This is a genomic window from Nocardiopsis sp. CA-288880, assembly GCF_050955985.1.
GTDB classification, from domain to species: Bacteria; Actinomycetota; Actinomycetes; order Streptosporangiales; family Streptosporangiaceae; genus Nocardiopsis; species Nocardiopsis tropica.
The window spans coordinates 2,280,740-2,396,082 of the sequence record NZ_CP192105.1 but is presented as its reverse complement, the minus strand read 5'-3'; the positions used below and the strand labels follow the sequence as shown (position 1 = coordinate 2,396,082).

At 73.7% G+C, this 115,343-nt stretch carries 96 protein-coding genes (1 of these 96 cut by a window edge); 36 read left to right on the top strand and 60 right to left on the bottom strand.

Annotated elements, in window-relative coordinates; genetic code table 11:
• A protein-coding gene (locus ACQPYD_RS10385; protein WP_433700770.1) for a hypothetical protein crosses the window boundary here: on the top strand, positions 1–823 show its 3' portion. 527 nt of this gene lie to the left of the window's left edge; the window shows 823 of its 1,350 coding nt (coding positions 528–1,350); the start codon falls outside the window, past its left edge; the stop codon is at positions 821–823.
• Between the two features lie 317 nt (positions 824–1,140).
• Here ACQPYD_RS10385 and ACQPYD_RS10380 read toward each other — a convergent pair whose 3' ends face one another.
• From ACQPYD_RS10380 to ACQPYD_RS10350, 7 genes are all read right to left on the bottom strand, one after another.
• Entirely contained in the window at positions 1,141–2,067 is a 927-nt protein-coding gene (locus ACQPYD_RS10380; protein ID WP_433700769.1) for a hypothetical protein, read from the bottom strand.
• A 169-nt stretch (positions 2,068–2,236) separates the two neighbouring features.
• Positions 2,237–3,490 carry a cytochrome P450 family protein gene (locus ACQPYD_RS10375; protein WP_433700768.1) on the bottom strand — a complete coding sequence of 418 codons (1,254 nt, stop codon included), beginning with the start codon at positions 3,488–3,490 and terminating at the stop codon, positions 2,237–2,239.
• Complete coding sequence (locus ACQPYD_RS10370; protein WP_433700767.1) at positions 3,490–4,707, bottom strand: cytochrome P450; 1,218 nt, start codon at positions 4,705–4,707, stop codon at positions 3,490–3,492. The genes ACQPYD_RS10375 and ACQPYD_RS10370 overlap by 1 nt, the downstream gene beginning before the upstream one ends.
• Before the next feature lie 158 nt (positions 4,708–4,865).
• Positions 4,866–5,489 carry a GTP-binding protein gene (locus ACQPYD_RS10365; RefSeq protein WP_433700766.1) on the bottom strand — a complete coding sequence of 208 codons (624 nt, stop codon included), beginning with the start codon at positions 5,487–5,489 and terminating at the stop codon, positions 4,866–4,868.
• Positions 5,470–5,829, bottom strand: coding sequence for a DUF742 domain-containing protein (locus ACQPYD_RS10360; protein ID WP_433700765.1), 360 nt, complete (start codon positions 5,827–5,829; stop codon positions 5,470–5,472). Before ACQPYD_RS10360 ends, ACQPYD_RS10365 begins: the two co-directional genes overlap by 20 nt.
• Complete coding sequence (locus ACQPYD_RS10355) at positions 5,826–6,230, bottom strand: roadblock/LC7 domain-containing protein (RefSeq protein ID WP_330159974.1); 405 nt, start codon at positions 6,228–6,230, stop codon at positions 5,826–5,828. Before ACQPYD_RS10355 ends, ACQPYD_RS10360 begins: the two co-directional genes overlap by 4 nt.
• The gene (locus ACQPYD_RS10350; protein WP_433700764.1) at positions 6,230–7,600 is read right to left on the bottom strand and encodes an ATP-binding protein; all 1,371 of its coding nucleotides are present in this window, start codon (positions 7,598–7,600) and stop codon (positions 6,230–6,232) included. The genes ACQPYD_RS10355 and ACQPYD_RS10350 overlap by 1 nt, the downstream gene beginning before the upstream one ends.
• A 900-nt stretch (positions 7,601–8,500) precedes the next feature.
• On the opposite strand from ACQPYD_RS10350, the gene ACQPYD_RS10345 reads away from it, so the two are divergent.
• Positions 8,501–8,884 (top strand): RNA polymerase-binding protein RbpA, encoded by a 384-nt coding sequence (locus ACQPYD_RS10345; protein WP_267949243.1) that lies wholly within the window; start codon positions 8,501–8,503, stop codon positions 8,882–8,884.
• 238 nt (positions 8,885–9,122) lie between these two features.
• On the opposite strand, the gene ACQPYD_RS10340 is transcribed toward ACQPYD_RS10345, so the two are convergent.
• The 5 genes from ACQPYD_RS10340 to ACQPYD_RS10320 form a co-directional block, all read right to left on the bottom strand.
• Positions 9,123–9,923: an HAD-IIA family hydrolase gene (locus ACQPYD_RS10340; protein ID WP_433700763.1), complete on the bottom strand. Its 801-nt coding sequence runs from the start codon at positions 9,921–9,923 to the stop codon at positions 9,123–9,125.
• A gap of 216 nt (positions 9,924–10,139) precedes the next feature.
• Positions 10,140–10,892, bottom strand: coding sequence for an SCO1664 family protein (locus tag ACQPYD_RS10335; RefSeq protein WP_433700762.1), 753 nt, complete (start codon positions 10,890–10,892; stop codon positions 10,140–10,142).
• 64 nt (positions 10,893–10,956) lie between these two features.
• Positions 10,957–11,538, bottom strand: a complete 582-nt coding sequence (locus ACQPYD_RS10330; protein WP_344184017.1) for a DUF3090 domain-containing protein — start codon at positions 11,536–11,538, stop codon at positions 10,957–10,959.
• A 133-nt stretch (positions 11,539–11,671) separates the two neighbouring features.
• Positions 11,672–12,463: an MSMEG_4193 family putative phosphomutase gene (locus ACQPYD_RS10325; RefSeq protein ID WP_433700761.1), complete on the bottom strand. Its 792-nt coding sequence runs from the start codon at positions 12,461–12,463 to the stop codon at positions 11,672–11,674.
• Between the two features lie 99 nt (positions 12,464–12,562).
• Positions 12,563–13,402: an undecaprenyl-diphosphate phosphatase gene (locus ACQPYD_RS10320; RefSeq protein ID WP_433700760.1), complete on the bottom strand. Its 840-nt coding sequence runs from the start codon at positions 13,400–13,402 to the stop codon at positions 12,563–12,565.
• Positions 13,403–13,645: 243 nt separating this feature from the next.
• Between ACQPYD_RS10320 and ACQPYD_RS10315 the strand changes: the two genes are divergently transcribed.
• The gene (locus ACQPYD_RS10315) at positions 13,646–14,599 is read left to right on the top strand and encodes an aldo/keto reductase (protein WP_344184014.1); all 954 of its coding nucleotides are present in this window, start codon (positions 13,646–13,648) and stop codon (positions 14,597–14,599) included.
• Between the two features lie 73 nt (positions 14,600–14,672).
• Here ACQPYD_RS10315 and ACQPYD_RS10310 read toward each other — a convergent pair whose 3' ends face one another.
• Positions 14,673–16,949, bottom strand: coding sequence for an LLM class flavin-dependent oxidoreductase (locus tag ACQPYD_RS10310; protein ID WP_433700759.1), 2,277 nt, complete (start codon positions 16,947–16,949; stop codon positions 14,673–14,675).
• A gap of 96 nt (positions 16,950–17,045) precedes the next feature.
• Between ACQPYD_RS10310 and ACQPYD_RS10305 the strand changes: the two genes are divergently transcribed.
• Positions 17,046–17,585, top strand: a complete 540-nt coding sequence (locus ACQPYD_RS10305) for a MarR family winged helix-turn-helix transcriptional regulator (RefSeq protein WP_433700758.1) — start codon at positions 17,046–17,048, stop codon at positions 17,583–17,585.
• Between the two features lie 123 nt (positions 17,586–17,708).
• The gene (locus ACQPYD_RS10300; RefSeq protein WP_433700757.1) at positions 17,709–19,664 is read left to right on the top strand and encodes a helix-hairpin-helix domain-containing protein; all 1,956 of its coding nucleotides are present in this window, start codon (positions 17,709–17,711) and stop codon (positions 19,662–19,664) included.
• 57 nt (positions 19,665–19,721) lie between these two features.
• Here the strand turns inward: ACQPYD_RS10300 and ACQPYD_RS10295 are convergent, their stop codons facing one another.
• From ACQPYD_RS10295 to ACQPYD_RS10265, 7 genes are all read right to left on the bottom strand, one after another.
• The gene (locus ACQPYD_RS10295) at positions 19,722–20,348 is read right to left on the bottom strand and encodes a TetR family transcriptional regulator C-terminal domain-containing protein (protein WP_433700756.1); all 627 of its coding nucleotides are present in this window, start codon (positions 20,346–20,348) and stop codon (positions 19,722–19,724) included.
• 166 nt (positions 20,349–20,514) lie between these two features.
• Complete coding sequence (locus ACQPYD_RS10290) at positions 20,515–21,273, bottom strand: SDR family NAD(P)-dependent oxidoreductase (RefSeq protein WP_433700755.1); 759 nt, start codon at positions 21,271–21,273, stop codon at positions 20,515–20,517.
• Between the two features lie 188 nt (positions 21,274–21,461).
• Entirely contained in the window at positions 21,462–22,226 is a 765-nt protein-coding gene (gene fabI, locus ACQPYD_RS10285; RefSeq protein WP_433700754.1) for an enoyl-ACP reductase FabI, read from the bottom strand.
• A gap of 99 nt (positions 22,227–22,325) precedes the next feature.
• A complete protein-coding gene (locus ACQPYD_RS10280) occupies positions 22,326–23,030 on the bottom strand; it encodes a beta-ketoacyl-ACP reductase (RefSeq protein WP_330159964.1) in 705 nt (234 codons plus the stop codon).
• A 249-nt stretch (positions 23,031–23,279) separates the two neighbouring features.
• Positions 23,280–23,492, bottom strand: coding sequence for a VOC family protein (locus ACQPYD_RS10275; RefSeq protein WP_433700753.1), 213 nt, complete (start codon positions 23,490–23,492; stop codon positions 23,280–23,282).
• Positions 23,483–24,142 (bottom strand): response regulator, encoded by a 660-nt coding sequence (locus ACQPYD_RS10270; RefSeq protein WP_267949228.1) that lies wholly within the window; start codon positions 24,140–24,142, stop codon positions 23,483–23,485. The genes ACQPYD_RS10275 and ACQPYD_RS10270 overlap by 10 nt, the downstream gene beginning before the upstream one ends.
• A gap of 113 nt (positions 24,143–24,255) precedes the next feature.
• On the bottom strand, positions 24,256–25,515 hold the full coding sequence (locus ACQPYD_RS10265) for a sensor histidine kinase (protein ID WP_433700752.1): 1,260 nt from the start codon (positions 25,513–25,515) through the stop codon (positions 24,256–24,258).
• 364 nt (positions 25,516–25,879) lie between these two features.
• Between ACQPYD_RS10265 and ACQPYD_RS10260 the strand changes: the two genes are divergently transcribed.
• The 3 genes from ACQPYD_RS10260 (at position 25,880) to ACQPYD_RS10250 (ending at position 31,126) form a co-directional block, all read left to right on the top strand.
• A complete protein-coding gene (locus ACQPYD_RS10260; protein ID WP_330159967.1) occupies positions 25,880–26,647 on the top strand; it encodes an ABC transporter ATP-binding protein in 768 nt (255 codons plus the stop codon).
• A gap of 3 nt (positions 26,648–26,650) precedes the next feature.
• Positions 26,651–29,404 carry an FtsX-like permease family protein gene (locus tag ACQPYD_RS10255; RefSeq protein ID WP_433700751.1) on the top strand — a complete coding sequence of 918 codons (2,754 nt, stop codon included), beginning with the start codon at positions 26,651–26,653 and terminating at the stop codon, positions 29,402–29,404.
• Between the two features lie 96 nt (positions 29,405–29,500).
• Complete coding sequence (locus tag ACQPYD_RS10250) at positions 29,501–31,126, top strand: MFS transporter (protein ID WP_433700750.1); 1,626 nt, start codon at positions 29,501–29,503, stop codon at positions 31,124–31,126.
• Between the two features lie 267 nt (positions 31,127–31,393).
• Here the strand turns inward: ACQPYD_RS10250 and ACQPYD_RS10245 are convergent, their stop codons facing one another.
• From ACQPYD_RS10245 to ACQPYD_RS10230, 4 genes are all read right to left on the bottom strand, one after another.
• On the bottom strand, positions 31,394–31,819 hold the full coding sequence (locus ACQPYD_RS10245) for a hypothetical protein (protein WP_267949223.1): 426 nt from the start codon (positions 31,817–31,819) through the stop codon (positions 31,394–31,396).
• A 75-nt stretch (positions 31,820–31,894) separates the two neighbouring features.
• Positions 31,895–32,713: a polyprenol monophosphomannose synthase gene (locus ACQPYD_RS10240; RefSeq protein ID WP_433700749.1), complete on the bottom strand. Its 819-nt coding sequence runs from the start codon at positions 32,711–32,713 to the stop codon at positions 31,895–31,897.
• A 143-nt stretch (positions 32,714–32,856) separates the two neighbouring features.
• Positions 32,857–33,663, bottom strand: a complete 807-nt coding sequence (locus ACQPYD_RS10235; RefSeq protein WP_267949221.1) for a DeoR/GlpR family DNA-binding transcription regulator — start codon at positions 33,661–33,663, stop codon at positions 32,857–32,859.
• A 50-nt stretch (positions 33,664–33,713) separates the two neighbouring features.
• Positions 33,714–33,848: a hypothetical protein gene (locus ACQPYD_RS10230; protein ID WP_433700748.1), complete on the bottom strand. Its 135-nt coding sequence runs from the start codon at positions 33,846–33,848 to the stop codon at positions 33,714–33,716.
• 95 nt (positions 33,849–33,943) lie between these two features.
• Between ACQPYD_RS10230 and ACQPYD_RS10225 the strand changes: the two genes are divergently transcribed.
• Positions 33,944–34,723 carry a 4'-phosphopantetheinyl transferase family protein gene (locus ACQPYD_RS10225; protein WP_433702015.1) on the top strand — a complete coding sequence of 260 codons (780 nt, stop codon included), beginning with the start codon at positions 33,944–33,946 and terminating at the stop codon, positions 34,721–34,723.
• Between the two features lie 296 nt (positions 34,724–35,019).
• On the opposite strand, the gene ACQPYD_RS10220 is transcribed toward ACQPYD_RS10225, so the two are convergent.
• Positions 35,020–36,177 (bottom strand): acyl-CoA dehydrogenase family protein, encoded by a 1,158-nt coding sequence (locus ACQPYD_RS10220; RefSeq protein ID WP_433700747.1) that lies wholly within the window; start codon positions 36,175–36,177, stop codon positions 35,020–35,022.
• A gap of 235 nt (positions 36,178–36,412) precedes the next feature.
• On the opposite strand from ACQPYD_RS10220, the gene ACQPYD_RS10215 reads away from it, so the two are divergent.
• Together ACQPYD_RS10215 and ACQPYD_RS10210 are read left to right on the top strand one after the other, a co-directional pair.
• A complete protein-coding gene (locus tag ACQPYD_RS10215; protein WP_433700746.1) occupies positions 36,413–37,438 on the top strand; it encodes a LysR family transcriptional regulator in 1,026 nt (341 codons plus the stop codon).
• A 472-nt stretch (positions 37,439–37,910) separates the two neighbouring features.
• Positions 37,911–39,239, top strand: coding sequence for an ABC transporter substrate-binding protein (locus ACQPYD_RS10210; RefSeq protein WP_433700745.1), 1,329 nt, complete (start codon positions 37,911–37,913; stop codon positions 39,237–39,239).
• Positions 39,240–39,278: 39 nt separating this feature from the next.
• Here ACQPYD_RS10210 and ACQPYD_RS10205 read toward each other — a convergent pair whose 3' ends face one another.
• The 12 genes from ACQPYD_RS10205 to ACQPYD_RS10150 form a co-directional block, all read right to left on the bottom strand.
• Positions 39,279–39,944: a TVP38/TMEM64 family protein gene (locus tag ACQPYD_RS10205; protein WP_433700744.1), complete on the bottom strand. Its 666-nt coding sequence runs from the start codon at positions 39,942–39,944 to the stop codon at positions 39,279–39,281.
• Positions 39,945–39,968: 24 nt separating this feature from the next.
• Positions 39,969–41,045: an AI-2E family transporter gene (locus ACQPYD_RS10200; RefSeq protein ID WP_433700743.1), complete on the bottom strand. Its 1,077-nt coding sequence runs from the start codon at positions 41,043–41,045 to the stop codon at positions 39,969–39,971.
• A 13-nt stretch (positions 41,046–41,058) separates the two neighbouring features.
• Entirely contained in the window at positions 41,059–42,465 is a 1,407-nt protein-coding gene (locus tag ACQPYD_RS10195; protein WP_433700742.1) for a sensor histidine kinase, read from the bottom strand.
• A gap of 116 nt (positions 42,466–42,581) precedes the next feature.
• The gene (locus ACQPYD_RS10190; RefSeq protein ID WP_433700741.1) at positions 42,582–43,430 is read right to left on the bottom strand and encodes a TIGR03943 family putative permease subunit; all 849 of its coding nucleotides are present in this window, start codon (positions 43,428–43,430) and stop codon (positions 42,582–42,584) included.
• The gene (locus ACQPYD_RS10185) at positions 43,427–44,509 is read right to left on the bottom strand and encodes a permease (RefSeq protein WP_433700740.1); all 1,083 of its coding nucleotides are present in this window, start codon (positions 44,507–44,509) and stop codon (positions 43,427–43,429) included. The genes ACQPYD_RS10190 and ACQPYD_RS10185 overlap by 4 nt, the downstream gene beginning before the upstream one ends.
• Positions 44,510–44,802: 293 nt before the next feature.
• Positions 44,803–46,407 carry an alanine/glycine:cation symporter family protein gene (locus ACQPYD_RS10180; RefSeq protein WP_433700739.1) on the bottom strand — a complete coding sequence of 535 codons (1,605 nt, stop codon included), beginning with the start codon at positions 46,405–46,407 and terminating at the stop codon, positions 44,803–44,805.
• A 319-nt stretch (positions 46,408–46,726) separates the two neighbouring features.
• Entirely contained in the window at positions 46,727–48,370 is a 1,644-nt protein-coding gene (locus ACQPYD_RS10175) for a DEAD/DEAH box helicase (RefSeq protein ID WP_433700738.1), read from the bottom strand.
• Positions 48,371–48,789: 419 nt separating this feature from the next.
• Positions 48,790–49,629 (bottom strand): enoyl-CoA hydratase/isomerase family protein, encoded by an 840-nt coding sequence (locus ACQPYD_RS10170; protein ID WP_433700737.1) that lies wholly within the window; start codon positions 49,627–49,629, stop codon positions 48,790–48,792.
• Positions 49,630–49,701: 72 nt separating this feature from the next.
• Positions 49,702–49,908, bottom strand: a complete 207-nt coding sequence (locus ACQPYD_RS10165) for a helix-turn-helix domain-containing protein (protein WP_267949208.1) — start codon at positions 49,906–49,908, stop codon at positions 49,702–49,704.
• Between the two features lie 218 nt (positions 49,909–50,126).
• Positions 50,127–51,725, bottom strand: coding sequence for an ABC-F family ATP-binding cassette domain-containing protein (locus ACQPYD_RS10160; protein WP_433700736.1), 1,599 nt, complete (start codon positions 51,723–51,725; stop codon positions 50,127–50,129).
• A 284-nt stretch (positions 51,726–52,009) separates the two neighbouring features.
• The gene (locus ACQPYD_RS10155; protein WP_433700735.1) at positions 52,010–53,338 is read right to left on the bottom strand and encodes an AI-2E family transporter; all 1,329 of its coding nucleotides are present in this window, start codon (positions 53,336–53,338) and stop codon (positions 52,010–52,012) included.
• A gap of 126 nt (positions 53,339–53,464) precedes the next feature.
• The gene (locus ACQPYD_RS10150; protein WP_433700734.1) at positions 53,465–53,872 is read right to left on the bottom strand and encodes a YccF domain-containing protein; all 408 of its coding nucleotides are present in this window, start codon (positions 53,870–53,872) and stop codon (positions 53,465–53,467) included.
• An 874-nt stretch (positions 53,873–54,746) separates the two neighbouring features.
• Here ACQPYD_RS10150 and ACQPYD_RS10145 point away from each other — a divergent pair.
• The gene (locus ACQPYD_RS10145; RefSeq protein WP_014913398.1) at positions 54,747–54,959 is read left to right on the top strand and encodes a WhiB family transcriptional regulator; all 213 of its coding nucleotides are present in this window, start codon (positions 54,747–54,749) and stop codon (positions 54,957–54,959) included.
• A 150-nt stretch (positions 54,960–55,109) separates the two neighbouring features.
• On the opposite strand, the gene ACQPYD_RS10140 is transcribed toward ACQPYD_RS10145, so the two are convergent.
• Positions 55,110–56,417 carry a phosphoribosyltransferase family protein gene (locus ACQPYD_RS10140; protein ID WP_433700733.1) on the bottom strand — a complete coding sequence of 436 codons (1,308 nt, stop codon included), beginning with the start codon at positions 56,415–56,417 and terminating at the stop codon, positions 55,110–55,112.
• Positions 56,418–56,550: 133 nt separating this feature from the next.
• Complete coding sequence (locus ACQPYD_RS10135; protein WP_433700732.1) at positions 56,551–57,111, bottom strand: GNAT family N-acetyltransferase; 561 nt, start codon at positions 57,109–57,111, stop codon at positions 56,551–56,553.
• Positions 57,112–57,360: 249 nt separating this feature from the next.
• Between ACQPYD_RS10135 and ACQPYD_RS10130 the strand changes: the two genes are divergently transcribed.
• Entirely contained in the window at positions 57,361–58,614 is a 1,254-nt protein-coding gene (locus tag ACQPYD_RS10130) for an MFS transporter (protein ID WP_433700731.1), read from the top strand.
• A gap of 121 nt (positions 58,615–58,735) precedes the next feature.
• Here ACQPYD_RS10130 and ACQPYD_RS10125 read toward each other — a convergent pair whose 3' ends face one another.
• The 4 genes from ACQPYD_RS10125 to ACQPYD_RS10110 form a co-directional block, all read right to left on the bottom strand.
• Complete coding sequence (locus tag ACQPYD_RS10125) at positions 58,736–59,458, bottom strand: DNA primase (protein WP_433700730.1); 723 nt, start codon at positions 59,456–59,458, stop codon at positions 58,736–58,738.
• Between the two features lie 47 nt (positions 59,459–59,505).
• A complete protein-coding gene (locus ACQPYD_RS10120) occupies positions 59,506–60,972 on the bottom strand; it encodes a hypothetical protein (protein ID WP_433700729.1) in 1,467 nt (488 codons plus the stop codon).
• Positions 60,973–61,391: 419 nt separating this feature from the next.
• The gene (locus tag ACQPYD_RS10115) at positions 61,392–61,787 is read right to left on the bottom strand and encodes a hypothetical protein (protein WP_433700728.1); all 396 of its coding nucleotides are present in this window, start codon (positions 61,785–61,787) and stop codon (positions 61,392–61,394) included.
• Positions 61,788–62,024: 237 nt separating this feature from the next.
• Positions 62,025–63,035 carry a YihY/virulence factor BrkB family protein gene (locus tag ACQPYD_RS10110; protein ID WP_355013774.1) on the bottom strand — a complete coding sequence of 337 codons (1,011 nt, stop codon included), beginning with the start codon at positions 63,033–63,035 and terminating at the stop codon, positions 62,025–62,027.
• A 387-nt stretch (positions 63,036–63,422) separates the two neighbouring features.
• Here ACQPYD_RS10110 and ACQPYD_RS10105 point away from each other — a divergent pair, with 387 nt between their 5' ends.
• The 9 genes from ACQPYD_RS10105 (at position 63,423) to ACQPYD_RS10065 (ending at position 73,963) form a co-directional block, all read left to right on the top strand.
• On the top strand, positions 63,423–65,120 hold the full coding sequence (locus ACQPYD_RS10105) for a nitrite/sulfite reductase (RefSeq protein WP_433700727.1): 1,698 nt from the start codon (positions 63,423–63,425) through the stop codon (positions 65,118–65,120).
• Between the two features lie 99 nt (positions 65,121–65,219).
• The gene (locus ACQPYD_RS10100) at positions 65,220–65,426 is read left to right on the top strand and encodes a hypothetical protein (protein ID WP_267949197.1); all 207 of its coding nucleotides are present in this window, start codon (positions 65,220–65,222) and stop codon (positions 65,424–65,426) included.
• Positions 65,423–66,124: a phosphoadenylyl-sulfate reductase gene (locus tag ACQPYD_RS10095; protein ID WP_433700726.1), complete on the top strand. Its 702-nt coding sequence runs from the start codon at positions 65,423–65,425 to the stop codon at positions 66,122–66,124. The genes ACQPYD_RS10100 and ACQPYD_RS10095 overlap by 4 nt, the downstream gene beginning before the upstream one ends.
• Complete coding sequence (locus ACQPYD_RS10090) at positions 66,121–66,894, top strand: sirohydrochlorin chelatase (protein WP_433700725.1); 774 nt, start codon at positions 66,121–66,123, stop codon at positions 66,892–66,894. Before ACQPYD_RS10095 ends, ACQPYD_RS10090 begins: the two co-directional genes overlap by 4 nt.
• 235 nt (positions 66,895–67,129) lie before the next feature.
• Entirely contained in the window at positions 67,130–67,834 is a 705-nt protein-coding gene (locus ACQPYD_RS10085) for a pyridoxine/pyridoxamine 5'-phosphate oxidase (RefSeq protein WP_433700724.1), read from the top strand.
• 169 nt (positions 67,835–68,003) lie between these two features.
• Positions 68,004–69,635: an acyl-CoA dehydrogenase family protein gene (locus tag ACQPYD_RS10080; RefSeq protein WP_433700723.1), complete on the top strand. Its 1,632-nt coding sequence runs from the start codon at positions 68,004–68,006 to the stop codon at positions 69,633–69,635.
• A gap of 342 nt (positions 69,636–69,977) precedes the next feature.
• On the top strand, positions 69,978–72,125 hold the full coding sequence (glgX, locus tag ACQPYD_RS10075; RefSeq protein WP_433700722.1) for a glycogen debranching protein GlgX: 2,148 nt from the start codon (positions 69,978–69,980) through the stop codon (positions 72,123–72,125).
• 85 nt (positions 72,126–72,210) lie between these two features.
• On the top strand, positions 72,211–73,017 hold the full coding sequence (locus ACQPYD_RS10070; RefSeq protein ID WP_433700721.1) for a pyrimidine reductase family protein: 807 nt from the start codon (positions 72,211–72,213) through the stop codon (positions 73,015–73,017).
• Positions 73,018–73,183: 166 nt separating this feature from the next.
• Complete coding sequence (locus ACQPYD_RS10065) at positions 73,184–73,963, top strand: GntR family transcriptional regulator (RefSeq protein ID WP_267949190.1); 780 nt, start codon at positions 73,184–73,186, stop codon at positions 73,961–73,963.
• Positions 73,964–74,039: 76 nt separating this feature from the next.
• On the opposite strand, the gene ACQPYD_RS10060 is transcribed toward ACQPYD_RS10065, so the two are convergent.
• Positions 74,040–74,420 carry a hypothetical protein gene (locus tag ACQPYD_RS10060; RefSeq protein ID WP_433702014.1) on the bottom strand — a complete coding sequence of 127 codons (381 nt, stop codon included), beginning with the start codon at positions 74,418–74,420 and terminating at the stop codon, positions 74,040–74,042.
• Positions 74,421–74,676: 256 nt separating this feature from the next.
• Here ACQPYD_RS10060 and msrB point away from each other — a divergent pair, with 256 nt between their 5' ends.
• The 3 genes from msrB (at position 74,677) to ACQPYD_RS10045 (ending at position 76,851) form a co-directional block, all read left to right on the top strand.
• Positions 74,677–75,120: a peptide-methionine (R)-S-oxide reductase MsrB gene (msrB, locus tag ACQPYD_RS10055; protein ID WP_344181691.1), complete on the top strand. Its 444-nt coding sequence runs from the start codon at positions 74,677–74,679 to the stop codon at positions 75,118–75,120.
• A 266-nt stretch (positions 75,121–75,386) separates the two neighbouring features.
• Positions 75,387–76,055, top strand: coding sequence for a phosphatidylserine decarboxylase (locus tag ACQPYD_RS10050; protein ID WP_267949187.1), 669 nt, complete (start codon positions 75,387–75,389; stop codon positions 76,053–76,055).
• Entirely contained in the window at positions 76,042–76,851 is an 810-nt protein-coding gene (locus ACQPYD_RS10045) for a CDP-alcohol phosphatidyltransferase family protein (RefSeq protein ID WP_344181693.1), read from the top strand. The genes ACQPYD_RS10050 and ACQPYD_RS10045 overlap by 14 nt, the downstream gene beginning before the upstream one ends.
• 356 nt (positions 76,852–77,207) lie before the next feature.
• On the opposite strand, the gene hemQ is transcribed toward ACQPYD_RS10045, so the two are convergent.
• Complete coding sequence (gene hemQ, locus ACQPYD_RS10040; protein ID WP_433700720.1) at positions 77,208–77,918, bottom strand: hydrogen peroxide-dependent heme synthase; 711 nt, start codon at positions 77,916–77,918, stop codon at positions 77,208–77,210.
• The gene (hemG, locus tag ACQPYD_RS10035; protein ID WP_433700719.1) at positions 77,915–79,381 is read right to left on the bottom strand and encodes a protoporphyrinogen oxidase; all 1,467 of its coding nucleotides are present in this window, start codon (positions 79,379–79,381) and stop codon (positions 77,915–77,917) included. Before hemG ends, hemQ begins: the two co-directional genes overlap by 4 nt.
• Before the next feature lie 371 nt (positions 79,382–79,752).
• On the opposite strand from hemG, the gene ACQPYD_RS10030 reads away from it, so the two are divergent.
• Positions 79,753–80,886: a DUF4349 domain-containing protein gene (locus ACQPYD_RS10030; protein ID WP_433700718.1), complete on the top strand. Its 1,134-nt coding sequence runs from the start codon at positions 79,753–79,755 to the stop codon at positions 80,884–80,886.
• A gap of 108 nt (positions 80,887–80,994) precedes the next feature.
• Here ACQPYD_RS10030 and hemE read toward each other — a convergent pair whose 3' ends face one another.
• Positions 80,995–82,020, bottom strand: a complete 1,026-nt coding sequence (gene hemE / locus ACQPYD_RS10025) for a uroporphyrinogen decarboxylase (protein WP_433702013.1) — start codon at positions 82,018–82,020, stop codon at positions 80,995–80,997.
• 299 nt (positions 82,021–82,319) lie between these two features.
• Here hemE and ACQPYD_RS10020 point away from each other — a divergent pair, with 299 nt between their 5' ends.
• From ACQPYD_RS10020 to ACQPYD_RS09995, 6 genes are all read left to right on the top strand, one after another.
• Positions 82,320–82,895 (top strand): DUF3000 domain-containing protein, encoded by a 576-nt coding sequence (locus ACQPYD_RS10020; protein WP_433700717.1) that lies wholly within the window; start codon positions 82,320–82,322, stop codon positions 82,893–82,895.
• A gap of 192 nt (positions 82,896–83,087) precedes the next feature.
• Positions 83,088–84,338 carry an HRDC domain-containing protein gene (locus ACQPYD_RS10015; protein ID WP_433702012.1) on the top strand — a complete coding sequence of 417 codons (1,251 nt, stop codon included), beginning with the start codon at positions 83,088–83,090 and terminating at the stop codon, positions 84,336–84,338.
• Between the two features lie 202 nt (positions 84,339–84,540).
• A complete protein-coding gene (locus tag ACQPYD_RS10010; protein WP_433702011.1) occupies positions 84,541–85,545 on the top strand; it encodes a tetratricopeptide repeat protein in 1,005 nt (334 codons plus the stop codon).
• A 353-nt stretch (positions 85,546–85,898) separates the two neighbouring features.
• The gene (locus tag ACQPYD_RS10005) at positions 85,899–87,098 is read left to right on the top strand and encodes a thiolase family protein (protein ID WP_433700716.1); all 1,200 of its coding nucleotides are present in this window, start codon (positions 85,899–85,901) and stop codon (positions 87,096–87,098) included.
• Complete coding sequence (locus ACQPYD_RS10000; RefSeq protein ID WP_433700715.1) at positions 87,095–89,188, top strand: 3-hydroxyacyl-CoA dehydrogenase NAD-binding domain-containing protein; 2,094 nt, start codon at positions 87,095–87,097, stop codon at positions 89,186–89,188. The genes ACQPYD_RS10005 and ACQPYD_RS10000 overlap by 4 nt, the downstream gene beginning before the upstream one ends.
• Positions 89,189–89,347: 159 nt before the next feature.
• A complete protein-coding gene (locus ACQPYD_RS09995; RefSeq protein WP_433700714.1) occupies positions 89,348–90,220 on the top strand; it encodes a hypothetical protein in 873 nt (290 codons plus the stop codon).
• A gap of 52 nt (positions 90,221–90,272) precedes the next feature.
• Here the strand turns inward: ACQPYD_RS09995 and ACQPYD_RS09990 are convergent, their stop codons facing one another.
• Positions 90,273–91,364 carry an NAD-dependent epimerase/dehydratase family protein gene (locus ACQPYD_RS09990; RefSeq protein ID WP_433700713.1) on the bottom strand — a complete coding sequence of 364 codons (1,092 nt, stop codon included), beginning with the start codon at positions 91,362–91,364 and terminating at the stop codon, positions 90,273–90,275.
• Between the two features lie 78 nt (positions 91,365–91,442).
• On the opposite strand from ACQPYD_RS09990, the gene ACQPYD_RS09985 reads away from it, so the two are divergent.
• Positions 91,443–91,904: a MarR family winged helix-turn-helix transcriptional regulator gene (locus ACQPYD_RS09985; RefSeq protein ID WP_330160876.1), complete on the top strand. Its 462-nt coding sequence runs from the start codon at positions 91,443–91,445 to the stop codon at positions 91,902–91,904.
• Positions 91,905–91,957: 53 nt separating this feature from the next.
• Here the strand turns inward: ACQPYD_RS09985 and ACQPYD_RS09980 are convergent, their stop codons facing one another.
• From ACQPYD_RS09980 to ACQPYD_RS09950, 7 genes are all read right to left on the bottom strand, one after another.
• Positions 91,958–94,177: an MMPL family transporter gene (locus tag ACQPYD_RS09980; RefSeq protein WP_433700712.1), complete on the bottom strand. Its 2,220-nt coding sequence runs from the start codon at positions 94,175–94,177 to the stop codon at positions 91,958–91,960.
• A 22-nt stretch (positions 94,178–94,199) separates the two neighbouring features.
• Positions 94,200–95,357, bottom strand: a complete 1,158-nt coding sequence (locus tag ACQPYD_RS09975; protein ID WP_433700711.1) for an alpha/beta hydrolase — start codon at positions 95,355–95,357, stop codon at positions 94,200–94,202.
• Between the two features lie 53 nt (positions 95,358–95,410).
• Positions 95,411–96,580 (bottom strand): hypothetical protein, encoded by a 1,170-nt coding sequence (locus tag ACQPYD_RS09970; protein ID WP_433700710.1) that lies wholly within the window; start codon positions 96,578–96,580, stop codon positions 95,411–95,413.
• A complete protein-coding gene (locus ACQPYD_RS09965; RefSeq protein WP_433700709.1) occupies positions 96,567–98,951 on the bottom strand; it encodes an MMPL family transporter in 2,385 nt (794 codons plus the stop codon). Before ACQPYD_RS09965 ends, ACQPYD_RS09970 begins: the two co-directional genes overlap by 14 nt.
• Before the next feature lie 144 nt (positions 98,952–99,095).
• On the bottom strand, positions 99,096–100,733 hold the full coding sequence (locus ACQPYD_RS09960; protein ID WP_433700708.1) for an FAD-dependent monooxygenase: 1,638 nt from the start codon (positions 100,731–100,733) through the stop codon (positions 99,096–99,098).
• The gene (locus ACQPYD_RS09955) at positions 100,730–101,407 is read right to left on the bottom strand and encodes an HAD family hydrolase (protein WP_433700707.1); all 678 of its coding nucleotides are present in this window, start codon (positions 101,405–101,407) and stop codon (positions 100,730–100,732) included. The genes ACQPYD_RS09960 and ACQPYD_RS09955 overlap by 4 nt, the downstream gene beginning before the upstream one ends.
• Positions 101,398–102,435, bottom strand: a complete 1,038-nt coding sequence (locus tag ACQPYD_RS09950) for a ScbA/BarX family gamma-butyrolactone biosynthesis protein (protein WP_433700706.1) — start codon at positions 102,433–102,435, stop codon at positions 101,398–101,400. The genes ACQPYD_RS09955 and ACQPYD_RS09950 overlap by 10 nt, the downstream gene beginning before the upstream one ends.
• A gap of 558 nt (positions 102,436–102,993) precedes the next feature.
• Between ACQPYD_RS09950 and ACQPYD_RS09945 the strand changes: the two genes are divergently transcribed.
• Positions 102,994–103,782 carry an AfsR/SARP family transcriptional regulator gene (locus ACQPYD_RS09945; protein WP_433700705.1) on the top strand — a complete coding sequence of 263 codons (789 nt, stop codon included), beginning with the start codon at positions 102,994–102,996 and terminating at the stop codon, positions 103,780–103,782.
• A 178-nt stretch (positions 103,783–103,960) separates the two neighbouring features.
• Here ACQPYD_RS09945 and ACQPYD_RS09940 read toward each other — a convergent pair whose 3' ends face one another.
• A complete protein-coding gene (locus tag ACQPYD_RS09940; protein ID WP_433700704.1) occupies positions 103,961–106,183 on the bottom strand; it encodes an MMPL family transporter in 2,223 nt (740 codons plus the stop codon).
• A gap of 149 nt (positions 106,184–106,332) precedes the next feature.
• On the opposite strand from ACQPYD_RS09940, the gene ACQPYD_RS09935 reads away from it, so the two are divergent.
• Positions 106,333–107,115 carry a TetR/AcrR family transcriptional regulator gene (locus tag ACQPYD_RS09935; RefSeq protein WP_433700703.1) on the top strand — a complete coding sequence of 261 codons (783 nt, stop codon included), beginning with the start codon at positions 106,333–106,335 and terminating at the stop codon, positions 107,113–107,115.
• 97 nt (positions 107,116–107,212) lie between these two features.
• Positions 107,213–108,691, top strand: a complete 1,479-nt coding sequence (locus tag ACQPYD_RS09930) for a neutral zinc metallopeptidase (RefSeq protein WP_433700702.1) — start codon at positions 107,213–107,215, stop codon at positions 108,689–108,691.
• Here the strand turns inward: ACQPYD_RS09930 and ACQPYD_RS09925 are convergent, their stop codons facing one another.
• The 4 genes from ACQPYD_RS09925 to ACQPYD_RS09910 form a co-directional block, all read right to left on the bottom strand.
• The gene (locus ACQPYD_RS09925; RefSeq protein ID WP_433700701.1) at positions 108,692–110,089 is read right to left on the bottom strand and encodes an FAD-dependent oxidoreductase; all 1,398 of its coding nucleotides are present in this window, start codon (positions 110,087–110,089) and stop codon (positions 108,692–108,694) included.
• Positions 110,090–110,206: 117 nt separating this feature from the next.
• Positions 110,207–112,132: a 1-deoxy-D-xylulose-5-phosphate synthase gene (gene dxs, locus ACQPYD_RS09920; protein WP_433700700.1), complete on the bottom strand. Its 1,926-nt coding sequence runs from the start codon at positions 112,130–112,132 to the stop codon at positions 110,207–110,209.
• A gap of 361 nt (positions 112,133–112,493) precedes the next feature.
• A complete protein-coding gene (locus ACQPYD_RS09915) occupies positions 112,494–113,210 on the bottom strand; it encodes a sulfite exporter TauE/SafE family protein (protein WP_433702010.1) in 717 nt (238 codons plus the stop codon).
• A gap of 157 nt (positions 113,211–113,367) precedes the next feature.
• Positions 113,368–114,762 carry a styrene monooxygenase/indole monooxygenase family protein gene (locus ACQPYD_RS09910; protein WP_433700699.1) on the bottom strand — a complete coding sequence of 465 codons (1,395 nt, stop codon included), beginning with the start codon at positions 114,760–114,762 and terminating at the stop codon, positions 113,368–113,370.
• Between the last annotated feature and the right edge of the window lie 581 nt (positions 114,763–115,343).

Below are 115,343 nucleotides of genomic sequence, written 5' to 3'. Positions count from 1 at the left end.
CCGGTTGGAGGACGCCCCGACGGGCCCCCCGGCGTCGACCGGGATCACCCCGGACCCGGACGCGGAGATGTTCTGGGCCCCGATGGAGTTCACGACCCGGCCGGGGGCCCAGGACCAGGACGCGGCGCCCGACGGGGGCCGGTCCTCCCTCCTCCGCGGTTTCCTGGTGCCCTGGTTCCTCCCGTACGGGGTGGCGGCCGGCGTGGTGACGGCCGCCGCCTTCCTGGGCCTGCGCGGTGCCGTGCGGTCCGGCCGCCGGGACGCGGCGCGCACGGGCGGGGAGGTTCCCGTCTCCGCCAGGACCCGCGTGCACAGGGCGCCGGCGCGGCCCCGGCGCTGGTTCGTCCGTCCCCTCCTGGCCCTCGAACTCGGACGCCTGCGCCGACGTGTCGGGCGGCTGCCCTCAGGCCGCGCCGGGGCCGTCGGCGCCCGGCAGGCCTACGACGCGGCCGGCCTGATCGCCCGGTCGCCCGGGATGCCGGTCACCGCGCTGGTCTGCGCCGTCGTCCTGGTCCGCTACGGGGAGCAGTTCCTGGACGATCCGGAGAGCCCGCTGAGCGCCCCGTGCGAGGCCAACGCGCTGCACGGGGCGGCGACCGGGCGGCGTCGCGCGGGGTGGGGGCCCGACCGGCGGTCGTGGAGCCTGTGCTCCCGGTGCTCGGCCGCGGTGGACCGGCGGAGGGGGAGCCGGAGGAGGTACCTCGCCGGTCTGGTCGCGCCCGGGCCGCGCGGCGGTCCCGCCCGCGCCGAGGACTTCTGGACGAGGACCGCCTACACGCCGGACACGGCCTTCGAGCTGGTCCGCCACAGGGTCGGTGTCTGAGGTCCGGGCTTCCGGTCCGTCCGGTCGTGCCGTGTCGGCGGCGTCCGCCGGTCCGTCCCCCGGGCGCTCCCGGCGGGAGGCCGGGCCGCTCCCCCGGGGGGTAGGGGGAGCGACCCGGCCCGTCTGCGCGGCGGCCTGGCGCCGGGCCGCGTGGTCACCCGCGGTGTCCGGACCGGGGGCGCGAGCCCGGGGTCCTCATAGCTTTCGTACGAATTGCGCCATGTGGCGCCACAATCTATCACCGGGGCCTCCGGGGGGCCACAGCCCCGGCGACGCCGGAGGGCGGCCCCCGCCCGGTTCCGGCACGGCCCCGGCGCTCACCCGACGGGCAGCGCCAGCTCGACGAGCGAGGAGCACTCCTCCAGGCAGCCGCCCACCCGGAGGACGCCTCCGGAGGAGGCCCCGGGCAGGTGGAAGGCGGCACGGGCGAGGGTCCCCGCGTCGAGTTCGTGGCGTCCCGCGACGGCGTCCACCCGGCTCTCGTGCCCGCTCCCGCTCCGGTAGACGGCCTGGTGCAGGTCGAGGTCGGCGTTCTCGCGCGTCTCGAAGCCGACCGTCACCACCAGGGCCTTGGCCGTGGTCGACCGGTAGGCGGTCAGCAGGGTGGCGCTCACCCCCGCGGACTCCGCCCGGGGACGCGTGCCCGGGGCCGGGACCAGCAGGCCCGGGCCGGGGTCGCCGCCGTTCACGCGCAGGCCGCCGACCAGCCCGTCCTGCGCGGTGAAGCCCCGGTACCCGGAGCAGCCCGGCGCGCCTCCGGGATCGGACTCGCGGCACAGCTTCCAGCCGTGGGCGGTGCGCTCGACCTCGAAGACCGCGGCGGGGCTGCCCCCGTCGGCCCCGGCGCGGGCGACGGAGACCTGGTGGGCGAGGTAGTCGTGGGCCGTGGAGCCCTCGGCCGCGTACGCCAGCCCGGCGGCCATCCGTGCGGGGTCGCCGGAGGCCAGCGCCTCCACGTACGCCGCGACGGCCTCCTCGGGGGCCTCCTCCGGCTCCCGCGCCTCCCCCGTCGCGGGGTCGGAGGGCCGCTCCCCGTGGTCCGCCCCCGGACCGGTGCGGGGCCCCTCCTCCCCGCCGGGGGTGCGGGCGGGCCCGGGGGCCGGGCGCGCGCCGTCGGGGTCGGACGGCGCGGCCGGGGCGTGCCCGCCGCCGGGCGGGAGGCCCACCCCGGCGGCGTCGCAGCCGACCGCGGCGGCCCCGAGGAGGATGACGGCCGCGGCGGCGGCCAGCCGGATCGACGCCATTCCCGTTTCCCCCGTGTTCTCCGCGAGAACCCACGACCCGCCGATCCTATGACTCGGCGTCGTCAACGCAGGGGTTTGTCCGCGTAAGGAGTTGTCGACGGTTCCGTGCCGCCCGGGGCGGGGCCGCCCCCTCGCGCGAAGGGGCGGCCGCGCGTCCCGGCCGGACCGTCTACGGGCGCAGGACGACGGGGAACTCCCGCAGGCTGGTCACCGACAGCGCCGCCACGACCTCCAGCTCCTCGTCCGGGACCGCCAGGCGAAGGTCGGGGAAGCGCTCGAAGAGCATCGGCAGGATGATCCCCGCCTCCAGGCGCGACAGGGGCGCGCCGGGGCAGATGTGCGGACCGTACCCGAAGGAGATGTGGCGGCCCTTCGTCCGGTCCGGGTCGAACACCGACGGGTGCGGCTCCTCCCCGAACTCCTGCCGGTCCCGCGTCGCGGCGCCGTAGTGCGTCATCAGCGCCTCGCCCTCGCGGATGACCTGGCCGCCGATCTCGACGTCCTCGGTGGCGAACCGGAACATCATGACGTTGTTGGGCGGGTCGTAGCGCAGGGTCTCCTCGACCACCGCGTCCCACGTGACCTCGCCGCGCCTGAGCCGGTCGAGCTGCCCGGGGTGGGCGAGCAGCGCGCGCACCACGTTGTTGAGCAGGTTGACCGTCGTCTCGTGCCCGGCCGCCACCACCGTCAGCAGGGTGACGGCGATCTCCGTGTCGCTGAGGGCGTCGTCCTCCCCCTCGCCCGCCCGGAGCAGGTCGGAGGTGAAGTCGTCGTGCTCGTCCACGGCCGCCCTCTTGCGGGCCGTCATCTCCGCGAAGAACTGGAACAGGGTCGCGTAGATCTGGAGGTGCTCCCCCTCCTCGGTGGTGCCGGAGAAGAGCTTGGCGTACATCTCGCCCAGGTTGGTGTACTCCTCCTCCGCCACCCCGTACAGCTCGCCGATCACGGCCATGGGCACCTTGAACGTGAACTCCGACCTCAGGTCCAGCCGCTCGCCCGCCCGCTCCTCCAGCGCGTCCAGGGCCTTGGAGGTCAGCGCCTCGATGCGCGGGCGCAGCCTCTCGACCCGGCGCGCCGAGAAGGGGCTGGCGATGAGCCGGCGCATCCTGCGGTGTGGCGCGCCGTCCAGGGCGAGCATGTTGGTGTCGTCGGTGGGGATGGTCCCCATCAGCGGCCACTCCGCGGTGACCGCGCCGCTCCGGAAGTCGGCCCAGTGCGCGACGCTCTTGACGAACCGGGGGTCGTTGAGCGTGGCCCGGCTGACCTCGTGGTGGGTGGTGGCCCACGCGCGCACGCCGCCGGGCAGCTCCACCCGGACGACCGGGCCCTCCTGGTACAGGCGCTCGCGATCGGCCTGCACGTCCTCGGGCACCGCGTGGACGAGGACCGCTCCGTCGGGGGTGTGCTGAACGGGACAGGGCATCAGATGACTCCTTGGGGGGGTGCTGGAGTGAAGGTGACCGGGAGGGAGACGACCCCCCGGACCCAGGGCGACGGACGCCACCGGACCTCGTCGGCGGGTACCGCCAGCTCGATGTCGGGCAGACGGTCGAGCAGGACCTCGATGGCCGTGATGGCCATGGTCTCGGCCGTCCCCCGCGCGGCGTGGGGGCAGCCGTGTTCTCCGTGGGAGAAGGACAGGTGGGCGTGGTTGGTCCCGCCGCCGGGCGCGCGCGGACCGGCGTGCACGCGCGGGTCCTTGTTGGCCGCGGCGTACCCGAGCAGCAGCAGGTCGCCCTTGCGGACGACCTTCCCGCCCAGCTCCACGTCGTGGACGGCGAAGCGGCCGGCGTTCATCTGCGACGGGGAGTCCTCCCACAGGACCTCGGTCAGGGCCTCCTGCACGCTGCTGCGCGCCCCGGACAGGGAGGCGGAGAACCGGTCGTCGGTGAGCATCAGGCGCAGCGCGTTGCCGATCCACTCCGAGGTGGTCTGGTGGGCCCCGCCCAGGACCGCCACGAGCTCGGCGACCAGGTCCTCCTCCGTGTAGGCGGCGGGGTGGGCGATCATCCGGGAGATCACGTCCGGACCGGGCTCGGCCCTGCGCGCGGCGATCAGCCCGGCCAGCTCGGCGGCGATCTCGGCGTGGGCCCTCTGGGAGTCGGGGCCGGCGTCGAAGACGGTCCCCATGAGGGAGGCGATCCTCTCGCCCCGGTCGTCGTCCATGCCGTACATCCAGCACAGGAGCAGGGAGGGCAGGCGCTGGGCGTACTGGGAGCGCAGGTCGGCCGAGGAGGCGGCGCAGAAGCCGTCGACGAGGCGGTCGGCGATGCGGGTGGCGACCATGCGCAGCTCGTGCGGGTCGGCGCCGTCGAGGGCGTCGTTGACCGCACGCACCCGCCGCCGGTGGTCCTCGCCCTCCGCCGAGAGCAGGTTGGGGAGCGGGACCAGCACCGGCAGCAGCGGCCAGTTCTCCGGAACCCTGTCCCAGGCGTTCCAGCGCCGGGGGCTGCGGGCGAACACGCCGTGGTCGCTCAGCACGTGGTGGAGCTCCTGGTAGCCGATGACCAGCCAGGCGGGGACGTCGCCGTCCATGAGCACCGGCACGACCGGCCCGTGCTCCTCGCGCATGGACCGGTAGAAGCCCTCGGGGTCGGCGTTGAACGCGGGGTCGTACAGCTTGACGGGCTGGCCTCGCACGGGGTTCCTCTCCTGGAGGGGGCGCTGCCCCGCGCCGACCGTCTCGTGCCCGGTCGCGCGCGTGGACTGGGGATGGGCGTGTGCCGGACCTCGGCGGCGCCGGCACCGGTGCTAGTGCCGCGCGGGCGGCCGGGGCCGGGGCGCCTCGCCGGGGCCGCTCACCGGGCGCTCCGCGCCGCGACGAGGGAGCGGACGTGCCGGACCAGCGAGATCAGGACCTGCTTGGCCGAGTCGCGCTCGCGGGCGTCGCAGCGCACGAGCGGGACGGCCGGGTCGAGGTCGAGGGCGGCGCGCACCTCCTCGAGGCCGTGGGAGGTCTCCCCGAAGTCGTTGTGGGCGACGACGAAGGGCGTCCCCTGGGCCTCCAGGCGGTCGATGGCGTACCAGGACTCCTCCAGGCGGCGGGTGTCCACGAGGACGACCGCGCCGAGCGACCCGGCGAAGAGGCGGTCCCACAGGAACCAGAAGCGCTCCTGGCCGGGCGCCCCGAACACGTACAGGACCGCGGTGGCGTCCAGGGTGATGCGGCCGAAGTCGAAGGCGACGGTGGTGGCGCGCTTGCCCTCGACGCCCTCCAGGTCGTCGACGGCCGCGCCCGCCCGCGTCATGGTCTCCTCGGTGTCGAGCGGCCGGATCTCGCTGACCGAGCGCACCAGGGTGGTCTTGCCGACGCCGAAGCCCCCGAGGACGGTGATCTTGAGGGCCTGCTCCGTGGTCCCGGGCAGCGGCGCCTCGGCGGTGCGGGGCCCGGGCGCGGGGGGCTCAGAGGTTGTGGAGTGCAACGAGGACCTTCTCCAGGACGTCCGGTGAGGCGAGGGGCTGGGCCGGCGAGGGGGCCGGGCGGGGGTGGCGCGCGGTGATCCTGCCGGTGTCCAGGAGGTCGGTGAGCAGGATGCGCACGACCGCCACGGGCAGGCGCAGGTGCGCCGACACCTCCACCACCGCCGTCGGGTTCCGGCACAGGCGCAGGATCTCGGCGTGCTCGGACTGCATGCCGGGCACGGCCTCGCTCTCGGCCACGACGAGGGTGACCGCGTCCAGCGACTCGTCGGCTCCCCCGCTCCGGCCGGAGGTGATCACGTAGAGCCGGTCGGGCCCCTCGTGGCGGTGGGCGCTGCTCATGCCGGTCCGGGGACCGCGCGCGGCGGCGTGGTGAGGTGCTCGCCCATCTGCTCGACGAGTTCGTTCATGTTGTGCCCGACCAGGCCGGGCTCGGCCTCCGCCGACGTGATGACGGCGAGGTGGGCCCCGTGCCCCGCCTCGACGATGAACAGCAGACCGCCGTAGAACTCGGCCATGGCCTGGCGGACGCCGCCCCCTCCGTCGCCGAACTCCACCGAGGCGCTGTGCGCCAGGCTCTGCACCCCGGCGGCGATGGCCGCGAGGTGGTCGGCGCTGTCGGTGCGCAGGCCCGCGCTGTGGCACAGCTTGAGCCCGTCGCGTGACAGGACGAGCGCGTGGCGGGTCCCGGGCGTGCGTTCGAGGAGGCCTTCGAGAAGCCAGGTCAACGTGTCGAGGTCCATCATGCGTCCTTCGGTGATCCGGTCGGGTCCTGGCCGCGCACAGCGGAGCGGAACGCGCCGAACCCCTGGGCCGCGGTGGCGGGACGTGTCGTACGGGGTCGGGGCCCGGCGCTCTCGGCCGCCGCGAGGGTCTGCCCGCGGCGGCGCTGGGGCAGCCCGCCGTCCGCGGCGGCCGGGGCCGCGGCGGCGAGCGGTCCGGTCCCGGCGCCCTCGGTCCCCGGGCGGACCGGGGTGGAGGCGGCCTCCTCGGGCTCCGGTCGGACCGGGGGCTCGGGCAGCGGTTTGACGAGCTTGCGGGGCAGGAGCAGGACGACCGCGGTGCCGCCGCGCGAGGAGGGGCGGAAGGAGACCGACAGGCCGTACCGGTGGGCGATCCGGCCCACGACCGACAGGCCCAGCCGCGTGCCGGAGATGGCGGAGAGGTCGAGGCGGTTCTCGACCGCGCTGCGGGCCCGGCGCAGGGCCTCCTCCCCCATGACCAGCCCGCCGTCCTCGACCATGACGGCGATCCCGGCCTGCACCTCCTCCACGTGCACGTGGACCTCGGCGGTGGGCGGCGAGAACTTGGCCGCGTTGTCGAGGACCTCGGCGAGGGCGTGGATGACGCCCTCGGCGGCGAACCCGGCGACGGCCTGGTCGGACACGTTGTGGACGCGGACGCGCCGGTAGGCGCCGATCCGCCCCATGGCTCCGCGGACGACGCTCTCCATCGCGATGGCGCGGCCCCAGCGGCGGCCGGAGCGCGCCCCGGTCAGGACGGCGATGCTGTCGGCGATGCGGCCCGCCTGGGCGGTGCTGTGGTCCAGGTGCATGAGGTCGCCGAGGACGTCGTCGCCGGAACCGTCGCCGTGGCGCTCCTGCATCCGGCGCAGGTCGGCGAGCATCGTGGTGGTGAGCGCCTGGACCCTCCCGGCCGCGGTGGCGCAGGCGACCATGGCGGCCGACCTGCGGCGTTCGGCGGCGGCGATCTCCGCGGCGACCGACTTCAGCGCGGCGTGCGCTCCGGGGTCGCCGATCCGGGGCAGCCGGTGCAGGGCGGTCTCGGCGGAGTCCCCGGCGCGCAGGCGCTCGACCAGCCGGGGCAGGTGCTCGTCGGCGAGCGCGGCGGTGTCGGCGCGCAGGCCGGCGAGCTCGGCGCCGAGCTCGCGGACCCTGCGGTCGCGGCGGTCCAGGAGCAGGGCCAGGGCCGCGAGCAGCAGGAGGGGCGCGGCGGACACCGCGGCGGCCGGGAGTTCCCGGAGTCCGGGGACGGTCCACAGGGTCCAGCCCCAGAAGGGCAGGGCGGCCAGCGGGAGCAGGAGGAGCCGGCGCGGGGCGCGCGTCCCCTGCGGCGCGTCTCCCGGGGGGAGGGGGGTCTTCCAGGCAGTCATCGGGCTCCACGTCCGGCGGCGTCTTCACTTGCGGGCAGCGCACGAGGGCACGCGGAAAGATCGTTTTCCGCATACGGGAGTCCACCGAAAGGAAGGACGTAATTGTCTCAACCAGCGCTTTTCGGCGCACAGCGAGTCAACATACCATCAGACGAAGGAAGCGACCATGCCAGGACAATGAAGAATCAATGGGGGACTCCGCACAGGCGTCCGCATCCCGCCGGACAGAGGACTTGCGAAACGTGATAGGCACTTTCGCGACCCCTCGGAAAATGAGCAAACGCCATTGTCCGGACATTCCGGGCGCACATATCGTGAACAGCGACAACAGCATGCGCAAGCGCCCCGTGTTACAGATGTGGCAGATGTGACTAGCGCGCCCGCGGGGCCGCGGAGCACCCGGGCGGCCGCCCCGCCGCACCGCGCGTCCGCGGCGCGCCTTTCCCCGCACGGGCGGCCGCGCCCCGGGAAAGGCGGCGACCGGACGGACACGGAGCGCGTTCCCGCGCCGTTCCGCCGGGGTGGGCCGAACCGGCCCCCGACCGGGCGGCGGCCGATCGGGCCGCCCCGCCCCACGGCGCGGGAGCACCCGGCCCGCCCCGGCGCGCACGCGGCGCCCGCGACCGGCACGTGAACCGCGACGTGCCGACCGATGGAACAAAGGGGGTGTACGGGATGTTTTTCTTCCCAGGACGCGCGGAATAGAGACACACCCGAAAAGGGCACCCTGGAGTGCCGCAGGTCACATGTGCCAGACTCTGCGCGCCGGACGAAGTTTCCGAGGACGAGTGGCCCCGAGAGCTCCCGGGGTGATTCGACCTCAGGTCAGCGGGGAATCTTGACGTGGAACGACGTGTTACACCTCGCGAGACCGCACAAGCGCCTGGAGGCACCCACACGATGGCCGAGCGAGCACTTCGCGGCACCCGGCTCGGGGCGACGAGCTACGAGAACGACCGCAACACCGACCTGGCTCCGCGGCAGGAAGTCACCTACGACTGCACCCGGGGCCACCGCTTCTCGGTCACGTTCGCGACCGAGGCCGAGATCCCCGTCGAATGGGAGTGCCGCTTCTGCGGCGACCGCGCCCTTCGGCGGGACGGCAACGGCGAAGAGCCCAAGAACACCAAGCCGGTGCGCACGCACTGGGACATGCTGCTGGAGCGCCGGAGCATGGAGGACCTCGAAGAGGTCCTCGCCGAACGCCTGGCCCTCCTGCGCGCCCGCCGCCGCGAGGAGGCGGCCAAGGTGGAGGAGCTCGCCAAGCAGCGGCAGAGCGCCTGACCACCCCGCGACACACGGGGGCGGTGGACGATGCGTCCGCCGCCCCCGTCGTCGTGTGCGGGGGTCCGCGCCGCGGGACGGACGGCCGTGCCCCCGGCCCCGCCCGGCCGGAGGGGGCCGCGGCCCCGCCACCTGATCCCGTACCCGCGGCGGGGTTCCGCGTCGGCGCCGGCCGCACGTACGAGGCCGTCCGGGGCGGGGGCCCTCACGCCGCACGGGCGACGGTTCCGGCCGGCCCCTAGCCGCGGTCGAAGGGGTCCTGCGTGTGGCCGACGAGCTCCTTCACCGACTCGAGCACCCGTGTGGGGCGGTAGGGGAACTGCTCGGCCGTGTCCCGGCCGGAGATGCCCGTCAGCACCAGGACGGTCTGCAGGCCCGCCTCCAGGCCGCTGAGCACGTCGGTGTCCATCCGGTCGCCGACCATCAGCGTGTTCTCGGAGTGGGCGCCGATCCGGCGCAGCGCCGACCGCATCATCAGGGGGTTGGGCTTGCCGATGAAGTAGGGGCGCCGCCCCGTCGCCTTCTCGATCAGCGCGGCGACCGCGCCCGTGGCGGGCAGCGGGCCCTCGGCGCTCGGGCCGGTCTCGTCGGGGTTGGTGGCGATGAACCTGGCCCCGCCGCGGACCAGGCGGATCGCGCGGGTGATGGCCTCGAAGCTGTAGGTGCGCGTCTCGCCCAGGACCACGTAGTCGGGGTTGCGCTCGGTCATCACGTAGCCGACGTTGTGCAGGGCGGTGGTCAGCCCCGACTCGCCGACGACGTAGGCGGAGCCGCCGGGGCGCTGGGTCTGGAGGAACTGCGCCGTCGCCAGCGCCGACGTCCAGATGGACTCCTCCGGGATGTCCAGGCCCGTGTTGAGCAAACGCGCGCGCAGATCACGCGGGGTGTACATGGAGTTGTTGGTCAACACCATGAACGGGGTCCCGTGTTCGCGCAGCTCCGCGATCAGCGTGTCGGCGCCGGGGATCAGGTGTTCCTCGCGTACGAGGACGCCGTCCATGTCGAAAAGGTAGTTCCACTCGTTGCTCACGTGCACCATTGTGCATGCCGTGGTCGGTAGTGCACCATTCCTACCCCCCGGTAGTGGACACGACTCACACCCGCCCGTCCGGGACGGGGCGCGGGGGAACACCGCTCGTCCACGCTTGCGGCGCCCACGTCCGCCCGCCCCCGCGTCCGGCCATCGCGCGGGAGACCGGCGTGCCGGGGAGAGACGGGACGGGGGCGCCGCGCGGGCCGTCCCCCCGGCCCGCGGTCAGACCGGGGGCCAGGGGACGGCCGGCCAGTCCGGGGCGGGGTAGGGGTGGATGCCGTGGCGCACGAGCAGCTCCACCCGGCTGCGGACCGCGTAGGCCTCCGGGCCGGTCAGGTGGCGGCGCAGGGTCGCGGACAGGTCACTGCCGGGGTCCTCGAGCCGGGCCCCCACCTCCTCCAGCCGCTCCACGACGTCCTCGGGCAGGGGCTGCCCCTGCCACTGCCACAGCACCGTGCGCAGCTTGTAGTCCTCGGCGAAGGTGACGCCGTGGTCGCAGCCGTACAGGTGCCCCCCGGGGGTGGGCAGCAGGTGGCCGATCTTGCGGTCGGAGTTGTTGACGACCGCGTCGAACACCGCCATGCGGCGCAGGCCGGTGTTGTCGGTCTCCCTCGACAGGGCGACCAGGTCCACCGTCGTGTCGCCGTGCACCCACAGCTGCACCATGCCCTCGCCGAAGGGGCCCTCGCGGTGGACCGTGGGCGGCACGACCGCCCAGCCCAGCGCCTCGGAGACGGCGTAGGCGGAGACCTCGCGGCCGGCCAGCGTCCCGTCGGGGAAGTCCCACAGGGGCCGCTCCCCCGCCACCGGCTTGTACACGCACGCCGCCGAGCGGACGCCGTCGGAGACCGTGCAGTACAGGGTGGCGTTGGACGCGGCGGTCAGGCGCCCCTCCACGGTGATCTCCCCGTGGAGGAGGAGTTCGAGCCCCACGGAGGGGCTGAGGCCGTCGAAGGCGTCGGCGGTGTCCCTCATGGCGGCCCTCCGGGGGTCGGGAGTGAGCGTGTCGGGACCGCCGGCGGCGTCGTCGACGGCGGGGTCAGACGAGGCGGTCCGGACGGTAGCCGTTCTGGCGCGCGCAGATGTGGCCGTTGGGGTCGAGCGGGCGCCCGCACAGCGGGCAGTCCGGGCGGCCTGCGGCGACGACCTTCATCGCGCGTCCGGCGAACGCGCGGGCGGCGCCGGGCGTGAGGTAGACGCGCAGGACGTCGCGGTGGGCGGGGGCCTCCTCGGCGAAGACCTCCAGCTCCTCCTCGTCGTCCTCGACCAGGTCCTCGCCGGCGGTCTCGTCGACCTCCTGCGCCTCGATGATGACGCGGGCCGCCTCGGCGTCCCAGGCCAGGGCGAGGGTGCCCACGCGGAAGTCCTGCTCGATGGGCTGCTCGAGGGGGCCGTCGTCCTCGGGCGAGGCGACGTCGTCCGGCGGGGAGCCGAAGCGCCGGTGCACTTCTTCCAGCAGTTCCTCGATACGGGTGGCGAGCGCCTCGACCTGCGCCTTCTCCAGCACGACGCTGGTGATGCGCCCCTCTCCCACCGCTTGGAGGAAGAAGGTGCGGTCTCCCGGCTGGCCCACGGTTCCTGCGACGAACCGCTCCGGCGGGTTGAACTGAAAGACGGGCATGGAAAGAACCTTAAGGGATAGCGCGGGCCCCGCGCCAAACCCCCGGATCCGCCGGTGGAGCGGCAGGGCCGGGCGGGGCGGCCCGGCGCCGGGCCCGGACGGGGTCCCGGCGCCCGCGGCACGCCCCGGCCCGTCAGACGGCGCCCGGGGCGGGCGCCCGGCTCCCCGCTCCCCCGCCCACGGCCGCTTCCCCGCCCGCCTCCGCCGGGGTGGGCAGGCCGGCTGCCAGGCCCTCGCCCGTGTCGTTGAGCTTGTTGAGGAACGGGCGGGTGCGCGCGTAGGTGATGGAGGTGACCGAGCAGGGGTCCACGCGCAGGCGCTGGAAGAGGTCCAGGTGCATGCCGAGTGCGTCGGCGACGATCGCCTTGATGATGTCGCCGTGGCTGCACACCACGTACACGGGCGGCGCGGCCGGGGCGTCCCCGTCCCCGGCCGGGGACGGGACAGCCGTCCCCGCCGGGGGCGGCAGCAGGCGGGTGTTCCAGTCGCGGACGGCCCCGACCGCGCGGGCCGAGGCGGCGGCGAGCGACTCGCCGCCGGGGAAGCGGGCGGCGCTGGGGTGGTCCTGCACGACGCGCCACAGGGGGTCGCCGGACAGCTCGGCCAGCGAGCGCCCGGTCCAGGAGCCGTAGTCGCACTCCAGGAAGCGCTCGTCCTCGGTGACGGGGACGCCGAGCCGTTCGGCGACGGCCCCGGCCGTCTCCCGGCAGCGTTCGAGCGGGCTGGAGATCAGGGCCGCGGGGCGGAGTCCGGCCAGGCGGGCGGCCAGGTCGGCGGCCTGGGCGCGGCCCGTGTCGTTGAGGTGGACCCCCGCGGCCCGCCCGGCCAGGCGGGGCCCTGTGGCGTCGGTCATCCCGTGCCGGACGAGGAGGAGGGTGACCGCCTCGGGCGCGGTCGGGGTCTCGTGGGGTGCTGGTGTCGCCATGGGCACCAGGGTAGGCCCGGTCGGGGCCGCAGGGCCGGAGTCCGGGGGCGCGCCCGCCGCGTGGGCGGGCCGCGCCCCCTGACCGCTCGGGGAAGCCGGTCAGCCGACCCCGGCTCCGCCCTCCGGGGCGAGCACGCCGAAGAGGACCAGGGCGAGGATGACGACGCCCAGGGCGATCCGGTAGATGACGAACGGCATGAAGCTGTGGGTGGAGATGAACCTCATCAGCCACGCGATGACCACGTAGCCGACCACGAACGCGACCAGGGTGCCGACGAGGGTGGCGCCCCAGCCCGCGTACTCGTTGCCGCCGATGTCCAGCATCTTGTAGAGGCCGGAGGCGAACACGGCGGGCATCGCGATCAGGAACGCGAACTCCGCCGCCGCCGGCCGGGTGAAGCCCAGCAGGCGTCCGCCGGTGATGGTCGCGCCGGAGCGGGAGACGCCCGGCACGAGCGCCAGGCACTGGAACATGCCGAAGACCAGGCCCCGGCCGAGGGTGAGGTCCTCCAGCTCGTTCTGGCGGCGGGCGTAGTGGTCGACGGCGCCGAGGATGACGCCGAAGACGATGAGGGAGAGCGCGATCAGCCGCAGGTCGCGGAACACTCCGTCGATCTGCTCCTCCAGGAGGAGGCCCAGCACCCCGATGGGGATGCTGGCGATGATGACGTACCAGCCCATGCGGGCGTTGACGTCACCGCGCAGTTCGCGGTCGACCAGGGACCGGCACCAGGTGGTGATGACCGCCCAGATGCGTCGGCGGAAGTAGACGACCACGGCCAGTTCGGTGCCGATCTGGCTGACGGCGGTGAAGGCCGCACCCGGGTCGGGCCAGTTGAAGAAGGCCGCGAACACCCGCAGGTGGGCGCTGGAGGAGACAGGCAGGAACTCGGTGAGTCCTTGGATGAGGCCGAGAACGACCGCCTCGAAGATGGACACGCGGTTTCGGACTTTCTGGATAGTCCGGTGCCAGGGGGCGCCGGAGCACTGCTGGGGAACGGCCTGGCCGGGGCGCGCGTACGCGGAGGGGCGGGCTGCGCCGCCCGGGGGACGGAGAGGGTTCGGTCCCCGCCGTGTTCGAGCCGCGATCGTGGCGAACGTCCCCGGTCCGGGCTGCGCCGAGACTACGCGGCGAGGGTGTACTCGGGGCCGACTCCGGGTGAACAGGGTACTCTCCGCCGCATGGAACAGCGACAGGTGGGCAGATCAGGGCTCTGGGTGTCTCGTACCGCCCTCGGGACGATGACCTGGGGAAAGGACACCTCCGAGGAGGAGGCCGGGCAGCAGCTCACCGCGTTCGTGGACGCGGGCGGCACGCTCGTGGACACCGCCGACATCTACACGGGCGGGCAGAGCGAGCGGATCCTGGGGCGGCTGCTGCGCGCGGCCGTGCGCCGGGACGACGTGGTGGTGGCCACCAAGACCGGCCACACCCCCGAGGGCTACCGGCCGGTGGACGCCTCCAGGCGGCACCTGCTGGCGTCCCTGGACGCCTCGCTGCGGCGGTTGCAGACGGACTACGTCGACCTGTGGCAGCTCCACGTGTTCGACCCGGCCACCCCGCCGGAGGAGTCGCTGGCCGCGATGGAGGCCGCGGTCGCGGCGGGCAAGGCGCGCTACGTGGGCGCGGGCAACCTGGAGGCCTGGCAGTTCGCCACCCTGGCCACCTGGCAGAGGGCGCAGCCCGGCCGTGTTCCGCTGGTGAGCGTGGGAACCGAGTACTCCCTGCTCAACCGGGGCGCCGACCGGGGGCTGCGGCCCGCCGCCGCGGCCGCGGGCGCCCACGTGATCGCGTGGGCGCCGCTGGGCCGCGGGGTGCTCAGCGCCAAGTACCGCAACGGGACGCCGCCGGACTCGCGGGCGGCGTTCCCGCACATGGCCCCGTACGTGGAGCCGTACCTGGACGACCGCAGCCGCCGCGTCGTGGAGTCGGTGTGCACGGCCGCCGAGGGCCTGGGCGTGCCGCCGCTGGCGGTCGCGCTGAGCTGGGCGCGCGACCAGGAGGGCGTGGCCGCCGCTGTCACCGGTCCGCGGACCCTCGCCCAGCTGGAGGAGGTCCTGGGGGTGGAGGGCGTGGAACTGCCGCCCGAGATCCGCGACGCCCTCGACGACGCGACGGCGCGCCAGGAGCGCTGACCCCTCCGGCCGCCGGCTCCCCCGGTCGGACGCCGCGCCCCCGGACCTCCCCCGGCCGCGCCCTCCCTCCCGGTCAGTCCCGTGTCGCGGGCGGGATCGGGAAGTTCTTGTCGAACAGGTTCCCGGGGTCGTACTCGGCCTTGATGCCGCGCAGTCTGCCCAGCACGGGTTCGGGGAAGGCCCGCGCGAGGACCTCCGGCCCGGTCCTGGTGTCGAAGCTGAGGTACATCCCCTCCAGGTGCTCCTCCAGCTCCGCCCAGCGCTCGTCCATGCGCGGCACGCGCGGCCCCGAGGACATGGTGGCCAGGCAGAAGTTCTGGGTCCGGTGGGCGTAGGCGGTGGCGTCGGCGGGGACGTCGTTGACGGCCCCGCCGACCTGCCGGAGCTGCATGAAGTACGTGTCGCCGGAGGCGAGCAGGTCGGCCATGCCCCCGGCCAGCTCGGGCGTGATGTGCCGCAGCAGCCCGGTCCGCGACGCGGGCAGCCCGTGGCCCCGGTGCGGGCCGTCGTCGTGGGGCAGGATCGCCGGGTAGGGCGCGACCTGGGCGCGCTGGTCCAGCACCGGCCCCGCCTCGAGGAACGGTTCGAGGGCCCGCACCGCGAGGTCGGTGTCGTCCCCGGCGTAGACCACCATCGCCTGTGCGACGGGACCGCCGCCCCCGCGCCCGGGGCCGGTGGTGAGGAACGCGGTGACCTCGCGGGGCGCGGCCTCGGCGATCTCGCCCCAGGCCCGCAGGAACCCGGCCGTGTCGCTCGCGTCGTAGGCGAACTGGCCGAGGACGACGTCGCGGAGCGGTGCGGCGGTGGCCTCGACGGCGGTCAGCACCCCGAAGTTGGCGCCCGCGCCGCGCATCGCCCAGAACAGGTCGGGGCGGTGGTCGGCGTCGGCCCGCACGAGCTCCCCGTCGGCGGTGACGACCTCGACGGCGGTGATGTTGTCGATGGTCAGTCCGTGGGCGCGGGAGAGGTAGCCCAGTCCGCCGGTGGTGGCCAGGCCGCCGACCCCGACGCCCCCGTGGTCGCCCGAGCCGAGCGCGAGCCCGTGGGGGGCCAGCGCGGAGGCGACGGCGCCCCAGCGGGCCCCGGCGCCGAGCCGCACCAGTCCGGTGCCGGGGTCCAGGACCCGGACGCCGTCCATGCGGGAGAGGTCGACCACGACGCCGCCGTCGCCGGTGGAGCGGCCGCTGATGCCGTGGCCGCCGCTGCGGACGTGGAGCGGGGCGTCCTGGGCCCGTGCGTAGGCCAGGGCCGAGGCGACCCCTTCGGCGTCGCCCGGCCGCAGGACCAGTCCGGGGCTGCCGTGCTGCATGTAGCCGTGGCGGACCTTGGCGTAGCCCTTGTCCCCGGGTTCGACGGCGTCGGCGCGCAGGGCCTCGGGGACGGCGTCGTAGTCGATGCCGGTGCGGCGGGCGGCCAGGGCGGCGACGGGGCGGACCGGCCCCGTCGGGGTGTCCGCTCCGGCGCGTTCGGCGGCCACGGCCTCGCGCAGGGCCGGGGCGACCTCGGCCGCGAGGGTCTGGAGGGTGCGGGGGTCGTCGGAGGCGGCGACGAACGTGGAGAAGCCGTGTTCGAGGACGAGCGGGAGCAGCTCCTCCACCCACTGCTCGGGCGGCCCCTGGAGGAAGCCGCGGTTGGTCGGCAGGAAGGCGTTCTGGGGCAGGTTGAGCATCCGGCGGACCTGGCGGGGGTCGCGGCCGGCCTCCAGGGCGGCCTCGTCGACGGTCTTGTTGGACGAGGCCATGTCCTCGGGCCGCAGGTAGCCGAGGCTGGGCAGCCAGCCGTCGGCCTTGGCGCCGACCAGGCGGAGCATGCGGGGCTTGTAGGCGCCGAGGTGGATGCCGATGTCGTGGGCGGGGGCCGGTCCCCGCTTCATGCCCCGGACGGAGTGGTGCTCGCCGTCGAGGCGGACGCCGCCGCGGGCGTCGGTGTCCCAGACGGCCCGGATGACGTCGATGCCCTCGCCGAGCGCGTCGACGGACTGGCGCGGGGTCAGGCGCCGCGCGCCCATGGCCTCGATGCCGTCCCAGAAGGCCCCGGCGCCGAGGCCGAGCTCGAACCGACCGCGGGAGAGCAGGTCGAGGCTGGCCGCCGAGCGGGCGAGCATCGCGGGGCCGCGCAGGGGCAGGTTGAGCACGTTGCCGGAGACCTTGATCCGGGTGGTGCGGGCGGCCACCCAGCTGAGCAGGGTCCAGGTGTCGAGGAACCCGGGGTTGTAGGGGTGGTCCTGGTAGGTGACCAGGTCCAGCCCCGCCTCGTCCGCGAGTTCGGCCAGGGTGACGGCCCGGTCGGGGTCCTGCGCCGCGGGAGTGACGAAGGCGCCGAACTCCAGCGGGTGTCCGTAGTCGGGCATGGGGCTTCTCCTCGGGGGGCGAAACTAGTTTGTACAGCAAATGATGTTGGCAACAACTTATCTTAGCCACCACGTATTCCTGGTACTCTCGGGAACATGACGACCACCACTCCGGACGGCGGCCCCGGCACGACCCTGGGGTGGTCCCTGGCCGTCGTGCTGCGCCGCTGGCACGAGCTCACGGAGGCCTCGCTCACCGACATCCCGCACGGCAGCCGCGGCTACCACGTCCTCACCGCCGCGGTCCACGCCGAGCCGCCCACCCAGGCGGCCCTGGCCGAGCGCCTGCTGATCGACCGCAGCGTGATGACCTACCTGCTCGACGACCTGGAGGAGGCCGGACTGGTGCGCCGCCGGGTCGACCCCGGCGACCGCCGGGTGCGGCGGGTGTGCGCCACCGAGCGCGGGCGCGAGGTGCTGGCCGACGCCCGCGAACGGGTGGACCGCGTCGAGGAGCGCGTGCTGGCCGGCGTGGACGAGCCCTCCCGGGCCCTGTTCCGCGCGAGTGCCCGGCGCGCGGCGACCAGCATCCAGGAGTCCTCCCCGGCCACCGACCCCTGCCTCGCGGTGCGCGAGGTCGTGGGCGACGGGCCCTCCGGGGGGCGCGGGGGCGGGCGCGCGCGGCGCGGAGCCTGAGCGGACGCACCCCGCCGCCGGCCCGCCCGCAGCTCGGCGCGGGTCGGCGCCGGACCGGAACGTCACCGCGAGTCGATAGGCTCCCAGGGTCCACGAACCGCGTGACGAGGGGAACCACCCGAGGTGTCCGAGGCTGTCGAACAGGTCAACGCCGTCCTTGACCGGATGGGCGCCCCCGGCGCCCTGGCTCCCCGGCTGCTGGCCGCACTGGGGCCGGGCGCCGCCGCGGACCTGGACGCGAACCCCTGGCTGCTGCTGCGCCTCCCGCAGGTGACCGTGGAACAGGCCGACTTCTGCGCGCGCAGGCGCCTGGGCGACGCAGCCCGCCCCGACGACCCCCGCCGCCTGGCGGCCCTGACCGCCCACGTGCTGCGGCTGGCCGCACGCCGCGGCAACACCGTCGTGGAGGAGAAGCGGCTCGCGGCGGCCGTCGGCAAGCTCGGGGTGGCCGCCCCCGCGGCGGCCCTGGAGGCGGCCGCGGCCGACGGGAGCGCGGTGGTGCTGGAGAGCACCGACGAGCCCGACGACGACTTCGACTTCGAGGAGGGCGGGGTCCCGGAGCTGCCCGAGGACACCGACCGCTACTACGCCCTGGCGGACGTGGGCGGCGCCGAACAGCGCCTGGGCGAGGAGCTGCTGCGGCTGATCAGCGGCAACGACCCGATCATGGACACGGCGACCGCCGGGGAGACCGTGGAGGCCGCCGAGGAGCGGGGCGGGTTCTCGGTCTCCGACCGGACCCGCGAGGCCGTGGTGACCGCGGCCCTGCGCCCGGTGACCGTGCTGAGCCACGGACCGGGCGACGCCGGGGAGATCGCCAGGGCCCTGCTCTGCCTGCACGCGATCGCCGCCGACAGCCGGGTGGGGATCGCGGTGGCGGCGCCGACCGCGCAGGCCGCGGCGGCCCTCGACGCCGAGATCGCGCGCATCCGCGGGACGGACGCCGGGACCGGAGACGGCCCCGCACGGGAGGCCTCCGGTGAGGGGGACCGGGGGGCGGCCCCCGCCCCGGACGGGGACCCCGGCGACGGGAGCGGAGCGGCCGAGGGGGAGGACTTCGGGGCCCCCGGCGCCCCCGAAGAGGCTGAGAAGGACGGCGGGGACGGCGAAGAAGGTTCTCCGCAGGGCGGGGAGGACGCCGGGGACGGCCCCGCAGCGCCCGCGCCCCTGCGCGCGGTCCCGCTGGCCGCCCTGACGGCCGGGGCTCCCCTGACGGCCGGGCTCGTCGTCCTGTGCGAGGCCATGTCCGTGGGCGCCGCCCGCGCCGCCGAACTGGCCGCGGCGTGCCCCGACGGGGCCCACCTGGTCCTCGTGGCCGACCCCCACCAGGCCCCGTCCGCCGCACCGGGGCGGGTCGCGCTCGACATCGCCGCCTCGCGGACCGCGCACGTGGCGGAGATCGCCGGCGCCGAGGCCCCCGGGCCCCTCGCGGAACTCGCGGCGGCCGTGGCCGCCGGCGGCGTCCCCGAGGTGGAGGCGCCCGGACGCGAGGTCGTGCGGGTGCCCGCCTCCTCCGCGGAGGAGGCCGCGCACCGGGTGGTGCAGCTGGTGACCGACTCCATCCCGCGCGCGCTGGGCATCGGCGCCGAGGACGTCCAGGTGGTGGCCGCCCGCGAGGACGGGCCGGCGGGCACGCGCTCGCTCAACGCCGGGTGCAAGGAGCGGTTGAACCCCGGACCCGGCGCGCACGGGGGGTTCGACGTCGGCGACCGGGTGCTGCTGGCCGCCGCGGGGCCCGGCTTCGTCCCGGGCGACACCGGATACCTGCGCGAGGTGGCCGGGGAGGCCGTGGTGGAGCTCTCCGGCGGCGCCCGGGTGAGGGTCGCCGACCCGGCGGCGCTGCGCCACGGCTGGGCGGTGACGGTGGCCGCCGCGCACGGCGGCCTCTGGCCCGCCGTGGTGGCGGTGTTCCCGCCCGAGGTCCCCGTGTCGCGCCCGCAGGTGTACACGGCGCTGACGCGCGCCACCCGGCACGTGTCGGTCGTGGACGCCACCGCGGGCGCGCTGGAGGCGGGCGTGCGCGACAACGCCGCCCTGGAGCGCTCGACCCTCCTGGTCCGGATCCTGCGCGAGGGGTAGCCCCGCGCGGTCGCCCCCGGGCGCGGCGACCCCGTCCCGGCCGGGACGGGGCGTCCCTCAGCGGGCGTACTGGCGGCACTCACCCGTGAAGACGGAGGCGAGTTCGGCCCCGAGCACCGCCCGCGCCAGCTCGGCGGCGCCGGGGCTCCCCCGGTGGACCCGGGTGGCCAGCCCCTCCGTGACGGCGCCCAGGCGGGCGGCGGCCGCGTCGGCGTCGAGGCCGGGCGCCACCTCGCCGCACTCCACGCCGTTGCGCACGGCGCGGACGAGTTCGGCGTGCATGGCGGCTCCGGCGCGGGCGTCCACCTCGGCCAGGGCCGGGTTGTCCAGCGCCCGTCCGGCGAAGGTCCGGATCACGCGGAACTCCGCGCGTCGGGGCCCGTCCAGCGGCAGGTGCTCGGCCAGGGCCGCGCCGAGGATCTCGGCGATGGTGCGCTCGTGCCGGGCGCCCGTCCTGACGATGTCGGCGACACGGGCGGCGACGTCGCCGCTGACGCGCTCGAACGCGTGCAGCAGCATGTCGTCCTTGGACGGGAAGTAGTGCTGCACGAGCCCGACCGACATCCCCGCGCGGGCGGCGGTGCGGGCCACGGTGACGGAGCCGAGGCCGCTGTCGGCGATCAGCTCGCACACGGCCCCGGTGATCTGCGCCCGCCTGTGGGCGTGGTCTGCGGTTCTGGGCACCGCAAGACGGTACCAGGGGCGCCGACGTGACCGTACAGCCGTACGGCGGCGGTGCCGCGGGCGTTTGCCCGGAGGGCGGCATCGGGCAGCCGGAGGACGACGTGGCCCGGCGGCGGCGCGGGCGTCCGCCCGGAGGGGGCGCGCCACCGCCGACCGGGCCCCGGGGTCAGACCCGGTCGAGGAAGCCCCCGTCGACGACCAGGTTCTGCCCGGTGACGAACGAGGCCGCCGGGCCGGCGAGGAAGACCACCGAGCGGGCGACCTCCTCGGGGCGGCCCAGGCGTCCGTAGGGGATGCGCTCGCGGATGCTCTCGTAGAACGCGGGGTCGTTCTCGCGGCGGCGCTCCCACCCCCCGCCGGGGAACTCGGTCGGACCGGGCGAGACGGTGTTGACCCGCACCCCGTCCGGCGCCCACGCACGGGCCAGCGAGGACGCGTGGTGGTTGAGCGCCGCCTTGACGGCGCCGTAGGACCGCGGCCCGGCGGGCGCGGTGGTGTGCAGTGCGGAGGTCGTGGAGACCAGCACGACCGCGCCGCGCCCGGAGGCGCGCAGGTGGGGGCCGGCCGACTCGGTCAGCCGCACGAACGGCATCAGGTCGGCGTCGAACCCGCGCTGCCACTGGTCCGCGGTGGGGGCGCTGCCGCCGGACACGTTGGACACCAGCACGTCCAGCCCGCCGAGCGCCGCCACCGCCTCCTCGACGAAGGACGGCAGCGCGTCGTGGTCCGTGACGTCCAGCTCGCGGGAGAACACCTTCACGCCGGTCCCGCGCAGCTCCTCGGCGGCCCTGGCGAGGGGTTCGGGGCTGCGGGCGCAGATCGCGAGGTCGGCGCCCTCCTCCGCGAACGCCTGGGCGACGGCGCGGCCGATCCCCCGGCTCGCCCCGGTCACGATCACCCGTGCCCCTGACAGTCCCAGATCCATCCGTCCGTACCCTCCGACGCCGTCGTGCTTCCCGGGTTTTCGCGGCCGTCCACCAGGGTCACACGGAAGGCGCCGGGCACACGGGCGCACACGCCGCGACCGGCCTCGGGACGACACGCGGTCGGGAGCCCCGGGGCTCCCGACCGCGTCAACCTACCGCACCGGGGTGCGGGCCTCCGGCGGCCGGGTCAGGCCCCGGTGGAGTGGAAGCCGCCGTCGACGTGGACGGTCTCGCCGGTCGTCGCCGGGAACCAGTCGGACAGCAGCGCCACGACGGCCTTCGCCGCGGGCTCGGGGTCGGTCATGTCCCAGCCCAGCGGGGCGCGCTCGGGCCAGTTCTGGGCCAGTTCGGCGAAGCCGGGGATGCTGCGGGCGGCCATGGTGCTGAGCGGCCCGGCGGAGACCAGGTTGACCCGGATGTCCCGGTCGCCGACGTAGCGCGCCAGGTAGCGGGCGGTGGAGGCGAGCGCGGACTTCGCGACGCCCATCCAGTCGTAGGTGGGGTAGGACACGCTGTTGTCGAAGTCGAGGGCCACGACCGAGCCGCCCCCGCCCATCAGCGGCATCAGGGAGGTGGTCAGGGACTTCAGGGAGAACGTGGACGTGTGCATGGCTGTGGCCACGTCCGGCCACTCCGTGTTGAGGAAGTTCCCGCCCAGGGCGTCCTGCGGCGTGAACCCGATGGAGTGGACGATGCCGTCGAGGCCGTCGACGTGCTCGCCGACGCGGGCCGCGAGGGTGCCGAGCTGCTCGTCGTCGGTGACGTCGAGCTCCAGGACGGGGGGCGTCTCGGGCAGGCGCTTGGCGATGCGCTCCACCAGGCTCATCCGGCCGTAACCGGTGAGCACGAGCGTGGCGCCCTGCTCCTGGGCGAGGCGCGCCACGTGGAAGGCGATGGAGGAGTCGGTGAGCACCCCGGTGACGAGGATGCGCTTACCTTCGAGGATTCCCATGGTTCGGGTGGTCCGTCCTGTCTTGCTGTTCCGGAGGGGGAGCTCCGGTGGCTGCGGTCTGCGAAGTGCGGGGAACGGCCGGCGGCCGGGCGGGGCGGCTCAGTGCCCCATGCCGAGGCCGCCGTCCACGGGGATGACGGCGCCGGTGATGTAGGCGCCCCCCGGGCCGGCGAGGAAGCCCACGGTCCTGGCGATGTCCTCGGCCGAGCCGAGGCGCCCCAGCGGGACGTTCTTCTTGATCTCCGCCTGGCGGTCCTCGCTCAGGACCGCGGTCATGTCGGTCTCGACGAAGCCGGGGGCGACCACGTTGACCGTGATGTTGCGCGAGCCGAGCTCACGGGCGAGGGAGCGCCCGAAGCCGACCAGGCCGGCCTTGGACGCCGCGTAGTTGGCCTGGCCGCCGGAGCCGAGGAGGCCCACCACGGACGAGATGAGGACGACGCGGCCGGAGCGCTTGCGCATCATGCCGCGCACCGCGCGCTTGGTGACGCGGAACGAACCGGTGAGGTTGGTGTCCACGACGGACGAGAAGTCGTCCTCGCTCATCAGGGCCAGGAGCTGGTCCTTGGTGATCCCGGCGTTGGCGACGAGCACCTCGACGGGGCCCTGCGCCTCCTCGACCTCCTTGAAGGCCGCGTCCACCTGGGCGGAGTCGGTGATGTCGCAGCGGACGCCGAGCAGGCCCTCCGGCGGTTCGCCGGAACGGTAGGTCACCGCGACGGAGTCTCCACCGGCGGCCAGCTCACGGGCGATGGCCAGGCCGATTCCGCGGTTGCCGCCGGTGACCAGTACCGAGCGCGACATAGGGGCTCCTCTTCTCCTGCGGCTGCTGTGATCAGCCACGACGTGATGTTCCGGGGGTGGGACCGCATTGCAGCGTACCGAGCTACCGGCCGGTAGACGCAACTGAGGCGGAGAACGACATCGCCCTCCATATCCCCACCAAGCGGTCGGACCTGCCCCGATGCGGCCCCACCGCGTCGGCGCGGGCGGCGCCGCCCGCCGCCGCGCCGCGCGGAGTGACCGTTGTCTCGCCGGACGGGGTACGGGCCGTCAGCCCCTCACCAGGCAGAAGGGATGGCCGGCCGGATCGGTGAGCACCCGCCACACCCCCTCGCCCGGCTGGTGGTCCGGCCTACCCGCGCCCAGCTCCAGCAGGCGGGCCTCCGCCTCGTCCAGGTCCTCGACCGCGAAGTCGAGGTGGAACTGCTGGGGGACGGTCTGGTCGGGCCCGCGCGGGGGCTCCCCGCCGCGGTTCAGGCCCACCCCGCGTCGTGGGCGAGGATGGCGGCCTGGACCCGGTTGGACATGCCCATCTTGGCCAGGATGCGGCTGACGTGCGCCTTCACAGTGGCCTCCCGCATCCCCAGGGCCCGGCCCGCCTCGGCGTTGGACATGCCCTGGGCCACCGCCACGAGCACCGACCGCTCCCGCTCGCTCAGCACCGACAGGCGCCGCGCCGCCTCCTCGCGCCCCGCGGCCGAGTCGGCGGGGGCGGGCGAGGCGAAGCGCTCGAGCATGCGCTTCGTGACGCTGGGGGCGAGCATGGCGTGGCCCTCGTGCACGGTGCGCACCGCGGCGATGAGGTCGCGCGGCGGCGTGTCCTTGAGCAGGAAGCCCACCGCCCCGGCGCGCAGCGCGCTGTGCACGTACTCGTCCAGGTCGAACGTGGTCAGCAGGACCACGCGGGGCGGTTCGGGCAGGGACGTGAGGCGGCCGGCGGCGGTGATCCCGTCGGTGCCGGGCATCCGGATGTCCAGCAGGACCACGTCGGGGCGGAGCTCCTCGGCGAGGCGTACGGCCTCCTCCCCGTCTCCCCCCTCCCCCACGACCTCGATGTCGGGGGCGGAGTCCAGGATCATCCGCAACCCCGACCTGACCAGGAGTTCGTCGTCGACCAGGAGCGTGCGGATCACCGTGCGGGTCCTCTCGTGTCGGTGTGCGAAGGCGGCGGCCGCGCCGGCCTCCGTCGGCGGCCCCGGGCGCGGCTGCCCGGCGGGCCGGGGCGCCCGGGCGCCCTCGGCGGGGTTCACTCCGCGTCCCGGTCCGGGCGGCCGTCGGTTGGCAAGATAGCGCGCATCCGCCACCCCCCGTCGGGGCACACCCCCGCGCTGAGGCTGCCCCCCGCCAGCACCACGCGCTCGTGGAGGCCGGTCAGCCCGAACCCGCTCTGCGGCATGGGCACGGTCGGCGCGGGCGCGGGCTCGTTGGCGACCTCGACCTCGACCTGGCGGGGGCCGTGGTGCAGGCGCACGGCGACCTCCGCGCCGGGGGCGTGCTTGGCCGCGTTGGTCAGCCCCTCCTGGACGATCCGGTAGGCGGTGCGCTCGACCCCGGACGCCAGGGGCCGCACCCGCCCCGTCTCCTCCCTGCGCACGACCATGCCCGCGGTGCTCCACTCGCCGATGAGCCGGTCCAGGTCCGCCAGGACGGGCTGGGGCGCCGTGGGCGCGGCGGCGGTCGTCTCGTCGCGCAGCACTCCCAGGATCCCGCGCAGCTCGGACAGCGCCTCCCGTCCCGTGGTGCGGATCAGGCCCGCGGCCTCCACCGTCCGGGCGTCCTCCGAGGACACCTCCAGCCCGCCCGCGTGCAGCACCATGAGGCTGACCCTGTGGGCGACCACGTCGTGCATCTCCCGCGCGATCCGGGTGCGCTCGGTGGTGAGGGCCTGCTCGGCCATCAGGTGCTGTTCGCGTTCGAGTCGCTCGGCCCGCTCGTGGAGCCGTTCGACCAGCTGGCGCCTGGTCCCGATCCACAAGCCCGCCGTCACCGGGACGACGAGGAAGAACACCACGGCGATGACGTACGTGAGGCCGTTGGTCCCGTAGCCGCCGCCGGTGGCCAGGCACAGCAGGGCGAACCAGGCCGCGAGCAGCCTGCGGTTGTCGAAGTAGACGGCGTACGAGTAGATGGCGATCGAGGCCGGGACGAAGTTGCCGAAGCCCGCCAGGAGGACGACCGCTATCAGGAGCAGCCACTTGGGCCGGGTGCGCCGGAACAGGATGGCGGCGGCCGCCACGAAGGCCGGGACCACGGAGAGGACGACGGCGAGGCCGAGCAGCGCGATCATCGCGCTCACGGACCCGGAGCGCGAGAGGACGGCGGAGCCGGACTCGATCGCACCGCTGAAGACGCCGTTGACGCCCACCTGGAGGAGCAGGCTCAGCGGCAGGGTCCCCAGGGCGTAGAGCCAGTCGGCGATGCGGAGCCTGCGGTCCCACCACCACTGCCAGTTGCTCCGCCACCGGGCGCCGACGGACCGCCCCCTGTCGTTGACCCAGGTCCTCATGGTGCGGATTCTACGGGCGGCCGCCGGCGGCCCCCCGCGTCCGGCGGCCGTCCCGCCGTGCCGCCGCGGCCACTCGACTTTCGCGTCATCGCAGTTCAGAGCCCTTGCATCGGTCGATCGACACGGACGGTGACGGGCCCACCCCCGACGAAAGTCGGCGGGTCGGCCAGACGAAGGAGTCCCGAACCCGGCGCGCACCCCTCCTTCGGCCGACCCCGGGATCGGCCCAGCGGTGGACGCCCGGGCGGTTCCCGCGGGCCTAGCGTTGTGGTGTGCCGGGCCGGACGAGAGGTCCCCCGGCGGGCAACACCGATCAACCACTCCCCGCACATCCGTCGTCCCACCGTCTCTGGAGCTGTCTGTCGTGACCGAGTCCACTGTGAAAACCGTCCCCCCGGTCGCCTCGCCACCGGTCGTGGTCGCGCGGGGCCTCACCAAGACCTACGACACCGGCGACAGCAAGGTCCACGCCCTGGCCGGGGTCGACGTGGAGTTCCACCGGGGCGCGTTCACCGCGATCATGGGCCCCTCCGGCTCCGGCAAGTCCACGCTGATGCACTGCCTGGCCGGGCTGGACGTGGCGACGTCCGGCACCGTGCACCTGGGGCGCACCGAGATCACCGGTCTGCGCGACGCCGAGCTGACCCTGCTGCGCCGCGACCGGATCGGGTTCATCTTCCAGTCGTTCAACCTGCTGCCGATGCTCACGGCCGAGCAGAACATCCTGCTGCCCTCCCAGATCGCCAAGCGCGCGGTCGACAAGGAGCGCTTCGAGCACATCGTTGACGTGGTCGGGCTGCGCGACCGGCTCCACCACCTGCCCGCGAAGCTCTCCGGCGGGCAGCAGCAGCGCGTGGCCGTCGCCCGTGCCCTGCTCAACGCCCCCGAGGTGGTCTACGCCGACGAGCCCACCGGCAACCTGGACTCGCGTTCGGGCTCGGAGGTCCTGGCCTTCCTGCGCGGCTCCGCCCGCGACCTGCACCAGACCATCGTCATGGTCACCCACGACCCCGTCGCGGCCTCCTACGCCGACCGCGTGGTGTTCCTCCGCGACGGCCGCCTGGTGGACGAGGTCCTCGAGCCCACCGCCGAACTGGTCTCCGCGCGGCTGCTGAAGCTGGAAGAGGTCTGATCCATGCTGCGCACCACACTCGCCGGGCTGCGGATGCACAAGTCCCGGTACGTCACCACGGTGATGGCCATCCTGCTAGGCGTCATGTTCGTCTCGGGCACGATGGTGTTCGCCGACACGCTCAACGCCAACTACGAGAAGTCCGTCATGGGCTCCGCCACCAGCGTCGACGCGATCGCGGTCCCCACCGCGGAGGAGCCGGAGGACCCGGCGGAGCCCTCGGAGCCGGAACCGCTGACCGACGCCCAGCTGGACGGCGTCCGGGCCCTGCCCGAGGTGGCCGCGGCCGACGGCATCGTCAGCGGACAGGCCGTGCTCCTGGACCGTGACGGCCGCGCGTTCGGCTTCATGCCGCCCGCCGCCATCTCCATCGGGGAGCCCAGCCGCTTCTCCGCGGCCGAGGGCGAGCTGCCCGGGGGCCCCGACGAGCTGGCCCTGGCCGGCTCCACCGCCGAGCAGGCGGGCTTCGGGGTCGGCGACACGGTGACGGTGCTCGACCCCGCGCAGGAGGAGCGCGAGTTCACCGTGACCGGCCTGGTCGACTTCGGCGTGGACCCGGGCTACAGCTACGGCGGCGCGCTCGTCTTCTCCCCCGACACCGTCGGGGAGATGACCGGCGCCGCCGGCTACACCGAGATCGACGTGCTCGCCTCGGAGGGCCACACCGACGAGCAGGCGGCCGAGGCCGTCGCGGCCCTGCTGGGCGACAGCGCGGAGGTGCAGACGGGTGAGGCCTTCGGCCTGGAGATGGCCGAGTCCGCCGGCGGCGACACCGCGATGATGCGGACCGCGCTGCTGCTGTTCGCGTTCATCGCCATGTTCGTGGCGGGGATCGTCATCTACAACACCTTCGCCATCCTCATCGCCCAGCGCCAGCGGGAGATGGCCCTCCTGCGCTGCGTCGGCGCCAAGCGGGGCCAGGTGTTCCGGTCCGTCCTGCTGGAGTCGGTGGCGGTCGGGCTGATCGCCTCCGCCCTCGGCGTCCTGGCGGGCGTCGGCATCGGCATGGCCGGTGCGGCGTTCGGCGGCCCGCTGCTGGGCATGGGCGGCTCGGTCCCCGTGGTGATCACGCCGGTCGCCGTGGTCGTGGGCCTGGCGGTCGGCACCGTGGTGACCGTCTGCTCCGCCCTGGTCCCGGCCACGCGCGCCACCCGGGTCCCGCCGCTGGCCGCGCTGCGCACCAGCGCGACCGCGGGCGGCCTGGAGAAGGGCACCGGGTGGATGCGCGTCGTGTTCGGCCTGCTGACCTTCCTGGTCTCGGCCGCGCTGGTGACCCTGACCCAGGTGTCCGGCCCGAACCAGTTGGGGCCGGTCATCGTGACGGCGGCCGCCCTCATCGCCTTCGTGGGCGTGGTCGTGCTGGGCCCGCTCCTGGTGCGCGGCATCGTCCGCCTGGTCGGCGTCCCGCTGCGCAGGGTCGGCGTGCCGAGCATGCTGGCGGTGGACAACTCCACCCGCAGTCCGCGCAGGGCCGCCACCGCGATGATCGCCCTGACGGTGGGCGCCACGCTCATCACCGGCTACTCGGTGGTCAGCGCCTCCCTGGAGACCACCATGACCCGGATGCTCGACGAGCAGTTCCCGGTGGACTACCAGGTCAGCGCCCAGTACTCGATGGACGGCGCCTCCGGCGGCGACACCGCCGCCGAGGAGGCCCCCGCGGAGGACGGCGCCCCGGCCGAGGACACCGTGCAGCCCCCGCCCGACGGCGCGCAGGAGGGGCAGGAGGGCGAGGGCCCGGTCGACGGCGCCCCGGCCGAGGACGGCGCGGCCGAGGACGGCGGGACCTCCCCGGAGGAGGGGGCCGACACGTCCGCGTCCGACGGGACCGGCATGCCCCTCGTCCCCACCGCGGTCGAGCACGCCCTCGCGGAGAGCCCCCTCCTGGACAAGGTGATCGCCCAGCGCGGAGGCACGGTCGAGGGCTACGGCGCCTCCCCCGTGGGCTCGCTCCCCGTCAGCACCTACGACGGCGCCGAGCTCGGCGTCGACATCACCGGCGAGGCCGTCGAGGGCGAGATCTCCGGGTTCGGTCCCGGCGAGGTGCTGGTCTCCGAGGGGTTCGCCGACGGTCTGGGTGTGGGCGACACCCTCTCCCTGCCGTCCCCGGACGGCGGGGTCGACCTGGAGATCGCCGCGGTCCTGGCCGACGCCCAGACCCTGCGGGGCGCGGTCGTCTCCCCGGAGGACTTCGCCACGCTGTTCCCCGACACCACCGACAGCGAGATGGTCTACGTCCGCGCGGCCGAGGGCGCCGACGCCTCCGAGGTGCGCGACGCCGTCTACACGGCGGTGGACGACCACCCGACCATGCAGGTCATGTCGGTGGCCGAGATGAAGAACCAGTTCTCGGACATGATGGACATCGCCTTCTACACCATCGCGGCGATGCTGGGCCTGGCGATCGTCATCGCGGTGTTCGGCATCTCCAACACGATGGCGCTGTCGGTGCTGGAGCGCACCCGCGAGTCCGCCTTGCTGCGCGCGCTGGGCCTGGCCAAGGGGCAGCTGCGCCGGATGCTGGGCGTCGAGGCGGTCCTGCTGTGCCTGATCGGCGCCGGCATCGGCATCGTGCTGGGCGTGGTGTTCGGCTGGGCGGCGGGCGCGGCGACCCTGCCCGACATGGTGCTCACCGTTCCGGCCGGGCAGATCGCGGTGTTCATCGCCGTGGCCGTGCTCGCGGGCCTGCTGGCGTCGGTGCTGCCCGCCCGCCGGGCCGCCGGGGCCTCCATCACGGGGGCGCTCGCCAGCGAGTAGGCGCAGGTCACATCCTGCACAACTCGGGGACAAGAGACGCGGACCCCCGCCTCCGGGCGGGGGTCCGCGCCGTACTGTGGACCGGGGGTGTGTGCTGTGGCTGGATCTGCTTCGGTACCGGCGACGAGCGGCGCGGTGGCCTGGGGGACGCCGGCCGCCCGGTGGATGCTGACCGCCACCGTGCTCGGCTCGGGGATGGCCTTCCTCGACTCGACGGTGGTGACGGTGGCGCTGCCCGCCGTCCAGGAGGACCTGGGCACGGGGCTGTCCGGGTTGCAGTGGATCGTCAACGGCTACATGGTGACGCTCTCCGCGCTCATCCTGCTCAGCGGCTCCCTGTCGGACCGGTTCGGCAGGGTCCGTCTGTTCATGGCGGGCGTGGCCGTGTTCGCCCTGGCGTCGGCGCTGTGCACGTTCGCGCCCACCCTGGAGTGGCTGATCGCCGGACGCGTGGTGCAGGGCGTGGGAGGCGCCCTGCTCACGCCGGGGAGCCTGGCCATCCTCCAGGCGGGCTTTCGCGAGCAGGACCGCGCGCGGGCGATCGGGGCGTGGTCCGGGCTGACCGGGGTGGCCTCCGCGGTGGGGCCGTTCGTGGGCGGCTGGCTGGTGCAGATCGGCGACTGGCGCCTCATCTTCCTCATCAACCTGCCGCTCGCCGCGGCGGTGCTGGCGATCGCCTGGTTCAAGGTGCCGGAGTCGCGCGACGCCCGGGCCTCCCGGAAGCTCGACTACCCGGGCGCGCTGCTGGGGGTCGTGGCCCTGGGCGGGATCACCTACGCGCTGATCCAGTGGGGCGCGGTCGGCGGCACCCCGGCCGTGTGGACCGGCGCGGTGGTCGGCGTGCTGTCCCTGGGCGCCTTCCTCGCGGTGGAGGCGCGCACCGCGAACCCCATGCTGCCCCTGGGGATCTTCTCCTCCGCCTCGTTCAGCGTGACGAACGCGGCGACGGTGCTGATCTACGGATCGCTGGGCCCCCTCCTGTTCCTGCTGGTCATCCACCTCCAGGAGGTGGCCGGGTACTCGCCGGTCGCGGCGGGGGCAGCGTCGCTGCCGATCACGCTCCTGATGCTCGCCCTCTCCGCGCGGTCGGGCAAGCTCGCCGCCCGGATCGGCCCGCGGACCCAGCTGGTGGCGGGCCCGCTGCTGCTGGCCGCGGGGTTCGTGCTGCTGTCCCGCCTGGGCCCGGACGCGCCCTACCTGACGGGGGTGCTCCCCGGGGTCCTCCTGGTGGCGCTGGGGCTGTCGACGACGGTGGCGCCGCTGACGGCGACGGTGCTCGCCTCGGTGTCCGAGCGGCACGCGGGGCTGGCGTCGGGGGTGAACAACACGTTCGCGCGCGCCGCGCAGCTCATCGGCGTGGCCGCGGTCCCCGTCCTGGCGGGGATCGGCGGCTCCGGGAGCCAGGAATCCGGGTCGGGCGCCGCGTCGGCGGAGATCGCCCAGGGGTTCGGCCCGGCGATGCTGATCCTGGCGGGCCTGTGCGTCCTGGCCTCCCTGTGCGCGCTGGCGCTGCCGCGCGGGCGGATGCCCGAGGCGGCGGAGACGGCCGAACGCGGTGCGGCGGCCGAACGCGGTGCGGCGGCCGAGGGGGCCGCGGCCCCGCGCGCCGACGACCGGCCGGTGCGGTTCTGCGGTGTGGCGGGGCCGCCGCTGCGCTCGTGCCCGGGCTCGACGGCCGGGGAGGTCCCGGACGGCCGGGGGCCGGGCGCGACGCCCTCCTGAGGGACGCTGCGCGCGAGTCCCCGGACCCCTCCCCCGGTCTCGGGGCGCACCGTCCTCCCGAGGGACACGGGGCCGGGGGCCGACCGCGTGTGGGACCCCGGGGCGCCGCCGGGGAGGGCGCCCGCCGGGCCGGGGCAGCGCGCGGCCCCGGCGGCCGGAGGGCCTGCCGGGGCCTCGAGGGGTACGGCCGCGTGGCGCCGGCCGGATACGGCGGGCCGGTCCCGGGCCGGGCCGGCCGGGCACCGGTCCCCCGCCACGGGTCCCGGATCAGGCGTCCGGGGCCCCGGTGTCCTTGGGGTCCTCCGCGTCGGGCACGTAGCCGGCCGGGTCCGCGGTGCGGTCGCGCTCGTCCGCGCCGTGCGCGTCGGCCCGGTGGGCGTCGGCCTCACCGGGGTGAGGACTCCTCACCGCCGCGCCCTCGCCGACGTCGGGGGAGTACCCGTCGTCGATCTCGTTGACGGCCTCCTCCTCGGCGCTCCGGGTCTCCCCGCCCCAGCTCTGCCGCGGGTACACGTCGTTGCGCTCGTCCCGGACCGCTTCGCTGATCCCCCGCTCGCCCCGGCTGTCGTCATCCTCGAAGTCGTACTCCTGGATGTCGTAATCCGGTTCGATACGCCGCTCGAGCTCGGCGGCCTCGCTCTCCTCGGGGTCGTCACCCATGTCGGTGTCCACGTCATAGGGCTCTTCGGTCACTGTGTTCTCCCCCTTCCCACGTTTCCACCGATGCTCTCAGACGAGCGAGCGGATGTGAAGGAAGGCGGGCCGGAGCTAGCGCCTGCGGGACCTCTCGGCACGACGCAGGCGCAGAGGGCGCAGGGCGGCCTCCAGGGCGACGGCGCCGTCGAGCTTGCTCTCGCCGGCGACGCGGTCCTCGAAGTGGATGGGGATCTCCATCATCTTCTGGCCCCTGCGGTGGGCCCGGTAGTGCATCTCCACCTGGAAGGCGTAGCCGGTGCTCTCGATGCTGGGCAGGTCGAGGACGCGCAGCGCCGAGGCCCGCCAGATCTTGAACCCGGCGGTGACGTCGCGCACGGGGATGGACAGCACGGCCTTGACGTAGGCGTTGGCCCAGCCGCTGAGGAGGCGCCGCCGCACGCCCCACTGCTCGGAGAGGCTCCCGCCCGGCACGTAGCGGCTGCCGATGACCACCCCGGCGTTGGTGGAGTGCAGGGTGCCCAGGAGCTGCGGGACGTAGCCCACCGGGTGGCTGAGGTCGGCGTCCATCTGCACGACGTAGTCGGCGCCCTCCTCCAGGGCGCGGTTCATGCCCTCCACGTAGGCGCGGCCGAGGCCGTCCTTGGCGGTGCGGTGCAGGACGCCGACCCGCCCGGGGAACTCGACGGCGAGCTTGTCCGCGACCTCGCCGGTGCCGTCCGGGGAGTTGTCGTCCACGACCACGACCCTGAGGCGGGGTAGGTCCAGGCTCATGAGCTGCCCGACCAGCACGGGGAGGTTGGCCGCCTCGTCGTAGGTGGGGACGACGACCGTCAGGCGCGAGTCCGCCCAGGGCTCGGGGAGCGCCACGGGCTCGGGGGTGACGCGCACCGGTTCGGACGGGACGTGCGGCGGCGTCGGCTGTGAGGGCATGCGCGGCGGCTCCTGCGTATGGGCGGCGGTCGGTCGGGAGGGCGGACTGGGGTGGGCCCAGGATCACGCACCGGGCGCCGACAGCGCAATGGGCGTGAACGGTAGGGTACGCGGTCCTTCCGACCGGTCGCGGCGGGGCGGTCTCACTCGCCCCGTTCGTCGGCGACCACGGCGACGTGGACGAGTGCCCCCAGCTCCTCCAGGGTCATCAGCACCTCGGGGTCGGCGCTGCTGTCGGTGACGAGGTGGGCGATCTCCTCCGGGGCGACGGTGGGCACCATGGTGTCGGCGCCGATCTTGGTGTGGTCGGCCAGGACGATGGTCTCGTCCGCGCAGGCCGCCAGCGCGCGGTCGACGCTGGCCACCGCGGGGTTGGGGGTGCTCAGCCCCCGGTCGGCGCTGACCCCGTTGCCGGAGAGGAAGGCCCGGTTGACGCGGAGCCCGGACAGGCTCACCTCCGCCGCCGCCCCGACCAGCGCCCGTATCGGTCCGTGCAGGGTGCCGCCGGTCACCACCACCTCGACCCGCGCGGCCTCGGCGAGGACGTCGGCGACGCGCAGGGAGTTGGTGACCACGGTCAGGTCGTGGCGGGTGAGGAGCTCCTTGGCGAAGGCCTCCGCGGTGCTGCCGGGGCCGATGCTGATGGCGTCGCCGGGGCGGACCAGCCGTGCGGCGGCCACCGCGATCGCGGCCTTCTCCGCGGCGCACTGGCCGCTCTTGCCGGAGTAGCTCTGCTCGTGGCCGATCCGGCCGGGCAGGGCGACCCCGCCGCGCCGGCGGTCCACGACCCCCTCGGCCTCCAGCGCGCGCACGTCGCGGCGGACGGTGACCTCCGAGGCGCGGACCTTGGCGGCGATGTCGCGCAAGGACATGGTGCCGTTGGCGCGCACGAGTTCGAGAATGCGCTCCCGTCGCTCGGCGGCGAACGCCGGACGGCTTTCCTCGGCCATGTGGACCCACCTTCACCCGTGCCAACGCACGGGCGTGGTCCCGCGCCGCTCTAGAGTACGGACCGGTCCCGGGCCGCGGGTTGCTCCGCCTCGGGCTTCTCGGTCAGGAGGGTGACGATGACGACCGCCGTCAGCGCGACCAGGCCGATGAGCGCACCTGCTCCGAACAACACGAAGACAGACATTCGGGCCTCCCCAGGGGACGGGCTGACCTGCCATTAACCGAATTCCCGGTTTGGGTTGACCTCACACCACCCAACGCGGGGAAAGTCGGGTGACAATGAGGAGCATGAAGCTCGACCCCGCGCCCCCGGCCCACGAGGTCTGGTGGGCCCACACCTCCACCGCCGACGACCGCCTGCTGCGCCTGCTGGACGAGGAGGAACGGGCGCGCAACGCCCGCTTCCGCCACCAGGCCGACCGCGACCGGCACCTGCTGGGCCGTTCGATGGCCCGCCTGGTCCTGGCGGACCGGGCCGGCTGCCCGCCCGAGAAGGTCGCCTTCGACCTGCGCTGCCGTTCGTGCGAGGAGAAGGAGCGCACCGGCGCGGGCCCCGGGGACGCCGCTCCGCACGGCAAGCCGCTCCCCTCCGGGCCCGCCCAGGGGTGGGAGGTCTCGGTCAGCCACTCGGGCGAGTGGGTCGTCCTCGCCGTCTCCGAGGGCGTGCCCGTGGGGGTCGACGTCGAACGGGTCTCCGAGGCCCGCGACCTGGCGGGGCTGGCGGGCTACACGCTGGCCGCGCCCGAGCACGCGGCCTGGGAGCGCCTGGCCCCCGAGGACCGGGTCGGCGCCTTCTTCCGGTACTGGGCGCGCAAGGAGGCCCTCCTCAAGGCGACCGGTCTGGGCCTGTCGGGCGGTCTGCGCAGGGTCCTGGTGAGCCCTCCCCACGACGACGCGGCGCTGCTCTCCTGGGAGGGCGGCGGCGGCCCGGAGTCCGCGGCCCTGACCGACCTGGAGTGCGCCGAGGGGTACCGCTCGGCGCTGGCCGCGCTGGCCCCGGGGCCTCTGGAGCCCGTGGTGCGCACCGCCGGGGACACGGCGGGGCTGCTCCGCTCCTAGGCCGTGGCCGGCGGGTCCCGGGCTCACGGCCCCCGGACCGCCTCTCGCCGCGCCGCCCGCGCCCGGACAGCCGCCCCGGGCCCGCCTCCGCGCCCCGTCCTGCGGGAGAGGGCCCGGCGACCGCCCGCGGCGATCGGCGCAGGCGCCGAGCCGACCGAGAGCACCCCGGGCCGTGGCCGGGGGTCCGGCCCCGCCGCCCCTGCCCCGTACCCGTGACCGGCCACGGGTACGGGGTCACCGGGGCAGGGGCCCCTCGCGCCGGTGCGACGGGACCGGCCGCCGGGCCCGCCGTCCGGTCAGCTCCCCTCCTTGGCCAGGTGGCGGCTGATCACGAGGCGCTGGACCTGGTTGGTGCCCTCCACGATCTGGAGCACCTTGGCCTCGCGCATGTAGCGCTCGACGGGGAAGTCGCGCGTGTACCCGTAGCCCCCGAAGACCTGGACCGCGTCGGTGGTGACCCGCATCGCGGTGTCGGTCGCCATCAGCTTGGCCATGGCCGCCTGCCTGCCGAAGGGCCGGCCGGCGTCGCGCAGCGCGGCCGCGGACAGGTACAGGGCGCGGGAGGCGGCGATCTGCGTGGCCATGTCCGCGAGCATGAAGCCGACGCCCTGGAAGTCGCCGATCGCGCTGCCGAACTGGCGGCGCTCCCGGGAGTAGGCCACGGCGGCGTCGAGGGCGGCCTGGGCGACGCCCACGGCGCAGGCGGCGATGCCCAGGCGGCCGGAGTCGAGCGCGGACAGGGCGATGCCGAACCCCTGGCCCTCCTCGCCGATCAGGGCGTCGGCCCCGATCCCGACGTCGTCGAGGAGGACCCCGGCCGTCGGGGAGGAGCGCATGCCCATCTTGCGTTCGGGCGGCGCCGAGCCCAGCCCCGGGGTGCCGTCCGGGACGTGGAAGCAGCTGATCCCCCGCGCCCCCGAGTCCGGCGCGCCGGTGCGGGCGAAGAGGGAGTAGTAGTCGGCCTCGCCGCCGTGGGTGATCCACGCCTTGGCGCCGTTGAGCCGGTATCCGCCCTCCACCGGCTCGGCGCGGGTGGTCATGGCGGCGGCGTCGGACCCGGACGCGGTCTCGGAGAGGCAGTAGGCGCCGAGGAGGTCGCCGCCGAGCATGGCGGGCAGGAGGGCGGCCTTCTGCTCCTCGCTGCCGAAGGCCGCGAGCGGGTAGCAGGACAGGGTGTGGACGCTGACGCCCAGCCCCACCGCGAGCCACCCGCGGGCCAGTTCCTCCACCACCTGGAGGTAGACCCCGTAGGGCTGGTCCCCGCCGCCGTACTCGCCGGGGTAGGGGAGCCCGAGCAGGCCGGCCCCGCCCAGGAGCCGGAAGACCTCCCGGGGGAAGACCCCCTCCTCCTCGTCCTGGGAGGCACGGGGGGCGAGCTCTTTGTCGACGATCTCCCCGGTCAGATCGAGAAGCTGTTCCGCCTCGGGTGTGTGCAGCATGCGTTCGACCGCCATGAGCCTCTCCCACGGTTCCGCGCCGGCCCCATCCAACGACTGGATGTAGTAGGACGTCCAACTATATGGTGACGAGCGGCACCCTATCCCAAGGCGCGGGCGCGCACGAGGCCCGGGGCGCCCGCCTCTCGACAAAGGGGAATCGGACCCCCGATCCCCTGGACGGCCCGACTCGCAGCGGCCTCCGCGACAGCACGTCTGTACACGAGCCCCCTCCCCGTCCTAGATTCCACGCATGGACCTCGAACTCCGCCACCTGCGCACCATCTGCCTCCTGGCCGACACCGGCAGCGTGACCAAGGCGGCCGCGGCGCTCTCCACGTCCCAGCCCGCCCTCACGACGCAGCTCCAGCGGATCGAGCGGGAGGTCGGCGGACCCCTCTTCCACCGCGGGCGCTCGGGGGTCCGCCCGACCGAGCTCGGGGAGTTCGTCCTGGTCCGCGCGCGCTCGGTCCTGCTCTCCATGGACGACCTGCTGCACGACATCACCGCGCGCGGGGCCTCCCCCTCCACGCTCCGCGTGGGCGGCGTCGGGCCGCTGACCATCGAGCTGTCGGCGCGGCTCCCGGAGGTCTTCCCGAACGTCCCCGTGCACGTGCGCACCGAGTACTCCCCCAAACTGGTCACCGACCTGGTCCGCGCCGGGCGCCTGGACCTGGGGACCACCATCGACTACGTGGACCGCGACCTGTCCACGGACGGCCCGCTGGCCTGGGCGATGCTCTCGGTGGAACCGCTGCACGTGGCCCTGTGGGCGGAACACCCGCGCGCGCACCAGACACTGATCCGGCTGGGCGACCTGGCCGAGTCCCCGTGGGCGCTGACCCCTCCGGACGGCACCGGATGGCCCGAGTGCTTCTACCTGGCCTGCCAGCGCGCGGGCTTCACCCCCGAGGTGCCCTACCGGCTCTACGACCGGTCGGAGATCCGCGACCTCATCGCCGACCGCCGGGCGATCGCCCCCTGCCAGTCCGACTTCGACACCGGCGAGGACGTGGTGATACGTCCGCTGGAGGGCGCGCCCATACAGCTGCGGCACCTCCTGGTCTGGCGGCGCGACAGCGCGGTGCACCAGGCCTCCGACGCCGTCGCGCGGCTGGCGCGCGAGATCCTGCGGGGGGCTCCCCGGCCCGCGGGCTCGGTCAGCTCGGTCGAGGCCGTCGCCACCGGCGCCGGAAGCGGCGCCGCCCCCGGCGACGGCGCGCCCCGTGCCCTGGCCGGCCCCTCCGGCGGACGGACGTCCGACCGGCCCGACAGCTGACCCCGCCCCGGCGGAGGCCCGCGGGAGCGACCGGACAGGGCGGCCCTCCGACCGCGGTGGGCGCCGCGTCCGTCGGAAGCGGCCCCGAGCGGCCGGGCGTTCCGGCCGGGGAGAGCGGGCACGGGCCCCGCCCCGCGCGACGGCCCCGCGACCGCGTCCACGCGCCCGCCGCGCGGTGATCCGCGCCACGGTTCCCGCGCGCCCCACGCCTGCGACGGCGCGCCGGACACCGGTCACGGACCGCGATCCCGTACGGGGCCGCCCCTGCGCCCGCACCCGGCCACGGTGCCCGCGGTACGCGCGGCACCCGCTCGGGTTGCAGTGGCGTGCGACACGCGTATGGTGTTTACTCGCAAGTAACGTACCCGCCAGTAGGGTTTCCCCCCGTTTTCCTCTCCCCCATCCGCCCACTACTCCCCCAGGGGCTACCCACCCAGTCTGATCAGGCGCGACCTAGTCCAGGACACCATTCATGCGACCACTGAGCACCATCGCCTCGGCACTCGCCGTCGCGGTTCTCGTCTCCTCCTGCTCCGGCGGACGGACCGCGGAGGAGGAAGCCGCGGCCCTCGAGGCCGACACCCGGGGGGTCAGTGACGACGCCGTCGTCATCGGCACGCACCAGCCCCTCACCGGACCGGCCTCCCCCGGGTTCCGCCACGTGTCCACGGGCGCCCGCGCGGTGTTCGACTACATCAACGACAACGGCGGCATCCACGGGCGCCGGATCCAGTACCAGGTCCAGGACGACGCGTTCGACCCCGCGCAGACGATGGAGGCCACCGAGACCCTCATCGAGGACCAGGAGATCTTCGCGATGCTCGGCGGCCTGGGGACGCCGACCCACGAGGCGGTGATCGACGACCTCAACGAGGAGGGCGTCCCCGACCTCTTCGTCTCGTCCGGCGCCCTCGCCTGGGACCAGCCGGAGGTCTACCCCTACAGCTACGGGTTCCAGGTCGACTACTCCAAGGAGGCCAAGGTCCAGGGCAGCTTCATCGCGGAGAACTTCCCCGGTGACGACGTGGGCCTGCTGTACCAGAACGACGACGTCGGCCCCTCCTCCCACGCCGGGATCGAGCAGTACCTCACCGAGGAGATCGTGGCCTGGGAGTCCTACGACCCCGGGGTCCCCGAGCTCGACGGGCAGGTCGCCGAGCTGAAGGCGTCCGGCGCCGACATCGCCGTCTGCTACTGCATCCCCGCGTTCCTGGGCATGGCCATCCTGGAGGCCGCCTCGATCGGGTACACCCCGCAGTGGGTCGCCCCCAGCTTCGGCGGGGACGTGGAGATCATCACCGGGCTCGTCGAGGAGTACGCGGAGGGCACCGCCGCCGAGGACGTCCCGCCCGAGTCCTTCACGGACGGGCTCATCATCACCGCGTTCCTGCCGATGGCGGCCCAGCGCGAGGACCCGTGGACCGAGTTCTACCTGGAGATCCACGAGGAGTACAACGAGGGCACACCGTTCACCGACACGACCGTGTACGGCATGGTGCAGGCGACGCTGTTCGCCCAGCTGCTGATGGAGGTCGGCCCCGACCTGACCCGGCAGAACCTGGTCGACACCCTGCACGCCAACGAGTGGACCGGCCCGGGCCTGGTCCCGTTCGTGGCCACCGAGGACGACCACAGCGGGTACTCCGGCGTCATGGTGGTGCGGAACAGGGCCGGGGAGGAACCCGAGGTCCTCCAGGAGCCGATGGTCACCGACAGCGACGGCGGGGAGATCCTCCCCTTCGAGCTGGAACGCCCCGCCCCCGACGAGGTGGCCCTCTTCGACGGCGCCTCCGGCGGATAGGGCGGGACGGGCGGCGGTCCCTGCCCGGGGCCGCCGCCGTCACCCCCCGGCCCGCGCCGCGGACCGTGCCCGCAGCCACCACGCGGCGCCGACCACCACCGTGAGCAGCACCCCTGCCACGGTCACCGGCACGCCCAGGTCGGCTCCCCCGCTCCCGACGAGCACCAGCGCCGCCGTCGCGGGGACCGCACCCGCCAACGTGCCCGCCGCGAAGGGCCACACGCCCGCCCGGGCCAGCCCGAGACCGTAGTTGACCGCCTGGTAGGGCACCACCGGCAACAGCCTCAGCTGGAGCACCGCCACGAACGCGTGACCGCCCACCAGGGCGTCCAGCCGCGCGCGAATGCCCGGGGGCAGCCGCCTCGCCACCGCGTCGCCCGCCACGTGCCGCGCCACCGCGAACTGGGCCAGGGCCGCGCACACACCGCCCGCCAGGGCCAGCGCGAGGCCGAGCGGGAACCCGAACACCAGTCCCGCCAGGGCGTTCAGGGCCGGCCGCGGCACCAGCGCGAAGACGGCGACGACGTACACGACCAGGTAGACCGCGGGGCCGGCCGCGCCCGCCCCCTCCACCCGGCTCCGCAGGGCGTCCGCCCCGGGCACGTGGAGCAGGGCGAACACCACCACCGCCGCCCAGGCCGCGAGCAGCACGAACCGCGACACCCGCGCCCCGCGCCCGCCTCCGCCGCCCGTCCCCTCCCCCATCCCGGAAGCCTATGCCGCGCCGCGTCAGCGGCGCTCCAGGCGCGGGAACACCACCTGCTTCAGGATGATCGTGAGCGCCGCCACCGTGGGGATCGCCAGGAGCGCGCCGACGAGCCCCAGCAGCGTCCCGCCGACCAGCGCGGCGGTGATGTTCGCGGTCGGCGCCACGTCCACCGCGTGGCGCATCACCCGCGGCGAGATCACGTAGCTCTCGATCTGCTGGTAGACCAGGAAGAACACCAGCGTGACCAGTCCCAGCAGCGGACTCTCCAGGGCCACCGCCGCGGAAGCGGCCAGCGCGCCGATGGTGGTGCCCACCAGCGGGATGAGCGCGGTCACCGCCACCACGAGCGCCAGGGTGAGGGCGTAGGCCGAGCCGACAGCCCACAGGAAGAAGAACGCCACCACCCCGCCGAAGGCCGCCACCACCAGCTGGCCCGCGATGAACGCACCGATGCGCCGGACGATCTCGTCGCCGATCCGGCGCACCCCGTCGCGGCTGGAGCGGGGCACGAACCGGTAGGACACGTCCAGGATCCCGGGCAGCGACGCCATGAAGAACAGCGTCAGGATGAACACCGTGAACGTGGCGAACAGGGTGTTGAACACGACCTGCCCGACGCCGACCAGCCCTCCGAAGAGCTGCTGCCCGAAATCGGGGGCCGTGACCAGGCCCTCGAGCCGGTCCAGGACGTCGTAGCGCCGCTCCAGGTCCGCGAAGAACGGCGTGCGCCGGAGGCTGTCCACCGTGTCCGGAAGGCTCGCGGCGAAGCTCGCCGCCTGTTCGGTGAGCGGGGGCACGATCGCCCAGACGAACACGGCGGCGAAGAGCACCATCGCCAGGCACACCGTGAGGACGGCCCCCCAGCGCGGCATGCGCGCGCGGTCGCGCAACCCCTCGATCACGGGGTTGAGCCCGACCGCGAGGAACAGCGCGACGAGGATGTACACCAGGACCGCGCGGACCCCGATCAGCGCCTCGACGAGCAGCCAGGCGGTGAGGACGCCCAGGGCGCCGACGAACCCGAGGAGGAAGTAGTTGGGGTGCCTCGGTCCGTCCCCGCCCGCGGGCAGAGCGGTCAGTCCGCTTCCGGGTGGCATGTCCCTGTCCCGACTACTCGTCCGTGTCGGGGACGCGGAGGGTGAAGACCGCGCCGCCCAGCAGGTCGCTGTGCCCGGCCACGAGGCTGCCTCCGTGGGACTGGACGATCTCGCGCGAGATGGCCAGGCCGAGCCCGCTCCCGCCCGGGTCGCGCTCGCGCGACTCCTTGAGCCGCGCGAACCGCTCGAAGATCCGTTCGCGGTCCATGGAGGGGATCCCCGCCCCGTCGTCGTGGACCTCCACCACGGCCGCGTCGCCGTCCCGCTCGACGACGACGTCGATCCTGGACCGCGCGTGGCGTTCGGCGTTGGCGACCAGGTTGGTGAGGACGCGGACCAGTCGGAGCCGGTTGACGGTCGCCCGGACGGGCCCGGAGGAGTGCACCCGCAGCGCGGGGTGGCGCCGCTCGTCGACGAACTCCTCCCTGATGAGCGCCTCCAGGTCCACCTCCTCCCGTTCGCGGGCCACGTCCTTGTCCAGGCGGGCGAGTTCGAGCAGGTCCGAGACGATGTTCTCCAGCCTCTCGGTGTCGGAGAGCAGGCCGGTGAGCAGCAGTTCGCGCGAGCGGGCGTCGGGGTCGGGGTCGGAGAGCTCGACCTCCAGCTTGGTGCGCATCCCGGCGATGGGGTTGCGCAGCTCGTGCGAGGCGTCGGAGACGAACCGCCTCTGCCGGGTGACCGCCTCGTCGAGCCGTGCCAGGCTCGCGTTGGCCGTACGGGCCAGGTGGGCGATCTCGTCGTGGGTCCCGGGGACCGGGAGCCTGCGGTTCAGGTCGGTGACGGAGAGCTTGTCGAGCTGGTCGCTGATCCTCTCCACCGGCCGCAGCGCACGCCCGACCCAGAACCAGATGACGGTCGCGGTGATCACGAGGAAGGCCATGGAGGTCCCCACCAGGACGGCCTCGATCAGGGACGTGCCCAGGATGCTGGGCGACCTCGCCGCCGACAGGACCAGTACCTCGCCGTAGGCGGAGTCGGTGAGGCCGTACCCGACCACGAGCAGGCAGTCCCTGGTCTCGGGGCCCGCGATGTCGCCGCAGACGGTGGTCTGGAGGCGGAAGTCTCCCGGCCTCGGACGCTTGTCCGTCACCGGGGGCTTGCCCTCCATCGCGTCGGTGGCCGCGAGCACCTCGCCCGTGTCCTGGTCGACGACCTGCACGCGCAGGACCGTCTCGCCGTCGGGGATCGCGCCCTGGTAGCGCTCGGTGGCGATCCGTTCGGAGACCTGGCGGGCCTCGTCGTCCGCCTGGTCCCTGGCCTGGGTCAGCGAGATCTCCCGGATCAGGAAGCTGCTGAGGGAGAGCGACAGGCCGGTGATCAGGATCAGGGTGACCACGGCCCCGGTGGTGACCCTGGCACGGATCGACCGGGGGCGCAGTCGGCCCCACCCTCTCCGGCTTCCGTCGCTCCGCTCTGACACCCGCCCATTGTCACTCAGTGCGACCATAAACCGGCGAATGGTGAACGGTGTGGCGAAGAGTGAGCAGGAGAGGGGCCATCATCCGACTCAGGGAGGAACCGGACACCCTCCAGGGGCTACTCGTAGGGGTCCGGCGGGTTGGTGACCTCCTGGACATCCAGGGCCGTCAACTCGTGCTGGCTCACCTCGGAGAGCTCGCCCTCGGGCTCCACCCAGGTGCCGCGCACCGTCCACCAGGTGTCCGCCTCGGGCGCGGGCTCGTTGGAGATGTACACCTTGTTCACGACGGCGTCGGCGGCGCAGCAGGCCATCTGGAGGCGGGCGAGGTACCATCCGTCGCCGTCCTTCTCCGGCACCGCGAACCCGGTGAGCTCGACCTCCTGGCCCACCAGCAGGCGGTCCTCGTCGATCCAGGCGCGCATCACGAACTGGCGGATGTCCATGGAGACGACCTCGCCCGGAGCGGCCTCCTCGACCCCGTCGTCGAAGGCGCCCGAGCGCCGGTCCTCCGGCGGCGGCCCGGAGGAGCCGGAGGTGGCCTCCACCGTGTAGGAGCCCAGCGCGGGCGGGGCGACGACGAACACGGCGAGCACCGGCAGCAGGAGCAGCCACGCGACGCCGGGCGCCCGGGAGTGGTCGTGCCCCTGGTGGCCGCGCCCGCGCCCGTACGCCTCCTCGTAGTCCCTCTCCACCGCGGACGCGCTCTCCCGCGCCGACACCGTGTTCCCAGCGGCGACGGCCTCGGCGTCCGCCCCGTGCCCGTGCTCCTCCTCCGCTCCGTCCTCACCGCGCAGCTCGGCGGCGATGACGAGCACGCCGAGCAGGACCATGGCCACGCCTGCGGCGATGAGGAAGGGGCCGAAGCCCGCCTTGACCCAGTTGAGGTAGAGGTCGGTGGGGATCGTGCTGGTCAGCGCGGCCGCGCCGAGCAGGACCAGGGTGAGCCCCTGGGCGATGCGGTTCACAGGATCAGTCCTCCGATCAGGAACGTGCTGAGCAGGCCGACCAGCAGGCACAGGGGGGCGAAGCGGGCCACGAAGCGCCAGCCGAACACACCCGCCTGCATCGCGAGGAGCTTGAGGTCGACGATCGGCCCGATCACCATGAACGCGAGTTTGGCCGTGGGCGAGAAGTCGGTGAGGCTGACGGCGACGAACGCGTCGGCCTCGGAGCAGATGGACAGCAGGATGGCCAGGAGGGCGAGCACGAGGACCGAGACCACCGGCATCCCGGCGACCGCCAGCAGCCACTCGCGGGGCACCATGATGTTGAGGGTGGCGGCGGCCAGGCCCCCGACCACCAGGTAGCCGCCCGCGTGCATCATGTCGTGCAGCATCGACTCGCGGAAGACCTGCCACCGGGAGGCCCCGGGGGCGTGGTTGTGCGCGGGAAGGCGCAGCCAGTCGGCACGGCCGAAGCGCACCCAGATCCATCCGATGACCACGGCCGCCAGCAGGGAGGCCACGAACCGGGCGAGGATCATCTCGGGCTGCCCGGCGAAGGCCACCGCCGTGGCGATCATGACGACCGGGTTGATGGAGGGGGCCGCCAGCAGGAAGGTGAGCGCGGCGGCCGGGGCGACCCCGCCCTTGATGAGGCTTCCGGCGATGGGCACCGAGGCGCACTCGCAGCCGGGCAGCAGTGCCCCGGAGGCCCCCGCGACCGGCACGGCGTGGCTGGGCTTGGACGGGATGAACCGCTGGTAGGCCGAGGGTGGCACGAACGCGGTGAGCGCGGCGGACAGCGCCACCCCGAACACCAGGAAGGGCAGTGCCTGGAAGCTGATCGCGGTGAAGATCGTGGCCCACGCGAGGAAGGCCTGGCTGGTCAGCTCGTCGGAGATCCAGGCGTGCCCCAGCGCCATCGCGGTGATGAACAGGGCGAACAGCCAGACCGTCCCGGTCCTGCGGCGGCCCTGCGCGCGTCCCCAGTCCTCCGGGGGGAGCTCATCGCCGCGGTCGGACCACCCCCCGGCGAGGGAGTCGCCGAGCGAGCTGCTCGGGGGCGGGCCGGGTTCGGTGGCCGGTGTGGTCCGGTCGGGCACGTCGGTCTCCGTGGTGGTCGGGCGGGATCTTCACGCATAGTACCGAAAATCGTTTTCGCCCGGGACGACCCGGCACTTCCTGTGGACGGCCGTCCCCCGGGAGCGGGAACGGGCCCGTCCGGCGTGCCCCGGGGATCCGCCCCCGTCCTGCCGGGAGGAGGTGGCGGCGGGCGCCCGCGGAGCCGGGGACGCGGGCGGCGGGCCCGCCCCGGAGCGGGGGCGCCCGCGGCGCGTCCGGGGACCTGCGCCGCGGGCACCCGCCCGGGACCGGCCCGGAATCCGTCAGGACGCGGCTAGCGCTCCCCGGGGCCCTCGTCGCGGCCGTCGTCGGAGGGGTCCCCCTCCGCGCCGGGGTCCTCGTGGGCTCCGCCCGCCCCGCCGTCCCGCGTGTCCGCGTCCCGCTCCGCCAGCGCCGAGGCCGGGTCGCCGGGCGCCTCCCCCTCCCCGCGCTGGACGTCGTCGGGAAGGGAGCCGGACGCGGGCCCCCAGCACTCCACGTTCCGCAGGTCGGGCATCTTGGACAGCGTGAACTGCGGGTCGAGCCCGTTGCGCAGCTGGCGGCTGTAGTCGCCCAGCAGCCGGAAGGCGACGGCCGACAGCGGCGCCAGCGCCACGAGGTTCACGGTCGCCATGACGCCCATGGAGATGTCGGCGAGGTTCCACACCAGCGTCAGCGGCGCCACGGAGCCGATGAACACCGCGGCCAGCACCGCGTAGCGGAAGTAGGTCATGTGCTGCGGGTCGGCGTCCAGGAACCGGAGGTTGGACTCGCCGTAGTAGTAGTTGCCCAGCACGGAGGTGAAGGCCAGCAGGAACAGGATCACCGTGAGGGCGTGCACCGACCAGGCCCCCAGGGAGGACTGGAGCGCCCGCTGGGTGACCTCGGCCCCGGTCTCGGTGGTGAAGTCGGGGTTGTACACGAGGACGATGAACGCGGTCACCGAGCACACCAGCCAGGTGTCGAAGTACACGCCGAGGGTCTGCACGAGCCCCTGCTTGGCGGGGTGGGAGACCGACGCGGTGGCTCCGGCGTTGGGGGCGGACCCCAGGCCCGCCTCGTTGGAGAACATGCCCCGCCGCATGCCCTGCACGAGCGCCGCGCCCACGCCGCCGGCCGTGAACTCGCGCAGCCCGAACGCGGAGGCGAAGATGTCGCCGACGACCCGGGGCAGCTCGCCGATGTTGAGGACCACCACGGCCAGGCCGAGGAGGATGTAGAGGATCGCCATGAGGGGGACGAGCGCCTGGGCGACCGTCGCGATGCGCCGCACCCCGCCGAAGACGACGGCGGCGGTCAGCCCGACCAGCGCCAGCCCGACCAGGACGCTCAGGAACCAGCCGGTGGGCGCGCCCAGCTCCTGCACGGAGGTGGAGATGGCGCCCGTGATGCTGTTGGCCTGCACGGAGTTGAAGACGAGGCTGAAGGTGACGGTGATGAGGACCGCGAAGAGGGCGCCCATCCACCTCTGGCCCAGCCCGTGCAGCATGTAGTACGCGGGCCCGCCCCGGAACCCCGTGTCGGTGCGCACCTTGTACAGCTGGGCCAGCGTCGACTCCACGAACGCCGCGGCCCCCAGCACGCAGGACATGGCCCACATCCAGAAGACCGCGCCCGGCCCGCCGAGCATGATCGCGGTGGCCACGCCGACGATGTTCCCCGTCCCCACCCGGGAGGCGGCGGAGATCGCGAAGGCCTGGAAGGACGAGATCTCCCTGCCGCCGTCGGGCGCCGTCCCCGGGCTGCTCCGCAGCACCCGGAACATCTCGGGGAGCAGGCGCAGCTGCACGAAGCCCGACCGCACCGTGAAGTAGACGGCGAGAACGACCAGGAGCGGGATGAGGAGGTAGCTCCAGAAGAAGTCGTTGACGGTGACGAGAAGGACGTTGAGGACGTTCACGCATTCCCCTTCAGGCGGCGTGGTGGTCCCGAGTGCGACATCGGGGCTGTCCCGCAACTGTCCACGCCCCCTGCGGTTCCGGGAGATTCGGACACGCGAAGGGGCGGTAAAGGACCGTAATGGGTCACCATCCCCGGGCGGACCCCGTGGCCGCGCGGCGGCGCCCGCCCCGTGGCCGTCCGGGCGCGGCGGCCCCCGTCCGACCGCCCCGTCCCGGGACCCGGACCCGTGCGGGCGCCGCTGTCCGAGAGAGGTGTACAACCCCGGAAAAGGCTCGGGCCCGGCAGGAGATCCTGCCGGGCCCGGGTCCGTTCACACCCTAGTGCTGCGGGGCGGAGTCGTAGCGGTCGGTGCGGGGACGGTCGCCCCGGTAGCCGCCGCCACCGCCGCTGCCGCCGCGGTAGCCGCCGCCACCGCCGCTGCGGTCACCGCGGTAGCCGCCACGGTTGTCGCCGCCGCGGAAACCGCCGCCGCCGCGGTTGTCACCGCGGTAGCCGCCCTCGGAGCGCGGGGCGTACTCGCGGCGCTCGCCGCCGCGGTAGCCGCCGCCCTCGCCGCGGGGGCGCTCGCCCTCACGGAAACCGCCGCCCTCGCCGCGGTCGGTGCGGGGGCGGTCGCCCCGGTAGCCGCCGCCGCTGCCGGCGCCGCCGCGGTAGCCGCCGCCACCGCCGCTGCGGTCACCGCGGTAGCCGCCGCCGCTGCCGCCGCGGTAGCCGCCGCCACCGCCGCCGTAGCCTCCACGGCGGGGGCCGCCGCGTCCGCGGCGCTCGCGCACGGGCTCCGGCGGCTCGATCCACGGCTCCCAGGAGGGCTCCTTGGCCCCGGTCACCTCGGTGAGCAGCTCGTCGCCCGGGTTGACCAGGTGCTGCTTGGCGTCGACGCCGGCGTCGCTGAGCAGTCGGCGGGCCATGCGGCGCTGGTTGGGCGCGACCAGGGAGACGACCAGGCCGGAGGCGCCGGCGCGGGCCGTGCGGCCTCCGCGGTGCAGGTAGTCCTTGTGCCCGGTGGGCAGGTCGATGTTGACGACCATGTCGATGCCGTCGACGTGGATGCCGCGGGCGGCGACGTCGGTGGCGACCAGCGCCTGGATCTTGCCCTCGCGGAACTTGGCGAGGGTGCGGGTGCGCACGCTCTGCGTCTTGCCGCCGTGCAGGGACGCGCAGGGCACGCCCGCCGCCGCCAGCTGCTCGCTGATGGCGTCGGCGCGGTACTTGCTGCGCACGAACAGGATCGTGCGGCCGTCGCGCGCGGCGATCTGGGTGATGATCTTGTTCTTGTCACGGGGCAGCACCTTGAGCAGGTGGTGCTCCATGGCGGTGACCTGGGAGACCGGCGGGTCCACGGAGTGGGTCTGCGGGTCGTTCATGTACTTGCGGACCAGCTTGTCGACGTCGCCGTCGAGCGTGGCCGAGAACAGCAGCGTCTGGCCGTCGGGGCGCACCTGGTCGAGGAGCTCGCTGACCTGCGGCATGAAGCCCATGTCGCACATCTGGTCGGCCTCGTCCAGCACGGAGACCTCGACGTCGCTCAGGTCGCAGGCGCCCTGGTCGATGAGGTCGCTGAGGCGGCCCGGGGTGGCGACGAGGACCTCGACGCCGCGGCGCAGTTCGTTGATCTGGCGGGTGTAGGAGCTGCCGCCGACGACGTCGCCGACGCGCACGCCCACGACGCGGGAGTAACCGCGAAGGGCGTCGCGCACCTGGTGGGCGAGTTCGCGGGTGGGCACCAGGATCAGGGCCCTGGGGCGGTTGGCGGCGGCGCGGCGCTCTGCGGCGCGCATCAGGACCGGCAGGCCGAAGGCCAGGGTCTTGCCCGATCCGGTACGACCGCAGCCGAGGACGTCGCGGCCCTCGATGGCGTCGGGAATGGTGGCGGCCTGGATCGGGAACGGGGTGGTCACACCGTTCTTGGCCAGCTCGTCGACGATGTCCTGGGGCAGCCCCAGGGAGTCGAAAGCGGGCATTACGGCAGTGTCCGTCGTCAAGTGACGTGTACCTTCCTCATCGTTTGGCGGCGTTTCGAGGAAGGCTCCACACGGCCACAGCGGACCCAGCGAAGAAATCACACAAACGCGCCTGATCACACGCGGAAGCGGACCCCTTCGATTCTCGGGGCTCCTGTGCTCGGTGCATCCCACTGAGTGGGTACGAGCAACTCTTCTGGCAAGAGTGGCGCCGACGGGGTCGACACGCTCTCCGCGTCTTGTGCGGCCTCGGCGCGCTCGGATGCGCGCGGCATTACTGAACGACCGCTTGCAGAAGCGTACTAGACATCGTCCGGAAACGGGGACGGGATGGGGGTTTTTCACCGGTGATACGGGTCTCCCCCACCCTCCGGGGGGACGGCGCGGCGCCGGCGCGGTGCGGCGCCGCGTCCGGCGGGTCAGCGGCTGTCGGCCGCCATCGTCCCGGCGAGGGCGGTCAGGCGGGCGACCTGCGCGCGGCGTTCGGCCGCGGCCTGCTCCTCGAGCGTGTTGCCCGCGGCCTGCTGGAGGAGGGCCTTGGTGGCGGCGGCCGCCTCGGCGTCCGTGGCGAGCAGCGCCGCGACGACGTCGTCCACGGCGCCGGGGAGTTCGTCGGCGGGCACGACCAGCTCGGCCAGTCCGAGCTCGCGGGCCTCCCGGGCGCCGACACGGCGGGCGGTCAGGCAGATCTCGACGGCGCGGTGGACGCCGACGATGTCCACGAGCGGCTTGGTCCCGGTGAGGTCGGGGACGAGGCCGAGCGCGGGCTCCTTCATGCAGAACTTGGCGTCGTCGGCGAGGATGCGCAGGTCGCAGGAGAGCGCCAGCTGAAAGCCCGCGCCGATGGCGTGGCCCCGGACCGCGGCGACCGTGACCAGGTCGGGGCGGCGCAGCCAGAGGAAGCCCTCCTGGAGGCCGGCGATGTACTCCTCGACGTCGGCCCCGGTGGAGGAGCCGTCGAGGATGCCGCCGACCATGGAGCGCTCGCCGTCCACTCCCTCAGGGGTGAACATGCCGAGGTCGATCCCGGCCGAGAAGATGTCGCCCTCGCCGGCGATCACCACGATTCGGACATCGGCCGGGAGGGTCTGGCCGATGTGGGCCAACGTGGTCCAGGTGCGCCCGGTCATCGCGTTGCGCCGCTCGGGGCGGCTGATGGTGATGCGGGCGACCGGGCCCTCCACGGCCAGTCCGAGTCCGGCCCGGGTCAGCTCCGCTTCCGTGGGCAGCCGCCCGGGCCCGTTCGACGCCTGTGCCATGGGTTCCTCCGTCGTGCTCGGTGTCACCCTCGATATTACCCATCGGTAACCACCGGTCGCGCGGGCGGGGCCTCAGGCCTTGCGGGTCGCCCCGCCCCGGCCGCGCAGCTCGGCCCCGGCCTCGCTGAGCAGCCGGTGGACGAAACCGTAGGAACGCCCGGTGGCGGCCGCCAGCATGCGGATGCTCTCCCCCGAGTCGTAGCGCCGCTTGAGCTGGGCCGCGAGCTCGGAGCGGTCCGTCCCCGCCACGCGGGTGCCCTTCCTCAGCGCATCGTCCACAGTCCACTCCTCCGGGTCGTCCGGTCAACGCTTCTGGAATCCCTGCCATGATCCGGCATCGCGCTCACGCCCCGCCACATTCGCCGCGCGCCGCGCCGGGCGCCCCCTCCCCTGCCCGGGTTTCGGAGCGCCGCAAACGTCGTCCGAAAAGGACGGAGGTGAACCTCCCAGCATGCTGGGCGTCCACCTCCGTCACCGGGGCCCTCACGGCCCCCGGCTCACGCCAGCGAGATCAGGTCCTCGAAATCGGCGTTCCACACGTCCTCGACGCCGTCGGGCAGCAGGATGACGCGCTCGGGCTGGAGGGCGTCGACCGCGCCCTCGTCGTGTGTCACCAGCACGATCGCGCCCTTGTAGTTGCGCAGGGCCGCCAGGATCTCCTCGCGGCTGGCCGGGTCCAGGTTGTTGGTGGGCTCGTCGAGCAGCAGCACGTTGGCGCTGGAGACGACCAGCGTGGCCAGGGCCAGCCTGGTCTTCTCGCCTCCGGAGAGCACGCCCGCCGGCTTGTCGACGTCGTCACCGGTGAACAGGAACGATCCCAGCGTGCGGCGCGCCTCCACCTCCGGGAGCTCCGGGGCCGCGCTCATCATGTTCTCCAGCACGCTGCGGCCCACGTCCAGGGTCTCGTGCTCCTGGGCGTAGTAGCCGAGCTTGAGCCCGTGCCCCGGGACCACGGCCCCGCGGTCGGGCTCCTCGACGCCGCCGAGCAGCCGCAGCAGCGTGGTCTTGCCGGCGCCGTTGAGCCCCAGGATCACCACGCGGCTGCCCCGGTCGATCGCCAGGTCCACGCCGGTGAAGATCTCCAGCGAGCCGTAGGACTTGGACAGCCCCTCCGCCATCAGCGGCGTGCGGCCGCTGGGAGCCGGGTCGGGGAAGCGCAGCTTGGCGACCTTGTCGGACTTGCGGACGCCCTGCACGCCGTCGAGGAGCCGGTCGGCCCGGTTGAGCATCTGCTGCGCGGCGCGCGCCTTGGAGGCCTTGGCCCGGAACTTGTCCGCCTGCTTGCGCAGGGTGTCGGCCTGCTTCTCGGCGTTGGCCAGCTCGCGCCTACGCCGCCGCTCGTCGGCCTCGCGCTGCTCCAGGTACAGCTTCCAGCCCATGTTGTAGATGTCGATGACGCTGCGGTTGGCGTCGAGGTAGAACACCTTGTTCACCACGTGCTCGACCAGTTCCACGTCGTGGCTGATCACGATGAGCCCGCCCTGGTGCGACCTGAGGAAGTCGCGCAGCCAGACGACGGAGTCGGCGTCCAGGTGGTTGGTGGGCTCGTCCAGCAGCAGCGTGTCCGCGCCGCTGAACAGGATGCGCGCCAGCTCGATGCGGCGGCGCTGACCGCCGGAGAGGGTGTGCAGGGGCTGGGAGAGCACCTTGTCGGGCAGGCCCAGGCTGGAGGCGATGGCGGCGGCCTCGGACTCGGCGGCGTACCCGCCCAGCACGTGCAGGCGCTCCTCCCACCGGGAGTAGGCGCGCACGCCCTTGTTCCGGGTCTTGGTGTCGGTGCTGGCCATCTTCTTCTCGGCCTCGCGCATACCGCGCAGGGCCTCGTCGATCCCGCGCGCGGACAGCACGCGGTCGCGGGCGATGACGTCGGGGTCTCCGGTGCGGGGGTCCTGCGGCAGGTAGCCGATGGTGCCGGAGGAGGTGACCGTGCCGCCGGTGGGCAGGCCCTCGCCCGCCAGCACCTTGGTCATGGTCGTCTTGCCCGCACCGTTGCGGCCGACCAGTCCGATCCGGTCCCCGGCGGCGACGCGGAAGGTGGTCGGCTCCAACAGGAGTCGAGGACCGACACGCAGTTCGAGGTCGGTGGCGATCAGCATGGTGGGGCTTCCTACGAGGTGGTGGGACGGTTCGGTACGGCCGGACGCGCACCCGCGGTGCACGGGAGCGGCGGCTCCTCCGCGTGGGTGGGGGGTGGTGGCCTTCGGGCCGACCGACCCAGCCTAACGGCACGGGCGGGGGGTGCGGCGATCCGTTTTCCGGGAGGCCCCCGGACACGGCCGCGCCCCCGCCACCCGGTCAACGGGTGCGGGGGCGCGCCGCATTCCCCGCGGCCGGGCGGCGCCGGTCACCCCTGTGCGCGCCCCGCCGCTCCTCCGGTGCCCTACTCCTCCTCGGGAGCGGGGTGGGCGCCCTCGGGCTTCTTGTCCTTGGGGGCCCTGGCCACCACGACCGCCGCCGCGACGGAGGGCTCCCCCCCGGGGTCCTCCGGGGACTCCTTGTCGGAGTCCCCGTGCTTGCTCGGCGGGCGGTTGCGCAGCAGGGCCGCCAGGACCGCGGCCACCGGCGTGGCCAGGAACATGCCGGGGACGCCCCCGACCACGGCGCCGACGGAGATCGCGATCAGCACGACGGGCGAGGGCAGGTCGAGCGAGGCCCCGTAGATGCGCGGCGCGAAGACGTTGCTCTCCAGCTGCTGCACGAGGATCACGGCGCCGACGACGACGAGCGCGACGATCCAGCCCTCGGTGACGAACGCGACCAGCGCGGCGAGCAGCCCGGTCAGGAAGGCGCCGATGATCGGCAGGAAGGCGCCGACGAAGGTCAGCACGATCAGCGGGATGGCCAGGTTGATGTCGATCAGGAAGACCAGGGCGATGCCGATGCCGACGGCGTCGAAGAAGCCGACCGCGGCCACACCGCGCACGTACCGTCCCATGACGCCGTAGGCGACGTCCCCCGCGTGGCGCAGGCCCGGACGGGACCGCGGCGGGAACAGGGTGAGGAACCAGTCCATGAGCCGGTCGCCCGAGTGCACGAAGTACACGGTCAGGGCGATGATCAGGACGATGCCGACGAGCACCGAGATGACGGCCGCGCCCGCGGTCCAGGCGCCGCTGAGCAGCTGGTCCTGGTTCTCGCTGATCATGGCCTGGATCTGCACCCAGGCGTCGTCGATCATGTCGGTGAACAGCGCCGGGTCGAGCCCGAAGGGCACCTGGAGGTCCTGGAGCTCGCTGACCGCGCTGGTGACGCTGTCGACCAGGGGGCCGAACCCCTGCACGGCGGGCGTGACGATCATCGAGATGACGCCGCCGAAGACGATGAGCCCGACGAGGATCGAGATCGTCGTCGACGAGCCCCGGCCCAGGCCCTTGCGGCGCAGCAGGTTGGCGAGCGGCATGAGCAGTGCGGTGATGAACACCGCGAGGATCATCGGCAGGGTGACGACCGACAGGTAGACGAGCCCGTAGAGGAGCAGCCCGGCCACGACGCCGATGAGGAGGAAGCGCCAGGCGACGTCGCTGACCGACTTCAGGATGTCCCCCGCGCCCACGTCGTCCTGTTCGGCCGGTCCCTGGTCCGGGGACCGGGGTTCGGGCTCGGAGTGCTCCTTCTGGGCCTCCAACTGGGCGAGGCGCTCGGCTCGCGCCCTGCGGGCGGTGAGCCATTTGTTCAGGAGCGCCCACACTCCCGGCCGTTGGGCTTGCACATGAACTCCATTCTCGGGGTGCTGCGTGGTGCCCGCACGGGAGGCGACGGACACGCGGGGGTGGTACCGGGGGGATGCGCGGACGAGGGTCCTGGTTCTCCCGTGTCCGTCGGGAACTCAACGGCGTCAGAACTGCCAGGGTTCCCTGGGACGGCCACTGTGCACGATCTCGTTGCCGAACGGCGCGAGCGCCACGGGGATCATCTTCAGCGAGGCCCATGCCATCGGGATCCCGATGATAGTGACGGCGAGGCCGATCGCGGTGGCGATATGGCCGAGCGTCAGCCACCAGCCCGCGACGATCAGCCAGATGACGTTGAGGAAGGTGCTGCCGCCGCCCGATCCCGGCCTGCGGACCAGTTCGCGGCCGAAGGGCCAGATCGCGTAGCTGGCCATGCGGAAGGAGGCGATCCCGAACGGGATGGTGACGATCAGGATGCAGCAGATGACTCCGGCGATCACGTAGCCGACGGCCAGCCAGAAGCCGGCGACGAAGAGCCAGATGACGTTCAGGATGAGCCGCAAGAGGGCCACGGTGTTTCGTCTCCTTCGATCGGGTCCCGGTCGCGGGTGCGCGACCTCCTGGGGGAAGAGTCCCCGCACCCGTTGCTTTCTATCGTCTGGGACGCCGCCGCACCACGAGCCGTTCCGGGCGGTTCCCCCGGTCCTTCCCCTAGGGGCGGGGGACGGGGCCGCGGGGCCTCCCGGAACGGGTGCGGGACGGCGCGTCGCGCGGGGACGGGGAGGGCCGGGGAAGGGGTCGACCCGGTTCACCGGGGGCCGTCGGCGGGCGTGGCGCCCTCCGGCGGGCGCGACGCAGCGTGAGGACATACGGTCACGCCATATCTCGGAGCTCCAAGCAGACCACAATGTGATCGGCGCATCAGGAGAACCCCCTAGGCAGGAGGGACATCGCACCATACGATGTGCTGTGTCCTGCTTAAGACCGTAGATCTTGTGATTTACGACAAACTCGGACAAACGACCGAAGACCGGTCAGTAGACATCAGGTTTCGGTAACGGTTGGGCGAGTAATTTCCCCACCCCCCGTGCAGGATCGGGAGTGGGGATGGCATGATTACGTACCGGCTCGGACGGAGGCCGTCACCGCCTCCGCAGCCGTTCGCGTGAGAGCACTCCGTCAGCAGCACATCCTGCCGCGTGGTCTGTGCTTCTCGTGGTCTCAGCCACACCGGGGAACATCGTCTGCACCGTCCGGCGTTTGCGTCGTGCGGGGTGGCTCACGCCGCATGACCAATCTTTTGGTGACTGAAGCTTTTTCCGACAGCTTACTAGTGATTTCAGTAGAGGTGGTTCAAGCATGTCTCAGGTACGTCGGCAGGCCGCGCTGCGCCCCCGCCCGAGCTGGGGGTGGCAGGATGCCGCCGCGTGCCGGGGCGAGGACCTTGTGCTCTTCTTCGGCCCGGACGGCGAACGCCAGCCGGAGCGGGAGATCAGGGAGCGCAAGGCCAAGGAGATCTGTGCGGCCTGCCCTGTGCGAACCGACTGCCTGGACTACGCGATCTCGCGTCCGGAGAAGTACGGTACCTGGGGCGGTCTGAACGAGGACGAGCGCGCCTCCGAGCGCCGTCGCCGTATGCGCCGCGCCAACGCTGCCTGACCGAGGTCCACGGACCACGGCACAGCGGATCTCCCCCGGTGGCCCCGGCCCCCGATCAACCCGCGGCGCCCCGACGAGCAACGTCGAGGGCGCCGCGGGTTTTCTCGTGCCCGGCGGGGACGCGGTCCGCGGGACGGACCCGCGGCCGGGTCACCCCTCCCGGCCCCCGAGGTGGCGGTCGAACCAGTCCAGGGCCTCCACCGCGACCTGTCTCCACTCCTGCGCGCCGGGGAGCAGCTGCTCGACGCCCGGCACGACCCGCAGGTCGGTCGCCCCGCCCATCCGGCCCCGGGCCCACTCCCCCAGTTCGCGGACGAAGGAGTCCCCGCTCTCCAGCAGGACCAGGACCGGGGCCCGCACGTCGGACAGGCGCGGCTCGGCCAGGTCGATCCGCCCGCCGTGCACCACCACGGCGGCCACCTCCCGGGGGTGCTCCGCCGCGGTGACCAGCGCCGCCGGCGCCGCGCTCCCCGACCCCAGCACGCCCAGGGGCCGGTCCGCCGCGTCGGTCGCGCTGCGGAGCCAGCCGACGGCCGCGCCCAGCCGCTCGCCCAGCTCACCGGCGTCGGCGTCCGCCGGACCCGACGCCTGCTCCTCCGCGGTCAGCAGGTCCAGGACCAGGGTCGCGTACCCGGCCCGCTGCAGGGCCGAGGAGACCACCCTCCGGCGCGGGTCGGACCTCCCCTCCCCCGCGGCCAGGACCACCGCGCCGCGCAGGGCGGCGGGCACGGTGAGATCGCCGTCGAGGTGGACCCGGCCGGCGCGCACCCGCACGCCGCGGGCCTCCTCGCCCGGGGGACGGACGCGGCCGTGCTCGTCGAGGATCGCGGTGACGTTCCCGTCGGAGAGCTGGCCGAAGTCGCGGTACCACTCGCCCACCGAGTGGAAGTTGTCCGGCGCTCCGAGCACGACCATCTCGTCGACGTCCTCCCGCAGCGCCTCGACCGCCTCGGGCGCCGCGACCGGCACGGCCAGGATCAGCCGGGACGGTCCGGCGCGGCGCACCATCCGCAGCGCGGCGCGGGCGGTGCCGCCCGTCGCGACCCCGTCGTCCACGACCACGCAGTCGCGTCCGGCGATGCGCGGCGCCTCGCGCTCGCCCCGGTAGACCCGGCGCCGGCGGTCGAGTTCGTCGCGCTCGACCGCGACGGTCTCGGAGAGGGCCTGGCGGGGTACCCGCATCCGCGCCAGGGCGCGGTCGTCGAAGAACACCTGCCCGTTCTCGGCGATGGCCCCCACCCCCGTCTCCGGCCGGCCGGGCAGCCCGATCTTGCGGACCATGAGAACGTCGAAGTCGGCGTCGAGCCGCCGGGCGAGCTCCGCCCCGACCGGGACCCCGCCGCGCGGCAGGGCCAGGACGAGGGGATCGTCGACCACGAGGGGGCGCACCCGCTCTGCGAGGCGGCGCCCCGCCTCGGACCGGTCGGCGAAGGGCAGTGAAACGGGAACCGGGTTCATGTCCTCACCGGCGCCGGGACCGGGGCCCCGGCACCGCTCCTCTCGGCTGTGTGGATGAGCCGCTGGAAAGTGCTACCGGCATACCCCCCGACCCCGCGGTCCCAACCCCGGCACCGGGCAAAAACCGTATGGCTCAGGTCCGCCGGAACCCGCTCCTGAGCACCCCCATCAGCAGCTCGTCGTGGCGGCGCCCCTCCCAGAGCAGCGAGTCGCGCATACGCCCCTCGACGGAGAAGCCGCAGGAGCGGTAGACGGCGATGGCACGCATGTTGAAGGCGTAGACGTGGAGCCACACCCGGTGCAGGCCGATGCGCTCGAAGGCGTACTCCAGGACGAGCTGCGTGGCCTCCCGTCCCAGGCCCTGGCCGGTGAACTCGATGGCGGACAGGGCGATGCGGTAGCCGGCGCTCTCGTTCTCCGCGGCCACGGCGTAGACGGACAGCTCTCCCAGGTAGCGCCCGTCCCCGGGCGCGAGGATGGCCAGGTCCAGCCGGTCGGTGCTGCCCGCGCGGGTCGCACACCACTCCCCGGCCTCCGCGTAGGTGAGGTGGCGGTGGGTGCCGGTGAGTCTGCGGACCTCCTCGTCGAGACCTGCGGTGAAGTAGGCGTCGGTGTGCTCCGGCCCCAGGGGCACCAGATGGACGCGTTCCCCGGTGAGAGTGGGTTTTTCTCGCAGCGCGCTCGTGTTGATCATGGGATCTTCCGGTTCCGTCCGGGCCCGCGTGTGGCGGTTCCCGGCGTGGGGGAGACGGCGGACAGCAGGCTGGGGGCCCCGCGCGGGAGCGGGCCTCGGGGCGGGCCGGGTCAGGGCCCCGGGTCTCGGGGACGGCCGAGCGGTCCGGGTCGGAAGCCTCTCGGATACGGAGCGGACCCCCTATGTAAATCGGGTCCGCGTCCTATGGCAAGCCCGGCCGACGCGGTGACCGAAAACGTCTGTCGTCCCATGAGCGGACTGGATAGCATCTGCGCGCACGGAACCGTCCACGTGGGAGCCGCCTTGAGCACGTCCGCCGAGAAGACCGCAGCACCGCCCCCGGAGGCCCGCCGGGCCCGGGTCGCGGTCTCCACCCTCTTCTTCGTCAACGGATTCACCTATACCAACGCGGTGCCGTGGCTGCCGGTGATCAAGGACCGTCTGGAGCTGAGCAACGCCGAGCTGGGCCTGGCGATCGCGGCCATGCCCACCGGGGCGATCCTCACCGGCATGCTGGCGGGGCCGCTGATCCACTGGTTCGGCAGCGGCCGGGCGGCCGTCGGGACCAGCCTGGTCTCACTGGGAGCGCTTCCATTCATCGCCCTGGCGCAGAACTGGTGGATGCTGGCGGCCGCGCTCTTCGTCCTGGGCAGCGCGGACGCCTGGACCGACTCCGCGCAGAACTCGCACGGGCTGCGCGTCCAGCGGCGCTACCGGCGCAGCATCATCAACACGTTCCACGCGGTGTGGAGCCTGGCGGCGGTCGCGGGAGGGCTGCTGGGCGCGGCGATGGCCGGACTCGGGGTGCCGCTCCTGTGGCACCTCGGCGCCGTGTCCGCCGTGCTGCTGGTGGTGAACCTCGTGGTGAGCCAGATGCTGCTGCCCGGACCGGACAGCAGTGAGCGCGAGGACGGGACCAGCGGCGAGGACGGGCGCCGTCTGCGCGTCCCCGGCCGAGCGCTGGTCCTCCTGGTCGGGCTCGGCGTGCTGCTGATGTTCGCCGGGGGCATCGAGGACTCGGCCGCGTCCTGGGGCGCGGTGTACATGACCTCGGAGCTGGACGCGTCGCTGTTCCTCGCCGCCCTGCCGTTCGTGGCCTGCCAGGCGATGATGACGCTGGGAAGGCTCGCGGGCGACCGGGTGACCGACCGGTTCGGCGCGGTGGCGGTGGGACGCGCCAGCGGGCTGCTGGCGGGTGGAGGGATCGCGTTCGCCCTGCTCCTCCCCCACCCCGTGACCACCGTGATCGGTTTCGGCGTGATGGGCCTGGGCGTGGCCACGCTGTTCCCGCTCACCCTGGCGGCGGCCGGGAACGTGCCGGGGGTGCGCACCGGCGACGGCGTGACCGTCGTCGGCTGGCTGGGACGCGCGGGGTTCCTCGGGTTCCCGCCCCTGATCGGCCTCCTGGCCGACTCGTTCAGCCTGGGGGCGGCCCTGTGGGTGATCTCCGGAGCGGGCGTCACCGCGTTCCTGCTGGCGGCGGCGCTGCGTCCGCGCGTGTGAGCGAGCCGTGTGCCGGGGCGGGGAGCGCCCCCGCCCCGGCAGACGGGCAGGGCCCCCGGTCGTGGGACACGACCGGGGGCCCTGGTGCGTCCACGGTCGGGACCGTGGGACGCGGGTACCGCTAGGCGACCGGGGACGGGCGCCGCGCGCCGGCCCAGAGGGCCAGAACGCCGATGCCCGTCACGACGGCGCCACCGAGCACGAAGCCCTGCATGTCGACGCCGGTCTGGGCGAGGGTCTCGTCGGCGCCGCTGTTGACGGGGGCCGGGGCCTCGGGCGTGGTGGTACCACCGGGGGTGGTGCCGCCGGGGGCCTGGCTCTCGTCGCCGTCGTCGTCACCGGGGTCGGTGCCCTCGCCCGGGTCCGGGTCCGGGCCCGGATCGGGGTCAGGATCCGGGTCGGGGTCCGGGTCCGGATCGGGGTCGGGGTCGGGGTCCGGGTCAGGATCCGGGTCGGGGTCCGGGTCAGGATCCGGGTCGGGGTCCGGGTCCGGATCCGGGTCGGGTCCGGGCGTCTCACCGTCTCCGGGGTCCTCGCCGCCGTCGTCGCCGTCACCCGGAGGGGTCTCTCCGTCGTCACCGCCCGGAGGGGTCTCTCCGTCGTCACCGCCCGGAGGGGTCCACTCGTCGGCCGGGAACAGGTCCGGCAGGGTGATCGGCGCGTCGTCCAGGACGACCTCGTCGAGGACGGGGAGGACAGGGGACTCGGCCGTCGCCTCGGTCACCGCGGGGGCGACGTCGGGGGTGGTCTCGTCACCGGTCACGGCGAACGCCGGGCTGACGGAGAAACCGGCCATGAACAGACCGGCCGCAGTCACGGTCAGAACGCGCTTCTTGGGGGACATCCCACTCCTTTCTCTTCTCTGCGAGTGATCTGCTCAGGGGGAGAGATCTACTCAGGGGGGATGGCATAGAGGTGGTCGTCGTGGACCACCACGGCCCGCTCACCGAGCAGGCCGTTGGGCTGGACCGAGCCTTCGGGGGCCTCGGACGGCTCTCCGGAGGCGTCGACGGCGACGAGTGCGCCGTCGAGCCGGCCGAAGACCCGTGCGCCGACCGCGATCTCGGGGATGAAACCGGGGACCACCGCGGACTCGCCGGTCGCCGGGTCCAGGACCATGGGCCCGTAGGCGACCACGTCGGTCCCGACGGGGCCGGAGCGGTGGCGGACGTCCTCCAGGAGGGCGGGGTCGACGGCAGCGGTACCGATCACGCCGCCGTCCTCGCTGTCGTGGAAGGCCAGGATCGTCTCGTCGCCCTCGCGGGGCTCCCAGCGCACGATGACGTAGTCGCGCAGGGCGGTGACGACCGACTCCATCTCACCGGCCTCGTCCGGGCGCTCGGCGTTGACCTCGACCGGGTCGCCGTCCGGGGAGACCCACGTCCAGGGCCCGCTGAGGACGGCGGCGAGGACGTTCTCCCCCTCGGCCAGCATCGGGGCGGCGCTCCCGGGGACCTCCACGGGCTCCAGCGCGTCCGCGACCGGGACGTAGGCCTCCTCCTCGCTGCGCACGAGCACCGAACTGCCCACGTACTGCGCGGAGGCGTTCTCCGGGATCGGGATGTCGACGGGCTCCCCGCCGTCCGCGGGCCAGAACCAGAGGGTTCCCGCCGTCTCCGCCACGATCGCGGGCCCGCCCCCGTACTCCACGAACCTGGGCGAGCCCAGGAGTTCGCCGGAGCCCATCGGCAGGTCGGCCGCCCAGAGGCGTGAGCCGTCGGCGTCGAACAGGTTGAGCCGGTCCTCGGGGTCGACGTAGGCGAGGAGCTCGCCGTCGCGGCTGACCGCGGGCTGGCTCCCCGTGGCGAGCGCCTCGCTGAAGTCGACGGTCTCGGAGAAGTGGGGCGGCGCGGGGTGGTTGAGGGTGACGTCGTCGGTCGCCTGCTCCGCGGGGTCGGCGCCGCCACTCGGGAGGAAGCGCATCACGACCACGCCCGCGCCCACGAGCAGGACGAGGGCCAGGGCCGCGGCCCCGGCGATGACCAGGCCGCGCCTGCGCCCGGAGCCGGCGGGACGGGCCGGGTTCGGGGAAGGCGTGGGAGCCGTGGGGGCCGCGGGCGGGGGCGGGACCGGGGCGGCGACGGGCGCGGGAGGCTCGGCGGCCTGGACCACGCCGTCGGGCGTGGCGACCAGGCGCCAGACACCGTTGGCGTCACGGGCGTCGACCAGGACCGGCTGCCCGATTCTGGCGGCATAGCCGGTGGCGACGTCCAGGGCCGCGCGCCGGGTCTCCTTCGGGGCGCGGCCGGTGACGACCTGGCGCTGCCCCTCGATGACGATCTCGGCGCTGTGTTCGTCGGGCGCGATGACGATGACGGCGGTGGGCCGGGACTGCCCCGGTCGGGACGCCCGGCTCATGGTGCCTCCGAAGGCATGGGAAACGTGGACCTGTTCGTGTACGGGTTACGGGAGACCTCGGTCAGCGGTGACGGTAGGTCGCGGCCTGGGTGGTCACCAAGCGGTGGTGCCGGCACACGCGTAGTCGATGCTGCTGGAGATGATACTGATGGTCGTCCTCCGGACCTATTCCGGCCATGGGCCGGTGGACTCGGTATCCGCTGCGAAACTTCCGACAGTGTTTCCGTTGCCCCTCCCCCGACCTGCAGGACCACCCCGGCACGGGATGCGGACCGGACTTCCCGCGCTGTCCCGCCCCTGTTGTGGACCCTCCGACCCGTCGTGAGGTTCACACCGAAAATGGCCGGATCCGGCCAGGGCCCCGTGGTTCGGTCCGCCCCGGAGCGCGCACGGCCCCCGGCCGACCACGGCTGGCGTGGTCACGGCGCGAAGACGGGCGCCAGTCTCAGATACGTACTGTGCGACCACAGGATGGCGGCCACGAGCTCGCCGAACCCCCTGTTCGGCTCCATGGTGAAGTGCGCCGAACGCCCTTCCTCCGCGTTCACGGCGACGACCGGACTGGAGCACCAGTCGATCCGCCCCTGGAGCCGGTGCGGCCCGGGAGCCGTATGGACGACCAAATGCCGCCCCGGCCTCACCACACCGACCAGGAATCCGTCCAGGTGAACCTCGTAGCTCCGCAGGGAGTCCCGGTAGCGGCCGCCCGGACGGTGCACGACCACCGCGGCCCATCCCTGAGGAATCAGGCGCGGATTCCGGACACCGACGAGGACGATGACACCCGGTTCGTCCCGACCGCTGATCGTGCTCATCGCCGACCTGGCACACAGGACTTCGTCCCGGGTGTGCCGTGGAGACGCCGTGTCTCCCGCACGGGCGACGCGATACGGGGCCGGGGGCCGGCGGGGGGCGGGGGGCGGGGGGACGGTCATGGGGGTGACCTCTCGTGGTGCGGCGTCCGGACCCGGGGCCGCGGGACCGCGGCCCTCCTCCCGGACGGTCTCCGCGACGGTACCGGGGCGGAGCGACCTTCGGCGAGTCGGCGGGCCTCAGCGGCCGTTGCCCTCCGCGATCGTGTCGATGACCGCCTGCTCACGCCGCTGGACGAGGCGGTCCGCCCGTTCGAACCGGCGGTTCGCGAGCTCGGCCCTGGCCGCGGCGGTGCGGACGGTCGGCCACATGGCGTCGATCTCGGAGTTGAACGAGGACCCGACCAGGACGGCGACGGCCATCACGTACAGCCAGGCCAGGATGGCGATCGGCGCCGCCAGCGAACCGTAGATGCTCACCTGGCCCAGGGAGGCGTCCAGGTAGGCGCGCAGCGCGGCCGACCCGCCGATCAGCACCAGCGTGGCCAGCAGCGCGCCGGGCAGGTGGCGCCACAGCGGGGTGCGCACCGGCACGCTCAGCGCGTACAGCAGCGTGACCGCCGCGATGGCGAGCAGCACCACGGTCGGCCAGTAGAGGAGGTTGAGGCGCCCCACGGTGATGGGCAGGAGCGCGTGCACGATGTCGGGCCCGGCCACCAGGACCGGCAGCACCAGGACCGCGAACAGCAGCCCCCCGAGGTAGGCGACGAAAGCGAGGACCCTCTGGCGTATCCAGCCCCGCAGCTCGTCCAGCCCGTAGGAGATGGTGATGGAGCGGATGAAGACGTTCATCGCCCGCGACCCCGACCACAGCGACACCGCGAACGTCACCGAGAGGAGCCCGCCCTGGGCGCCGCCGAGGAAGTCGTCGACGAGCGGCCTGACGACGCTGTCCACCGTGCCCGGGGTGAGCACACGCGCGGCCAGGTCCAGGATCCAGACCCGGATCTCCTCCACGATGTCGTCGCCCAGCACGGCGGCCAGCGGCCCCAGCGCCCCCAGCAGGCACAGCAGCAGCGCGGGCAGCGAGATGAGGGTGAAGAACGCCGACTCGGCCGCGAGGCCGACCACCCGGTCCCGGGCGAACGCCCGCACGGTGCGCAGGACGAGCAGCATTCCGCCGTGCGCGCGGGGGTGCCGTCTCAGCCACGCGTCGACGGCGTGCCACAGCGCCTCCCAGAGTCCCACCACGTGGAGAACGTTAGCGGGCACAGGCCCCACCGGGCGACGCGGTGAGTGACGTGACTCACGTCGGGGGCCTTTCGGCGCGTCTGGACAAAGTCCGGAAGCCCGTGACATTCTCATTGCATGATCGCTGCCCTGGACCCCATGCTCTGCGTGCGCCGCCACGTGGACTTTCTTCGGGTCCGCAGTGCCATCTGTTGCAGCGTCGGTTAATCTCGCCGCCTTTTGACGCACCCCAGGGGTGCGCGCGGCCCCGGCGCTCTCCCTCTTCTTCGCTTCCCCACACGCGGATACCACCCGTGACGCCCGACACGACGACGTGCGGCGCCCACGGGCCAGCGGTGCGGGCGCCGGGACTGTGAGCACCCCGCGACCCCATCGGAGACACCCGCGATGCCTCCCTCTTCCGCGCAGCCCGGCAGGACAGCGACCGCGGCCACGCCGCGACGCCGCCGTGGCGAGGGCCAGTGGGCCCTCGGCTACCGCGAGCCGCTGAACAAGAACGAGGAGAACAAGAAGAACGACGACGGGCTCAACGTCCGCGATCGGATCATCAACATCTACTCCAAGCGCGGGTTCGACTCGATCGACCCGGCCGACCTGCGGGGGCGTTTCCGCTGGTTCGGGCTGTACACGCAGCGGGCGCCGGGCATCGACGGCGGCAAGACCGCCGTCCTGGAGCCGGAGGAGCTGGACGACAGCTACTTCATGCTGCGCGTGCGGATCGACGGCGGCCAGCTCTCCGCGGCGCAGTTGCGCGCCATCGGCGAGATCTCCCGCGACCACGGCAGGGACACCGCCGACATCACCGACCGCCAGAACGTCCAGTTCCACTGGATCCGGGTCGAGGACGTGCCCGCGATCTGGGAGAAGCTGGAGTCGGTCGGCCTGTCCACCACGGAGGCCTGCGGCGACACCCCCCGGGTGATCATGGGCTGTCCGCTGGCGGGCGTCGCCGAGCACGAGGTCATCGACCCCACTCCGCAGATCCGCCAGATCTACGACGAGCACATCGGCAGCCCGCTGTACTCCAACCTGCCCCGCAAGTTCAAGACCTCGCTGTCGGGGTGCAGCTCCCACTGCGTCAACCACGAGATCAACGACATCGCGTTCGTGGGCGTGCGCGACGGGGCGGGCGAGGCCGGCTACGACCTCTTCGTCGGCGGCGGCCTGTCCACCAACCCGATGTTCGCCCAGCGCCTCGGGGCGTTCGTCCGCCCCGACCAGGTCAGCGAGGTGTGGGCGGGCGTCTGCTCGATCTTCCGCGACTACGGCTACCGGCGCCTGCGCACCCGCGCCCGGATCAAGTTCCTCATCAAGGACTGGGGCGCGGAGAAGTTCCGCCAGGTGCTGGAGGAGGAGTACCTGGGGTACGCGCTCCCGGACGGCCCCGCGCCGGAGCTGGACCCCGGGCTGGAGCGCGACCACGTGGGCGTGCACCGCCAGAACGACGGGCGGTTCTACGTCGGTTTCGCGCCCAGGGTGGGCCGGGTCTCCGGCACCTCCCTGCTGCGCATCGCCGAGATCGCCGAGGAGCACGGTTCGGACCGCATCCGCACGACCGCCGACCAGAAGCTGGTGATCCTGGACGTCGAGGAGGAGCGGATCGACTCCGTCCGCGCCGCCCTGGGCGCGGAGGACCTCCAGGTCGAGCCGAGCGTGTTCCGGCGCCAGACGATGGCGTGCACCGGCATCGAGTTCTGCAAGCTCGCGATCGTGGAGACCAAGGCCCGCGCCTCGACCCTGATCGACGAGCTCGAGAAGCGGCTGCCGGACTTCGGCGAGCCCCTGACCATCAACCTCAACGGCTGCCCCAACTCGTGCGCCCGCATCCAGGTGGCCGACATCGGCCTCAAGGGCCAGCTGGTGATGAACGCCGACGGCGAGCAGGTGGAGGGCTACCAGATCCACCTGGGCGGCGGCATGGGCATGACCCGGTCCTTCGGCAAGAAGATCCGCGGTCTCAAGACCACCGCCGACGACCTGCCCGACTACGTCGAGCGTGTGCTGCGCCGGTTCCAGGACCAGAAGAAGGACGGCGAGTCCTTCGCGTCCTGGGTCGGCCGGGCGGACGACGCCGACCTGAAGTAGCGACCGGAGCGGCCCGGCCGGGGCGGGCCACCGCCCCGCGGGCCGCCCCGGCCGTGCCCGAGCAGGACCCGTGGAACACGACGAAGGAAGAGGTGCGCCATGTCCGAGAGGGCCGCGCCCCACTACTGCCCCTACTGCGGTGACGAGGACCTGGTTCCGGAGGAGGGAGCCGCCGTCAAGGGCGAGGGCTACCCCTGGGCCTGCCTGTCCTGCGCCCGCGTGTTCCGCGTCAAGTACGTCGGGTTGCGCTCCGCGTCGTTCTCCGGCGCGGACGCCCCCTCCAGACCGACGGAAGGGAACTCATGAACTCCACCATCACCGCCGCGGGCGGCCCCGAGCTCGCCGTGCATGCCGCGCGCGAGCTGGAGGAGGCCTCCGCCCAGGAGATCATCGCCTGGGCCGCGGAGACCTTCGGGGACCAGCTCTGCATGACCTCGTCCATGGCCGACGCGCTCATGGTCGACCTGGCCTCGAAGGCCGCGCCCGGCATCGACGTGATCTTCCTGGACACCGGGTACCACTTCCCCGAGACCCTGGGCACCCGCGACGCCGTCTCCTCCGTGTACGACATCAACCTGATCAACGTCGAACCCGTCCGCACGGTGGCCGAGCAGGACCTGGCCCTGGGGCCGCGCCTGCACGGCCGCGACCCCGGCATCTGCTGCCACCTGCGCAAGGTGGAGCCCCTCCAGCGGGCGCTGGCGCCCTACGCCGCGTGGTTGACCGGCCTGCGCCGCGAGGACTCGGTGACCCGCCGCGACACCCCTGTCGTGCAGTGGGACAAGAGGCGCCGGATGACCAAGGTGAACCCGATCGCCCGCTGGACCCAGGAGGAGGTCGACTCCTACATGGCCGAGAACGGGGTGATGGTGAACCCCCTCCAGTACGACGGCTACCCCTCGATCGGCTGCGAGCCGTGCACGCGGCGCGTGGAGCCGGGGGAGGACCCGCGCAGCGGCCGCTGGGCCGGGACGGGCAAGACCGAGTGCGGGATCCACGTATGAGCGCCGGGACGCCGGGGTGGCGCCCGTCGGCGCCCCTGCTGGCGGTGGCGCACGGCAGTAGGGACCCGCGGTCGGCCGAGACGGTCGCCGCGGTCCTGGACCGGGTGCGGGCGCTGCGCCCGGGGCTGGACGTGCGGGCGGCCTACCTGGACCACGTGGCGCCGGGTCCGGACGAGGCCCTCGGCGAGCTGGCCTCGGGTGGCGCGGGCGAGGCCGTGGTCCTGCCGGTGCTGCTGACCGCGGCCTACCACAGCAAGGTGGACCTGCCGAGGGCGCTCGCCGCCGCGCGCGGGCGCAGCCCGTGGCTGCGGGTGCACTACGCCGAGACGCTGGGGCCGCACCCCCTGCTGCTGGACGCCGTGGAGCGGCGCCTGGGCGAGGCGGGGGCGGGCGCCGGGCCGGGGACGGCGCTGGTGCTGGCCTCGGCGGGGTCCTCCGACCCGGAGGCCAACGCGACCGTGGGGGCCCTGGCGGAGCGGCTGGCGGAGCGCGGGCCGTGGCGCGAGGTGGTGGCGGCCTTCGCCTCGGCGGCCCGCCCCTCGCCGGGCGAGGCGGTCGCCGCCCTGCTCGGCCGGGGGGCGCGGCGGGTCGCGGTGGCCACCTACCTGCTGGCCCCGGGCTTCTTCGCCGACCGCGTCCGCTCGCAGTCGCTGTCCGCGGGGGCCTCCGTGGTCTCCGAGGCCCTGGGCGACGTGCCGGAGCTGGCCCGGGTGGTCCTGGACCGGTACGACTCCGCGGTCGCGGCCCGGCGCGCGGTGGTCCGCGCCTGAGAGGCGGCGGGCGGGCCCGGCCCCGGGCCCGCCCCCGCCGGCCCCGACCCGGTCCGGCGTCCTCCGGCCTGTCGCCGCTCCCGGCCGCCCCGCCCCCTGACCGGCGCGGACGCCCCCCGACACGGTCGTCCACAGGCGGGGGGCGTCCCTTGTGCCGGGCGGCGCGGGCGAGAAGAATCAGGACCGGCGGCGCTCCGGCCGGACGCCGCCGGCCGTACGAGCCGTGGAGGTGGCCGTGCCCGGGGACCAGAGCGCGCCGGAGCCGCAGGGGGCTCCGGCGGAGGACGGCATCAGGGACCTGCTGAGGGGGCTCCCGGTGTTCGCGGGCCCGCTGCCGGGGTTCGACCCCGCCGCGGCGCCCGACGACCCGGCGGAGCTGTTCCTGGAGTGGTTCACCGCGGCGCTGCGGGACGGGGTGCCCGAACCGCACGCGATGACGGTGGCCACCGCGGACCAGGCGGGCGCCCCGTCGGCGCGGGTGGTGATCATGAAGGACTTCACGCAGCGGGGATGGTGGTTCGCCACCACGACCACCTCACGCAAGGGGCGGGAGCTGGCCGCGAACCCCGCCGCGGCGCTGCTCTTCCACTGGGGGCAGCAGGGGCGCCAGGTGCGGGTGCGGGGCTCCGTGGAGCTCGCCTCCCCGGAGCAGTGCGCGGCCGACTTCCTCGCACGTCCCCTGGAGTCGCGGGTGGCCGGTCTGCACGGCAGGCAGAGCCGGCCCCTGGCCGATCCCGCCGAGGTGGACAGGGCCGCGGACCGGGGTCGGGAGCTCCTGGAGCGCGAGCCGGGGCTGGCCCCCGCGGACTGGGGCCTGTACGTGGTCTCCCCCGCCGAGGTCGAGTTCTGGCAGGCCGACCCGGACCGGCGCCACACGCGCCTGCACTACTCCCGTACGGGGCCGGACGGGTCCTGGGAACGCGGTCTGCTCTGGCCCTGACGCATGGGAGGGCTCCCACGCCCCGCGGCCCGCCGCGCCCGGTCTGATCAGGCAGGGGACGGGGGAAACGTGTGTCCACAGCGTTACCGAATCCTGTTCCGTTCGGCGTCCCGGACACGGGTAGGATTCCGGAACCCTCCGAACACCGAGCCAGAAGGACGGTAGGTCGATGCCCCCGACACACGAGGTGTTCAACCAGGCCGCACCGCTCGGCGACTACAGCGCCGGGGAGGACCCCGCCCTCCTCGAAGGCCTGCGGCGCGAGGGCGCCGAGTGGGCCGAGGCCGACGTGCGCGCGGTCGGCGACGCCGCCGGGTCGGAGCGGGTGCGCGCCTGGGGCGAGTCCGCCAACTCCTATCCCCCGGTGCTGCGCACGCACGACCGCTACGGCCACCGCGTGGACGAGGTCGACTACCAGCCCGCCTACCACGTGCTGATGGACCAGGCGGTCGAGCACGGCATGCACGCCGCCCCGTGGGCGGAGGACCGGGCGGGCGCGCACGTGGCCCGCGCGGCCAAGTTCTTCCTGTGGTCCCAGGCGGAGAGCGGTCACGGCTGCCCCGTCTCGATGACCTACGCGGCGGTGCCGGCGCTGCGCCACGCCCCGGAGCTGGCGCGGCGGTACGAGCCGCTGCTCACGGCCCGTACGTACGACTTCGGGCTGCGGGCCCCGCACACCAAGCACGGGCTGCTCGCGGGCATGTCCATGACGGAGAAGCAGGGCGGCTCGGACGTGCGCGCCAACACCACGCGCGCGGTGCCCTCCTCCGGGGGGCACTACCTGCTCACCGGGCACAAGTGGTTCACGTCGGCGCCGATGAGCGACTTCTTCCTCACCCTCGCGCAGGCCCCGGAGGGGCTCACCTGCTTCCTCGTGCCCCGGGTGCTGGAGGACGGCAGCCGCAACGGGCTGTCCGTCCAGCGGCTCAAGGACAAGCTGGGCAACAGGTCCAACGCCTCGGCCGAGCTGGAGTACGACGGGGCCGTCGCCCACCTGGTCGGCGAACCCGGCCGGGGCGTGCCCACCATCATCGAGATGGTCAACAGCACGCGGCTGGACTGCGTGATCGGCTCGGCCTCGGGCATGCGCGCCGCGGTCGTGCAGGCGCTGCACCACGCCGAGCACCGCCGGGCGTTCGGCGCGGCGCTGGTCGACCAGCCCCTGATGCGCAACGTGCTCGCCGACCTGGCGCTGGAGTCCGAGGCGGCGACGGCCCTCATGACGCGCCTGGCCGGGGCGGTGGACCGCTCGGTGCGCGGCGACGGATCGGAGTCGGCGTTCCGGCGCCTGGGGGTGGCGGTGGGCAAGTTCTGGGTGACCAAGCGCCAGCCCGCCCATGCCGCGGAGGCCCTGGAGTGCCTGGGCGGCAACGGGTACGTGGAGGAGTCGGGGATGCCCCGCCTGTTCCGCGACTCGCCGCTCAACTCGATCTGGGAGGGTTCGGGCAACGTGGCGGCGCTGGACGTACTGCGCGCGATGGGCCGCAGCCCGGAGTCGGTGGAGGCGTTCTTCGCGGAGCTGGGCACCGCCGCCGGTGTGGACGACCACTACGACGCGGCCGTCAAGCGCCTGGAGCAGTCCCTGGGCGACCAGGAGGAGGTCCAGTACCGTGCCCGGTCCGTGGTGGAGCTGATGGCCCTGACCCTCCAGGCGTCGCTGCTGCTGCGGTACGCGCCGACCCCGGTCGCGGAGGCGTTCACCGCGTCGCGTCTGGGCGGCGAGTGGGGGCACGTGTTCGGCACCCTGCCCCGGGGGACGGACACCGAGCTGATCCTGGACCGGGCCCGGCCGCGCAGCTGAACCGCGTCCGGCCCGCAGCCGTGCGGGCCGGACGCGCACGCCGGGCCGGCCGGTCCCGCCGCCCCTCTCCGTGCGGCGGCCGCAGCACGGGGAATTCCGGGGCAGCCCGCCGAGCCGGTGATGACAATTCCCGCAAAGGACACGAAGAGGGACACCCTCTCGACGATCATCGCCCGGGGTCGGCATACTTCGCCCGTCGCGACGGAAGGAAGAAGTCGTCACGAAACACGTCCGCCCGCTTTCGGGCAGGGGCGCGACGGACGACCACCCTTCCGAACGGAACGGATTCGCGCCGTCCCGTCCGGCCCCGAAGGCCCTGACACCAAGAGACCGACAGATCCTATGGTGGAAGTCTGGCCAGGTAGTTCCTATCCGCTCGGTGCGACCTACGACGGGTCCGGCACCAATTTCTCCCTGTTCTCCGAAGCCGCCGAACGGGTGGACCTGTGTCTGTTCGACGACGACGGCGAGGAGACGCGCGTACCGCTGACCGAATACGACGGATTCGTCTGGCACGGGTACCTGCCCGGAATCGGACCGGGACAACAGTACGGGTACCGGGTGCACGGACCCTACGCCCCGGAACACGGTTTGCGGTGCAATCCTGACAAACTGCTCACCGATCCCTATGCGAAAGCCCTGAACGGCGATCTCACCTGGCACGAGTCGCTGTTCAGCTACCGCTTCGCCGACCCCGACCGCAAGAACACCGACGACAGCGCCCCCTACGTGCCCAAGTGCGTGGTGGTGAGCCCGTTCTTCGACTGGGGCAACGAGTCCCGCCCGCGTACCCCGTACCACCGGACGGTGATCTACGAGGCGCACGTGCGCGGCCTGACGATGCGCCACCCGGGCATCCCCGAGCACCAGAGGGGCACCTACTCGGGACTGGCGCACCCGGTGGTGATCGACTACCTCACCTCGCTGGGGGTGACGGCGGTCGAACTCATGCCCGTCCACCACTTCGTGCCCGAGCACGCCATGGTGGCGCGCGGGCTGACCAACTACTGGGGGTACAACACCCTCTCCTTCCTGGCCCCGCACAGCGGGTACGCCGCCCGCGGCTCACGCGGCCAGCAGGTCCAGGAGTTCAAGGCGATGGTGAAGTCCCTGCACGAGGCGGGCATCGAGGTCCTGCTCGACGTGGTGTACAACCACACCGCCGAGGGCGACCACATGGGCCCCACGCTGTCCCTGCGCGGCATCGACAACCTCAGCTACTACCGGGTGAGCGACGAGGACCAGCGCTACTACCTCGACTACACCGGGTGCGGCAACAGCCTGAACGTCCGCCACCCGCACTCGCTGCAGCTCATCATGGACTCGCTGCGCTACTGGGTCCTGGAGATGCACGTGGACGGGTTCCGGTTCGACCTCGCCTCGGCCCTGGCCCGGGAGTTCCACGACGTCGACCGGCTGAGCACGTTCTTCGACATCGTCCAGCAGGACCCGGTGATCTCGCAGGTCAAACTGATCGCCGAACCCTGGGACGTGGGCCCGGGCGGATACCAGGTCGGCAACTTCCCGCCGCTGTGGACCGAGTGGAACGGCAAGTACCGCGACACCGTCCGCGACTACTGGAGGGGCGAGCCCGTGATGGGCGAGCTCGCCTCGCGCCTGGCCGGGTCGAGCGACCTCTACCAGGACGACGGCCGCCGCCCGGTGGCCTCGATCAACTTCATCACCTGCCACGACGGCTTCACGCTCGCCGACCTGGTCTCGTACGACCACAAGCACAACGAGGCCAACGGCGAGGGCAACCGCGACGGCACCGACGACAACCGCTCCTGGAACCACGGGGTGGAGGGGGAGACCGGGGACCCGGCGATCATCACGCTGCGCCGCCGCCAGGTGCGCAACTTCCTCACCACCCTGTACATGTCGCAGGGGGTGGTGATGCTCTCCCACGGTGACGAGGTGGGCCGCACCCAGGGCGGCAACAACAACGCCTACTGCCAGGACAACGAGATCGCCTGGATCGACTGGAAGGGCGCCGGGCTGGGGGAGGACGAGGAGCCCGACAACGACCTGCTGGACTACGTGCGCGGGCTGGCGCGCCTGCGGCGCGACCACCCGGTCTTCCGGCGGCGCCGCTTCTTCCGCGGCGGCCCGGTGGAGGAGGCCGCTGCCGGGGAGGGCGGCCTGACCGACATCGCGTGGCTGCGGCCGGACGGCAGGCCGATGTCCGGTGACGACTGGGACTCGGCCGGCCAGGCGCTGGGGGTGTTCCTCAACGGGGACGCCATCACCGAGCCCGATCCGCGCGGGCGGCGCATCCGGGACAGCTCCTTCCTGCTCCTGCTCAACAGCGGCGCGGACGCGGTGGACTTCACCGTCCCGGGGACCGAGTACGGGACGGCGTGGGAGACCGTCCTGGACACGGCCGAGCCGGATGTGTCCGGGAGGCCGTTCGTGGCCGCCTCCGGGCCGGTCCGGGTGATCGACCGGGCACTGCTCCTGCTGCGCCGCGTGTCGCACAGGAACTCCTGACCCGGGGCCCGGGGAGGGCCGGGGCCGGGTTCGGCCCCGGCCCTCCCCGGGCGGCCCGTCCCCGCACCCCCTACGCTGAGTGACCATGTCGACCGAACACGCCGGAGGCGTCGGCGCCTCCGCTCCCGTCACGTTCCGCGAACTGCTGCCCTCACCGGGCGCCGCGGACGTCGACCCGGCCCTCGCGTACGCCTATCCGTCCGACCTGGACCGCCCCTGGGTTCGCGCCAACATGGTGGCGAGCGCGGACGGCGGCGCGGTGGGGCCCTCGGGCCGCAGCCGCGACCTGTCCTCCGCCCCCGACCGCAGGCTGATGGGGGTGCTGCGCGGCCTGTGCGACGTGGTGCTGGTCGGAGCGGGCACGGCGCGCACGGAGGGGTACGGCCCGGTCCGGGCCAGGAAGGCGTGGGAGGGGCTGCGCGCCGGACGCGCCCGGACCCCCGCCGTGGCGGTCGTCTCCCGCTCGCTCGACCTCCCGGAGGAGCTGCTGACGGAGGCCCCCGAGGACGCCCGCACGCTGGTCCTCACGACCCGGGGGGCACCGGAGGAGCGGCGGCGGCGGGTGGCCCGGTACGCCGACGTCGTGGTGGTGGACGGGGCGTCGGTGACGCCGGCGCACGTGGTCGGGGAGCTGGCCGCGCGCGGGATGCGCCGGATCCTGACGGAGGGGGGACCGCACCTGCTGGGCGAGTTCGTGGCCGCCGGGCTCCTGGACGAGCTCTGCCTGACCCTGAGCCCGCACCTGCTGGGGTCGGGGCCGCCCCGCATCGTGGCGGGAGGCCCCGGAGCCCCCGGAGCGCCGGAGGCGTGGTCGCGGCAGAGCACACCCGTGCGCATCGCGCACCTGCTGGAGGCGGAGGGGAACCTGTTCGCGCGTTACGTCAGGGGCTAGGGCGTCTCGCGGGGACGCGGCTGTAACCGCTCGGTTTCGGCCGCCCCACAACGACGCATGAACCATCCCGCAATCGGACATACCCGATGTGTGCCCTCCACTGGAATCACCGCCACGGGACACACCGCATTGACGGGGCTTACCGGCTTGGCCCCCGGCCGAGAGGATGAACGTAGTGCCGACGTCCGAAAACGGGTCCCCTCCGGTCTACCGGGAGATAGCCGAGGAACTACGCGGACAGATCCGCTCCGGGCGGTACGCCGACGGCGACCGCCTTCCCGGGGAGAACACCCTCATGGAGCGTCACGGAGTCGCCCGGGCGACGGCCCGGCAGGCGCTCTCCGTGCTGATCAACGAGGGCCTGGCCGTGGCCGTACGCGGCTCGGGCATCTACGTCCGCCTGTTCCGGCCGGTGCGAAGACACGGCGCGCGCCGCCTGTCCAAGGAGCTGTGGGGCCAGGGCCGGGCGATCTGGCAGACCGACGGCGAGGAACGGGGCTACGAGGTCGACGGGCTGTGCGTGGACGAGACCGTCGCGGACGGGCACGTGGCCCGCGCCCTGGGGCTGACCGAGGGGGGCGGGGTGCTCCGGCGATCGCGCCGCTACCTCGTGGAGGGGAGGCCGGTCCAGCGCGCGGTCTCGTACCTGCCCCTGACGGTCCTGGTGGACTCCGCCGCGGCCAGGCGCGTCCGTGAGCACGACAGCGGCCCCGGGGGGATCTACGCGCGGCTGGCCGAGCTCGGGCAGGCGCCGGCCCACTTCACCGAGGAGATCCGGGTGCGCATGCCCACCCCGGAGGAGAGCCAGGAGCTGAGGCTGGCGCCCGGGACACCGGTGCTGGAGGTGGCGCGCACCGCGCTCACCTCCGAGCACCGCCCCGTGGAGTTCAACGAGATCACGATGGACGGCTCGGCGTACGTGCTCCAGTACGACTTCGACGCCTGACCGCCGCCCCGCCCGCGCACCGGCCCGGACACGGCGGGAGGGGCGCCGTTCCCGGCGCCCCTCCCCCGAGCCCGGCTCAGCGACAGCCCCTCTTGGAGGCGAACACCAGGTACGCCAGCGACAGGAACACGAGTCCCACCGCAGGCGCCCCGGCGGCTGCGAAGAGCAGGGCGTTCGACTCGGTCATCACCCACCGGGCCATGCCGGCCCCCAGGACGGTCGCCACGGCGAGCGCGCACACCGCGAGCACCGTGGCGGAGACCAGGAGCTTGCGGTCGCTCCAGGGCTCGGGCCTGGCCAGTTCGGCCCGCCTGGTCGTGGCGCGGAGGCTCAGCTCCGCGGCCCACGCCAGCTCGCGGCCCGCGGCGGCCGCGCCCCCGGCGAGCACCCGGGCCCGCCCCCGTGCCCCCGAGGTGGTCCGGTCCAGCCACCACAGCCCGTATCGAATCCTGCCCACACGCAGCGGCCGTCTGCTCACTCCGAGTGCCTGTCGCGTCGCAACCGCCATGTCACCCGCCTCACACGCACCGTACGACCACCGACCTCGTCGGTTGCCGTACCCGTCGCCCGGTCCACTGAACGTCGCCAGAGGTGAAGTTAGGCGGATATAGCCATGAAGGATGATTTACCGGCACCAAAGGCTCTATGTACCGGTCCGTCCGACAGGGGGCGCCGTGGCAGCATCAGGACACGATTCGGGGTAGCGTCGTCACATGGCTGACTCATCGGACCAGGCCCCGCACACCGGCGACGGGACCGAACGTCTTCCCCAGAGCGACCAGGAATGGCGCGACCGGCTCAACGCCCAGGAGTACGCCGTCCTCCGGCAGGCCGCCACCGAGCGCCCCTGGAGCGGCGCCTACGTCGACACGAGGACCAGCGGCGTCTACCGCTGCCGTGGCTGCGGGGCGGAGCTCTTCCGCTCCGACGAGAAGTTCGACTCCCACTGCGGCTGGCCCAGCTTCTTCGACCCGGCCGACTCCGACGCCGTCACCCTGCACGAGGACCGGTCCCTGGGCGCGGTGCGGACCGAGGTGCGGTGCGCCACCTGTGACTCCCACCTCGGCCACGTCTTCCACGGCGAGGGCTACGCCACCCCGACCGACGCCCGGTACTGCATCAACTCCGTCGCGCTCACCCTCGAACCGGCCGACTAGACCTCCCCGGTCCCGCCCCGGACGCGTGGTCCGGGGCGGTCGGCGCGCGTATCACCGTGCGCCCGCGACCCGCCCGCGACGGGATCGGGGATAATCGCATCCAGCGCGTCAACGGTCGGCCCCCTCGGCTGCCCGCCAGGCGCGGCGCGAAGGCCCGGACCACGCCGGGTCCTCCGCGCACCAGCCGGCCCTCAGCCACCGGGCCGACCCCTCACAGCGGCAACCGATGTGCGGGCGACCCGACCGACCCGCGACGAAAGCGCTCGATGACCGACGACTCACCTTCCTCATCAGTCACCCACCGCCCCCCGGCACGCCCCCGGTTCGGCATGGCCCAGGGGTCGGGCCCCTGGCTGCTCCCCGCTCTCGGAGCCGCCGGGGCCGCCGTGCTGGCGGCACGGGGCTCCCGGGCCCGCACCGCGCTCGCCGTCCCGGTGGTCGCCCTCGCGGCTGGGATGACCTGGTTCTTCCGCGACCCCGAACGGGGGCCCGCGACCGGGCGGGTGCTGTCCGCGGCCGACGGCGTCGTACAGAGCCTCGACCTCCAGCCCGACGGGCGGATCCGGGTCGCGGTGTTCATGAACCCCCTCAACGTGCACGTCAACCGTGCACCCCTCGCCGGTGTGGTGACCGGTGTCGAGCACCGCCCCGGGGGTTTCCGCCCCGCATTCGACAAGGACAGCGAGCGTAATGAGCGCGTCATCTGGACCCTTGAAACCGAGATCGGTGAGATCACGGTCGTTCAAATCGCCGGCGCGATGGTCAGGCGTATCGTCCCGTATCTCGCTGCGGGGCAGAAGGTCGAACAAGGCGAGAGGATCGGTCTCATCCGGTTCGGGTCCCGGGTCGACGTCTACCTTCCGGCCGGGGTCGCCCCGGCGGTGGAGATCGGCCAGAAGGTCCGCTCCGGAGAAACCCGTCTTGACGCCGACTGAGAGCGCGGAGGGCGTGGCCGCGGCCGAACGGCCCGCGGGCGCCGTCGAGGCGGCCCCCCTGCTGCGTCTCGGCGTGGCCGACTACCTGACCCTGGGCAACGCCCTGTGCGGCTTCCTCGCCGTGTGGGCGCTGGTCGTGGCGCAGACCGCCCACGCCGCCGCCGGGGCGGTCGGCCCGCTGCCGCGCACCGCGATGGCCACGGTCGTGGGCCTGATGATGGTCGCGGCCGCCCTTGACGTGCTCGACGGCCGGGTCGCCCGCAAGCTGGGCGGCAGCGGCATGGGCGCCGAGCTGGACAACCTCGCCGACGTGATCAGCTTCGGGTTCGCCCCGGCGTTCTTCTTCGTCGTGTGGGCCATGCAGGCCGGGGACGCCGGCCTGCTGCCGGTGGCCGCGGGCGGCGCGGTGCTGCTCGCGGTGATCGTGCGGCTGGCCCGGTTCTCCTGCCAGGCCCCGGGCGCGGACTACTTCACCGGGCTGCCCTGCCCGTTCGGCGCGATGGCGGTCGTGACGGTGGTGCTGCTCGACCCGCCCCTGCTCGCGGGGGTCGCGGCGGTGCTGCTCATCTCCTGGCTGATGGTGAGCCGCATGGAGTACCCCAAGCCCCGCGGCCGCAAGGCCTACGCGGTCCTGGGCGTGCTCGGCTTCGGCGTGGCCCTCATGGCCGCCTGGGGCATGGGGCTCCCCGCCGGGCAGTCGCTCATCTACCTGATGAGCGCGCTCGTGCTGGGCTTCATCGTGACGATCCCCTTCTACGTGCTGGCCACGCGGAGGTCCGCCTCCGCCCGGGGCTGAGGCGGGGACGCACGGGGAGCGCCCCGGGCGGAGGCGAGGACCTCCGCCCGGGGCGCTCCGCGTTCCCGGGCCGCCCCGGCTCCCCGGCCGTCTCCGACGCCCCCGCGGGGAGCGGGGACGCGCGGGCGGTGGAGCGGCGGGGCCTGCGGGGCGCCGCAGCGGCCATCGCCCCTCGACCGCGCGTCGGACCGGTGCCAGGCGTCCGGCGGGTGCGGGAGGGGCGTCGGCGTGGGCGGTGCGGGGCGTCGAGGGCCTTCCGGCCCGGTGGTGGAGGTCGCCGCCCCCACCGGCGCCGGAGGCCCTCCTCGCCTGTGTCGGCCGGGGGTGGTCGTCACCGACGTCCGCGGCCGACACACCTAGGGCAGGGCGTCGACCAGTTCCGCGACGCCCTTGCGGCGGCCGGTGTAGAACGGCAGCTCCTCGCGGGTGTGCAGGCGCGCCTTGGCGCCGCGCAGGTGGCGCATCAGGTCCACGATGCGGTACAGCTCGTCGGCCTCGAAGGCGAGCAGCCACTCGTAGTCGTTGAGGCCGAACGAGGACACCGTGTTGGCGCGCACGTCCGGGTAGGGGGCGGCCATGCGACCGTGCTCGGCGAGCATCGCGCGGCGCTCGTCGTCCGGCAGCAGGTACCACTCGTAGGAGCGCACGAACGGGTAGACGCAGATGTTGTCGCGCGGCTCCTCCCCCGCGAGGAAGGCCGGGACGTGGCCCCGGTTGAACTCGGCCGGGCGGTGGAGGCCCATGACCGACCACACCGGGCTCGCGGCGCGGCCGACCTCCGTGCGGCGGAACGCCGTGTAGACCTCCTGGAGCTGCTCGGGGGTGTCCGCCACCCACCAGAACATGATGTCGGCGTCGGCCCGGAAGCCCTGCACGTCGTAGGCGCCCCGGGTGGTCACGCCGCTCTCGGCCGCCTTGTCCAGGAGCGTGCTCAGCTCGTCGGCGGCCGCGCCCCGGTCGACGCCGTCGAGGCGGTCGACCTTGAAGACCGACCACATGGTGTAGCGGATGAGCTTGTTGAGGTCGGCGCCGTCCTGGCCGACGGCTTCGTTCTGATGGCCCGTCACGGGTTGACTCCTTGCTGGTTCGTTCCGGCGGCGTCTCCGCCGCCGCTGCGGCCGTGGGTCGAGAGTGCGCCGACCAGGCGTTCGGCCTGCTGGTCGGCGTCGGCGATGCAGGCGGGGATGCCGACGCCTCCGTAGACCGCGCCGCACACCCCCAGCCCCGGGATGCGGTGCACGTCGGCGCGGAGGCGCTCGACGAGGTCGGCGTGGCCGACGGAGTACTGGGGCAGCCCGTCGTTCCACCGGGTGACCCGGCTGTCCACCGGGCGGCCGGCCATGCCGGTGACCCGTGCGAGGTCCGCGCGCGCCGCCGCCTCCAGTTCCTCGTCGGAGCGCTCCAGCACGGCGTCGTCGCCGAACCGGCCGATCGAGCAGCGCACCGCCACCAGGTCCTCGCCGGGGTTGGCCTCGGCCAGCGCCTCGGCGAGCCAGGGCCACTTGTTGCTGGAGAACGTGGCGGCCTTGACGGTGAGCCCCTCCCCCGCCGGGACCAGGAAGCCGGTCCCGGTCAGGGGCCGCGGGAAGGCGGCGGCGGGCAGGACGAGCGTCACGAGCGCCATGCTGGCGTACCGCACCCCGCCCAGGTCGCGCGCGGCCCCGGGCGCGTGCCCGGTGAGCAGTCGGGAGGCCTCCGGGGCGGGGCACGCCAGGAGGACGGCGTCGCAGGCGACCGGCTCGCCGCCGTCCAGGTGCACCCTCCAGCCCTCGGGGAGGCGTTCGAGGGAGGCGGCACGGGTCCCGGTCCTCAGGTCCGCGGCGTGGCGCTCGGCGAGCGCGGAGACGAGCTCCGCGACCCCCCCGCGCAGGGAGGCGAACACCGGCCCCGGCCTGGTGGGCGCGGCGCCCCGGCCCCGGAGGCTGGTGTGCACCGCCCTCATCAGGGAGCGGTCGCCGCGCGCCATCGGCGCGATCTGGGGCAGGGTCGAGTCCAGGGAGAGGAGGTCGGCGCGGCCCGCGTACACACCGCCCAGGAGGGGTTCGACGAGGCGGTCGACGACCTCGGGGCCCATACGGGCGCCGACGTAGGCGGCGACGGACACGTCGCCGCGGACGGGCGTGCGCGGCCTGACCAGGTCGAGTCCGGCACGCACGGTGCCCGGCCACGACAGCACCCCGCTGCGGGCGAGGGCGCGCAGGTCCCCCGGCACCCCCATGAGCTGGCCCCGTGGCAGGGGGCGCACGCGGCCCCGGCTGTAGACGGCGGCGGCGCCCGGCCCGGGGTGCACCACCCGGTCCTCCAGCCCGAGCTCCGAGAACAGGTCGACGGCCTCGGGGCGGCGGGCGAGGACCGCCTCGGCGCCCGCGTCCATGGGCACCCCCGCCACCGGGGACGCGCGCAGCTTCCCCCCGGGGCGGTCGGCGGACTCGACCACCGTGACGGTGGCGCCGAGACCACGGAGGCGGTGCGCGGCGGTGAGTCCGGAGACCCCTCCCCCGACCACGACGACGTGCGGTGCTTCAGGCATGTCTCCAGCTTCCCAGATGTCGCGGGTCACAGTGATCCGCCATACCTCCCGACACCGGGTGACCCCGGTCCCCCTCCGGAGGCGGGGAGCGGGTGGGCCGTGCCCTGCGGACAGCTCACCGTGTGGCGGTCCCCCTCCGGCGCCGGGGCCGCCCCGGAGTCCGGGGCGGCCCCGGCCGGGGGCTCCCCTTCGGGCGGCAGGGAGCGGAGCACTCCGGCGCCCCTCCCCCACGGGTTCCGGCCGGGGCCCGCCGGGCCTCCCCCGGTCCCGCCCGTCCCCGCGGCCCCGGCCGGGAGCGCCCCGGCGGCCCTGTTGCGGGGTCGTTACCGAAGGCCCGCAACCGGGCGCGGAGCCGGGCGCGTCGAACGTTCATGGCTACTTCAGCGGTCCCCCCGGCGCGGCGTGTCGCCGGGGCAGCGTTCTCCGTGGGCCTCGCGGCCCTGCTCCTCACGGCCTGCGGGGCCAGTGGGCTCACCGGCTCCGGCAGCCCCGACAGCTTCGCCGGCGGGGGCTCCGGGGAGGGTCCCGCCGCGGCCGGGGAGCGCGCCGTGGGCGCCGACGACGGGGGCGGGGGCGTCGAACAGGAGGACGCCCCCTCCTCCTCGGTCGGAGCCGACGTCGAGGTCGGCGAGCGCGACCTCGTCCACACCGCGGACCTGACCGTCCGGGTGGACGACGTGTCGGAGGCCTCCGAGCTCGCCAAGGAGCTCACGATCGGGGCGGGCGGCTACATCGCCTCGGAGAGCCTCTCCACTCCCGCCGGCGGCACCCCCGAGGGCAACCTCACCCTGCGCGTGCCCAACGACGGCTACGAGGGGGCCCTGGAGGCCCTGGGCGAGCTGGGCGACCGCTCCAACCTGGAGCGGTCCGTGGAGGACGTCACCGAGGAGGTGGCGGACGTCGAGAGCCGCATCGCGTCCTCCGAGGCCTCGCTGGAGACGCTGCGCGGCTACCTGGAGGAGGCCCGTGACGTCGACGACCTGCTGCGGGTGGAGAGCGAGATCCAGACGCGGCAGTCGGAGCTGGAGGCCTTCCAGGCGCGCCTGGAGACACTGACGAACCAGACCGCGTACTCGACGGTGCACCTGCGGCTGACCCCGCCGGAGACCTACCTGGAGGAGCCGTCGGAGGAGGGCATCGGCTTCCTCGGCGGCCTGGAGCGCGGTTGGCGCGCGCTGGTGGCCCTCGGAGGGGGCGTCGCCGTGGTCGCGGGCTGGCTGCTGCCGTTCCTGGTCGCGGCCGCGGTGCTCGGCGCCGGCCCGCTGTGGTGGTACCGCTCGCGCCGGCGCGGCGCGGGCCCCGGGCGCAAGGCCCCGGGCGGGCCCCGCGGGACCAGGGCCGCGCGGAGCGGCGGCACCGCACCGCGCAAGCCCGGCGGCGGTGCGCCGGAGCGGGCGGCCGGCGGTGGGAGCGCCGCGGCGGCCGCGTCCCCCGCGCCGTCCGGGACCGCCGACGGTGCGGACCCCGGGGAGGGGACCGGCGCGAAGGACGGCAGCGGCGGCTGACCGCGCGCGGCGGTGCCCGGCCCCGAGGGGCGGGCGCCGCCGATGTGCGCCGCGGTCCCCGGCTGCCGGGGGCTCCCGCCGTGTCCGGCCCGGGAGCGCACGCGTCGTCTAGCCGGCGGTCTCCTCGTGCACGAACGCCGTGAGGCGCTGGAGCACGTCCGGGTCGGTGCTCGGCAGCACCCCGTGGCCCAGGTTGAAGATGTGCCCGTCCGCGGCGCGGCCGCGGGAGAGGATGTCGCGGGTCCGCTCGGCGACGACCTCCCAGGGCGCGAACAGCGTCGCGGGGTCCAGGTTGCCCTGGAGCGCGGTGCCCGGCTGGACGCGCTGGGCGGCCTTGTCCAGGGGGACCCGCCAGTCCACGCCCACGACGTCGGCCCCCGCCTCGCTGAGCAGGCCGAGGAGCTCGCCGGTGCCCACGCCGAAGTGGATGCGCGGCACCTCGTACTCGCTGAGCTGGCCGAAGATCCACGACGTGTACGGGAGCACGGAGGCGCGGTAGTCCTCGGCGCTGAGCGCCCCGACCCAGGAGTCGAAGAGCTGGACCGCGCTGGCCCCCGCCTCGATCTGGGTGCGCAGGAAGCCCAGCGTGATGGTGGCCAGGCGGCGCATCAGCTCGTCCCACAGCTCGGGCTCGCCGTACATGAGCGCCTTGGTGTGCTCGTGGTTCTTGGACGGGCCGCCCTCGATGAGGTACGAGGCCAGGGTGAACGGGGCGCCCGCGAATCCGATGAGCGGCTTGTCGCCCAGCTCGTCGACCAGCAGGCCGACCGCCTCGGTCACGTAGGTCAGGTCGTCGGGCTCGATCTCGCGGAGCCGCTTGACCCCGGACGCCTCCCGGATCGGGTCGGCGACCACGGGGCCGACCCCGGGCTTGATGTCGAGGTCGATGCCGATGGCCTTGAGCGGCACGACGATGTCGCTGAAGAAGATCGCGGCGTCGACGTCGTACCGGCGCACCGGTTGCATCGTGATCTCGGTGATCATGTCGGGGCGCGCGCACGCCTCAAGCATCGGGACGTCGGCGCGCACCCGTCGGTACTCGGGCAGGGAGCGCCCGGCCTGGCGCATGAACCACACCGGCGTGTGGGTCACGGGAAGGCGCCGGCAGGCGCGGAGGAAAGGAGATTCTTGCAGGGTCACCCCTCGATCGTGCCATGCCCTCCCCGGTACTCCCACTCGGATCGCCCGAGCGGGGTGGCGGCGGCGGGGCCCCGGGACGGCCGAAGGTCCCGAACCGGCGCGGTAGAAGGCGACCCGGTCCCAAGATCATCACAAAACACCGACACGCCGCTCCAACTCCGACCCGCGACCGGTGACTCGTGCCACGGTCGGGTGCGTGCCCCTCCCCCCGCCCCCCGGCGGGACGGCGGAGCACGTTCAGACGACACCCGCCGGTGCGTGATCACCAGAGAACGAAGGCTGACGTTTCCACCATGCCCGATGTCGGTAGCGCCGAGGACGCGCATGAGACGTTCCGGCGAGCGGTCGAGGCCCTGCACTCACCCCTCCACCGCCCCGAGATCACCGTCCGGGAGATACCCGCCCCCCAGCGGTTGGCCCCCCACTCCGCCGCAGTGTCCGCCGAGGTGACGGTGGACGGCGAGGAGGTCGCCTGGGGCCGTCTCATCGTGCTGTACGACCCCGAGAACACCCGCGACTGGCCCGGCCCCTTCCGAGTGGTCTGCCAGGTCAACTCCGAACTGGAGTCGGACATCGCGACCGATCCGCTGCTCGGACCGGTCGCGTGGAGCTGGCTCACCGACGCCCTGGAGGCGAGTGCGGCCACGCACCACACCCTGAGCGGCACCGTCACCCGCGCGACCACCGAGGGTTTCGGCACGAAGTCGGACCAGGGCTCCACCACCGAGGTCGAGATGCGCGCCTCGTGGACCCCGGAGTCCGACGACCTGTCCGTGCACGCCGACGCGTGGGCGGCGCTGCTCGCCTCCGCGGCGGGGCTGCCCCCGCTGGACGTCGCCGACATACGCCGCCAGCGTCCACGGCCCTGACCCGGGGCGGTCGGGCCGCCGGGGCGGCGGTGCGCGCCCGGCGGCCCGTTCCCGTGCCCGCTGGGCCCCGGCTCCCGGGTCGCGGGACCGGGCGCGCGGAGGGGCGCGCGGAGGGGCGCGCGGCTGCGCGGAATCCACCCGATTTCCACGTCCGGTGGCGACAGCGCATACCGTAGTGGTGTGGCGAACGCGTTGAACTCCAAGACAGACCCCCGCGAACCAGGCGACGACGACGCTGAGAGGGCGCCCCTGCTGCGGGAACCCCGTGAGGGCCTGCCCGAGGTCACCGCCGACGCCGAGACCCTGGCCGGTGTCATCGCGGCGCTCTCCGCCGGCACGGGACCCGTGGCGGTGGACGCCGAGCGCGCCTCCGGCTACCGGTACGGACAGCGGGCCTACCTCGTCCAGTTGCGCCGCAACGGCGCGGGGTCGGCGCTGATCGACCCCATCGCGTGCCCGGACCTGAGCGGGCTCGACGCGGCGGTGGGCGAGGCCGAGGTGGTGCTGCACGCCGCCCACCAGGACCTGCCGTGCCTGTCCGAGGTCAACCTGCGCCCGAAGCGGCTGTTCGACACCGAGCTGGCCGGGCGGCTCCTGGGCCACCCCAGGGTGGGCCTGGGCTTCATGGTGGAGCGGATGCTCGACATCCGGCTCGCCAAGGAGCACTCCGCGGTGGACTGGTCGCAGCGCCCCCTCCCCGAGGACTGGCTGCGGTACGCGGCCCTGGACGTGGAGATCCTCATCGAGCTCCGCGACTCCCTGGAGGCCGAGCTGGAGGAGACCGGCAAGATCGGCTGGGCCCGCGAGGAGTTCGCCGCGGTCCTGGCGGCTCCGCCCAAGGAGCCGCGGACCGACCCCTGGCGCCGCACCTCGGGCATCCACCGGGTGCGCAACCAGCGCGCCCTGGCCGCCGTGCGCGAGCTCTGGTACGAACGCGACCGCATCGCCCAGGAGCGGGACATCTCGCCCGGGCGGGTGCTCCCGGACGCGGCGATCGTGGAGGCGGCGACGACGATGCCCCGCTCCACGACCGACCTGGCCAAGATCCGGCAGTTCGGGATCAAGCTCGCCCGCCGCTACCTGACGACGTGGATCAAGGCGGTCAACCGCGCGCGCGACATGGCGCAGGCCGACCTCCCCCGGCCCAACGCGCCGGGCGACGGCCCGCCGCCGGTGAACCGCTGGGCGGACCGGGCCCCCGAGGCCGCGCGGAGGCTGGAGGCCGCGCGGACCACGGTCACGGGCATCGCCGAGGAGATCGTGATGCCGACGGAGAACCTCCTGCTGCCGGACACGGTCCGCCGGCTCGCCTGGGCGCCGCCGGAGACCGTGGACCCCGACGCCGTGGGGGCTTTCCTGCGCGAGCGCGGGGCACGCGAGTGGCAGGTGGGCCTGACCGCGGAACCCCTGGCCACGGCCTTGCGGGAGGCGGAGAAAAGCTAGCGTTTACCCGGTTCTCACCCAATCAATCCAAACGTGATGGAAGTCACCGACCCATAAGGGTGTTTGACGCCTGTTCCGTAGCCCCGTGTCCGATTAAGTTATAGAAACGTGCCTTGGAATATCAGGGCTTCTTGACCTCTTACGGGTGTGACGGCCGTCGGCTGCGAGGCCGCGGTTGCGCGATCAGGGAAATGTGGTGAGTCTGCTGTCGTTCTGGCGTGCGTTGCTGCGCGAGACCGGGTTGACGGGTGCGACCAGGACACGGTCCGCCGATTCCGCCAGCGCCGTACCCGCTCGCGAGGAACAGTCCGTGACCCGTCCGGCCGAGGCCCCTGTGCCGAGTCCGGCCCCCGTCGGCGGCGGGGGGGTCGAGACGCTCTCCCTGGCCGAGGAGCGCTCCGAGACCGCCCCGGACGGCGCCCCCGCGCCCACGTCGGGCATGCGGGCCGCCTCCCTGGAGCGCGCCCTGCGCTCCCTCGTGGAGCGGCTGGGCACCGAGCACCCCGACACCATCACCGCCCGCAACAACCTGGCGACCAAGTACGCACAGATGGGGCGCCGCCAGGCGGCGGTGCAGCAGTTCGAGCTGGCGCTGTCCGAGGCGGTCGCGGTCTTCGGCGACGAGCACCCGCGCACCGAGATCATCCGGGAGAACCTGGCCTGGGCCTACGAGGACGCCGGGCGCCCGGCGGACGCCTCCGGGCAGTGGGAGCTGCTGCTGCGCGAGCGCGAGCGCCAGTTCGGCGCCTCCGACGAGGACACCGTGGAGGCGCGCATGCGCCTGGCCGTCTGCTACCGGCGCAGCGGCCGCCTGGACGCGGCGGTCGCGCACTACCAGCGGGCGATCGAGGACGTGGCCTCGACGGAGCGGCGCGAGGAGCTGCGCCTGGGGCTGAGCGCGGCGCACAACATGTCCGGGCGCTACGACGAGGCGATCAACCAGCTCCGCATGGTCCTGGCCGCGCGGCGCCGCCGCCTGGGCAAGGGCCACCTGGACACCCTGGCGGTGCACCACCGGCTGGGCCGCGCCTACACGCAGGCGGGCCGCACCGACGAGGCGGTGGAGAGCCTGCGCGAGGCCTACCGGGTGGCGCTGAACTCCTCCGGCGACCCGGAGGTGCGGCGCCTGACCCTGCGGCTGCGCCGCGACCTGGCCGGCGCCTACAACGCGGCCGGGCGCCACCGCGAGGCCAACGCGCTGCTCTGACGGCGCAGGCGGGGCGCAACGCGAAGAGGTCCGATCGGGGCCGGGGTGGACCACCCCGGCCCCGACGCGTGTCCGCGCCGGGTTCCGGCCGCGGTCCGCGAAAGGCCTCGGAGCGGCACGGGGCGCCGGCGCGCGCCCGCGGCCCCTCTGCCCGAACCCGCGGCGGTCCGCCCGGGGCGCCGACACGCACCGGGGCCGTACCGCGCCGGGCCGGCGGCCACCGCCGGCGGCCATGGGCCGGACCCGTTCCCAGGATGTCGCGAAGACGTCGGCCCCGCCGCTCGCACAATTTGTTACTGACGAGTAGCATGGGCGCGACAAGTCCACTCACCCTTGGAGAAGGAGGGCCCATCGTGCCGCGAACTGCCCGCGATGTCGTGTTTGTCGACGGGGTGCGCACCCCGTTCGGCAAGTCAGGCAAGGGCCTCTACGCCGAGACGCGCGCCGACGACATGGTCGTCCGCGTCATCCGCGAACTGATGCGCCGCAACCCCGGCCTGCCGCCGGAGCGCGTCGACGAGGTCGCCATCGCCGCCACCACCCAGATCGGCGACCAGGGCCTCACGATCGGGCGCACCGCCGCGATCCTCGCCGGGCTGCCGCGCAGCGTCCCCGGCTACTCCGTCGACCGCATGTGCGCGGGAGCGCTCACCGCCGTCACCACCTCGGGCGCGGGCATCGCCTTCGGCGCCTACGACGTGGTGATCGCGGGCGGTGTGGAGCACATGGGCCGCCACCCCATGGGTGAGGGGGTCGACCCCAACCCGCGGATCGTCTCCGAGAAGCTGGTCGACCCGTCCGCGCTGGTCATGGGCAACACCGCCGAGAACCTGCACGACCGGTTCCCGGGCATCACCAAGGAGCGCGCCGACGCCTACGCGGTGCGCAGCCAGGAGAAGGTCGCCAAGGCCTACGCCGACGGCAAGATCCAGCCCGACCTGGTCGAGATGCTGGTCCGCTCCCTGGAGAAGGGCTACGGCCTGGCCACCCGTGACGAGCCCCCGCGCCCCGGCACGACCATGGAGTCGCTCGCCGGCCTCAAGACCCCGTTCCGCTCGCACGGCAACGTGACCCCCGGCAACGCCGCGGGCCTCAACGACGGCGCCACCGGCGCCCTGCTGGCCGCGGAGGACGTCGCCGAGGAGCTCGGCCTCGACTCCCGCATGCGCCTGGTCGACTTCTCCTTCGCCGGTGTCGAGCCCGAGGTCATGGGCGTGGGCCCCGTCCCCGCGACCGAGAAGCTGTTCGCCCGCCAGGGCATCTCGATCGACGACGTCGGCCTCATCGAGATCAACGAGGCCTTCGCCGTCCAGGTGCTCGCCTTCCTGGAGCACTTCGGCCTCGCCGACGACGACGCCCGCGTCAACCCGTGGGGCGGCGCCATCGCCATCGGACACCCGCTCGCCTCGTCCGGCGTGCGCCTGATGATGCAGCTCGCGCGCCAGTTCGCCGAGCGCCCCGACGTCCGGTACGGCCTCACCACCATGTGCGTCGGCCTCGGCATGGGCGGGACCGTCCTGTGGGAGAACACCAACTACGAGGGGGGCAAGTGAGCAACGCGATCGAGCAGGCGCGGGAGCTGTTCAAGGACGAGGTCGTCACCAACGCGATCTCCCGCGACGTCGAGCTCCCCCACGGCGCGGGCACGGCGGTCCTGATCACCCTGGACAACGGGCACGACCACACCAAGCCCAACACCTTCGGCCCCGGCGGGCTCCTCAGCCTGGACGCCGCGATCGAGGCCGCCCGTGCGCGCACCGACATCGCGGCCGTGGCCGTCACGGGCAAGCCGTTCATCTTCGCCGTCGGCGCGGACCTGACCGGCGTCCCGGCGATCCGGACCCGCGAGCAGGCCCTGGCCATCGGCAAGCTGGGGCACGACGTGTTCCGCAAGCTCGGCGAGCTGGACGTGCCCACCTTCGCCCTGGTCAACGGCGCGGCCATGGGCGGCGGCGTCGAGGTGGCGCTGCACTGCACCTACCGCACCATCTCCTCGGGCGTGCCGGCGCTCTCGCTGCCCGAGGCCTTCCTCGGCCTGGTGCCCGGCTGGGGCGGCACGTACCTGCTGCCCCGCCTGATCGGCGCCGAGAAGGCCCTCAAGGTCATCATCGACAACCCGCTGGCCCAGAACAAGATGCTCAAGGGCCCGCAGGCCTTCGAGATGGGCATCGCCGACGCGATGTTCGACCCCGCCGACTTCGTCGAGGAGTCCCTGCGCTGGGCCGCGAAGGTCCTCAAGGGCGACGTCGTCGTCGAGCGCCCCGAGGTCGACGAGGGCGAGGCCTGGGACAACGCGGTCAACATGTCCCGCTTCACCGTCGAGGGCAAGCTGCACGGCGCCGCCCCGGCCCCGGCCCGCGCCGTCGAGCTCGTCGCCGAGGCCAGGAACCGCACGCGCGACGAGGGCTTCGCCGCCGAGGACGAGGCGCTCGCCGACCTCATCATGAGCGACGAGCTCAAGGCCGGCCTGTACGCGTTCGACCTGGTGCAGAAGCGGGCCAAGCGCCCCGCCGGAGCCCCGGACAAGTCGCTCGCCCGCAAGGTCACCAAGGTCGGCGTCGTCGGCGCCGGGCTGATGGCCGGACAGCTGGCGCTGCTGTTCGCCCGCCGCCTCGACGTCCCCGTCGTCATGACCGACCTGGACCAGGCGCGCCTGGACAAGGGCGTCGCCTACGTCCACGGCGAGATCGACAAGCTCCTGAAGAAGGGCCGGATCGGCAACGACAAGGCCAACCACCTCAAGGCCCTGGTCAGCGGCTCGCTGACCAAGGACGCGTTCGCGGACGCCGACTTCGTCATCGAGGCCGTGTTCGAGAACATGGAGGTCAAGCAGCAGGTGTTCGCCGAGGTGGAGGCGGTGGTCTCCCCCGAGGCGATCCTCGCGACCAACACCTCCTCGCTGTCGATCACCGAGATGGCCTCCGGGCTGAGCCACCCCGAGCGGGTCGTGGGCTTCCACTTCTTCAACCCGGTCGCCGTCCTGCCGCTGCTGGAGATCGTCCGCGGCGAGAAGACCGACGACGCCTCCCTGGCCACGGCGTTCGCCACGGCCCGGAAGCTGAAGAAGACCGCCGTCCTGTGCAAGGACGCCCCGGCGTTCGTGGTCAACCGCCTGCTCACCCTGTTCATGGGCGAGGTCCTGGGCGCCGTGGGCGAGGGCACCGAGCCCGAGGTCGCCGACCGCGCGGTCGCGCCCCTGGGCCTGCCGATGTCGCCGCTCCTGCTGCTCCAGCTGGTCGGCCCCGCGGTCGCCCTGCACGTGTCCGAGACCCTGCACGAGGCGTTCCCCGAGCGCTTCGCGGTCTCCGCCGAACTGGCCGAGATCGTCAAGGCGGGCAAGACGGCGATCTTCGCACCGGACTTCACCATCGACCCCGAGGTGAGGGAGCTGTTCACCGGCGGCGACAAGCCGTCCGAGGAGAGCGAGATCCTGGACCGGGCGCTGCGCGCGATGGCCCGGGAGGTCCGGCTGATGCTGGACGAGGGTGTCGTGGCCGAGGCCGCCGACATCGACCTGTGCCTGATCACCGGCGCGGGCTGGCCGTTCCACACCGGCGGCATCACGCCGTACCTGGACAAGGTCGGCGTGTCCGAGGCCGTGAACGGCAAGCGGTTCCACGAGGGCGCCCCGAAGGCGTTCTGACCGAGGAGCGCCGCCGGACGCGGTCGGGCCCGGCCACCCCTGCAGGAACAGCGGGGGCGGCCGGGCCCGTTCGCGCTCCCCGAGACCGCGAAATCGCACTTCACAGACATTTCGACTACTCGAACATACTGACTGGTAACCCTGTGTAATGTCTGCCTCGTGGCAATCTCCCCTGAGCACCAGATATACGCCGAGTTGTTCGCCGACGCGCCGGACATGGCCGTCGGCTTCCTGCGCGACCTCGGCGTGAACGTTCCCGACTACGAACGGAGCGAGGTCACCTCGTGCGACCTCGGCCACGTCGATCCCGTGGAGCGCCGTTCCGACGTCGCGATCATGCTGCGCGGCCCCGGCCCGGACGACCCCCACGACCACCTGATGGGCATCGTCGTGGAGGTCCAGCGCGACCAGAAGGAGCGCAAACGCTTCACCTGGCCCGAATACGTGGCCGGCTTGCGGTCCAGGCACGAGTGCCCGGTCATGCTCCTGGTGGTCTGTCCCCGGCAGTCCGTGGCCGACTGGTACGCCGAACCGATCCACCTGGGCCATCCCGGCTTCGCCCTCCACCCCCTCGTGGTGGGTCCGGACGACATCCCCGTCGTCACCGACCCCGGGACGGTCGCCGTCTCACCGACCCTGGGAGTGCTGTCGGCGGCGGCTCACGGGCATCTCAAGAAAGACGTCCTGGACGCGCTGCACACCGGTCTGGAATCGATCGACCAGGACAGGGCCGCGAAGTACATTGGATTCGCGCTGCACCTGCTCACCGACACTGATGGACAGAGGACTCTGGAGTCGCTCATGATGGCGGACACCTTCGAATACACCAGCGCCTGGACCGAGAGCCTCAGGGCCGAGGGCGAGGCCAGGGGGGAGGCCAAGGCCATCCTCCGCTTCCTGGGCACGCGCGGGATCGAGGTTCCGGAGTCGGCGCGCGAACGCATCAGCGCCTGCCGCGACCACGAGGAACTCGGCACCTGGCTCGACCGGGCCGCCGCCATCACCCACATCGACGAGCTGTTCGACGAGTGACCTGAGCCCGGGGCGCGGGTCCGGGCGCCTCGGCGCCCGGACCCGCCGCCGTTCAGCGGACGGTGGCCGCCCGGAGCGGCCCCGCGGGCAGCGTCCCCTGCTGCCGGTACCAGGCGCCCGTCGCGGCGACGGTCTCGGCGACGGAGCGAAACTCCACGCCCAGGTCCCGCTCGGCCAGCCCCGAGGTAATGTGCCGGTCCTCGCCCTCGCGCAGGACCCGCACCCCGGCGCGGGTCGCCGTCGGCTCGCCGCCGCCCAGACGGGCCTGGAGCTCCATGAGCGACGCCGCGGCCAGCGCCAGCCCGGCCGGGACCGCCCGGGGCGGGCGCACGCCCGTCTCGGTGGCGACCGCCCCGGTCAGCCCCGGCACGGACCGCTTGACCCCGGCCACCACGTAGCGGTCGTGCCGGCCCACGCGTGCGGCGGCCACGCAGGCGAACGCCACGTCGCGGGCGTCCACCACGTAGTTGGACAGCCGGGGCACCGCCTTGACCGCCCCCTTGGCCACGCCGAGGAAGAGGCGCCCCGAGGAGGTGGGCCCGGCGTCGCCGGGCCCCCACATCCACCCCGGCAGGACCACCGAGACGCGGGTGGACCCGGTCCGCCCCGATCGGATCATCTCGTCCACGGCCCGCTCGGCGCGGACCTTGCTGGAGGGGTAGCACTCCGAGACCCGGAGCCCCGCGTACTTCTCCGGGGGCGGGGTCGACTCGTCGGCGGGCTGTTCGGGACCGCGCAGCGCCAGCGTGTTGATGGAGCTGGTGTGGACGAACACCGGCACCCCCGCCTCGGCCGCCGCGGCCAGGACCAGGCGCGTCCCGGTGACGTTGACCCGTTCCAGGGGCTCGGTGAGGGAGGGGTCCTGGAAGTACTCGCGGAAGTAGGCGGCGGTGTGGAAGACCTCGTCCACCCCCGCGAAGAGGGACCGGTAGGAGTCGGGATCGGTGACATCGCCCGGGGCCAGGCGCAGGCGGGGATCGGCGGGGAGTAGCGTACGGGCGCGGTCCAGGTCGCGGACCAGGGCGACGACCTCCTGCCCCTGCTTCAGCAGGAGTCGCACGATGTTGCTGCCCAGGAGACCGGTCGCGCCGGTGACCAGGGCCCTCTCCCTCGCCGGGAGCGGTGTGGTGTGGGTGTCCGCCATGATTTCACATCCCAAATATTATATAGTTGATCTATAATCATTACTCGTGATTATTTATGGAGTGAGGGTGACCGAGTTATGGAGAACGCGGCCGAGTGGGACACCCCCCTGTGGCACACGACCGGTTTCCGGCTGATCAAGCTGGGAGAACTGGTCCAGGCGACCACCGCGTCGATCTTCGGACCCCAGCAGATCTCCTCGCGCGAGTTCCACGTCCTGTCCGCGGCGGCGTCGATGTCCAACCCCTCCCAGAAGGAGCTGAGCCGGGTCCTGGGCGTGGATCCCAACGTGATGGTGGGGCTCGTCGACAGGCTGGAGGAGCAGGGGCTCGCCGTCCGGGAGCGCAACCCCCGGGACCGGCGGCGCTACATCGTGACGACGACGGAGAAGGCGGCGCGCATCCTGGAGGAGGCCCGCGAGACCGTCGCCGAGGCGGAGTCGGAGTTCTTCGCCACGCTGTCGGAACAGGAGGTCAGGACCCTGCACGAGCTGGCGGGGCGCCTGCTCGCCACCCACCCCCGGGTGACCAAGCAGGAGTAGCCGGGAGGGGACGGTGTCGGGGGCCGCACGCGGCCCCCGACACGCGGGGCGTCCTACTCGGAGATCCCGAAGCGCGCGTGCACGCGCTTCAGCGGGGCCGGCGCCCACCAGTTGGCGCGGCCGGCCAGCCGCATGAACACCGGCACCAGCACGCCGCGGATGAGGGTGGCGTCCACCAGGATCACCACCGCCATGCCGATGCCGAGCATCATCAGGTAGAGGACGTCGGAGACGGCGTAGGTGGCGAAGGAGGCGGCGAGGATGACCGCCGCCGCCGTGACCAGCGGGCCGCTGCGCTGGAGCCCGGCCGCGACCGCCCTCGTGTTGTCCCCGGTCAGGTCGTACTCCTCCTTGATCCGGGACATCATGAACACCTCGTAGTCCATCGACAGCCCGAACGCGATGCAGAACATCAGGATCGGGAACGTCGTCTCCAGCGTGCCGTTGGCGGTGAAGCCCAGCACCCCCGACAGGTTCCCCTCCTGGAAGATCCACACCAGGACCCCGAACATCACCGCGAGGCTGAGCACGTTGAGCACGATCGCCTTGGCGGGCAGCAGGATGCTCCCGGTCATCAGGAACAGGATGACGAAGGTGATCGCGAGGATGAGCCCGAACACCAGCGGCACCTGGCCCAGCAGGGCCTCGCGGAAGTCGGTCAGGTCGGCCGGGTAGCCGCCGATCTGCGTGTCGCCGGGCGCGGGCACGTCCCGGATCCGCTCGATCAGGTCCTCGACGTCGGTGAGGGCGTCGGAGCTGGGCACCACGGAGAACCAGGTGGCCTCGGCCGAGCCGAACCTGTCGTCGGCCCCGGGCTCGGGACCCGCGACCTCCTGGCCGCCCGTGTAGCGGCCCGTGAGCGCGTCCACCTGGTAGACGCCCTCCACCTGCGACAGGGCCTGCGCGTACTCGCCGAGGGCGGCCGTGTCGGCCCCTCCGGGCGTGTCCACCAGAACCTGCACCGCGTCCATCTCCTCCTGGACGAAGTTGGTCTCGATCTGGTCCTGGACGTCGCGGCTGGAGTTGCCCTGGGGCAGCACGCGGGCGTCGGGCAGACCGAAGTCGAGCCCCGTGGCCGGGGCCGCCAGGAGCAGCACCAGGCCCAGCGCGGGCAGGCCCCACAGGATCGGCCGGCGCATCATCCTCAGGGCGGTGGAGTGCCACCACCCGCTGTCGGGGGCCGGCTCGCGCTTGGGGCGCACGCGGTGCCCGACCTTGGCGAGCGCGGCGGGCAGGATGACCAGCGCCGCGAAGACCGAGGTCACCACGGCCCCCACGCCCGAGTAGGCGAAGGACTGGAGGAAGGGGAACGGGAAGAGCATGAGGCAGGAGAGCGCGACCGCGACGGTCAGTCCGCTGAAGAAGACGGTGCGCCCGGCCTTGGCCACCGCCAGCGTGACCGCCTCGGGGACCTCCCGACCCCTGGCGAGCTCCTCGCGGAAGCGGTTGATGACGAACAGGCTGTAGTCGACGCCGAGTCCCACGCCCATGACCAGCGTGAGGTTGGCGGCGAAGGTGGACACGTCGGTGAAGTAGGTGACGCCGCGCAGCAGCGCGAGCGTGGCGATCACCGAGAAGAGGCCCATGGCCAGGGTCAGTGCGGCGACGGAGACCCTGCGGTAGATCAGGAGCAGCAGGACGAACACCAGCGGGAAGATGATCAGCTCGGCGCGGATGAAGTCGGCCTGCGCCTGCTGGGCGGCCTGGCGGAAGATCTCGTCGCCGCCGCCCACCTCCACGCGCAGGACCTCGTCGTCGCGGGTGAACTCCGGGGAGATCTCGCCGAGCGCCGTGCGCGCCTCGGTGACGGTCCCCTCCATGCGGACGGTGATCAGCGCCTGGGACCCGTCCTCGGAGCGCATCGCGGGGGAGTCGCCCCGGCCCCAGTAGGACGCGGTCTCGGCGACCTCCTCGCGGGAGGCCAGGTCCCGCTCCAGCGCGGTCGCCGCCTCGACGACCTGCGGGGCGTCCACGTCGCCGCCCTGGGCGGTGACCAGGAGCAGGAAGTGGTGCTTGCCGGTGCCGAAGCCGTCCTCCAGCAGCTGCTCGACCCGCTCCGACTCCGAGCCCGGGCTCTCGAAGCGGCTGAGGAGCAGTCGGTCCATGGTCCCGGCCGCCAGGACCAGGCTGACCAGGGCCAGCGCGATGCAGGCCAGGATCACCCGGCCGGGACGCCGGGCCAGGCCCTCCCCGAGCCGGGTCAGGAACGGGGGGCGCCCCGGCGGGGCCCCTTCTGTGCTCGGTGGTGAGGTTGTCGTCGGTGACGAGGCCATCGTGTGTGTTCGCCTTCCAGGGTCAGGAGGTGGGGGCGTGCCGCTCCAACCACGCGGCAGCCGTCTCGTACAGGAGCTCGGATCCGGCGTCGACCGTCACGAAGTGGCCGGCGTCGTCCAGGGTGGTGGCGGTGACGTCGGGGCTGGAGGTGAACAGCCCGGGATAGCCCTCGACGCCCTGGCGGAGGACGTCGTGGGCGCCGAAGACCAGGTGGACGGGGACGTCGATCCCCCCGACCAGGTCCAGGTCGTAGAGGATCGCCATGGGCTCGGAGATCATGACGCCGCAGGGGTTGCGGCCCCAGTGCTCCTCCACCTCGGCGACCACGGCGGGGTCGGCGTCGGCGCCGAGCCCTCCTTCCCGGAAGTCCTCCAGGGTGGGGTCGAAGTGGACGTAGCCGCGGGGGTCGCCCGGTTCGGCGTGCTCCTCGCCGCCCTCCAGGCAGGTCTGGTAGGCGGTGAGGAAGCGCCGGTTGGTGTCGTCGGTGATGCCCACGGCCGCCCACCCGGTCAGGAGCAGGCCGTCCACGTCGCCGAAGGAGACGGAGGCGGTCTCGGCGACCAGGGCGCCGCTGGAGTGGCCTCCCATGACCACGGTGTCGAAGGCGGCGGGCTCACCCCCCTCCACCCCGTACGCCCCCTCGCGGAGCTGCCCGACCACCTGGTTCGCGATGTCGGCGTGGGCCCCGCTGCAGCTGGCGAAGCCGTCGGGGATGTCGCTGGACCCGTAGCCGAGGCGGTCGATCGTGACCGAGGCGTGGCCGCGGGCGGCCAGCTCGTTGACGTAGTTGCGCCCCTCGACGTCCAGACGCCAGATCCACTCGCCCGTGTTGGTGCCGTGGACCAGCAGGGTCACGGCCGGGGCCTCGGCCTCCAGGACCTCGGCCGGCGCGGTGAGGTGGCCGCGCACGGTGTACTCCTCCCCGTCGGCGGAGCACTGGCCGCGGGTGCGGTTGACGTTGTCGACCGTGAACTCCACGGGCAGGTCCACCACCCCCTCGGGGAGTTCGGCGGGGGCGGCGGGCACGGCGGCGTCCGCCGCCCCGGGGGCCTCCGCGTGCGGGGCCCCGGACGCGGTCCCGGGAAGGGGCCCGGGGGCCGCGGCCGTGGTGGCCGCGACGGTGAGGGCCGCGGCGACGGCGGCCGCCAGGCGGGCGGCGCGTCCGAGGGGGCGGGTCATGGGTGCTCCTTGGCGTGCGTGGGCGCCGGTCGGGCGGCGGGGTCCCGTACGGTTCACCGCTCCTCCAGCCATGCGGCGAGGTCCTCGCGCAGGGCGGCGGCGCCCGGTTCGAGGACGAGGTAGTGGCCGGCGCCGTCGACCGTGACGGTCTCGCTCTCCGGCGCCCCGGTGAAGAGCTCGGCGTGCGAGGCCCCCTCGCCCACACGGGTGTCGTCCTCGGCGAAGGCGAAGAGGACGGGGACGTCGATGCGGTCCACGCGGCGCATGTCGGTGGACAGGGCCTCCACCTGGGTCCCGAGGTCCCCGCAGGGGGTGCGGTCCTGGAGCGGCGCGGCGAGCGCGGCGGCCGTTGTGGAGGTGTCGTGGAAGTTGGCCCTGGTGAAGGACGTGTCGCCGACGTCGACGTAGGTGTATCCGGCGGGGTCGTCCCCGCCCGGGTCGGGCGGTCCCGCGCCGGCGTCGGCGGGGACCCCTCCCTGCATGCAGGAGGCCAGGCCGCCGAAGAAGCGGGCGTTGGCGCGGTCGGTGACGCCGGTGCCGCTCCAGGCCATCAGGACCAGGGCGTCGGGCGCCCCGGCCCCCTCGAAGGAGTAGGCGGTGATCTGGGCGATCTGGGCGCCGCTGTGGTGCCCGGCCAGGGTGACCCGGTCGAAGGCCGGGACGCCGCCGTCCAGTGCCGCGGGGTCCCCGACCGTGTAGTCGCCCTCGCGGACCTGGGCGATGACCTGCGACGCCATGTCGGCCTGGCTCCCCAGGCACAGGGCCATGCCGTCGGGGCGGTCGCTGGCGCCGTAGCCGAGCCGGTCCAGCGTGAGGGAGGCCTGGCCGAGCAGGGCCATCTCCTCCGCGTGGTGGAGGCCGGGCTCGTCCATGCGCCAGAACCACTCCCCCGCCGCCTGTCCGTGCTGGTAGACGGTGACGGCGGGGTCCTCCTGCGCGAGCGCCGCCGCCGGAGCGGTCAGGTGCCCGCGGAGGGTGTACTCGCCGCCGTCGCTGTTGCACGGCAGCCGGGAGTCGTTGCCGTTGGTGACGGTGAAGGAGACGGGGACGTCGACGATGTCGGCGCCGGCCATCCGGCGCGCGGTGGCCTCGGCCCGCTCCTCCGCCGTGGGCACGGGCGCCGCCGAGGTCCCGGAGCCGCCCGCGGGCAGTAGCACGAGCACGGCTGCGGCCACGGCTGCGGCGCCGGCCCCGGCGATCAGTGCCTTTCTAGTCCCGGACATGGGCCACCTCGGTGTTCTTCCTGTCGGGCTCCGCGACCGGAGCGGGCGCGATGCCCTCCTCCGGGGTCCCGGGGCGGCCGGTCGTGGTGTCGGAGGGAGCCGCCCCGGTGTCCGGGGCGTCTGCCCCGGGCCCGTGCGGGCGGACGGGCTCGGCCGCGCCCTCGCCGAGGGTCGCGTCGAAGGCCCGGTGGAAGCGGCGCAGCGGCTCGGGGGCCCACCAGGTGGCCCGCCCGGTCATGCGCAGCACCGAGGGCACCAGGAAGCAGCGCACGACGGTGGCGTCGACGACCACGGCCAGGGCCACGCCCCAACCGAGCATCATCGTGTTGGTGACGCGTGAGGCGCCGATGGCGAGCAGGACGACGGCCAGGGTGACGGCCGCCGCGGTGATGATGCCGCCGGTGCGCCGGAGGCCGAGTTCGACGGCCGCGCGGTGGTCGCCCACCCGGTCGTACTCCTCTCGCATCCTGGACATCAGGAAGACGCCGTAGTCCATGGACAGGCCGAAGGCGATGCAGAACATGAGGACGGGCAGGGCGGTGTCGATGAACCCGGTGGGGGTGAAGCCCAGCGGCCCGCTCAGGTTGCCGTCCTGGAAGATCCAGACCACCGCGCCGAACATGGCGGTGAGGCTGAGCGCGTTGAAGAGCACGGACAGCAGCGGCAGGACCAGGCTGCCGGTGAGCAGGTAGACGAGGACGAGCATGCTCACGACGACGGCCGCCAGCGCGAGCGGGATCTGCTCGGCGATCGCGGCCTGCGCGTCCACGACGGCCGCGGCCTGGCCGGAGACGGACGTCTCCAGCGGGGTGTCGACCGCGCGGATGTCGCGGACCAGGTCCTGGCTCTGGGGGGAGATGTCCTCCACTCCGGGGTCGGGCATCACCTGGAGGTAGGCGAGGTCGTCGGACTCGCGCAGGGCGTCCACGGGGGTGCGGGCCCGGGTGTTGGCGCCGTCGGAGTACACGCCCAGGGGCGAGCGGACCTCGTCGACGTTCTCCAGGGAGGACAATGCGGAGGCGTAGGCGTCGAGGGCGTCGGCGTCGGTGTCCTGCGGGGGGCTGTGGACGAGCACGTCGACCGCTCCGGTCGCGGTCGAGCTGAAATCGTCGCGGATGACGTCCATGACCTGGCGCGACTCGGTCTCGGCGGGCAGCTGGCGGTCGTCGGCCATGCCGAACTCCACCCGGAGGAAGGGCAGCCCGGCGACGACCAGGACGATGAGCGACACGGAGGCGAAGAGGGGGGCGCGGCGCATGACGAGGCGGGTGAGCCGCTGCCAGCGCCGGTCGGCGGCGTCCTCCGGGGAGAGGGGTTCGGCCGCGCCGGTGCGGCGGCGGAGCAGGCGGCGCGGGTCCAGGGAGTTGACGCGGTGGCCGAGGAGGGTGAGCAGGGCCGGGAGCACCACCAGTGAGGCGAGGGCCGCCAGCGCCACCACCGTCACGCCCGCGTAGGCGAAGGAGCGCAGGAAGTAGAGCGGGAAGAGCAGCATCGCGGCCAGGGCGGCGGAGATGGCCAGTGCGGAGAAGACCACCGTGCGCCCGGCCGTGCGGACGGTGACGGCGGTGGCCGTGGGCGGGTCGGCCCCGGCGGCCAGCTCGGCCCGGAACCGGCGCACCATGAGCAGGGCGTAGTCGATCGACAGGCCCAGCCCGAGGGCGATGGTGAGGCTCTGGGCGAAGACCGACACGTCGGTGAACCCGGCGATCACGTAGAGGGCGGCGTTGGTCCCGATGATGGCGACCACCCCGACCAGCAGGGGCAGGACCGCCGAGACGACGCTGCCGTAGACCCACACCAGGATGAGCAGGGTCAGGGGGAGGGCGATCAGCTCCGAGCGCAGGAGGTCCTCGGCGATGGTCGACTCGATGTCGTTCAGGACGGCGGTCTGCCCGCCGACGCTGACGGTGAGGGGACCGTGCTCCCCTCCGTAGGCCTCCGCGATCGCGGCGACGGCGGGTCCCGCCTCGTCCTCCGTTCCGCTCACGTGGGCGGCGATGAGGGCACGGGAGCCGTCGTCGGACTTGAGCTCCTCGGAGCCGGTCTGCCAGTAGGAGGTGACGCCCGCGACGGCGTCCTCGTAGGCCAGCCCCTCGGCCAGTCCGAGCGCCCGGCGGGCGACCTCGCGGTCGTCCACCCCCGCCTCGGCCTCGACCAGGAGGATCAGGTTGGGCCGGCTGTCGGGGAAGTGCTCCTCCAGGACGTCGCCCGCCAGGGCGGACTCGGAGAGGGGGTCCTCCGTGCCCTGTCCCGCGCGGAGCCGGTCCGCGACCCCGGAGCCCAGGACCACGGCCCCGACCACGGCAAGCAGGGCGGCGAACAGCACCCACCAGGGTCTGCGCGTGGTCAGCCCGGTCAATGCGTCGAGCATCGTGCCACCCCCGTTCGTCTTGTGCGCGCGGGACCGCCGGTGGCGGTCGGAAGGCTCCGACCGCCACGGCGTGTACCGTCGTCGCCACAGTATCGTATAAGCATGCGACGATCATTCACCTAAACAATAGGGTTCACATATCGTTTACTTGGGAGAGGGCTGGACCCGGGGCATCGGCGCGGAGCCGAGGAAGTCCTCCGCCCGCCAGCCGGGGTCCAGGACGGCGACCGACGCGACCACCGCGTCCGGGCGCACGTGCACCACCCACTCGCGCCCGGCCCCGCCCCCCGGGGGCCCGCTCCACCGGGCCGCGTCGTGGGCCGCGGGGTCGGGCGCCGCGCCGTCGCGGCCGGTCAGCAGGAGCACGTCCACGTCCTCGGGGACCGCGCGCCTCAGCTCGGCCGCCGCGTCGGCGGCCCTCCGGGAGGAGCCGCCGACCAGCAGCGCCTGCCGCCCGGAGGCGAGGTAGTCGTGCAGGCTCTCGGCCTTGGTCCCGGCCGCGGGGACGAGCGGCGCGTCGCCGATCCGCCGTCCCGGGACCGCGTTCCCCACCGCCTCGCGCTCCCGCCAGCCGGGCGGGGGCGCGGTGACGGCGGGGCTCTCCCGCAGGTCCGGGGAGATCTGGGCCAACTGCGGCACCAGCCGCTTCTCCAGCAGGCCCGACGCCGAGAGCGTCCGCATGAGCGTGTCGCGGACCAGGCGCGCCAGGGGCGCCCGCACCATCCACGTGCGGGTCTGCTGGTCCGCGCTGCGCACCACCGCCTGGGCGGTGGGCCGGCGTTCGAGCGGGTAGCTGTCCAGCAGCCCCTCCGGTGCGCCCCGGAGCACGGAGGCCAGTTTCCAGCCCAGGTCGAAACCGTCCTGGATGCCGGTGTTGAGCCCCTGGCCTCCCGCCGGACTGTGCAGGTGGGCCGCGTCCCCGGCGATGAGCACGCGCCCGCGCCGGAACTCGCGCGCCACCCGGGCGTGGACCCGGAAGCGGCTGCGCCACCACACGCTCTCGATGCGCATCCCCGCGGGTCCCCGCTCGGCGAGCAGCCGGGCGAGAAGTTCGTCGCCTGGCGGCTCGGTGTCCCCGTCCGGGGCGACGTCGAAGAACACCCGGTGCCCGCCGCCCGGCAGCGGCACGATCACCAGCACCCCGTCGGGGGTGAGGTGGTACTGGGCCTCCTTCTCGGGCACGGGGCCGCTCACCACCCCGTCGCTGAGCAGGAACACGCGGTCGTAGGTGTCGCCCTCGAAGGCCACGCCGAGCGACTCGCGGACCGCGCTGCGGCTGCCGTCCGCCGCCACCACCCAGGCCGCGGAGACCTCCTCCCGGATGTCCGGGTCCCCCGAGGGGCCGAGGACGACCCGCACGCCCTCCCCCGTCGGCTCCGCCGAGTGGACCTGGGTGGACCACTCCACGGACCCGCCGAGTTCGAGGAGGCGGTCGTAGAGCGCCTGCTCGGTGCCGGGCTGGGGCAGGCAGACCGGGCCGGGGAAGGCGGTCCCCTCCAGACCGCCGAAGCGCACCCCGCCGATCCTGCGGCCGCCGGAGAAGTAGGACGCCGACGCCAGCGGGAGGGATTGGCCGATCACCCTCTCGTGGACGCCGAGCCTGCGCAGGACCTCCAGGGCCCCGCTCCACAGGATGAGCGCCTTGGGCTCCTCGGCGACCCCCGCGCGGCGTTCGACCACGCGGCAGGGCACGCCGTTCTGGAGCAGGGTGCACGCGGCGGCGAGCCCGGTGGGCCCGGCGCCGACCACCAGCACCTGCGGGTGCGGACCGGGGGCGCTCACAGGACCCCCTCCGCCGCGCGCCGGGGCTCGCCCGCCGCGTCCAGGAGCGCGGTCACGTCGGCGATCGCCTGGGCGTTGTCGCGGAAGCGGACCGTGGCCATGCCCATCCTGGCCGCGGGCTCCAGGTTCGCCTCCAGGTCGTCCACGAAGAGGCAGCGGTCGGGCGTCAGGTCCAGCCGCGCGAGGAGGCGCTCGTAGATCTCGGCGTCGGGTTTGCGCACGCCCTCGTGCGCGGAGTTCACCACGACCTCGAAGAGGTCGTCGGCGGGGACGGTGGCCCGCCACAGCTCCTCCCACTCGATGACGTTGTTGGTGAGCAGGGCGATGCGGTAGCCCTCCCCGCCCAGCCGGCCCAGGAACTCGGCGAACTCCCGGTTCCCGGTGCGCCCGGCGAACCAGGCCTCTCCGAAGGTCCGGCCACCGGGCAGCGCCCATCCCCCCTCGGGGAGCTCGGCGGTGATCTGCGAGACGAGGTCCGCCTCCGTGATGGCCCCGACCTCCAGCAGCGCCATGGGGTCGGCGCCGTTGCGCTCCGCGGCGGCCCCCATCGCGGTGAGGATGGCGTCGGGGGTCAGCCCCGCGGCCCCGGCGAAGTGCTCCAGGGTCTCGATGAGCGGGTTGGTGAGCACGCCGCCGTAGTCGCAGACGACTGCCTCGATGCGCTTCAGGACCACTGGGCCACCTCGATCCGGAAGGTGCTGCCCGCGACGCCCTGCTGGATGACGCGGACGTCCGCGCCCATGACCGGGCCGAACCGCTCGTCGCTGCGGAAGGGGACCAGGTCGGCCTCCACGACGGAGGGGAGGTCGTTCTCGGAGAACGAGGAGAACGACGCCTCCACCGAGACGGGGGCCAGGGTGGCCGGGTCCAGTCCGCTGGAGCGCGCCACGGCCGCGACCGCGAGCTGGCGGGCGGCCTCGATGAGCAGGTTGCCCGGCAGGTGGTCCAGCGGGTGGTCGAACAGGTGGGGGTGGCTGTGGTCGGGGACCACGGTGGCCCTCCATGCCTCCTCGCCGCGCTGCACCGGTTCGGTGATGACGACGTTGCGCGGGTCGCGCCGGCCGACGACCGAGGGCCGGGCGGGGACCGCGCGGGGCGCGGGTCCCGCGCTCCAGTCCAGGGCGTTGCGCCCCTTGCTGCGCAGCGCCTGGTAGGTGAGCTTGCTGACGAAGATGAGCGCGCCGGTGGCCTTGGCGACCTCGGTGCCGTTCAGCAGGACGTCGCCCCGGAAGTCGTATCCGCGCAGCTTCCCGGCCTGGTTGCGGTAGAGGTCGGCCTCGGTCCGGACCAGGAGCCGGCCGGGCTCGGAGCCCTGGCGCAGACCGTCGAGGTCGGTGATGTCCAGCGACATGCGCTGCATGATGAACGCCCGGTCCATGGGGACGTTCAGGTGCCGGTGGGAGATGAGCACGCCGGTCTGGCGGCACGCCTCCAGGATCAGGGGCAGGTCGTAGGCGGTCGACTCCAGCATGACGTGGCCGCGGGGGAGCTGGGCGGCCACGTCGAAGGTGCTCTCCCCCGTCTGCTGGGAGTCGGTGACGAAGACCTCGGAGACGGCGTTGCGGTGGACGAGCCCCCGGGGCACCGTCGAGTCGTAGTCGAGTTCGCGGACCTCGGCGTGCTCGGGGTCGAGCCCGGCGAGGGTGACGCGGTCGCTGGCCCCGGTGGCGGCCGGCTGCGCGCTGGTCGTTGCGTGGTTCATGTGCTTCCCTTTCGTTCACGTTCCCCGGGCGGGAGGCGTCTCCGCGCCGGGGGACGAGGTTCGGAACGGCAAAGAAGGGTGGTTCCCGTGTCGGGGCGGGCGGGCCACGGGCCGCCTCCGCACAGGACCGAGTATCCGGAGGCGCCCTGAAGGAGCCCTGAACAAGACCTGAAGGCGTATCGCGAAAGAAGTTCACATTTTTCCGTGCACAGCACATCCACCTGCGAAAATGCACGCGCAATTGATCAATGACCATGATCATCATCGGATTGTGACTATCAACACAAGAGATGGCCTTGGGCTTGTCCGTAACCCCCGGGGCTGCGAAGCCGTCGCGGTCGGCGCCGGAGCGGAACTTATCCATTACTTACAGGCATGGCCTGCGTGTTTATGATCGACTCGCCGCGCCCCCGGCGGCACCGAAGCGGCTGGGAGCGCTGTTCCACCCCGCAAGACCCTGGAATTCTCTCGGCGCCGGAACCCGGAATGAAGGACCGGAGAACCGAAAGAAGCAGGAGCACGTCAACGCGAGGAAGAGTCAGCTGGAAAGGCTCCTGAATGCACAGAACACAGCCTGAGTCCACCACCCTGGGCGTACTGGGAGAGCTGGCGGTCACCGACGGCACCGTCTTCCTCCCCCTGGGAGCCCCCAGGCAGCGCGCGGTGCTCGCCGCCCTGGCCATCAACGCCAACCAGTCACTGACCACGCAGCGCATCATCGGCATGGTCTGGGGTTCGACCTATCCGGCCTACGCCAACAACCTGGTGCACAAGTACGTCTCGGGCCTGCGCCGGGCCCTGGCCGGCCTCCCGGTCCACCGCCAGGTCCGCATAGAGAGCGGGTCCGAGGGCTACCGGCTCGTCGCCAGGCTGGACCAGCTGGACCTGACCCTGTTCCACATCCATGTCGAAGCCGCGCGCGACCTCCGTGAGCACGGGGAGCCGGGACGCGCGGCGGAGATGTTCGGGGAGGCCCTCGCCCTGTGGCGGGGCCCCCTCCTCGGCGAGCTGCCCGGGATCGCCTTCGACGACGAACGCGACTTCATGGAGACCGTCCGCCTGGTGGTGCTGGAGGAGTACGCGGCGCTGAGCATCCAGGTCGGCCGGCACAACGACGTGGTGGGGATGCTGCGCACCACCCTGCGCCACCACCCCTTGGAGGAGAACCTGGCCAGGCTGCTGATCCTGGCCCTGTACCAGGCGGGGCGCACGGCCGAGGCGATACGCGTGTACCAGAGGCTGTCCTCACGGATGCTGGGAGAGCTGAACATGCCGCCCCGCCCCGAACTGAACGACCTGTACCACGCCATCCGGCGCCACGCGCCGATCCCCGCCCCGCACGCCTGACCCCGAGCGGCGGACACCGCCCGACGGACGCGCGCCCCGTCCCGGCACCGACGCGCCGCAGCACCGCAGCACCCGACCGCGCGTGACGGCCGACGCGCCGAGCCCGGTCGGCTCGGCTCCGCAGGCGCCGAGCACAGCGCTCCCCGGCGGCACGCCGCCGGGGAGCGCTCCTTCCGTGTCAGACCCCGGCGGGCTCCCGGTCCCCGTCCCGTGCCCGGTCGCCGGACGCGGCGGCGTCCTCCTCGTCCCCGCCCTCGGAGATCCCGATGCGGTCGTGGAGCAGGCGGAGGGGGCGCGGCAGCCACCAGTTGGCGCTGCCGAGCAGGCGCATCGTGGCGGGCACCATGACCGCGCGGACCAGGGTCGCGTCCACGAGGACCGCGATGGCCAGGCCGATGCCGATGATCTTCAGGAACAGCAGGCCCGAGGTGCCCATCGCCAGCAGCACCACCATGAGCAGGATCGCGGCGCTGGTGATGATCTGGCCGGTGTGCTGGAGGCCGGCCGCCACCGACCGGGTGTTGTCCCCCGTGCGCAGGTACTCCTCGCGGACCCGGCTGAGCAGGAACAGCTCGTAGTCCATCGCCAGGCCGAAGGAGACGATCGTGATCAGCACCAGGTAGGTGGGGTCGATCGTGCCGACGGCGTCGAAGCCGAGCAGGCCGGCGAACCCGCCCTCCTGGAAGCCCCAGACCGCGATGCCCAGGGAGGCGCCCAGCGACAGCGCGCCCATCAGCACGGCCTTGACGGGCAGGACGATCGACCCGAAGGCGAGGAACAGCAGGAACAGGGTCGCGGCGGCGACGAAGCCCACCGTCGTCGGCACCGAGTCGACGATCGCGGACACGTTGTCCTGCTGCATGGCCGCCACGCCGCCGACCAGGGTCCGCTCGGCCCCCTCCGGGGCGGGCTCGGCCCGCACGTCGCGCACCAGCTGCGCGACCTCCGGGGAGTCCGACTCCCCCTGGTAGGCCACGAAGACGTGGGCGATGCCGTCGCCTGTGCGCTCGACCCGGGAGAGCGAGGCCCCGGGCAGCTCCGCCAGGCGCTCGGCGTACTCCTCCAGCGACTCCTCGCCCGCGTCCCCGACCACCGCCACGTCGAGGCGGCCCAGACCGCCCGCCGGGAAGTCCTCCGCCACCGCCTCGGTGGCGATCCGGCTGCCCGCGTCGCCGGGCAGGTAGCGCTGGTCGGTGGAGCCGAGCTGGGTCGAGGCCAGACCGGAGCTGAAGACCAGCAGGACGGCGCCGACCGCGACCAGGGACACGGCGGGGCCGCGCATGACGGTCCGGGCCAGGCGCGCCCAGGCGCCGGCGTTCTCGTGGACGGCGCCGGTGGCGGTGCGCCGGGGCAGGGGGATCCTGAGGCTGTTGATCCTGCGGCCGACCACGGCGAGCAGGGCCGGCAGGAAGACCAGGGCGGCCAGCAGGTCGAACAGCACGACGGCGATGCCGCCCCAGCCGATCGACTTGAGGATGGGCTGGGGGAAGAACAGCAGGCCGGCGAAGGCGATGCCGACGGTGATGCCGGAGAAGGCGACGGTGCGTCCGGCGGTGTCGACGGTGCGGCGCACGGCGTCGCCGATCTCCCGCCCCCGCCCCAGTTCCTCGCGGAACCGGCTGACCATGAACAGGCCGTAGTCGATGGCCAGTCCCAGGCCGAGGATGGTGGCGACGTTGACCGCGAACACCGACACGTCGGTCACGTAGGTCAGGGCGCGCAGGACGGTCAGGGAGCCGAGGATGGCCAGGCCGCCGACGGCGAGCGGGACCAGGCCCGCGACGAGGCCGCCGAAGATCACGACGAGGAGGAGCAGCAGGACCGGCAGGGTGACGAGTTCGGCGCGGACGATGTCGGTCTCGGCCGTCTCGGACAGCTCGTGCTCGACCGCGACGGGGCCGCCGAGGTGGACCTCCAGCGTGCTGGACTCCAGGTGCTCGGCGACCTCCTCGTACTGGTGGAGGCGTTCGGCGTGGCTCTCCCCGGTGAGGGTCACGGGGATGTAGGTCGCGTGCATGTCCTCGGCCACGAGCATGCCGCGCTCGGTCTCGGGGAGCTCCTCGTCGAGGTAGACGTCGAAGTCGGCGACGGTGTCGGGCATGCCGTCGGCGATGCGCTGCACGGCCGCGGCGAAGGTGGGGTTGTCCACCTGGATCTCGTCGCTGCGGTAGACCGCGACGATGTCGACGCCGTCGTGCCCCAGGCCCTCCTCCAGGAGGCGCGTGGCCTCGGAGGACTCCGACCCCGGGTCCTCGAACCCGCTCTCGCTCACGTCGGAGAAGACCCCCGACCCCCATACCGCGGCGAAGACGGCGAAGAGCGCGGTGGCGGTCAGGACGGCCCAGCGCCAGCGGTGGGCCCCCAGACCGAGGCGCCCGAAAAGTCCGGTGTGTGTCGGCATACGCCGCCCTCTCAGCGAACGGCCCTCATGTCCGTCAACGGTGTTTGCTAACGGTGTTCACTAAAGCGTGCGGGCGTTACGCTGTCAATATCGCCAACGAGGACCACAGCGCCCCGGCGGGGCGCCGGAGACGGGGTGTACCGCAGCACATGACGAAATCCCAGCTCGCCCGGGGGGACGGGCGGCCGAGCCGCCGCGAACGTGTGCGCGAGGCCACACTGGCCGAGATCAAGGCCATCGCCCGGCGGCACCTGGTGGACCACGGGACCGCGGGCGTCTCGCTGCGGGCCATCGCCCGCGAGATGGGCATGACTGCCCCCGGCCTGTACCGCTACGTCTCCGGCATCGACTCGCTGCTGATACTGATCACGGCGGACATGTTCACGGAGCTGGCCGACGCGGTGGCCGAGGCCGACGCCAGCGTGCCCGACCGGGAGACGGACCTGCGCATCCTCACCTCCCTGCGGGCCTTCCGGTCCTGGGCCGTGGCGCACCCGGCCGAGTTCGCCACCATGTTCGGCCCGCGCGCCCGCCTGGACCCGGAGGCCGACCCGACCCCGGCGCTGGAGGCCGGGCGCAGGTTCGGCGCCACCTTCTACACCCTCTTCGACCGCCTGCTGTCCGAGGAGCGCTTCCCCCTGCCGGACGGGGACCGCATCACCCCCGAACTCGCCCGCGAGCTGCGCGCCTTCGCCGACAGCTGCGGCTTCTCCGCGCCGCACATCCCGGTGGAGGCGATCATGGTGCTCAGCAGCTGCTGGGTGCGCCTGTACGGGGTCGTGTGCATGGAGGTGTTCCAACACCTCGATTTCGTGATGCAGGACATGGAACCGCTCTTCGAGTCCGAGCTTCAGAACCTGTTGGCGGGCCTCGGCGTCCGGTACCGGCCACCGGAGAACAGCACGCCGGTTACCATCGGTACGCCCCCTTAGGCACCATACTGAAGCTCTGTGCACCTTGTCGGATTCGCCCCGGGGCGTATCCGGCCCCAGCCCGGTGGGCTCTGGCACCCTAGCGAGGACGGACCCCGTGGAGAACCGACCCGGCGGTGAACGGGGCGACGCCCCCCGCCCCGACCAGCCCGGCCCCGCAGACGCCCCCTCCCCCTCCGGGGCGGGCGACGGAGGGGGGTCCCCCCTGCCGTCCGGCCCGGAGGGGGAGCACGGGCCGGCCGGGCCCGCGGACCCGGCCCCCTCCTCCCAGGGGGTGACCGCCGCCGACGCCTCCGTCGGCCGGGAGGCCGGCCACGCCCCCGCGCCCTCCTCCGAGGACGGGCCGCCCGCCCCGGACCCCGGCTCCACGGGACGGTACGCACACCCTCCCCTGCCGGGCGCGCGGCAGCCCCAGGGCCCGCCGGCCTCCCCGTGGCAGGGCCCCCTCCCCGGGCGGCAGGGGTTCCCCGCCCCCGGCCGTCCCCCCGGCCCGCAGGATCCGGGGACGACGGCCCACACCCTCCACCCGTTCCACGCCCCCGGCCGCCCCGCGGGGCCCGGGCAGCCGTTCCCGCGCACGGGACCGTACCCGCCCCTCCCCCCGCACGCCGCACCGGTCCACCGCCCGCCCGCCCCCTACCACGGGCAGCCCGGCGGCCACGGCCCGTGGCCGCCGCCCCGGCAGCCGTGGGGTCGGCCCCCGCCGCCGCAGCGCCGCCGCGGCCTCGGCGTCCTGGTCGGCTCGTCTGTGGCGGGCACGATCGCCGTCGCCGCCCTGGTCGCCAGCATCGTCATGGTCTCGACCACGCCGCAGCCGGAGCCGCAGCCGACCGGCACCGACCTGTCCGCCCTCTACGACGAGGACCTGGCGGCCCGGCCCAACGCCGTCGAGATCGACATCGCCGACCACCCCCTCTACGACGCTCCGATGCCGGAGGCCGTCGCCTGCGACACCCCCTCGCTGGACATCGGCTCGGACGAGTCGTGGCAGGACTTCGCGACCACCACCGGCGAGTGCCTGGACCTGCTCTGGGCCCCGGTCATGGACGACCTGGGCCTGTCCTCCCGAACCCCGGAGATCACCGTCACCCGCGAGTCCCCCGACACCGGCGAGGAGGAGGGGTACACGCTCGCGTACTACGAGAGCGACTGGAACCGCATCACCGTCGTCCTGCCCAACGTGCGCCAGCTCAGCGCCCAGATCCCCGTGGACGAGCGCGAGGACGTCTGGATCGCCCTGATGGGACACGAGTACGGCCACCACGTGCAGTTCGCCACCGGCATCCTCGACGTCTCGCACGACATGCGCTGGAACGCCGGGAGCGAGGACGACGAGCTCGACACCCTCCGGCGCACCGAGCTCCAGGCCGAGTGCATGGCCGGGATCGGGCTGCGCGGCGTCACCGGCGGCGACGGGGACGTCCTGGAGACGGTCAACGCCAACTTCAACTCGGGCGGGGACCTCGACACCCACGGCAGCGCGAGCAACCGGGCGTTCTGGCTGGAGCAGGGCTGGTCCGAGGAGACCGTGAGCGCCTGCAACACCTACGGCGCCGCACCGGGCGAGGTCACCTGATCAGCCGTCGACGACCTTCCGGTAGGCCTCCCACCCGTGGAGCTTGACCCGCTCCCCGCGCTCCAGCTCCGCCGCCTGGCGGGCCTCGGCCGCGTCGATGCGCAGCCAGTCGTCGTACCAGCTGTGCGCGATCCCCCGCTCCTCCAGGACCTGTTCCAGCGGCACCGGGTCCGGAGCCTCCGCGCGCAGCCCCGGGGCGTCCTGCAGCAGGGACCTGACCGTGGCCGCCGCGTCGGACTTGTTGGTGCCGATGACCCCGGTCGCGCCCCGCTTGACCCACCCGGCGACGTAGTCCCCGCGGACCACCCGGCCCCCCTCGTCCAGGACCCGGCCCTCGTCGTGCGGGACCGTGCGCCGCTCGGCGTCGAACGGCACGCCCGGCAGCGGGGCCCCCGCGTAGCCGACCGAGCGCAGCACCAGCCCGGCGTCCAGGTCGGTGGTCCGCCCCGTTCCGACGAGGCGTCCCCCGTCGTCCAGGCGCGTGTGCTCCACCCGCACCCCCGTGGCGCGGCTCCCGCCCAGGACCTCCTGCGGCCGGGCCCAGAAGTGCAGGCGCACGGTGCGGGGACGCCCCTCGGGGGCGCGCCCCGCGTGCTCCCGGAGGAGCTTGACGTTGGTGCGCGCGGCGCGGGCGACCATGCGCGTCTCGTGCGTTCCCGTGCCCACCGCCGCGGGGTCGACGTCCACCTGTTCGGCGGGCACGACCACGTCGGCGCCGGGCAGGGCGAGCAGGTCGCGCAGCTCGGGCGCGGTGAAACGGGCCTGGAGGGGTCCCCGCCGGGACAGGAGGTGGACCGTGCGCACCCTGCTGGCGGCGAGCACCTCCAGGACCGGCTCGGGTATGTCGGTGTGCCGCAGTTCGTCCGCGGTCTTGGCCAGGATGCGGGCGACGTCCAGGGCGACGTTGCCCGCCCCCACCACGACGGCCGCCTCGGCGTCGAGCACGAACCCCGCGAGCTCGCTGTCGGGGTGCCCGCAGTACCAGTTGACGAAGTCGGTCGCGGCGACGCTCCCGGGGAGGTCCTCCCCCGGCACGCCCATGCGGCGGTCCACCGGGGCTCCGGTGGCGTAGACGACCGCGTGGTAGCAGCGGGCCAGGTCGGCGCGGGTGAGGTCGGAGCCGAACTCGACCCCGCCGACGAAGCGCACGTCGGGGTGCTCCAGCACGCTCCGCAGGGCCCCGGCCACACCCTTGATCTTGGTGTGGTCGGGCGCGACCCCGTAGCGCACGAGGCCGTACGGGGTGGGCAGTCGGTCCATCACGTCCACCCGGACGGGGACGCGCCGCTGCCGTGTGAGGGCGTCGGCGGTGTAGACGCCGGCCGGGCCGGAGCCGATCACGGCCACGCGGAGCGCGTCGTCGGCCCCGGCGTCCCGCCGGACGGGCTGAGAGGTCATGGTCCCATTCTGACAGCCCGGGGACGGATCGCGGGGTCGGCCGCGGTGCGCCGTGTCCCGGACGCGGACCGGCCCGGACGGGGGTCCCGTCCGGGCCGGTCCGCGCGCGCCCGGGGGTCAGGCCTTGTCGGCCAGCTCCTCGGCGCCCTTGCGCGTCTCCGTGTACCGGGAGACCGTCCCGGTGAGCTTGCGGGCCAGCTCCTGGGGAGTCAGCCCCTGTGCCCGGAGGATGTCGTCGCGCTTGGCGTGGTCCAGGAACTCCTGGGCGATGCCGAACGTGCGCACCGGCACGTCCACGTCGTGGTCGCGCAGCAGGCGCGCCACCGCGTCGCCCACGGCGCCCGTGCGGCCGTTGTCCTCGATGACGGCCACGACGCTGTGCTCGGCGGCCTCGCCGACCAGGGCCTCGTCCAGCGGCTTGACCCACAGCGGGTCGACGACGGTGACGCCGATGCCCTGGACGGCCATCCGGTCGGCGACCTCGCAGGCGACCTGGGCCATGGTGCCCACGCCGACGATGAGCAGGTCCTTGGCGTGGCCGTCGTCGGCGGCGCGGCGGAGCAGGTCCATGGAGCCGATCCGGCCGACCGCGTCCACCTGCTCGGCCACGGCGCCCTTGGGGTAGCGCACGACGGTGGGGGCGTCGTCGACGGCGACCGCCTCGTTGAGCAGGAGGCGGAGGCGCTCGGCGTCGCGGGGAGCGGCCAGGCGGAGTCCGGGGACCACCTGGAGGATGGACATGTCCCACATGCCGTTGTGGCTGGCGCCGTCGTTGCCGGTGACCCCGGCGCGGTCCAGGCAGAAGGTGACGCCCTGGCGGTGCAGGGCGGCGTCCATGAGCACCTGGTCGAAGCAGCGGTTGAGGAAGGTCGCGTAGACCGCGACCACCGGGTGCAGGCCGTTCATGGCCATGCCCGTGGCCGCGGTGGCGGCGTGCTGCTCGGCGATGCCGACGTCGAAGGTGCGGTCCGGGTAGGCGTCCGCGAACTTGTTGAGGCCGGTGGGGTGGAGCATGGCGGCGGTGATGGCCACCACGTCCTCGCGCTCCGCGCCGATCTCCACCATGGCGTCGGCGAAGACCGAGGTCCACTTGACGGCCTTCGACCCGGGCTTGGCCAGGCCGGTGGCGACGTCGAAGGGGCCCGGGGCGTGGAACTGGTCCTCGTCGTGGTTCTCCGCCGGGGCGTAGCCCTTGCCCTTCTGGGTGATGCAGTGCACGATGACCGGGCCGCCGAAGTCGCGGGCGCGGCGCAGGGCCTTCTCCAGGCCCTGCTCGTCGTGGCCGTCGATGGGGCCAAGGTACTTGAGCCCCAGGTCCTCGAACATCATCTGCGGCTGGATGGCGTCCTTGATGCCCTTCTTGAGGCCGTGCAGGGCCTCGTAGATGGGCTGGCCCACGACCGGGGTGCGGTTGAGGGTGGTCTTGGCCAGGTCCAGGGCCTGCTCGTAGCCGGGGGCCATGCGCAGCGAGGCGAGGTGGTCGGCGAGCCCGCCCCTGGTCGGCGAGTAGGAGCGGCCGTTGTCGTTGACGACGATGACGAGGCGGCGGTCCTTGCGCTCGGCGATGTTGTTGAGCGCCTCCCAGGCCATGCCGCCGGTGAGGGCGCCGTCGCCGATGACCGCGACCACGGTGCGGTCCCTGCGGCCCCGCACCTCGTTGGCCTTGGCCATGCCGTCGGCGTAGGAGAGCGCGGTGGACGCGTGCGAGTTCTCGACGAAGTCGTGCTCGGACTCCGCGCGGGAGGGGTAGCCGGAGAGCCCGCCCTCCGACTTGAGGTCGGAGAAGTCGTGCCTGCCGGTGAGGACCTTGTGCGCGTAGGCCTGGTGGCCCGTGTCGAACAGGATGGGGTCCTTCGGCGAGTCGAAGACCCTGTGCAGGGCGATAGTCAGCTCGACCACACCGAGGCTGGGACCGAGGTGCCCGCCGGTCTGGGAGCAGGAGTCGACCAGGAAGTCCCGGATCTCCTGTGCCAGCGTCGGGAGCTGGTCGGCCGGAAGCTTCTTGAGAGCTTCCGGATTGTGTATCGACTCGAACAGTGCCACTGTCTCGTCAGTCCCCTCGTCCAGCGTGTCCGTTGAGTGTGCCAGCCCGGGCCCCTGACGTGGGCCGGTTTTGGCTACCGGCAGGTATACATACCCGAGTTTATGGGTGTGCGTCCACGGGTCCTACCCAGCCCTGCGGCAGCTACGACCCCGGAGGCGGCCCGCGCGCGGCGGGCTCCCCGCCAGGCGGCCGGAGCCGCGCGGAACGCCCCGCGTATCGCGGGTTTTGGCGTACATTACTCGGTTTCGGGAACGGAGTTGTCCCAGTTGCCCGGGCCGGGGGTGTCCGAGGGCGCTCCGGGGGGCCGGGGCTCCCCCGGGTCCGCCCCGCGCGTCCCGGCGGCCCCGGACGTGTCCGGGGTCACCCGAGCACGGCCTGCGCGAGCAGGCCGGCGGCGGAGGCGCCCACCACGCACAGCATCGCCGCGCGCAGCCGCCCCGCGTCGAAGCGGCGGCGCAGGACGTTGCCGAGCAGGAAACCGAGGACGACGAGGGGGACGGCGGCCGCACCGACCACGGCGGTGCGGACGTCCATCTGGCCGCCCGCGGTGAGCGCCGCCAGGGAGAACGCGCCGCCGAACAGGAAGAACGCGGCGAGGGTCGCCCGCACCCGCGAGGGCTCCTCGTGCTGGTAGAGCAGGGCCATCGGCGGTCCGCCCACCGAGGTGGCGGTGCCCGCGAAGCCGGACAGGGCCCCCGCGGCCACGAGCGACCCCGGGGTGATGCGCACGCGCAGGGACAGGACCGAGAGGACGACGGCGACGAGCACCATGACGCCGACGGCGCCGGCGAGGGCGCGGGGTTCCAGGACGGCGACCACCCACACCCCCAGCACGGTCCCGGGCACGCGCGCGGGAAGGCCCCACGCGAGCCCCCGCCAGTCCACGTGCCGCCACTCCTGGAAGAGGGTCAGGACGGGCAGGACGATGACCGTCACCAGCAGGCTCCCCGGCATCAGCGTGGGGTCGAGGAAGGAGATGACGGGCGCGGCGACCAGGCCGAGTCCGAGTCCGACGGCGCTCTGGACCGCCGCCCCGAGCACGATCGCGACGACGCACACGAGGACGAACGCCCACAGGTCCGACTCCCCGAGGAGGCCGTGGCCGGTCGGTGAGAAGTACTCCGCGAGCGCCGGGGCGGCGGCCGGGCGGGTCGGGAGGGCGGGCGGGGGCGGGACTGCGGAGATGTCTACGGGCACGCCGTGGGACGTTACATCTCACTCATCCCTACCGGGATTAGGAGATAGGAGCATGGGATGACCGAACCGGGCGGGGGTCCGGCCCGCGGCGGTACGCCGCCGGCGTCCGGGGCGGCCCGGAGAGGGAGGACCGCCGGGCGGCGGTGGCCCCCCGGACCGCGTCGGCGTACTCCATCGCCCGCTCGGGGTGCAGGAACCAGTCGATCAGGCCGCTCGGGTCGCTGAAGGAGTTGGCGAAGCGGTCGGCCGTCCCCTGGTGGCGGGACGCGAGGCCGAACAGCTCCCACACGTGCGGCGGTCCGGACAGCATGACCCTGCTCCAGGCGGTGACCTGGCGGGCCTGGCGCCAGTAGGCGGCGAACGCCGAGCGCATGAACGCCTCGTCGAAGGGGCGCGTGCCGTGGTCCACGATCGCGCGCCGGTAGACGTCGGCGCACAGGGACGCCATGTTGGCCCCCTGCGCCGTGATGGGGTCGTTGGCGACCACGGCGTCGGCCATCCCCAGGGCCAGGGCCCCGTTGGAGAACCGGGCGACGGGTTCCCTCACCACGGGCGCGTAGGCGTCCCGCAGTGCGGCCCGCGGATCGGCGAGGCGGGCCCGGGCGAAGCGCTCGTGCTCCCACGGCGCGGAGCGGCGCAGCACGTCGAGCAGGGAGTCGAGGACCTCCTCGCCCGGGGCGCCGGCCGGCAGGACGCGGTCCATGGGGCCGCCCGGCACGGCCTCCACCATCACGGCGTCGCACGCACCCGCGAGGGAGTAGGTGGGGAGCGTGAACACCTCCCCCTCCCCGGGCACGGCGCTGCGGCCGAGGATCGGGCCGGACGGGTGGGGGTGGGCGCCGGTGACGTAGGCGAGGGCGAGGGTGCGCTGCGGTGCGTCGAAGGCCGGGCGCCGGGTGTCGCGGGGGAAGACCCCGGCCAGCTCTCCCCGTCCGGCGGCGACGACCACGAGGTCGTGGTCCCGGTCGGCGGCGAGCCGCTCCAGCTCCGCGGCGCCGATCCGGCGCCGGACGTGGCGGCCCCCGCGCCGGACGAACAGGTCGAGCCAGGCCGACAGCTTGAGCCTCTGGTCCACCGACTGGGCGGGTTCGTCCAGCCTGCCGACCCACGAGGCGGCCGGGACGGTCCCGCGTCCGCCCGCCCGCGCGGCGGGCCCGCGGGCAGGGGCTCCCGCGCTCCCCCCGCCGGGGTCCGCGACGTGGACCCCCACGCCCCGGACGAGGGGCGCCCGGTCGTCCCAGAAGGCGAGTCCGTGGCGCCGTTCGCGCCGCAGGGCCGGGCCGAAGAGGCACTGGGTGGAGGTCACGCCGCCGGAGCGGACCTCCTCCGCCCCGGCCGGGCTGACCAGTGTCACGCCGTAGCCCTCGGCCAGCAGGCCGAGGGCGAGCTGCAGACCTGACTGTCCGCCTCCGACGACGAGGATCGTGCGCATGTCTCTCCCGGCTACGCGCCCGCGGCCCGGAGCCGGAGTGGGTTCCGGGGCGGGCGGCGGGCGCGGGGTGGTCGGGCCGTCGCGGTCCCCGTCCCGCCCCGGCGTGGTCCGGGCACGGCGGGGCCGGGGCGCGGCGCACACGTGGTGCGCCTGCCCTGCGACGGCCGGTCGCTTGCGCGGCGAAACTAGCAGCGCCCCGCGGAGGCCCTCCCCCGCCCCCGGGGAGTGGGACCTTCGGCCCGGCGGGGCCGGGACCTGCGACTCTGCGCCGCCCGACCGCCTGCGCCGGGGCGGCCCCGGGGCGTCGCGCCGGCGTCCCCGGCGGCCTCCGCCGGAGTTCGCGCAGCTCACGGCGGCCGGTTCGGAGGACGGGGCCGGGCGGGGCGGTCGCACGGCGGGGGCGGGGCCCGGCCGCGGCCCCCGGCCGCTCCCGCCGCAGCTCCCCCGGAGTACGCCCCTCGGCCCGAGGGAAGGGGGAGCGACGCATGTCACAGGGTCGGGGCGTCCGTCCCGGAAACGGCGGGGCCCGGCCCGGCGCACGGGGCGCCGGACCGGGCCGGACGGGGGGACGGGGAGCGGCG

Excerpts from the sequence above, each read along its gene's own strand:
- ACQPYD_RS10380 (WP_433700769.1), bottom strand. The coding sequence starts at position 2,067 with ATGGCGTCGATCCGGCTGGCCGCCGCCGCGGCCGTCATCCTCCTCGGG.
- ACQPYD_RS10375 (WP_433700768.1), bottom strand. The coding sequence starts at position 3,490 with ATGCCCTGTCCCGTTCAGCACACCCCCGACGGAGCGGTCCTCGTCCAC.
- ACQPYD_RS10360 (WP_433700765.1), bottom strand. The coding sequence starts at position 5,829 with ATGAGCAGCGCCCACCGCCACGAGGGGCCCGACCGGCTCTACGTGATC.
- ACQPYD_RS10355 (WP_330159974.1), bottom strand. The coding sequence starts at position 6,230 with ATGGACCTCGACACGTTGACCTGGCTTCTCGAAGGCCTCCTCGAACGC.
- ACQPYD_RS10350 (WP_433700764.1), bottom strand. The coding sequence starts at position 7,600 with ATGACTGCCTGGAAGACCCCCCTCCCCCCGGGAGACGCGCCGCAGGGG.
- ACQPYD_RS10345 (WP_267949243.1), top strand. The coding sequence starts at position 8,501 with ATGGCCGAGCGAGCACTTCGCGGCACCCGGCTCGGGGCGACGAGCTAC.
- ACQPYD_RS10340 (WP_433700763.1), bottom strand. The coding sequence starts at position 9,923 with ATGGTGCACGTGAGCAACGAGTGGAACTACCTTTTCGACATGGACGGC.
- ACQPYD_RS10335 (WP_433700762.1), bottom strand. The coding sequence starts at position 10,892 with ATGAGGGACACCGCCGACGCCTTCGACGGCCTCAGCCCCTCCGTGGGG.
- ACQPYD_RS10330 (WP_344184017.1), bottom strand. The coding sequence starts at position 11,538 with ATGCCCGTCTTTCAGTTCAACCCGCCGGAGCGGTTCGTCGCAGGAACC.
- ACQPYD_RS10325 (WP_433700761.1), bottom strand. The coding sequence starts at position 12,463 with ATGGCGACACCAGCACCCCACGAGACCCCGACCGCGCCCGAGGCGGTC.
- ACQPYD_RS10315 (WP_344184014.1), top strand. The coding sequence starts at position 13,646 with ATGGAACAGCGACAGGTGGGCAGATCAGGGCTCTGGGTGTCTCGTACC.
- ACQPYD_RS10310 (WP_433700759.1), bottom strand. The coding sequence starts at position 16,949 with ATGCCCGACTACGGACACCCGCTGGAGTTCGGCGCCTTCGTCACTCCC.
- ACQPYD_RS10305 (WP_433700758.1), top strand. The coding sequence starts at position 17,046 with ATGACGACCACCACTCCGGACGGCGGCCCCGGCACGACCCTGGGGTGG.
- ACQPYD_RS10290 (WP_433700755.1), bottom strand. The coding sequence starts at position 21,273 with ATGGATCTGGGACTGTCAGGGGCACGGGTGATCGTGACCGGGGCGAGC.
- fabI (WP_433700754.1), bottom strand. The coding sequence starts at position 22,226 with ATGGGAATCCTCGAAGGTAAGCGCATCCTCGTCACCGGGGTGCTCACC.
- ACQPYD_RS10280 (WP_330159964.1), bottom strand. The coding sequence starts at position 23,030 with ATGTCGCGCTCGGTACTGGTCACCGGCGGCAACCGCGGAATCGGCCTG.
- ACQPYD_RS10265 (WP_433700752.1), bottom strand. The coding sequence starts at position 25,515 with ATGAGGACCTGGGTCAACGACAGGGGGCGGTCCGTCGGCGCCCGGTGG.
- ACQPYD_RS10255 (WP_433700751.1), top strand. The coding sequence starts at position 26,651 with ATGCTGCGCACCACACTCGCCGGGCTGCGGATGCACAAGTCCCGGTAC.
- ACQPYD_RS10240 (WP_433700749.1), bottom strand. The coding sequence starts at position 32,713 with ATGCCCTCACAGCCGACGCCGCCGCACGTCCCGTCCGAACCGGTGCGC.
- ACQPYD_RS10235 (WP_267949221.1), bottom strand. The coding sequence starts at position 33,663 with ATGGCCGAGGAAAGCCGTCCGGCGTTCGCCGCCGAGCGACGGGAGCGC.
- ACQPYD_RS10230 (WP_433700748.1), bottom strand. The coding sequence starts at position 33,848 with ATGTCTGTCTTCGTGTTGTTCGGAGCAGGTGCGCTCATCGGCCTGGTC.
- ACQPYD_RS10225 (WP_433702015.1), top strand. The coding sequence starts at position 33,944 with ATGAGGAGCATGAAGCTCGACCCCGCGCCCCCGGCCCACGAGGTCTGG.
- ACQPYD_RS10220 (WP_433700747.1), bottom strand. The coding sequence starts at position 36,177 with ATGGCGGTCGAACGCATGCTGCACACACCCGAGGCGGAACAGCTTCTC.
- ACQPYD_RS10215 (WP_433700746.1), top strand. The coding sequence starts at position 36,413 with ATGGACCTCGAACTCCGCCACCTGCGCACCATCTGCCTCCTGGCCGAC.
- ACQPYD_RS10210 (WP_433700745.1), top strand. The coding sequence starts at position 37,911 with ATGCGACCACTGAGCACCATCGCCTCGGCACTCGCCGTCGCGGTTCTC.
- ACQPYD_RS10205 (WP_433700744.1), bottom strand. The coding sequence starts at position 39,944 with ATGGGGGAGGGGACGGGCGGCGGAGGCGGGCGCGGGGCGCGGGTGTCG.
- ACQPYD_RS10200 (WP_433700743.1), bottom strand. The coding sequence starts at position 41,045 with ATGCCACCCGGAAGCGGACTGACCGCTCTGCCCGCGGGCGGGGACGGA.
- ACQPYD_RS10175 (WP_433700738.1), bottom strand. The coding sequence starts at position 48,370 with ATGCCCGCTTTCGACTCCCTGGGGCTGCCCCAGGACATCGTCGACGAG.
- ACQPYD_RS10170 (WP_433700737.1), bottom strand. The coding sequence starts at position 49,629 with ATGGCACAGGCGTCGAACGGGCCCGGGCGGCTGCCCACGGAAGCGGAG.
- ACQPYD_RS10160 (WP_433700736.1), bottom strand. The coding sequence starts at position 51,725 with ATGCTGATCGCCACCGACCTCGAACTGCGTGTCGGTCCTCGACTCCTG.
- ACQPYD_RS10140 (WP_433700733.1), bottom strand. The coding sequence starts at position 56,417 with ATGAACCCGGTTCCCGTTTCACTGCCCTTCGCCGACCGGTCCGAGGCG.
- ACQPYD_RS10135 (WP_433700732.1), bottom strand. The coding sequence starts at position 57,111 with ATGATCAACACGAGCGCGCTGCGAGAAAAACCCACTCTCACCGGGGAA.
- ACQPYD_RS10130 (WP_433700731.1), top strand. The coding sequence starts at position 57,361 with ATGAGCGGACTGGATAGCATCTGCGCGCACGGAACCGTCCACGTGGGA.
- ACQPYD_RS10125 (WP_433700730.1), bottom strand. The coding sequence starts at position 59,458 with ATGTCCCCCAAGAAGCGCGTTCTGACCGTGACTGCGGCCGGTCTGTTC.
- ACQPYD_RS10120 (WP_433700729.1), bottom strand. The coding sequence starts at position 60,972 with ATGAGCCGGGCGTCCCGACCGGGGCAGTCCCGGCCCACCGCCGTCATC.
- ACQPYD_RS10115 (WP_433700728.1), bottom strand. The coding sequence starts at position 61,787 with ATGAGCACGATCAGCGGTCGGGACGAACCGGGTGTCATCGTCCTCGTC.
- ACQPYD_RS10105 (WP_433700727.1), top strand. The coding sequence starts at position 63,423 with ATGCCTCCCTCTTCCGCGCAGCCCGGCAGGACAGCGACCGCGGCCACG.
- ACQPYD_RS10100 (WP_267949197.1), top strand. The coding sequence starts at position 65,220 with ATGTCCGAGAGGGCCGCGCCCCACTACTGCCCCTACTGCGGTGACGAG.
- ACQPYD_RS10095 (WP_433700726.1), top strand. The coding sequence starts at position 65,423 with ATGAACTCCACCATCACCGCCGCGGGCGGCCCCGAGCTCGCCGTGCAT.
- ACQPYD_RS10090 (WP_433700725.1), top strand. The coding sequence starts at position 66,121 with ATGAGCGCCGGGACGCCGGGGTGGCGCCCGTCGGCGCCCCTGCTGGCG.
- ACQPYD_RS10080 (WP_433700723.1), top strand. The coding sequence starts at position 68,004 with ATGCCCCCGACACACGAGGTGTTCAACCAGGCCGCACCGCTCGGCGAC.
- glgX (WP_433700722.1), top strand. The coding sequence starts at position 69,978 with ATGGTGGAAGTCTGGCCAGGTAGTTCCTATCCGCTCGGTGCGACCTAC.
- ACQPYD_RS10070 (WP_433700721.1), top strand. The coding sequence starts at position 72,211 with ATGTCGACCGAACACGCCGGAGGCGTCGGCGCCTCCGCTCCCGTCACG.
- ACQPYD_RS10065 (WP_267949190.1), top strand. The coding sequence starts at position 73,184 with ATGAACGTAGTGCCGACGTCCGAAAACGGGTCCCCTCCGGTCTACCGG.
- msrB (WP_344181691.1), top strand. The coding sequence starts at position 74,677 with ATGGCTGACTCATCGGACCAGGCCCCGCACACCGGCGACGGGACCGAA.
- ACQPYD_RS10050 (WP_267949187.1), top strand. The coding sequence starts at position 75,387 with ATGACCGACGACTCACCTTCCTCATCAGTCACCCACCGCCCCCCGGCA.
- hemG (WP_433700719.1), bottom strand. The coding sequence starts at position 79,381 with ATGCCTGAAGCACCGCACGTCGTCGTGGTCGGGGGAGGGGTCTCCGGA.
- ACQPYD_RS10030 (WP_433700718.1), top strand. The coding sequence starts at position 79,753 with ATGGCTACTTCAGCGGTCCCCCCGGCGCGGCGTGTCGCCGGGGCAGCG.
- ACQPYD_RS10020 (WP_433700717.1), top strand. The coding sequence starts at position 82,320 with ATGCCCGATGTCGGTAGCGCCGAGGACGCGCATGAGACGTTCCGGCGA.
- ACQPYD_RS09990 (WP_433700713.1), bottom strand. The coding sequence starts at position 91,364 with ATGGCGGACACCCACACCACACCGCTCCCGGCGAGGGAGAGGGCCCTG.
- ACQPYD_RS09985 (WP_330160876.1), top strand. The coding sequence starts at position 91,443 with ATGGAGAACGCGGCCGAGTGGGACACCCCCCTGTGGCACACGACCGGT.
- ACQPYD_RS09980 (WP_433700712.1), bottom strand. The coding sequence starts at position 94,177 with ATGGCCTCGTCACCGACGACAACCTCACCACCGAGCACAGAAGGGGCC.
- ACQPYD_RS09975 (WP_433700711.1), bottom strand. The coding sequence starts at position 95,357 with ATGACCCGCCCCCTCGGACGCGCCGCCCGCCTGGCGGCCGCCGTCGCC.
- ACQPYD_RS09970 (WP_433700710.1), bottom strand. The coding sequence starts at position 96,580 with ATGTCCGGGACTAGAAAGGCACTGATCGCCGGGGCCGGCGCCGCAGCC.
- ACQPYD_RS09965 (WP_433700709.1), bottom strand. The coding sequence starts at position 98,951 with ATGCTCGACGCATTGACCGGGCTGACCACGCGCAGACCCTGGTGGGTG.
- ACQPYD_RS09950 (WP_433700706.1), bottom strand. The coding sequence starts at position 102,435 with ATGAACCACGCAACGACCAGCGCGCAGCCGGCCGCCACCGGGGCCAGC.
- ACQPYD_RS09945 (WP_433700705.1), top strand. The coding sequence starts at position 102,994 with ATGCACAGAACACAGCCTGAGTCCACCACCCTGGGCGTACTGGGAGAG.
- ACQPYD_RS09940 (WP_433700704.1), bottom strand. The coding sequence starts at position 106,183 with ATGCCGACACACACCGGACTTTTCGGGCGCCTCGGTCTGGGGGCCCAC.
- ACQPYD_RS09935 (WP_433700703.1), top strand. The coding sequence starts at position 106,333 with ATGACGAAATCCCAGCTCGCCCGGGGGGACGGGCGGCCGAGCCGCCGC.
- ACQPYD_RS09925 (WP_433700701.1), bottom strand. The coding sequence starts at position 110,089 with ATGACCTCTCAGCCCGTCCGGCGGGACGCCGGGGCCGACGACGCGCTC.
- ACQPYD_RS09910 (WP_433700699.1), bottom strand. The coding sequence starts at position 114,762 with ATGCGCACGATCCTCGTCGTCGGAGGCGGACAGTCAGGTCTGCAGCTC.